Consider the following 114,199-nt stretch of genomic DNA (forward strand, 5'->3'; position numbering starts at 1 on the left):
ACATCCCGGCCTGGGGCACAACACATGCCGACTACTTTTACGGCACGATTCCCTGTACCCGACTGATGACAGATGCCGAGATTGCGCATGATTATGAACACAACACCGGCAAAGTGATTATCGAGACGTTCGCGCAGCGCGGGTTGTCGCCTTCGGCGATTCCTGCCGTGCTGGTCAACGCACACGGCCCGTTTGCATGGGGAAAAGACGCCGATAGCGCGGTACACAACGCGGTTGTACTTGAAGAGGTTGCCTATATGGGTATTTTCTCCCGTCACCTCTCACCCGGGATCGCCCGAATGCAGCAACCCTTGCTGGACAAGCATTTTCTCAGAAAACATGGCGCTAATGCTTATTACGGCCAGTAATTACGGGTTCGACTTTGGTAACACTCTGCCTGGCGTGATGGGTTAAGCTGGAAATCTCATCAACGCCAGGTCATGCAGAGTGCGCTGTAAGCTGCCTGGTTAGTAAATTCAGTCGATCATTAACGCCCTGTAGCATAGGTGCTTTATCGATCAGCGAATCGTATTAAATGGGAATTTGATAATGATGCACTATAAGGTGATGAGCTGTTCCAGGACAGATATCTGATAATATGAAATTCTCGCATCGACGCTAAGCAAAGCGATTATTATCAATCATGAAGTTAAAAGAAACCGCCAGAGTCTGACTAAATATTATTGTAGATTCAGTTATGTTCGTTATCTCAGATACATTTCACTAAACTGCTAATCCTGAAAGCCGGATTTTTTAAAAACGTCTGCTACAAAGTCCATGAATACAATCGCCCGTTTTGGCAGAAGTCGGTTGGCAATATAAACAGCCTGAACAGGAACGGGCGGCGCAGTATAATCCGTCAGCAATAATTGCAGTTCGCCACTTTCCAGCCCCTCTTTGAACAACCATTTAGGACCCTGTGCGATCCCAACTCCCGCATTGACAAATTTCTGTATTGCTTCAGGTGAATTGACCCTGAGCCGGCCAGTAACAGGAACATTAATATCCTGAAACCGCCAGGTGGCTCCTGTCGTCAACAGGGTATAGATCAGACAATTGTGTTTTTTTAGATCTTCTGGCGTATCAGGGGTGCCGTGTTTAGCCAGGTACTTATCACTGGCAACACAGACTCGCTCAAACATACCAAGCCTGCGGGCATGCATAGAACTGTCTTCCAGGTGGCCGATCCGTATTGCCAGCTCAGCCCCTTCATCAACGAGATTTATATAGCGGTCATTAATCTGAAGGTCCAGTGCCAGCTCAGGATTGCGCTCTAAAAAGTCCGGGATGTGCGGAACTAAGAATGTATGGGCCAGTGCTGTCGGGCAGGCAACGCGTAACAGCCCTGTTGGTCTGACATTTTCTCTGAAAGAGGACTCTGACTCTTCGACAGCATCCAGAATACGTCTTGCTTCCAGATAATAACGTTCGCCTTCAGGCGTTAATGAGATCCTGCGGGTCGATCTGTGAAGTAATCTGGTCTGCAAATGCTCTTCGAGGGTTGCTACATGACGACTGACGTTCGGTTGTCCTAAACCTAAATCTCTGCCAGCTGCGGTAAAGCTGCCGGTTTCAACGGTACGGACAAAACATGTCATCAAAAGTAATTTATCCATCCGACGTTCCATTTATGCTTTTATCACATGAATCATATGCATTATTACAATCTTATCACTAAATAAGCATGAGCATATAGTGTCTCCTCATCGGCCATTCGCCGATCCGCTGTTAAAGCCAACAGGAGAGTTTCAGATGTCCAGACTTAAAGGTAAACGCGCACTGATTACAGGTGGAACAAGTGGCATTGGTCTTGAAACGGCTAAGCTCTTTGTTAAAGAGGGTGCACGCGTAATTGTGACTGGTGTTAACCCGGATTCAATCGCAAAGGCAAAATCAGAACTTGGTAATGATGTATTAATCGTGAGCGCTGATTCCGCTAATATAGATGCACAAAAGGCACTCGCTCAGGCGGTTAAACAACACTTTGGTGAACTTGATATTGCTTTCCTGAATGCGGGTATATCAATGTATATGCCCGTTGAAGTATGGACAGAAGAAATGTTTGACCGCATTTATGCTATCAACGTTAAAGGTCCTTACTTCCTGATGCAGGCGCTGCTGCCCGTGTTCGCAAACTCAGCATCAGTAGTATTTAATACCTCTGTGAATGCGCACACTGGACCCGCAAACTCTTCAGTTTACGGCTCAACGAAAGCAGCATTACTGAACATGTCTAAAACACTTTCAAATGAATTACTTCCACGTGGAATCCGTATTAATGCAGTGAGTCCGGGTCCTGTTGATACACCGCTTTATGATAAGGCGGGCATCCCGGTGGAATACCATGATCAAGTGATGAAAGATATTGTTGCTACCATTCCTGCAGGCCGTTTTGGTAAGCCTCATGAAGTAGCTCAGGCAGTGCTTTACTTCGCATCTGATGAATCTGCATGGACCGTGGGTTCAGAGATTATTATCGACGGCGGCGTTTCAATCTAAACCTTCAAATAAAATCATCCTTCTATCACGCCCGCCCTCTCCTCTTTCATGGCGGGCAATTATATTAACTGGAGTCAGAAATGCCTGCCCATGATTTGACACTGATTAGCCATCCACTATGTCCATTTGTGCAGCGTTCAGCGATCGTGCTACTTGAGAAAAATGTGCCGTTTTAACGCATAAATGTTGACTTGTCGGCAAAGCCTGAGTGGTTTATTACTCTTTCACCTACAGGTAAAGTACCACTACTTAAAATACGCAAAGCTGGTGGCGAAGATGCCATCCTTTTCGAGAGTATGGTGATTTGCGAATACCTTAATGAAACGCAAGGCGGCAATCCGATGTATGCTGAGGATGCATTAGTCAGAGCCAGACAGCGCGCATGGATCGAGTTTTCTGCATCAATGCTCGGGAATTTATGGCAATTTTTGAACGCCTCTGAGCAGGCCATTGCAGACAGCAAGCGTACCCTGTTCCGTGGTCAGCTTGAACGCATAGAATCTGAGTTGAGTTCAGGGCCTTATTTTTCTGGTGCAAAATTCAGCATGGTTGATGCCGTCTATGCGCCCATATTCCGGTACTTCTCAATAATTGACGCATCAATGACTGAGAGAATTTTTGAGGGACTCCCTCGTGCCTCCGCATGGAAAACTGCACTTGCAGAAAGGGAAAGCGTAAAAGCTGCTGTGTCATCAGATTTTGAGGAGCGTTTCAATTTTCATCTTCGCCAGCAGTCTGCCATTCTCTCTACCTGACGATGTTTTAAGAGGAACCGTGCCCTGCTCCCGGTTTATTAACAGATGCCAATATTAGTTCTGCACCTCTAAAGTTTATGAGAGGGTAACGTTCACTTTGAACCAGAAATGAACGCTTACGTTTTAACAATGCAGTTATATAATTGGGAGAATCCTGTATAAGGCTGGATTATCAAATAAAGCCGTCCAGAGACGGCTTAAGATCATTTACGTGGTTTACCTGCATCCGAGCGTTTCTCCCGAACTCTTCCATCGTTGTTACGATCGCGGGGCTGTGTACCTCCGCCGGGTTTAGGAACAACTACACCAGGATTGAGTGGTCTTCTATCTGCCATAATTCCTTTTCCTTATAGAATGGCAAAAGTGCCGCCTTTTTTAATACGCCGGGTATCGTGATCTTTCAATCTCAATAAGAAGATATGTTGCGCGGCATCATCTTTTTTACTCTCTTCGTTTAAAACGGATATCGACGTAATGTTAGTCCGCTCTGTGCCAGAAGAAAATTAAGATCACTCCAGCATTTAACAAGAAGGCACACCCATGTGACTGAGTCATAAAAATCTGAGCGAAGACATGGCCGCCCCCGATTCGGGAGGCTGCCGTGCTACCCGCGAGATACTGGATCGTATTGGCGATGAATGGAGTCTTTACATCATTGCTTCGCTGGCAAACGGGAAGCGACGATTCAGCGAGTTAAAACGCAATATTGAAGGAATCTCCCAACGTATGCTGACGCTGACATTACGGGGAATGGAACGCGACGGTAATGTTACCAGAACGGTCTATCCGACTATCCCGCCACGCGTTGAATACGAACTCACCGAACTGGGCCGGACGCTGTTAGTGCCAGTCATGGCGCTGGTGAACTGGGCAAACGACAACCAGTTTAATATTGCCGAAGCACATAAACGCTTTAACCTGGCGCGCGAATCCGATGAGTAATAAGCCTGAAGAGTGATTAAGGCAGTCATTGCCGCCATTTGATGGCCGATATCCGATTGCGTTTAAGCGTTCATCGATGTGCTGATATGTCGACGCTGTCCGAACAAGTGAAATCAATGCGCGTCGTAAAAGATTAATCTCCGGGCTATTTCTCTGACTGAATAAAAACGCCGTCTGAAATTGTCTTTTTGCCCCAGCCGGGATGCATGTTTAATTTGGCCTCACGGCCGGTTATCACCGTTTTGAACCAGCAACCTGGTGATTTATGAACAGCACTTTTTCAGCCATCTTAGTCAATCTGCGATCGGGGCAACTGCTTTCATCGTCAGGCAGGACAATAAGAGCTAAAAGAGAACCTTTCTCTATCATAATCATCGAAAGACCCACCGCTTCATCACCAGGCGTCATACGAAACATTTTACGCGCGGACGTCGCCTGCTACTCTGTGTTATTAATCTGAACACATCTCATTGATGGCGAAGGATATATCCCAATCCGCGTATACTTTTAATCTGAAAGCCTGAATCCTGGCATAACTTTTTCTTCAGCCGGCATATCAGCACACTAATAACATCGTCATTTCGCAGGTCAGAGTCTGAATAAAGCTGTCCCATCATTTCGTCTCGGGTAACGACCTTTCCATTTCGCTTCATCAGCAATTCTGCTACGAGATATTCAAAGTTGGTCAGCTCCACCTCCGTACCATCCCTTAAGAGCTGTCTGCCGGATAAGTCCAGTTCATAAGGCGGAAGCTGAATGCGGTTTGAAGTGAGTCCCTGCCCTCGCCGCTCAATGGCGCAGATACGCGCCACGAATTCCTCAGGCTCAATATCACCGGAAACAATGTCATCTGCACCAGCGTTATACGCAGCAATCCTGAGCGCTTTCGTGCTTTCGAAGGCTGTTACGATCACCGGCGTTATAAATCCTCTTTTTCGATAACGCCTGATAAGCGAACAGTGCTGCTCGCAAAGCAGAGAAGTACTGATAATGAACAGATCAGGGCTAAACTTTTTCAGCGAGCGAAGCGCATTATCAGTATCTGAAAATGTGTCCGTTACACATCCCAGCCGGGATATCAAAACAGGCGCGAAACGGGAAGAAGCCTGATTTTTATCAAATATCAGAATGCGCATATACCGGTCCGCAGGTCAAAAAGGTTAAGATTAATTGAACTTAAAATAACGTAATAGCACGTATTGTCAACTTCCTGATTTTATGATCACCTGCTTCACAAGACCGCATTCCTGTTACATCCTCTTTTCATAAGCCCGTTAATCTACCCGGACTTCATCAAACCAGAGTTTCATAGGATTCTGTGTGGTAACCGGCAGCCTGAAGAGCAAAACACACCTGCCTAGATTGTTAAGGCTAACTAATGTTTATTGGCGTCAGACGCATCACGGGGTAAAGCTGGTGGGCAACCAGGAAAATAGACGAATACTGATTTTTTCACAGAAGGATGTCAGTTTTTCGTTTACGTAAGGCCACATCAGGCGGGAAAGAAGACAGGCCAGCACCGAAACCAAAGCGGCTCCTGCCATATCAAGCGGAAAATGCACACCCAGAAATATACGCGACCAGGCCACGAACAGGGATAAAAACAGGATGAGACCGCCGCTTATGCGCGACCCGGCCAGCAGAAGCGAAAGACCTGCGCTGAAGAACAATGTTGCATGGTCACTGGGGAATGACGTTTCTGGCGCGTGATATATCCAGGTATGACCCAGCGGCACCATAAAAGAACGTGGCTGAAACCAGAGTGTCGTACACAAAAAGCCAAGTGTAAGGGCCGTTAAAATGGTGATCAGTGAAAAGAGAGCCCGCTGATGACCGTTTTTACCGCCCAGAAACCACTGACCAGGCAGCGTCAACGGGATAACATACAAAGTGTACTCTGCACAAATTGTGGCAAAAGCTATTAGCCCAGCTGACGAACCAGGGGCAGCATTCAGAAACAAAAACCAGCTTCTGTTCAGAAGCTCCAGTTTATTTATCACGTATTGAATCCACTGAGAAAGATAATGTGCCTTATTTTCTCCGGTAAAGATTAGTTTAACCTTAACAGCATTCTTATTGCATTCGAGGTGTTTTGGGCACACATCGCAAGACGATTACCACGGATAAATAATCAGGTTACATTTCAGATTTACTGGCTTAACCAAACTAAATTTTCGCCCAACCAAAAAAAGGGATTATCATTGCAGCTTATTTTATCTGCTGAGGTCAGGCAACTCAGCGCATTTTAAAATATAAACGCTCTCTGGCAAAGCATGGCACTGCTGGCGGAACAATTTTTTAAAAGTATTGCCCTTTAGTGATGCCCCCTTCTTTCGGGAAAATCTTAGTGCTATTGCAGTGCTGATTATAACCAGATAGTGAATTCCAGCTTTATCGCTGCAGCGTTTCTCGCTGACAGCAGAGCTGAAGAGATCATCACCTGAATACATATTTTCTCAGGCTTTTTTCCATTTTTGTCTTTTACTTCTGGCATTGAGGGCTTCGCTCGTCATACGCGTGGACCATGTTGAACGCCAGTGGTATTAAGCGGGACATTACATGAACAATCCAGTTCAGACTGCCCTAACTCTCCCTGTAAGAGGCGTTGCACGGGATTCTGGCAGAGGTTTACAGGGTTCTCGGGCTCTCCTGTTCTGAGATGAAAAAACAGGACTTTATGGCCGGTCATGAACAAGGCGACGCGTTACGTTTGCAGGTTCGCCTGGGAAGTGTTGTTCTGGCCATTCAGAAAAGTTAATGATTTAAAAAATGATGCTGCCTAATAAAATCTTAATGTTGGACAGGTACGATGCAACCTACACATAGCTACTGTTTTTTTGCACTAAAGGTGCAATCCCTGCGATGCAATTTGCCTGCCCTGTGCAGGCTTTTTTTATGCCTGTAATTTGTGATTTATAACTTCATTCAACATTAAAATTTAGCTTATATTAACGCTCCATCGCGTTATCCGCACTCCTCCGACGTATGGCATGCGGGTAACTGAGAGGGTACATTTTCCCATCACATTAAAAGCCTGCCCAGTGCGGGTTTTTTTATGTCCAGCGTGTTATCTCTGGCAATAATTAATTTTTAAGCGGGACTTATTATTGCCCTGTAGTATGCCTCCCACACACAGCTAACGTATGGCGTGCGTAAACGAGAGAATAATAAGATTCACCTGCCGATTTATTCAGCCTGCCATGTGCAGGCTTTTTTTATTATCACTGCTCTAAAAAACAAACCAGACGCCAGTAACTGACCGTGCAGATCATCAGACATCGGTAATCTCTGCTATTGCTCACAAGAGTCCTGACACGTTGAACGGCTCACTTCGTGCCTGACTCAGATGTTAATTTCGCGATGTTTATACCGTCGCGCCAATCAGTGTTGTCGGGCTAAGATGCCCCGTTTTCAGATAAAAGAGTGCGCCGGTTTCCGTAGCCCTGAGAGCCGGTAACGCTTCTGGCGGGAAGCGTAGCCAGCTTCCTTTGACATAAAGAGCGTCTGTGCCCATCAGTTCGCCTTCAAGAAGTAAAATTTCTGCTCCACCAAATGGAGGCGCACAGAACAACGGTTCACCCGCCCCAAGTCTCTGAAGCTGTGCAGTTTCAGAGACACCCGTAAATAACACGCAGTTTCGTCTTTGTGGCGTTCCGCACCAGTTATTTTCATCCCGGGTATTCATTCTGACTGGCTGACGTTCCTCAGCAGACATCTGCCGCAGCTTGACGAAAAGCGTCGTGCCATTCGCGCTGGAAGGTTGATGCGAGGATCCGTCCGGGCTACGAAGGTACCAGCCTGCCGGGTAGTCCACGCCATTTTCAGTAAAAGTCCCGCTCAGCACCAGAATCTCCTCTCCGCCGGGATGACTGTGCTCAGGGAAGAGGGAATTCGGGGCGTACCTGACCAGACTGGTCGCGCGGGCCTGCTCCTGTCCTATCCTGTCCAGCATGACGCGATCGACACCCTTTTGCGGAGAGGCGATCCAAAGATAGTTGTCAGGCGTAATGATAGCCCGTTGTGAGAAATCAGAATTCAGTAGCATCATGGTCAGTTTTTAAACGGCACGAGTAACCCTGCCGTATCTCCTTTTATTGGTCGGGAAAAGGGTTGTCAGCGTGCCGCGCTCGCGGTGAACTGGTCCGCGCCGTGCCATTGATGAGGTTAATCGCTACGGCAGGTGCTTAAGTTATCTCTTCTCGCGATGCACCGTTTATCTATTCCAGTTTAATAACATTCACAACGCCATGAGAAAGGAGTCTGGGAACACTGGCTCACTGCATCAGCATAGCGTGCCGGTAAATGCCCCTTCGTGAAGTTAATTATCAGAAACCCTGTCAACGTAAACAAATCATATAATCTTACGATGCAGAAAAGAAAAACTATGCCGGATAACGCGCTGATGAACCGGCTACCCTGCGGCATCGCTTCAAAGAGTCTATTGCTGACTGTCTCAGACAACATCCTGAAGAAGCCAGTCATGGAAAGTTTTGACCTCATGACGCATGGGATTGTCTGCAGGCGTAATAAGGTAGTAAGACCATTTTAGTGGCCAGCGATGATTGGGATGCAACTGGATCAACTGACCCGTTTCGATGAGTTGCTTCACCAGCGCGTGACGAACGATGGCCACACCCCGGCCGGTCAGGGCTGACAGGATGACAGGATGACAGCGGATGTCGAATTAATATGCAGGCCGCTTTCAAGGGCGTCAGGCGCATTAATATCTTTGAGCACATCGCTCCATGAGGGGAAGTCTGCGCCAGGATGAGGAGTGTCATCATGAATAAGCTTTTGTGTCGCGAGCCATTCACCACAGGCTATTTTTTCCGGAGGAGCCAGCCGGGGGCTGCAGACCAGCACTGCCTCTTCATCCATCAGCCAGGTTTTATTGACGCCGGGCCAGTCTCCTTTCCCGCATCTCACGCCGATATCGGCCTCTCAATGTGACACGTCCATCAATTTTTCCGTGACGTTAAGCCGCATATCTATTGCTTCATAGGCCTCTGAAAACCGGTTAAGCCGATCCATGAGCCAGTTCATCATCAGAACCTGAGAGGTGGTCACGATAACCACTGACCGTGCGCGGCGACCGCGTAGCTTGTTTAATCCGGTTTCGAGCTTATCCAGTCCCTGAGTGATCTCATGCAACGCTTCCTGCGCTTCATCAACAAGCGTCAGCCGTTCCTTGCCAGTGCGGGAACGGTGCAGAAGTGGGTGTCCGACCCACTCCTCCAGTGATCTGACCAACTGGCCTACGGCGGCTGGCGTAACACCCAGCTCACGGGCGGCACCGGTAAAGCTGCCGTTTCTGGCTGTCGCTTCAAAGGCGTGAAGCCATTTTAGTCGGTGGAGTGAACGCATCGAAGAGGTCCTGATTGGAAATTTGTCCCAGTATATCCCACCGGGAAAGATTTTCTTTCCTGACCCGCAATTTCTTCTCAGTCGTCAACCTGTCTGCAGGGTGGCATTCTGCTTTCACACGATGGAAAGCCGGGCTTTTCATTCATGACATTCAATTGAGTTTAAGAGGTTAGTGATGAACGCATCTTTTGCCGGTAAAAAATTGCTGGTGGTTGGCGGAACCAGTGGTATGGGTTTTGAAACAGCGAAACGGGTTCTTCAAAACGGCGGTAGTGTGGTTCTGGTGGGCAACCGTCAGGATAAAGCGGAAAAGGCTCGCCAGGCGCTGGAGGCCATAGGCGAGGTTTCCGTGATCGTTGCGGACCTGATGAAGGACGCAGGCACGAAACATGTGGTCGATAACATCAACGCTGAACATAGTGATATCAGCCTGCTGGTAAACGCAGCCGGTGTGTTCTTCCCAAAGGCATTCACCGAGCACGAAGCGACAGATTACGACATGTACATGAGCATCAACCGCGCAACGTTCTTTATCACCCGGGATGTGGTGCGTAATATGGTTGACGCCGGTATTGAAGGGTCTATCGTCAACATTGGCTCAATGTGGGCGAAGCAGGCAATCGGTGCTACGCCCTCTTCTGCCTATTCAATGGCAAAAGCCGGCCTGCACGCGCTAACAAAAAACCTGGCCGTTGAGCTCGGCGGAAAAGGCATCCGTGTCAATGCGGTCTCCCCGGCAGTGGTACACACCCCGATTTACGAGGGCTTCATTCCAAAGGATGACGTGAAGGATGTCATGAACAGTTTTGACAGCTTCCACCCAATTGGACGCGTAGGTACACCCGGTGATGTCGCAGAAACGGTGGTTTTCCTGCTGTCAGATAAGACGCGCTGGGTCACCGGTGCAGTGTGGGATATTGATGGTGGCGTGATGGCAGGCCGTAACGCCTGATAACCCGGCCGCACGTGGCTTTCTGCGTGCGATACGGGATACAGACTTCCGCCTTGAGATCCGCGCGATTAGCAATCGTCTGTCGTCCGTGAGTCACTGGCGCGCTTAAGGAAACAAAAGCGCGCCCAGGGACCTTTTTCGTTTTCCGGTAACATCCCTTACACTACCCCGCGCAGATTTTAACGAATACGCGTTTAAGGCGGCCATTCGGGTTTAAAGGTCGTGAGTCATCGCTGCTGCCAGCGCAGGCAACAGTATCTGTTTATCAGACATCTGGTCGCGCTAATACATCGTGCGGCTTTATCGGACGAATAAAGATCAGCCATTCAATCAGAGAACATAGAATGCTTTTAGCCACCCGCCCCACCTCAAAAACCCTGAATCAATGTTCATGTCAGTCATGAGTCGTCAGTTGTTCGTCTCTCTGGACGGACCCAAGGGCGCGGGAAAAACAACGCTGCTGGAAGCCATTACGCGCATGCTTCGGGCAGATAACAGAAAGGTAGTCAGACTTAGCGAGAAAAAAAGCGATCCTTTCAGGGCTGAATCAATGGTGCTTGTTAACAGACTCGCCAGAAATCCGTCCGTGGAACTGGAACGTGAGATCTGCAAACGCTTTGCGATCAGTCGCGCCTGGATTTCACAGAACGTACTGACAAAACAGCCGCCTGATAGCATTATCCTGATGGATCGCTGGTATCCGTCGGATGCTGCATTTCGAATAATGGTACCCTTTTCAGAGATTTTAGAACTTAATATTGAGCATGAGGTACGCGTACCCGACCTGCATGTCGGGGTGGTGACTGCTCCTGAGGTGTCATGGGAAAGAGCCGCAGCACGATCGCGTGGGCTGGGAAGTACAGTGATTCACAGGCTGGAAGAACATATTGCTTGTACCCACGCCTTCGGGCAGGAAGCTAACAGGCGCGGCTGGTTTTTATGCCGCAACGAAGAGACCATTGAGCAGGCCACAATTCAGGTGGTCGCTGAGATTTACCGCGTAATCCAGCGTCATGCAGACGGCGGTTTCTGACATTGTCTTTTTTCCAAAAAATCGCATTTTTTAACCTTTCAGAAAAACGTGTCTCTGAATATTAACTTGCCTGTAGTTAGTAATATTCAGATCAGCAATATTCAGATTAATAATGGCACATAAACCCATTAATACGCTTTAAAATCGCTTTACTTTTATGATTTAAAAGTAAAATGCATAATGCGTCGATATCTTTTGATGATAATCAACTGGGTTAGCATATACGCTCTGTTAAACTTTGCTTCGGGTCTGCTTAATACTGCGCGTTGAACCCTGTTAAACGTATGTGCGTACTTATCATTTTCGACAGCTTTGATTTTAAATCGTGACTCACATCACATTATCTTCACATCAACCGCACAAACTGTAGCTTTAAGTTCATTTTTACTTAACATTAACGTATATGAACAACTGATTTTTCAGGCGCCTGACATGCTCAAAATTTCATCGAGTGAATGTTTCGCAGTGGCTATTTCAGCGATTACTCTCGTGAGTTTTCTCTATATCTGGTTAACAGCTCACAACTTTTATTAACGGTTACTAATCAATTTTAAAAATAATTGTAGTGGCTCCATTTTTTTAAGGCTACGGAACATCTTCATGCCACGATTCAGAATCAGTCAACCTGTACTACACCGCGTTACGTTCATCATATTATTCTCACTCTATATCTCAGTATTTCTCAATTTCGCCTTTTACCGACAAGCTTATTCGCTAATAGCGTTTAACGATTTAAGTAATATTTTGTTTTTCCTCTCAATGCCCATTGTTGCGTTCAGCGTTATCAATATCGTCGTGACACTTGCCTCATTTTTGTGGCTGGACAGGATAACCATCGCGCTGTTTATCATCGTCTCAGCCGCCGCTCAGTACTTTATTCAGCATTACGGCATCATTCTTGATCGTTCAATGATCACCAATATGGTGGATACCACACCAGCAGAAAGCATGGCGCTGCTGACACCAAAAATGTTCGCGGTGATAATTTTTACCGGCATCTTTATGGCTGCGCTGGCTTTCTGGCCTGCTTTCAAAAAGTCGGTGCCGGTATGGAAAGGCGTGATTCAGCGTGGCATCAATCTGGTTATTTCTGTTGCACTGATAGCGCTGATAGCCATGTTTTTTTACAAAGATTACGCGTCACTGTTCCGCAATAATCATGAGCTGGTGAAATCCCTGAGTCCTTCAAATTTCATTTCCGCCTCGCTCTCTTATTACAATCACCGCGAGCGGGCTAACCTTCCGCTGGTAAAAATAGGCGAGGATGCGCATCAGCTTCCGGCCATGCTGAATGGACCTAAAAAGAACCTGACGATTCTGGTGGTGGGTGAAACATCCCGCGCCGCAAACTTTTCTCTGGGCGGCTATCCACGACCGACTAACCCTTTGCTGGCGGAAGAAAACGTTATCTATTTTCCTGACGTTTCATCCTGCGGCACATCCACGGCGGTCTCCGTTCCGTGTATGTTCTCGAACATGCCGCGCAGGCATTACGACGATGCTCTGGCAAGTCATCAGGAAGGATTACTGGATGTGATTCAGCGGGCAGGTCTGAGCGTTCTCTGGCATGAGAACGATGCGGGATGTAAAGGAGCCTGTGATCGGGTGCCGAACCAGGATATGACCGCGCTTAATCTTCCTGGTATGTGCATCAAAGGCGAATGCTATGACGAAGTCCTTTTTCATGGCCTGGAGGAGTATATCAACCAGCTTCAGGGCAATGGCGTGATTGTGCTGCACACTATCGGCAGCCATGGTCCGACCTACAATCATCGCTATCCGCCGGCGTTTGGCAAATTCACACCCACCTGTGATACCAATCAGATTCAGGAGTGTTCGCAGGAACAGCTGGTGAATACTTACGACAACACCATCCTGTATGCGGATTACATCGTCGATAAAGCGATTGAATTACTCAAAGCACATCAGGAGACATTCACCACCAGCCTGGTTTACCTGTCAGACCATGGTGAGTCACTGGGCGAAAAAGGTGTCTATCTGCATGGCCTGCCCTATGCTATCGCCCCTGAGGTCCAGACCCGTGTGCCTCTGCTGGTCTGGCTGTCGCCCGACTACCAGCAGCGTTATGCCGTTGACTACGGATGTCTGAGCCAGCAAGCCAGGACGCAAAGCTATTCCCAGGACAATCTGTTTTCAACCATGCTGGGGATTACCGGCGTGCAGACCGGGGAATATGTTGCGGCGGACGATATCCTGGCGACCTGCAGAAACAGGCCTGCTCAGAAGCAGGAGTGATAAAGCTCTGTATTGAACTGCACCTCAAAAGCGGGACACCCAGCTGAAGAAGGTGCAGTTCATGACCGGACGCTGGTCAGAAGCCCTTCTGAAGATCATCGCAAAGTGGATTACAGCCGCTCAAACAACATATCCAGAAAAGCGCGAACGGCGGGATTGGCCCGACGACTTTCGGGCCAGAGAACGGTGAGATTTTGTCGTTGCGTTGCAAAGTCAGTCAGCACGGGTAGCAGTGCACCACGCTCTACCCACGATGCCGCCATAAAACTGGCGGCCATTCCGATGCCGGCACCGGCAGCAATAGTGACAAGCACGGCTTCACTGGCATCCGTCACGATTGCTGATGAGGGCTGAATCTCAATTTCACGCGATCCAAGCGTAAAGGGCCAGCGAAACAGCTGACCAGTGCTTTTGTAAAGCAGATTAACTGTCTCATGATCCACCAACTCATCAGGATGCCTGGGCTCTCCACATCGTTTCAGGTAATCAGGCGAGGCATAACAACAGAGCTGATAAGGTGAGAGCTTCCGCGACAACAGACTTGAATCTGCCAGATCCCCTATCCGTAACGCGATATCCACACCTTCATCAATGACGTTTACGTGCTCGTCGCCGAGGCGCAGGTCAATCTTCACGTCAGGATGACGCTGGCGATACAGCGGCAACAGAGGTGCCAGCAGATGTAAACCGACCGGAAGCGAAGCGGCGATACGCACAGTGCCGCCAGGTTGCGCGCGCGCCCGTTTTGCTGCCTGTTCAATTTCTTCAGCATCCCGCAACAATCGTAGGACCCGCTCATGCAGGTCGCGCCCTTCCGGCGTCAGCGTAATTGACCGCGTGGTTCGCGTAAAAAGCACCACGCCTAATTGTCGCTCCAGCCGCTGAATATTTTTGCTGATTGATGAAGGCGACACAGACAGCGCCCTGGCAGCAGCCGTATAGCTACCCAGCGATCCTGCTCGCGCAAAGGCGATTAGCCCTGTCAGGCTATCAATACCGATTTGTTCTTTCATGGCACAAGTAAAACGAAACAGGACCCCATTATCAACCTCTGGTTATCGTTTTATCCTTCTGCATTAACTGTGAAACCGAGGAAAAGACGATGAGTAAAGTGATGAAAGCGGTACGCTTGCATGCGTTTGGTGGGCCGGATGAGTTGCATTATGAAGATGCGACCATGCCAGTCCCTGTCGCCGGTGAAGTCCTGGTGCGAGTGTATGCAGCGGGAATCAATCCACCGGATCTCTATCTGCGGGAGGGTTATCGTACTTTGCCACCTGAATGGCAGCCCAGTCCGCAGTTTCCGCTGATTCCCGGCACCGATGTCTCTGGCGTGGTTATGGCTGTTCATGACGATGATACCGGATTTCGTGTTGGCGATGAGGTCTATGCGATGATCCGATTCCCGGATAATCTCTTTACCGGCAGCGGCGGGTACGCTGAATATGTCACTGTTCCGGCAAAACAACTTGCGCTGAAACCTCGCAACATAAACCACGTGCAGGCCGCTGCAGCGCCGATGTCTCTTCTGACAGCGTGGCAATTTCTGGTTGAAACCGGCCACGATGCTCCCAATCCTTTTCAGTCGTTTCCTCACGTTCCTGTCGCATTAAAGGGCAAAACCGTTCTGGTTAACGGTGCGGGAGGCGGTGTTGGACATCTTGCCGTGCAGATTGCCTGCTGGAAAGGCGCACATGTCATTGCCGTGGCGTCGGGGCGTCATGAATCCCTGTTACGAGAGTTGGGCGCAGAAACTTTTATGGATTACAAAAAAGTAGCGCCAGAGGCACATGTTAAAAATATCGATCTGGTTATTGATACGGTGGGCGGCAATGACATGGCGCGATTTCTTCGCGTCATCCGGCCTGGCGGCGCTCTTTATCCGGTTAATCCGCTGGGGTTTACGGACTACGATGAAGCCGCCCGCCTTGGTGTGACTGTCTCATCCATTCAGGTCCGCTCCAGCGGGAAGCAACTAAATGACGCCGCGGTGTTACTGGAAGACGGAACATTGCGGATAGTGGTTGAGAACACCTGGCCACTATACGAAGCCGCGAAAGCCCATGAGCGTGCTTCACGGGGCAGTATTCAGGGCAAACTTGTTCTTACGTTCGCGTGAAAACAGGCTCAGTCCCCGTAAAGACTGAGCCGAACCCTGAGTCCTGCCCTGCGTGACGCCAGAGAGAATGTATGGGTTAACTGCATCGCCACGCTGGTTAGCCGTTATCACCTGACATTTTCAGGGACGAACCACCGTCAGTCTAAACGGGCCACTGTTTTCGGCGGCATGGCTGACGGCAGTGTTAATCTCATTCAGAGCAAACGCTGTAACGGCATAGTGGCTGAGGTCCAGCAACCCTGAGCGAACCATCCCCACCAGTGTGTAAACAGCCTGAGGTTCATACATCCACTGTCCTCTGATCGTGATGAGATTTCGCATAATCCACGGATAGGGCAACGCAAGATCATCGCCACCCAGCATGCCAACACCCCCCATCAGCACAGCACGACTATAAGGTCTCACCGTCATAAGGGCATTACGCGCCACGGATGCCAGGGCTGAGGGCGGGAGCAGGTCGAGCACGGCATCTATGGGGCCACCCGCTGCGCTTTTCATCGCAAAGATGTCATCATCGGCTTTACCGCTAAGTGTGACGGTTTCTATACGCGAACCAAACCGGCTTCTGAGATCCTCCAAAACCTGTGTGTTTCGACCAGGCGCGACGACTTTACGGGCACCCATCGCGATAGCAGCCAGCACAGCTGAACTGCCAAAATTACCCGTGGCACCACTTACAAGGAGGTTTTCACCCGCTTTAAGATCCATGGCCAGCAAACCGCCATAGGCCACCAGCAGTGTATTGATAGCGCACCAGACAGCGGCGTCGGCAGGATCGATATCACCGATAGGGACTGCATTTTCAGTGGGAACACGAATCTGTTCAGCGAAGCTGCCATTAAGATGATACTGCTGAAGTTTTTGCCCGCCTTCACCTCTCGCACTCCAGCCCTGCAACACAATTTCAGGCGATTGTGCGTTATCCCTTGATCGTACTGTCGGATCACAAAAAACCCAGTCACCCGGTTTGAGCCACGCAGCATCGGGACCTGTTTCGCGCACCCTGCCAATGGCGCCACAGCCAGGAATAACCGGCGTGGGTAAAAGATAGCGTCTTGCGCCACTGAACACCTCACTGGCATAGGAAAGAATCGGAGCCGCGACAACGTCAACGATCACCTCACCGGTTCCCGGAGTCGGTGGCGGGACATCCTGAATACTGAGCGGTTTACCAAACGATTCGAGCACAGCTGCTTTCATAGTGTTACCTCTCATCTCTGTTGAGAAAACGACTATAAAAGGGCCGAACAGTTGCGAAAATAGACTAGTTTTATAGAGGTATAAATGACGACCAGGTTAACGCATGCTGCCAAAAAATGAATTAAGTCATTTTCTTCGCTCCCGCCGTGCCCGGATCAAGCCAGATATCAGGGCTGAAGGCACACGTGAAAGGCGTCGTACGCCAGGATTAAGGCGAGAAGAGGTCGCAGCCAGAATTGGCATCAGCACAGAATGGTATACGAAAATTGAACAGGGACGGGTGGAGACGCTTTCTCATCGTATTGTCAGTGCGCTGGGTCGGGTGCTGGAGCTTGATAAGGTTGAATTACAGCATTTGCAGTCGCTAACCCGCCGCAAAACAGAAAGTGATAATGACAATGTCATTCCTGAGGGCGTTATCAGACTGGTCAGAGGATTAGCCGAACCCGCCTATGTCAGTAACCCGCACTGGGATGTGCTGATATGGAACAGCGCGGCAGCAGAACTGATTACAGACTTCGGTCAGTTATCGCCGGAAGACAGAAACATCCTGATTTTCATGTTTACAACGTCTCAGGCCCGAACGCTGTTCGGAGAAACGTGGCATAAAGAAGCCCGGAGAATGCTGGGTCTTTTTCATGCTGACTACGATCGAAATTCACATGACCCTGCTTTCGCATCACTCATTAACCGCCTCGAGCACGCGTGTCCTGAATTTAGCGAATGGTGGAATGAACATGTGATAACAGCACCTGTCTCCGGAACAAAATGTCTGACAGGAAAAGATGGCGTGAAGCGAACCTTCAGTTATTCCAGCTTTATCTCGAATGATAACCCGTTGCTGAAGATGTCGATTTATGTGCCCGAGGAATAACATCACCCTGCCCCACTATTTCAGCGGACGGGCAGCTCAAACCCGCTATTCCCTTGCTAAGCGTTAGCGGACCAGGCGGATTGCTGCGTTATACGTCCTGCGAAAACCTCTTTCCGCTCTGCCATCCCAGAATAGGGAGAGTCACAAAGCGTGGCAGGCGTTCCTGTTCTGGAATCTGAAGGGCGATGCCATGCTATAAAGCTATACAGGATGCGTCCAGGTTATCTCATCTTTAGGGTAACCTCACCGTGAGAATGGAATCAGCCCGGTCTCCTGATAGGTCGCAATCAGGTTATCAAAAACTGTAATATCCTGACGGGTGCGGGCAATTAACTGCGCACCCGCTACGGCAGTGTATATAGCCAGCGCATGCTGAGCATGTTTCTCTGTAAGGCCAGGTTCCTTTTCGCTGAGCACGGCTCTCAGCCAGTCAACATTCGCCTCCACGAAACACTGCACTTCCTGTTTCACTTCCTCAGGCAAATCTTCATATTCCGCCGCCATGAAACTGGAAAGACAGAGTCGGTTGGCATTTTCAAGAGACATGCGGAAAATCTGCGGATAGCGCTGTAACGCCTCATCGGGTGAAGCACTTTGCTCCCGGATGGTCTTTAAAACCTCTACTGTATCCTGCCAGTAACGGTTGGCGACGGCGGCGCCAAGGTTTGCTTTGCTGGCAAAGTGATAGTAGATGCTGGCGTTTTTAATCCCCACCTCATCAGCGATGCTGCGAAAATTAATACCGTTGTAGCCATGATTCTGGGCAGCATTCTTTGCTGCGGCCAGGATAGCTTCACGCGCATTAAGGCTCATAACACTGTTTTCCATGAAAAGGTAAAGACGCATTATAAACGTAAAATTTTTACCTGCCAACTGACAGGCAGGTGTTGACAGCATAAAAAAAGCGCGCCAGAATTAAACTACCAATTGACAGGTAGGTAAATTAATCATGACTGATATCAACACGGCTTCTGCAGTTTCATCACTGACTTCAATGAAAATCTATGACTGGTATGACGGCCCTTATCCTGCACGGGTCAGAATAGCTTTAGCGGAAAAGGGATTACTTTCTCAGGTTGAATTTATCCCGGTAAATCTCTGGGCAGGTGAGCATAAAAAGCCTGAGTTTTTAGCCATCAACTACTCAGGCACCCTGCCGGTTTTAGCACTGAATGATGGAACGCTGATCGCAGAGTGCACCGCAATTACGCAATATCTGGACGTGCTGGATGATAACCCTGTTCTGACAGGCGTTACTCCGGTAGAAAAAGGGGTTATCCATATGATGACCAAACGGGCTGAAATTGAGTTTCTTGATGCGGTCAGCGTCTATTTCCACCATGCCACCGCAGGACTGGGCCCAGAGGTTGAACTTTATCAGAATCAGGAATGGGGTGAGAAAATGCGCGAAAAAGCCATTCGTGGTATGCGCTATTTCGACAACGTTTTACGCTCGCAGCCGTATGTCGCGGGCAATGCGTTTTCAATGGCCGATATCGCCGTAACAGGTGGAATGATCTTCTCGGCTCTGGTAAACCTTGCTGTGCCTGACGACTGTACTGCCCTGAAAGCGTGGTATACAAACATCCAGAGTCGCCCAAGCTATCAGCAGTGGCAGGCACTGGTTGAAGCGGGCCGCCCGATTTTTAATCCTTAATGTCAGGATAGTGCGTTTACAGGCTCGTCTGAATCACGAAGTCTGACGGATAAAGAACCCGGAAATGATACCGTAATGCCGATCAGTTAAAGCAGAAGTGATCGGCTGAACGATCCGGTGGCTGTGTGAAAATCCGTAATCTCCAATGGATGATTACGGATTTTTTTATGCTAATCAGCCAGGTCCCTGATGTCGTCATTGAGTTCAAACCCAAAGCGTTACTGTTCTCTCAGATCTGCTCTCTCTGATCTGCTTTTCCCCTGAACGCATTGATGCGTGTCTGGCTGATACCGGTGTCGTTACGGTAGTTAAACGCCCACTGTTCATAGAGATGATGGTCCAGGCCGTGACCGGCATCTGTCGATACTGCTTCATCAATCACCAGCAGGCGAAGCCTGATGCCTCTTTCGACTGTACGCCGCTCACATCACCTTTCTCAAAAATTATGAATTCAGGACGCGCAGTCCCGGCGCCCCGTCAGACTTCGCTTAGCGCTCTAACCAGCATTGCGCTCGAAATGGCTGTTCACAAAGGCGCGGCAGCGTGGCGAGATGGGGTCAAGGAACACCTGCTCCGGCGAACCGGACTCCTCAATCATGCCCTGATGCAGAAACACCGCTTTGTTCGACACGTCACGCGCAAAACCCATTTCATGCGTCACGATAATCATGGTGCGTCCCTCTTCGGCCAGGCTGCGGATCACCCGTAACACCTCGCCCACCAGCTCCGGATCCAGCGCAGAGGTTGGTTCATCAAACAGGATCGCTTTAGGCTGCTGCGCCAGCGCCCGGGCAATTGCCACGCGCTGCTGCTGGCCGCCGGATAACTGGGACGGCCAGGCATCACGTTTTGCATAAAGTCCCACTTTATGCAGCAACGCTTCCGCTTCTTCAATCGCCTCTTTATGGCTGCGCTTCTGCACATGAATCGGCGCTTCAATGATGTTCTGCATGACAGTTTTATGCGGCCACAGGTTGAAGCTCTGGAAAACAAAGCCGAGCTGCATTCGCATCAGCTTGATGCGACGTCGCTGCTCGCGGCTCAGTTTCTCATCGGCGTTATCCAGCGTGACGTTAATGTCGCCCACCGCAACTTCACCCGCCTGCGGCACTTCAAGAAACGGTATACAGCGCAACAGTGTACTTTTGCCCGACCCGCTCGCACCAATCAGCGAAATCACATCGCCATCCTGCGCGGTCAGGCTGATATCGTGCAGCACTTCGTGTCCCGCATAACTCTTTCTGAGATGACTCAGCATGATGGTAGGTGCGGTCATGATCGTGCTCCAAAATAGTAAGGTGATAAGCGTCGTTCCAGCATCGATACGCCTTTGCTCACCAGCATAGTGAGTATCAGGTAGATCACCGCTGCGCTCAGGAATACTTCGAGGGCCCTGAAAGTAGAAGAGACGATGGAGTCGGCAATGCCGGTCATCTCCATCAGGCTGATGGTGCTGACCAGTGACGTTGCTTTGATCATCGAGATGATTTCATTACTGTAGGCGGGTAGCGCCTGACGAATCGCAATCGGCAGGGTGATGCGCGTAAAGATTTTGTACGACGACATGCCCGACACTTTAGCGGCCTCCAGCGACTGCTGGCTGACGGCACGCAAGCCGCCGCGCAGGATTTCTGAGGTGTAAGCAGCATCGTTAAGAATCAGCGCCAGCAAACCACACCAGTACGGATCACGTAGCAGTGGCCAGAACAGGCTATCACGCACCGCCGGTAAACTGCCGAGGCCGTAATAGACCATAAAAATCTGGATCAGCAACGGCGTACCACGAAACAGCCACACGTAAAAACGACAGAAAAGGCTCCCTGTGCGAGTCATGCGCAGCAGATTAAGCAGCAGTGCCAGCACGCCGCCGCCCAGCAGCGAGAGCAATGCCAGATTAATCGTCAGTGGCAATCCTTTCAGCAGTGCCAGCAGCGTCTGCTGTAAAAACATGATATCCACGTGGACTCCTTACCCCTTCACGCGCTGTTGACCGCGCATCGCAAACTTTTCCACGTAGCGGAAAACCATATCGGAACAGGTGGTGATAATCAGGTAGATCACCGCACCCACGCTGTAGAAGAAAAAGGACATTTGGGTGGAGTTGGCTGCCGTGGAAACCTGATTCATGGTTTCCACCAGCCCGGTGACGGAGACCAGCGCCGACTCTTTGATAACAGATTGCCACTGGTTGCCCATGCCCGGCAGCGCAGTGCGTAACGCCTGCGGCACGATAATGCGTCGAAACATCATCAGCCGCCCCATGCCGGTTACCGTCGCGGCTTCCAGCGTACCGCCCGGAATGGCGTAAAACGCGCCGCGAAACACACCACTTTGATAGGCGCCGGAGATCAGCCCGATGGCGATCGCACCTGCGACAAAACCGTTCACATCGAACGGTCCCTGGAATCCCAGCGCGGTGCCCACGGTGGAGACCACCTGGCGTCCACCAAAGTAGAACAGATAGATCACCAGCAGTTCCGGCACGCCGCGAAACAGTGTGATGTAGCCTGCCGCAAGCCGCTGCTGCCAGCGCGATCCAGCAATCTGCATCCAGCAAAGTACGCTGCCCAGCATCGCTCCCAGCAACCAGGCGCAGAGTGATACGCTGACAGTAACGGCTGCGGCGTTAAGCAACACACCACCCCATCCCTCATCGCCGAAACCCAGAATCTGCCAGTCAATATTCATCAACATCAGCCGTTACGCTTTTGGCGCGACATCTTCGCCAAACCATTTAATCGACAGTTTGCTCAGCGTTCCGTCTTTGATCATCGAGTCCAGTGCCTGATTCAGCGTCTGCTGCAGTTCGCTGTTGCCTTTACGCAGACCAATGGCCGAACCCGCACCCAGCACGCCACCGGAGAAGCCATAGCCGCTGCTACTAATTGCATCAGCGTGTTTTTTCACAAACGCGTTGAGGTTTGTACGTGAAGCCATGACGGCATCAACACGGCCATTCATCAGGTCAGCGAAGGTTTCAGGACCGGCCTGATACGTGCGAATGGTGGCGACATCGCCCAGATATTTTTGCAGGAAGTCCGCCTGAATGGTGGCAACCTGCACCGCAATCGTTTTTCCTTTAAAGGTGGTTTTCAGATCGTCGATTGCTTTTTTCATGCCAGCATCGTCATCCGCCGTCACAACCGTGCCACTGCCTGGCAGCGTGGCCAGTGGGCTTTTTTTCGCGGTCACAAAACTTGAGACGCTGACGGTGTACTGATGGGTGAAATCGATCGCTTCAGCACGCTTTGGCGTCACAGTCACGGCGTCGACCACTGCATCATATTTACCGTCGATCAGGCCAGGAATCATGCCCGACCATTTCTGCGCGATGATTTCATATTTAAAGCCTGCACGCTTTGCCAGTTCCGCCACCATATCCGGTTCATAGCCCACGATTTTACCGCTCGGCGTAGTCTGGTTAAACGGAGGATAGGCCGCTTCGGTAGCAAACTTCAGTGTGCCGAAATCTTTCGCCTGGCTGAATGCGGAAGTGGCGAGCAGTGCCACGGTCAGAGAAGCCGTGAACAGACGGTTGCGCATCATCATAGAAACCTCATTTATTTATTATTAATAGAGCAAATCAATTGCAAGGCGGGTCAGCGCCTGCGTCCCGGCGGTAATGCTTCGTTCATCAGGCTGATAATCGGAATTATGCAGATGATCGTCCCGGCCTGGCGTGGCCGAACCAATATGGATCTGGCAACCCGGAACCCGTTCGGTGAACAGTGAAAAATCTTCGGCGCCAAAGCTGGCGCTGGGCTGCGCGATGATCGCTTTATCAAACTGATGCGACAGAATCTCTTCCAGTGAATCAATCAGGCGATCGTCATTCATTAATGGCGGCACACCACGCTGGAAGTTAACCTCCACGCGCACGTTCTGCGCCAGCGCCACCCCTTCGCACATCCGCTTAAATGAGGCTTCCATGGCAGCACGCACTTCTGGCGATTTGGTGCGGATGGTGCCCTGGAACAGACAGCTGTCAGGAATGATATTGTGGGTAGTCCCACCCTGAATGTGCCCGATAGTCAGGACGGCAGAATGTGCAGGATCGCGTTCACGAGAAATGATGGTCTGCAACTGGCTGATAAGATGCACGGTGGCGAGTATTGGATCGGTGCCCATGTGCGGACGTGCCGCGTGGGTGGATACGCCGTGTACCGTGACATCGAATTCGTCGCTTGAAGCGGTGCTGGCGCCACGCGTCAGGGCAACTTCCCCCGCCGCCAGTTCAGGCTTGTTGTGCAAAGTGACAGCCCAGTCGATGCCCTCCGCTACGCCGTCCGCGATCATCGCTTCAGCACCACTTTCGGGTGTCTCTTCTGCAGGCTGGAAAATCAGCCGGACGCGCCCTTTAAGCTGCTGACGATAGCGCGGTAATAACGTTGCTACACCCAGCATCGTCGCAGTGTGAATATCGTGACCGCAGGCGTGCATTTTACCAGGATAGCGGCTTGCAAAAGGCAAACCGGTTTGTTCGTGGATCGGCAGCGCGTCCATGTCGGCGCGCAACAGCAATGTTTTGCCCGGCTCTGCACCGTCGATATCCACCACCACACCGCTGCGACCTACACCGGTGCGGGGATGAAGTCCCTGCGCCTGCAGATAGTCGGTTACCAGACTGGCTGTGCGCAGCGTATCAAAGCCTAATTCCGGATGCGCATGGATATCACGTCGAATCGCCACTAATTGCGATTCCAGTTCATTAACTCCGGCTTTAATTTCCCCGGCCAGTCGTGCCTTTTCCTGATTCATCGCAGCCCCGGCAATATGCTATCGGCAGTCTGCTGCCGACGGTTTTATTTAACTCATCCTGAAGGTGGATGATAATGATGGTTTATTTATTCACAGCACGACTCAGAAAGCAACGCGGAATAACCCACAGTTAGTGATTTAAAATCAACAGGATAGACATATATATTGGAAAGGCGTATGAGATAGCAGCGGATCAGCAAGAATATTAATAATCCGCTGCATACTATTACTTTCCCTTATTTACAGAGGCGTTAATTCGCTTTTATTCGTGGTGTGAGCAAAAAATTTTGCCAGTATTTCCGCTAATTTCACCGGTTGTTCGTCAGGAATAAAATGACCACAGTTAAGGATAATTTCACTGCTAACCTGGTGCGCAACGGCGCGTAACGGTGTAGCCATATCAGGAATCGATCCCTGATCGGCGGAAATTGCCAGCAGTGGCACAGCCAGTTTACCTTTTTGCGCACGCTGGCGATTCTGCTCTGCCGACTGCGCAAAAGCCCGATAAAAAGCCAGCCCAGCCCGCAATGCGCCAGGTTGCTGGAAAACGCGCAGATATTCATGACGGGCCGCCGCGTCTATGCGATGTGGATTGGCTGACTTACGGTTAAAAAACCAGTCGAGATAGATCGCTTCTCTGCCAGTAATCAGTGCTTCCGGTAAATCATCCACGCAGTGAAAGCCGAAATGCCAGGTTTTCCAGGCGTTATCTCCCACTATCGGCAGTTGTTCAGGTAAGGTGACGCCGGGAATACCCCCATCCAGCAACGCAAGACTGCTGACGTTATCGGTATTATCCGCCGCCAGTGACCAGGCGATCCACGCCCCCACGTCATGCCCGACCAGATGAAAACGTTCAATGCCAAGCTGATGCAACAACTCCATGATGTTCCGGGCCACACTATCAGTGTCATAGCCCTCTGTGGGATAGTCGGAATCCCCCTGCCCTGGCAGGTCAGGTGCGATCACATGAAAGCGGCTGGCAAGCAAAGGAATAACCTCCCGCCAGGCATAACTGCTTTGCGGGAAACCGGCCAGCAGAACCACCGTCTCAGCGTGTTCACTACCTGCGCTGAGATAGTGCAGCCGCTGCGAGTCAATATGAATAAAGTGGTGCTGGTAAAGTGGATATAGGTGCATAAAACCTCCGGATAATAGGGAAACGATCACTTCCTTAATAAGCAAAAAATTTAGTCGAGTAACTTCAGCGCCAGGGGAATGAGACTGGCGTCGGGTCGTGTTGCAGCAACTTTCCCGGCCACCCGCATCCCCAGAACAATGCAGAGCATAAGCGACGCAGTGGAATCACTGTCCAGCGTCGGATTAATCGATCCGTCCTTCTGACCCAGAGTGATTATCTGCTGAAGATTCTGCTTGTTGCGCATGAGCGCAGCGGTGACTGCGCTGGCCAAATCCTCATCCAGTGTATGTAACTCCACGGCGCTGACAGCTACCAGACAGCCGCGCTCTCCTTCAATATCGCGCACGGATTCCACATAAAAATGCAGCAGCGCCGCCAGTTGCTCCCGCCCATTTGCACATTGCACCAGACGGGCCGCGAGGCTGCTAAAACGCTGTGAGAGATAGCGTGCAAAGACCTTTGCAAACAGCGTTCGCTTATCGGAAAACGCTTTATAGATGCTGCCAGTAGTAAGATGCATCGCCTGGCTTAAATCACCAATCGACGTGGCGTGATAGCCTTTTTGGCGGAAGATCAGCATCGCATTGTCCAGCGCCGTATCCGTATCGAACTCGCGCGGTCGGCCTCGTTCTTTAGAGTGGCTGTTGTTCATTGCAAAGACACTTAGGAAATGATTGTTCCCTTAAACATAAACCGATTTACCTGACAAAAAAAGCACTTTAATCATGCCGCTTGATCAGAGGGTTCCTGCTTCATCAATTTTTTATAGCGCTGCCTGGTGTCCAGCTCGTAGATTTGACGTGAAATGAGGCCCTGAAGCTAAAGCCTCATCTATCGTGCAGCTTATCTTTGCTGAAGAAACCGGGTGATGGGACAGTGCTGATTAACTTGCAGACCGCCGCGATCCACATCCAGACGCGGGGCGATAAATTACGGGTTATCGCCCTGACATTGATCCTTTCGATGTCACTCTTACTGCTGCTATTGCGTATTCCCGGCATCCGGAATCTGATCAGCCTGTAGTCGCTGTGCGGCACGCATGGTTGCGGCCCGGCGCGTAGCAATAAACGCCGCCATCTTCGCCTTTGCCTGCTCGACTTCCTGTGGCGGTGCGGTCTTAGGGGAACCGCTGGTGAATGGCGGTTGTGGATCATATTCCATCTGTAACTGAACCGCTTTCGCCACTGCGTCACCTGCAATTTCTGCCACCAGCGTCAGGGCAAAATCGATGCCTGAGGTCACACCTGCCCCACTGATGCGATTACGGTCACGCACCACCCGCTGACTGACCGGATCCGCACCCAGCAAGGCCAGCTGATCGATGGAACTCCAGTGCGAGGTCGCGCGATATCCTTTAAGCAATCCGGCGGCCCCCAGCACCAGCGATCCGGTACAGACCGATGTAATCCACTGTGCCTGAGTGGCCTGCTTTTGAAGGAACTTCAGCGTGACGTCATCTGACATCAGGGCGATTTGACCCGGGCCGCCGGGCACACAGATCACATCCAGTTGCGGGCACGTATCAAACGTCATGGTGGGCAATACAGACAGGCCTCGATCGGAGCGCACTGGCTGAAGATCTTTCCAGACCAGATGACAACTGGTGTCGGGCGTGCGCGCAAACACCTCCCAGGGACCGGTTAGATCGAGTTGTGTGACATCAGGAAAGAGTAAAAGGCCAATCTGTAACGGACGATTCATAGGTGAACTCCGAGCAGGTGATAAACCCTCATCATGCCGTTATGTCCATGCAGATAGCAATCCTGGACGAGACGCAGTTAAGCAGCCACAGGACAAATCGGCATCAGGATACGCCAATGAAGCGTAACAGCGCCGTCATCACCGCCGCCCCCAGAATAATCACAATCAGCGGGGCCCGACGCCACGCCAGTAATAGCGCAAAGCCTACGCCAGCCACACGAGCCACACCGGCAAAATGCTGCCCCTCAAACAACGTGGTGGTCGCAGCTACCGCCAGCAGCAAGACAGTGGCAGCGTCAGAGAGCATCTGCTGGGTGCGCTCGCTAATAGGCAGACGGTTTCCCAGCCTGACGCCTGCGAAACGCATCAGATACGTCCCTGCGGCCAGCATAGCAATGCCGGCAATGATCATTCCCTGATGCGTCATTTGCGCGATCTCCATGTCAGCAGGCCCAGCAGTGAGAACAACACCGGCATGCCCGGCGGAACCAGTGGCGTCGCCAGCAGCGAGAGTAATGCCCCGACAGTGGCAGGGATCCGGGTTCGTCGCTGTCGCAGCGCGGGAAAAATGAGGGCAATCAGAATGGCCGGGAATACCGCATCCAGCCCAATCACCGAGACATCAGGAATAAACTGCCCTATCGCCGCGCCGGTCATCACGCTGACAGGCCAGATAAAGCCGATGCCGATGCCGCACAGCCAGTAAGCGCTACGACGTTGAGCCAGTTGAGGCTGAGAGATTCCGAATACCACGCTTTCATCGTTCATAATGTGACAGCCAAACCAACCCCGCGGGCCCGTTCCCACCAGATCTTTTACCGCAATGCCAAACGGCAGATGACGCGCGTTCACCAGCAAGCCCGCAGCGGCGGCGGTAAAGGGACTGCCGCCACCGGCCACAATGCCAATAAAAAGAAACTCTGACGCCCCCGCCAGCACCAGCGTTGAGAGCGCCAGTGGCACCCAGAGCGGAAATCCGTCGGCGGAGGCCAGCGAGCCATAAGATAAACCGACAATCCCATCAGCCAGGCAGACCAGGAAAATCGCTTTAATTACCCCTTTGTCCAGCAACTGCATTTGCGGAAAACGCATCACTCTGTCTCATAATGAACGTATAATCCGATATAATGAACATCGCCACGGCGATTTACAAGGCGAACGTTATGTTCGATATAAAAAACACTTTAAGTTTCGGGAGTGCATTTGAATACCCCTATCAGCATTATTGCTAACGCTTTAGTGCGTGAACGTCAGCGAGCAGGTCTGTCACTGGCTGAAGTAGCACGCCGCGCAGGGATCGCCAAATCTACGCTGTCACAACTGGAAGCGGGAAATGGTAATCCGGGCATTGAGACGCTGTGGTCGTTGTGCGTGACGCTGAATATTCCCTTTTCACGTCTGCTGGAACCCGATGCACGTCGCCTGCAGGTGATACGACGTGGAGAAGGTCTGTCGGTTACCGCCGACCTGGCCGATTATCAGGCCGTTTTGCTGGCATCCTGCCCACCCGGCGTGCGGCGTGATATTTATCTGCTGGAGGTCCAGCCGGGGAGCGAACGCATTTCACAGCCTCACATCCCCAATACCATTGAGCATATTATTATTGCCAAAGGGCGTGCGCTGGTTGGCCCGGTAGAGAGTGCTGTGGAGCTGGATGTGGGTGATTACATTACCTATCCGGGCGATGAGCTCCATATCTTCCGGGCACTGGAAGCCGATACGCTGGCATTGCTCGTCATTGAGCACAGTTAATTAGCGCCCGGCGAGCTTTTCCTGAGTTTCGGCGGGCGTGAGGTGTGTGATCAGCTGCACCTCACTGCTCAGACTGATCTCTGGATAATGTTCGCGCATCCCCGCCAGCAGCACCGCATCCGGCCATTCAGCCTCCTTCCCCAACCTTGCGGCGATGTGATTCAGGCGCAGCGTTTCGATTCTCGTCACCCATACAATTACTGTGTCAGTTGCATCCTCCTGATTGACCAGTTTCAGTGGACCGGTGACGACATCGCCCTCCTGCCAGCGTATTGTTGAGGTTTTCGCGCCGCTTTTGACGTCCGGCACAAGACGCGGCACCAGTGTGAGTGTTTGCATCACTTCTCCTTCTTTCTTAATCATCTTCATTATCAGAGACGGGAACAGAAATCGCGATTGGAAACAGAAAAATAAATGATATGTTATAACATATTTATCAATCATTGCTGACACTCCATGAGATGGCTGCAGGCTCTGAGCATTGGATCAATCTGGCCGATCCTGTGCCTGGCTGGTTTGATGAAGCCACTATCTGAAGCTGCGGTTGACGTCCATCTTCGACTTCGCAATAGTGAAACGACCCGGCGGGAAGCAGTTTTCCACTCATCCCTGTTCAGGAGAGACCAGATATGCCACAACGTATTGCCGTAATCGGTGCAGGCGTGCTGGGTTTAGCCGTCGCGCAATCATTGTCGCGACGGGGCGCGCAGGTCACCGTCTTCGATAAAAACTATCCTGGCAGCGGAACCAGTCAAATCAGCTATGCCTGGGTCAATGCCAACGGCAAAGAACCCACCTGCTACCATGATCTGAATGCCTATGCGATAGACGAGCACAAGCGCTGGCAGGCCAGTCATCCTGCATCGCCCCAATGGCTGCTCGAAACCGGCACGCTGGAGTGGGCAGCCGATCAATCGTCCCTGTGCCAGCTGGCGCAACGCGCAGCAAAGCTCACAACGCTTGATTATCCCGTTGAGAAACGTAGCCGCGCCGCACTTCTGGATGCTCTGCCCGAGTTGCGGCTCGATCCCCGCATTCAGCACGCATGGTTTTTCCCGTCGGAGTGCCTGCTCTATCCGAGCTTGTTTATCGCCTCTCTGCTGGCGGACCTGCGCGCCAGTGGCGCACAGCTGGTCTGCAACAATGAAGTGACAACCCTGACTGAAACAAATCGGGATGTGCATCTGACGCTGGTCAGTGGTGATGAATGGCGTGGCGATCAGCTGGTACTGGCGACTGGCAGATGGGCACCGGAACTCATAAGTCAATGCGGGCTTGAACTGGCGATGACCGATGCAAATCGCGCCGATCCTGTTGCCTGTAGTTTTCTGGCGCAGACGCAGCCTCTGCCGATTCCACTTAAATGCAATTTGATTACCCCGGAACTGAATGTACGGCCGGATGGCGGCGGCCGCCTGATGCTGCAGGCGCTGGATCTGGATCAGCATGCCGATCCGGCACGGCCGGTCTCGCCGGATGGACTGATCGGTAAAGAGATGCTGCGTCGATTACGTCGGCTGTTTAGAAACGCGGAAGGTGCGAGAATTGAGCGGATTGAAACAGGACAGCGGTCGCGTCCGGCTGATGGCTTACCGGCAACAGGCTACATCAGCGAGTCAGCACGCGTTTATCTGATGGTCAGCCATAGCGGAATGACCCTTGCCCCGTTGCTGGGCAGGCTGGTGGCTGAGGAGATGCTGAGCGGCACAGCGTCACCGATGCTGAGTGCGTTTGCACCGGATCGGTTGCTGCGTCCGCTCAGTGCGGTCGCTAAAGCAGCGCCCGCTTATCTTCCATCGGCGCAGTAAGAACTAGCGGCGGTTTTTCCACACGGTCTGCACGTTACAGAATTCGTGCACACCAAAGTGCGACAGCTCACGGCCGTAGCCGCTTTTCTTCACGCCACCAATGGTAACCCGCGGATCGGACGCGCCGTTGCCATTGATAAACACCGCACCAACTTCCAGCTGCAGCGCCAGTTTATCGGCAATCTCTTCGTTACCGCTCCAGACGGTAGCACTGAGGCCAAACTCACTGTCATTAGCGATCTCCAGTGCATGTTGAGGATCCCGTGCCACAGCAATAGCGGCGACCGGGCCAAACAGCTCCTGTCTGAATGCGGTCATGTTACTGGTGACATCTGCGAGAATGGTCGGCGCATAGTAGTTACCCTGCCCTGCTACCTTTTCACCACCCAGCACCAGACGCGCACCTTCGCTCAGTGTCGCTTTAACCTGTCCATCCAGTTCGTCACGCAGATCGGCGCGAGCCATTGGGCCCAGGAAGGTGTTTTCATCCAGAGGATCGCCCATGGTGAGCGCCTGAACCGCGGCCGTGAAACGCTTTTCAAACTCTTCTACAATTGGCGCTTCAATAATAAAGCGTTTAGCGGCCATGCAGACTTGCCCGGTATTCTGGAAACGCCCAATGACAGCAGATTTAACCGCTTCATCAAGATCAGCATCTGCCAGCACGATAAAGGGGTCGGATCCGCCCAGTTCCAGCACGGTTTTCTTCAGTGCAGCACCCGCCTGTGCGGCGATGGCTGCGCCAGCCCGTACGCTGCCGGTTACGGCGACGGCAGCAATACGATCATCTTTGATGGCGACTGAGACACCGTCGTTGTCGACGTTGACCAGGTTAAAGCCACCCGCTGGCAGATCGGTTGCGCTGAACAGCTCAGCCATCAATGTGGCGCTGCCCATGACGTTAGGTGCGTGTTTCAGCAGGTAGGTGTTACCTGCCAGCAACATGCTCACTGCGCCTCGCAGAACCTGCCACAGTGGGAAATTCCATGGCATCACCGCCAGGATCACACCGATGGGACGGAACCGTTGCCATGCATCAGCAATCTGGGTGGGCTGATCGGCCAGCATCGCAGGGCCATGTTCAGCATACCAGTCGCATAAGTTGGCGCATTTAAGGACTTCAGCGCGTGCCTGCGAAATGGGTTTTCCCATCTCCGTTGTGATCATACGGGAAAGATCAGGCTCTCGCAGACGCAGTTGCTCACCAAGTTGGCGTAATACGCGAACCCGATCGGTCATGCTGCTGTGTTTCCATGTAGCAAAAGCAGATGCGCTGGTTTTAAGCGTCTGCTCCAGCTCTGCCGGGTTCTGCAGTGGATAGCGTGCCAGAATTTCACCAGTTGCGGGGTTACGTGATAGGGCATGTTCAGTCATGGTGCCGTTTTCCTCATTCTGTCAGTGATGGAGAGACGATACGCGCTGTAGTTGATGATGAAAAATGAATAATAGTGAGGAAGTTGTTTATTATATGAGAATCTGGAATATGTGGTGCGAAGATTCAGTAAAGTAACCTGCTAATTGCTAACAATCATTTGCTGATAAATAACATGTACGAAGATTACGTTTTGAAGCAGTTTTCCACTTATACAGTGACCAGATCCTAAAAGACGATCCTTAATAGATCATAGAGAGATCCTAAGAGATCCCCGATCGGCGCAGGCCGCGCCCACCAAGGGCTAAAAGGGTGATCGTGTTCACTATAATCAGTAAAGTGTTCACTGTAATCAGTACTTTATTCACTGTACCAGGTAGAATGTTCACTGTAAACAGTGCTAATGTTCACTGTAGTCAGAAAACGATCCCTTTCATCCACAGAATGAAGATCTTACGCCATGGCAGATAAAGACAACGAAAACAAAGCGTTACTAGAACCTTTTCTGTCTGTGACAAAAAACAGTGGTGAAGTTATCCAGCTTCATCCCAACAAGAATAATACCGTTCAGCCTGTCGCATTAATGCGTCTCGGGCTCTTTGTGCCAACGCTGAAATCGACCGCTCGCGGTAAGTCCGGGGCGATGGCCTCAACAGATGCGACGAAAGAGCTAAAGAACCTGACGCTGGTGAAAGCGGAGGGTTACGAAAAGATTACCATTACCGGCGCGCGGCTGGATATGGATAACGATTTTAAAACCTGGGCAGGTATTATTCAGTCATTCTCGCGTTATCCGACCAAAGGCGACACGGTCACCCTCCCGTTTATTGATTTTGTGAAGATGTGCGGCATTCCCTCTGCTAACTCTTCCGCTGCGCTACGAAAACGCCTTGATGCCTCGCTACGACGTATTGCGACCAATACCCTCTCCTTTGAAGGCAATGGCAAGGCGTATCATACTCACCTGGTGCAGTCTGCTTATTACGACCGTGAAAAAGATATCGTCCGCATTCAGGCTGATCCTAAGCTGTTCGAACTTTATAATTTCGACCACAAAGTACTGCTTCAGCTCCGGGCCATCTCCCGCCTCAAGCGTAAAGAGTCTGCGCAGGCGCTCTACACCTTCCTGGAGAGTTTGCCGACAAATCCGGCACCCATCTCCCTTGCACGTTTGCGTATGCGTCTTAACCTCGGTTCAAAGACTACTACGCAGAACCACGTGGTAAGGCGCGCGATGGAGCAGCTAAAAGAGATCGGTTATCTGGATTATTCAGAAGTGAAGCGCGGCCGCTCTGTGTTTTTCATTATTCACAGTCGCACGCCTAAGCTTGATGGTATCGGTAATCTGGAGAGTATTGATTCGCTGGATGAGATCGAGTTTGAAGATTAACGCCTGACGTTCACTGTAATCAGCATTCCTGCGTGGCAGTGTCACTTCCTCTGTGCATGATGACATTGCTTCCATCACTTCACCCTTCACTGTAATCAGTACTCCTCAGGCATTCACTGTAATCAGTATTGTTCACTGTAATCAGTAAACGCTACGTGATGATCCGCGCCCCGATGTTAGCCTGCAACTCACTATTCGTTTGTTGATAAGGTTTTTAGAGTAAGTGTGTACTTACATACTTCTTTGCTGGTATCTGCCTTTGCCCTGTTTACTGATTACAGTGAATGTATGGATTCAGGCTAAGGGCACGTCTCTCTTTTGCTGATTACAGTGAACGCTACTGATTACAGTGAATGTTAGTACTCTGTCGTGCCACTCAGGTTCATCGCGGGATCGTGCCTCTCAGTCAGTGATAACGGACAGGCCGGGCTGTTGATCCACGTGACACTGTTACTGATTACAGTGAATGTATGCAGGCTGACCTCGTCCTCTTTTCTGCGCCTTGCCGTCTTGCCCGTTTGCCATGTGGTCTACTGATTACAGTGAACGTTGATACCTGAAGCCTCATTCAGGGCAGTCCCAATCGCTATGATTGAGCAGAGACGTCCTGCTGATTACAGTGAACGTTCTACTGAATACAGTGAATCTTTGTTGAGAGGATAGACGACTTGTTGCGTCGGCTACTGATTACAGTGAACGTTCCGTCAAAAGGGTCATGCCCTTATTGATGTGCAAAAGCAGAGGACAGCCTGCTCAAGGCTTGTCAGTCATTGCGTACACGTTGATAGTCATCGTTAGTTTGTCACGGCTGGGCACCGGTTGGCGCTGTAAGAACGCACACTCTCGACTGACTACAGTGAATGTTTATTAAGTCCTTCCTGTGTCTACTGACTACAGTGAATGTCGTTCGATTCCGTCAGGATTTACTGATTACAGTGAACGCTGTCGGAAACTTCTCCTCTTCACCATCTGCCCATCACAGCCTGGAATTTGGCGATGTCTGGCCTTTCATTTGGTCTCAATGCTTTTATGACTCACTCACATTTAAATAGCCGGATATTGCTGACTACAGTGAACGTTTATGTCGCCCTACTCTTTCACGCTGACACCTGACAGACCCATCTACTGATTACAGTGAACGTTCTATCTGTTAAGACGCAATCCGGAGCAATGCTACTGATTACAGTGAACGTTTATACAGACAACGCTAAAACTCAGCATAGTGGGTGGAGCAACTGACTACGCACCCACTACTCTCTCTAAAACAAAGCTCATGACCGACTCACAAATCATCTGGGACGACGCGGATTTGCTGATTACAGTGAACGCTTAGTGAGTATTGAGAGATACCCTGAACTCGGCTGATCTCTTTTTGCATCTGGTTTGTGTATTCCACCCCCTGTTTATCTGCTCACTACAGTGAATGATCTGCTGATTACAGTGAATGCTCTGCAAATTTCATCTGTACAGGCTATTCGTACAGAAACAATAATGTGATGAAGCTCACCAAAATCCGTGTAATTACATAAAAACGCATATCATGTTGAGATGATAATTTATTGCCTCACGTGCAGGATTTCTGTATAAAGTCATAAATCCTACATGTTTGGAGCAACCATGGCTAACGATGACAAACAGGTGATGAAAGTTGCACAGCGTTCAGAACGCATGCTTCTTAGCCTTACCGACCAGATTCAGGCGCAGAAGCAGGAACTGCATGAAAATACGTACTATCAGGTCTATGCCAAAGCGGCGTTAGCAAAGTTGCCCAAACTGACCCGCGCCAGCGTCGATTACGCGGTGAATGAGATGGAAGAGAGCGGTTATCAGTTTGATAAACGGGCTGCCGGTTCTTCTGTTAAATATGCCATGTCGATTCAGAATATTATCGATATCTACCATCATCGTGGCGTACCCAAATATCGCGATCGTCATAGTGATGCTTTCACTATTTTTGTGGGTAATCTCAAGGGCGGCGTCTCCAAAACCGTCTCTACGGTTTCACTGGCTCATGCGCTTCGTGCCCATCCTCATCTCTTATATGAAGATTTACGCATTCTGGTTATTGACCTCGACCCGCAGTCATCGGCAACCATGTTTTTAAATCATGAGCGTTCCGTTGGGCTGGTAGAAGCCACTGCCGCACAGGCGATGTTGCAAAATGTCTCCCGTGATGAACTGGTTAACGAATTTATCGTTCCGTCGATTATCCCTGGTGTGGATGTGCTTCCCGCGTCAATTGATGATGCTTTTATCGCCTCAAGCTGGGACCAGCTTTGTGCTGAGCATCTGCCAGAACAGAACGTCCATGCCGTGCTGTACGACAATGTGATTGCCAAACTTAAAAAAGATTATGACTTTATCTTTATCGACAGCGGCCCACATCTTGATGCTTTCCTGAAAAATGCGATTGCCGCTTCAGATCTCCTGATGACGCCGGTGCCACCCGCTCAGGTTGACTTCCATTCAACATTAAAATACCTGACACGTCTGCCGGAGTTGATTGCGATTATCGAAGACTCCGGCGCCACCTGTCGCCTGCAGGGCAACATTGGCTTTATGTCAAAGCTCTCTAATAAAGCTGACCACAAACTCTGCCATAGCCTGGCAAAAGAGATTTTTGGCGGGGATATGCTTGATGCCGCCCTACCCCGCCTGGATGGGTTCGAACGTTGCGGTGAATCGTTTGATACGGTTATTTCAGCCAATCCGTCAACCTATGTCGGTAGCAGCGAAGCGTTGAAGAATGCACGTTCCGCGGCAGAGGATTTTGCAAAAGCCGTCTTCGACCGTATCGAATTTATTCGCCTGAACTGAGGTTTGTATGAGCGCAAAAAGAATTACGATTGGCAGAACCTTCAGCCAGACTCCACTGGAAAACGACACGAATAACAGCCAGCATAACCAGACATTTGTCCTGGCAACGGGCAAGCGCGCCCAGTTTCGTTTTGAACGTATTGCGGCAAGTGATGTTGAAAGTAAGACATTCGTCACGATGGAAACGAATGGCCGCGATCAAACAGGACTGACACCTGACTCACTACGCGACATTATTCGTACCATCAAGCTGCAGCAGTTTTTCCCGGCTATTGGCGTAATGCGTGATGAGCGCATAGAAATCCTGGATGGCTCTCGCAGACGTGCAGCCGCGCTTATCTGCAAAACCGGGCTGGACGTGCTGGTCACTGATGCTGCAATTACGCCAGATGAAGCGCGCAGACTGGCACAGGATATTCAGACTGCTCGCGAACACAATTTGCGTGAAGTGGGAATGCGACTGTTAACGCTTAAAGATGGCGGTCTGTCGCAGAAAGAAATCGCTGAAAACCAGGGCTTATCGCAAGCGAAAGTCACACGGGCGCTTCAGGCCGCCAGTGTGCCGTCAGATTTAATTGCACTCTTTCCTAATCAGGCTGAGCTTACCTATCCCGACTATAAAGCACTGCTTCAGGCTGCTGATAAATTGAGTGAGTCCGGGCAAAGCACAGAAGCCCTGATTAAATCGATCTCGCGAGAAATTGATGTCGTCTGCGCCCGTGACGGGCTGGCTGAGGATGAGCTTAAAAACCACATTCTGCGTTTGATTCGACAGGGAAGTCAGACGCTGATGAAAGAACCGGAAAAAGACAAAACGCAGGCCATTGCGCTCTGGTCATTTGCTGATAAAGATCGCTTTGCCCGTAAAAAGGTACGCGGTCGTATGTTTAGTTATGAATTTAACCGGCAATCAAAAGAGTTGCAGGAAGAGCTTGATAAAGTCATCGCTGAAACGCTCAAGAAATACCTTAACCGTTGAATCATCCTCACTCCAATCAGCCAGCGCTCGACGCTGGCTTTTTTTTGGGCGGGCTTGAGAGCAATTAAAGGGGATGCAGAATCATGAATTTCAGGCTGAAATCGCCAGCCCGGAGTAAGATGATTATTGTTTAACTTGCTGATTTTTATTGTTTTTATAGGGTTTTCTCAGTCTTGCTGGCGCATGAAATCGCCATATTCTGTTGTCATGTTGTCAGAGCTGATAATTATGAGTTAGCCGACCGGAAGACAATGAATAACCAAAGCGAATTTAATCTGATACAACAATAATCAACTCGCATCGATGTCAGCCTTCACTGAAAAAATAGTGTTAATGCAAGCACGTATTTTTCTGCTGGTTCATTAATAACCAGTAACCTGAGATTTAACTTCTCCATAGCTCGTTCCCTGAGCATAATGCGGGGGTCCCTCTGCGAAACTTTTGTCTGCAAAAGCCTCCGCCAGTATAATGTTCTCTTAAATCATTGTTTTTAAATGTAAATTGCAGTTAATTTCAGCCTGAAATCGCCACTTGGTTACTGGCTATTCTTTGTTGAAACTGTACATGCCTGGAAAAATGAGAGCCTCTATGAATCTCAGATTACGGTCAGAGATGTCATGGATAGAGTATGAAAAAAGATACTCATAAAATATCCCTCACTTATCCACAGAAAAAGTGGATAACTTTTTTCTCGTAACAAACTTATTTTCTGAGCAGTAGCATGTTCACGGTGTGGATTTCAGCGTAAAGGTATCAGGAATGGATTAGAGCACTGAACGCGTCAGTGTTGAATCACAAACTGAAACGCGTTAAGCATCAGATTCACTATGTTGTGTAGACTAACTGAGCGTCGCCAGCTAAACCCTATGCAGATGTTATTAAGCAGCATGAAGAGAAAAACTAAAAACAATCGCTGTTTACAGTGAATCTGGCATTACGCCGTTCTCAACGTAATCATCCCCTTTATCAGTGCCATTTTACCCGCACTATCAGAATCAGGCGGCAGATAAACCCGCTGACCACTGCAATCAGTAAACAGAGTGTTGTGCAGCGGAGCACCACAGCGCTTTTTAGCATCCTGTGATATTTCATAAAGCAGGCTTTAAAGTGGCGAATAGATCTTAATGCCCGGCATCTCAAAAACATCTGACGTCCATATCCCACCAATATGTCTATTCATTTATCCGCTTTGAGCTCACCTCGCGACCTTATCCCAGTCAGCAATCAGCAACCAGGATTGTTGATTTGATTCGCTAGTCGCTAAGGACTTCACCACTGATTAAGCCGCGAATCAGGAAACCCTCACGTCTTCAATAGTGGATAGTTGGCTGACAATGAGTTGCGCACCGGCACTCAGCAATCAAGAAACGGTATGGTCAGCACATTCAATAGAGCTGTGAACACAGACCTGTACTGCTTCAAAGCATGGCGAGTCTGTGGGGCATTCCAGTCGGTATGTCAGGGATTCGAAGTCAGAAAAGACGTTCAGGTGTTCACGGTTACTCCAGTCTCTTTCTTTAATTATTTATCTCCCCCTGAAAGGCGTATTGCTAAAGCTAACTTTCAAATACCGTCTACACTTCGTTGCCCAATCGGTAAATATGTTCCATTTCTATTCCGTATGAAATGTAATCAAACGGATGTTTAACTTATTAATGGCAGGAATATTATGAGTACGAATACACCAGATTCTGGTGAAGCAGGCGATCACGCGCCTGCGGATACGGTACGCCAGCGCATTTTTCTCGTGGTGCTGGTCGCCACTATGGGCGCGCTGGCTTTTGGCTACGACACCGGGATTATTTCGGGTGCGTTACCTTATATGAGTTCACCACCCGGTCAGGGCGGCCTGGGACTGAATTCATTCACTGAAGGCCTGGTGGCCTCTTCACTGGTGTTCGGCGCCGCCATCGGTTCTTTCCTGAGTGGTTTCTTTTCTGATCGTTTTGGTCGCCGTATTACGTTACGCAGCCTGGCTGTGATTTTTGTTCTGGGTTCACTGGGAACGGCGCTGGCACCCTCGGTGAATATTATGGTGGTGATGCGCTTCCTGCTGGGGATTGCTGTCGGCGGTGGCTCTTCCACTGTACCGGTTTTTATTGCCGAGATTGCCGGACCGCGCCTGCGTGCACCTCTGGTAAGCCGCAATGAGCTGATGATCGTGACCGGACAGCTTATTGCCTATGTCGCCAGTACGCTTTTGAGTTATCTGCTGCATGATCAACATCTGTGGCGTTACATGCTGGCGATTGCGATGGTACCAGGATTCCTGCTGTTCATCGGCACGTTCTTCGTTCCTGCATCACCACACTGGCTGGTGGCGGAAGGGCGCTTAAAAGAGGCGAAAAAGATCCTGAAGTATCTGCGTGAAACGCCGCGCGAAGTGCGTCATGAGATGGCGCAGATGAAGAAGCAGGCGAGGGCGGCAGAACGCGGGCCGGATGCGAAAACACTGATCCGTGAGAAATGGGTTATTCGTCTGATGATTATTGGTGTCGGACTGGGCTTTGTCGCGCAGTTTACTGGCGTCAACGGCTTCATGTACTACACACCGATCATTCTGAAGTCGACTGGTCTGGGGACCAGTGCCTCAATCGCCGCCACCATCGGTAATGGCGTGGTTTCTGTTCTGGCCACGTTTGTCGGTATCTGGGCCATTAGTCGCTTCCCGCGTCGCACCATGCTGATTACGGGTTTATGTCTGGTCATCACGGCTCAGATCATGCTGGGTAGCGTGCTGACCTTTATGAGCTCCAGTGTGATGCAGAGCTATCTCGCCCTGGCATGCATTCTGATGTTCCTGTTCTGTATGCAGATGTGCATCTCGCCGGTTTACTGGCTGATGATGTCGGAGCTGTTCCCGATGCAACTGCGTGGCGTATTAACCGGTGGTGCTGTCTCACTACAGTGGATATTTAATGCTGTGGTGGCATTTGGTTTCCCACCTGTTATGGAATATGCAGGCAGCACGACCTTCTTTATCTTTGCCGCAATTAATGTCGGGTCGCTATTCTTTGTGATGGCGATGGTGCCCGAGACGCGCGGCAAGAGCCTTGAAGAGATTGAGTCCCACATGAAAGAGAAGTTCGGTGAAAAGCGCAGAGAGGCTGAAGCGTTATAAGCCCTCAACGGATTCGGCCTGCCGGCCGGATCCGGTTTTACGCTGTTACCATTCCCCGCTAATTCATCCCTAATCGCTTCCCTTCATCTCCAGGCCGCCAAAGCATTCACTGTAATCAGCAAATATTCTGTTCTATTTTTATACAGCGCTGGCGATTTCAGGCTGAAATCGCCAGCGTCTCTCTCTGCATTTTTCCGCTAAGTCTTTCTGTAAATCCGGATTAAGCTAGCATGACTAGTGACAATGATCGCATCCCGCTCTCCGCTATAATCGCAGCTTTTATTCGCGTGGTGTCATTATGGGTTTTTATTTTTCAGGAAAGGACGTATGAACCGGAAGTGGAAAACGGCTAAACGCAGACTCTGGCAGCTGGGGATAGTGACGGGGCTGGTATTACTGCTACTTTTGATTATCCGCATTTATGAAGCCGAGCGCGGACCGGAGTTAAAGCGCTGGCACACCTGGATTCCCCATGAGCTGACCGCGAGCCATCTGGATAATGCGACTTATGCGGATTATCTCAATGCCGAAGACCATCTTTTTAATGAGATGAAGCAGCAGGTCAGCGACAAACTTGAAGCTGAAGACAAAACGCCACTTAATCGATATTACGCCGGCAGCATGATCTATCCTGGCCGTTTCGTGCAGGACTGGAACCGTTCTTATATCCTGCGACCAACAGGCACCCCGCGCGGTGCCGTTGTCCTGTTACATGGTCTGACTGACAGTCCCTATAGCCTGCGTCATGTGGCAGACGTTTATCATCAACGGGGTTATGCGGTCGTCGCGATAAGGTTACCGGGTCACGGTACGGTGCCTGCCGGTTTGACGGATGTAGACTGGCAGGACTGGATGGCCGCCACTCGTCTCGCAGTGAGAGAAGCGACCCGTCTGGCAGGCACGCAGACGCCGCTGCATCTGGTCGGTTTCTCTAACGGTGGGGCGCTGGCGGTAAAATACGCGCTCGACAGCCTGGATGATCACACACTGCGTCGTCCGCAGCAGCTCATACTGCTATCGCCGATGATTGGTGTAACGCGTTTTGCCCGCTTTGCCGGTATTGCCGGGCTGCCCGCTGTATTTCCGGCCTTTTCAAAAACCGCGTGGCTGAACATCGTGCCGGAGTTTAATCCCTTTAAATATAACTCTTTCCCGGTTCACGCTGCCCGTCAGACCTATTTGCTGACGCAGGCGCTGCAGAAGGAGATCCAGCATTACGCACGGAATAAACAGCTGTCTGCCTTCCCGCCGGTACTCACTTTCCAGTCGGTTATGGATTCTACTGTCAGCACACCCTCGGTGATCCGCTCGTTGTATAATTTCCTGCCGGAGAATGGCAGTGAGCTGGTGCTGTTCGATATCAATCAGGCGGTCAGCGTCAGTCCGCTATTTCGTCACTCCTCCTACACCGCGGTAAATCAGCTTTTGCCCGCTGCCCGTCGCCGCTATGCCTCAATGGTTATCACTAATGCCTCAGCGACGTCGCTGGAAATGGTAACGAAAAGCGTGCCTGCCGGTGAGATTCAGGAACAAATTAAACCGCTGGCAATTGATTATCCGGCAGGTCTCTACTCGCTGTCGCATGTTGCCATTCCATTCCCTGCTGAGGATGGTTTATATGGCAGTGCACCCGCTAAGAAGAATGAGTTTGGTATTAGTTTTGGGACGTTGTCACTGCGCGGAGAGAGTGCCGTGCTGATTGTCGGGCTGGACTCGATCATGCGTGCTACCTCCAACCCGTTTTATCCTTACATGATTGAACAAATTGATCACCACATCAGTTGCAGCGACAAGCCGCCACTGGCAGCCTGCCTGAGCCATTTCTGAAGCACCAGAGAATCAGGCCCGCAAATTGCGGGCCTGATGTTATATCGCGTTCAGCTTTTCCATCACCTCATCTGACAGTTGCAGACTGGCACTGGCGAGGTTTTCTTTAAGGTGTTCCGGCGATGACGTACCTGGAATCAGCAGAATATTGGGCGAGCGCCGCAGTAGCCACGCGAGTGCGACCTGCATAGGCGTCGCCTTCAGGGATACTGCGACCTCATTAAGCCGATCCGATTGCAGCGGAGAGAAACCACCCAGTGGGAAAAACGGCACGTAAGCGGTGCCCTGTTGCGCCAGCTGATCCACCAGTTCATCATCCTGTCGATGCGCGAGGTTATACATATTCTGTACGCAGACAATCGGTGTGATGGCCTGCGCTTCTGCAATTTGTGTGGCAGTGACGTTGCTCAGGCCAATGTGCCGAATCAGTCCCCGTGCCTGTAACGCCAGCAACGCCTCCAGCTGTGGCATCAGGGAGCCCTCTTTAGGTTTAGCCGGATGCAACATACTGCGCAGGTTCACGACCTCAATCACGTCCAGCCCAAGGTTGCGCAGGTTATCTTCGACTGCCTGCGTCAGCGCCTCGGGTTCCATCGCCGCCTGCCAGCCACCTTTAGCATCGCGGCGGGCGCCTACTTTGGTGACAATGCAGAGATCCTGAGGATAAGGATAAAGCGCCTTTTTAATTAACTGATTGGTTTCATGCGGCCCATAAAAGTCGCTGGTATCAATATGATTGACCCCTGCCGCGATAGCGTCGTGCAGAACCTGTATTGCCCTGGCTTCATCTTTCACCGGGCCGAAGACGCCTGGCCCGGCTAATTGCATCGCGCCGTAACCAAGACGGTTGACTTCACGATCGCCTAACGGATAAGTCATGGTGGTATTTGACATGAAAACCTCCTGCGTGAATGTAGATCAATTGTAACGGTGATTTAGCTGTGCAACTATCGGGTGAAATCAGGACGGACTGTACGGGGTGGTGCACAATGGCGATCGATATGGCGCTGCTTGATGCTGTAGTCGCGGTAGCAAAAGCAGGAGGATTTCGGGAAGCGGCGCGCGTGACCGGAAGCAATGCCTCACGGCTGAGCGATGCGGTGCGCCGGGCAGAACAGCAACTGGGCATCCGACTGTTTCACCGCACCACCCGCACCGTCGTGTTAACCGAAGCGGGCAGGGCGCTGATGGAACGTCTGCTGCCTGCGATGAACGAAGTTAATGCTGCACTGGATGCGGTCAATCGCTACCGTAATACGCCAGGCGGGACGCTGCGTCTGAATGTCCCGGTTAGTGCCACCCGGCTGATTCTGCCCGCGCTGGTACCGGAATTTCTGCAGCGTTATCCTGATATCCGGCTGGAAATCGTTGCGGAAAGCAATGTGCAGGATGTATTTCGTGACGGCTGTGACGCCGGGATTCGCTACGATGAGCGGCTGGAGCAGGATACGGTGGTGATACCCATAGGCCCGCGTCTGCAGCGTTTCGCGCTGGCAGCCTCACCGGCCTATCTTGCTGAATATGGCCGCCCGGAACATCCACGCGATCTTATCCATCATCGTTGTCTGCGTGGTCGCTACGCCAGCGGCATCATGGCCGAGTGGGCCTTCAGCCGCGAGGGTGAGGAAATCAGTGTTGAAACCTGCGGGCCGCTGGTGGTCACCGTCGGGGGTGCTATGGATCTGGCGGTAGACGCGGCCATTGCCGGAAGCGGCATAATTTATCTGTTTGATGAGTGGCTCCGTCCAGCCCTGGACAGCGGCAAACTGGAACCGCTGCTGCAGACCTGGTGGCTGACTTTTTCCGGCCCGTGGCTCTACTACAGCGATCGGCGTCTGATTCCGGCGCCGCTTAAGGCTTTCATCGACTTTGTACGCGAAAAAAACGAGCGCGAAAAAACTCAGCCATACCAGCTGAAACCTTGCGGCACGCGTGAAAATCCGGCATGACGCAGCGCGTTAAGCAGCGATGACTGCGTAACGGGTTCCCCATCTACCGTTTCCAGGGTAAAACTCGCCGAATTATCCCGTTTCAGCGCTATGCCCAGCACCGCCACCGCCATCTGAAGCCGCGCGGAATCTTCAGTGAACGTCAGTAACTCTTTGCCCGCTGGGGTCAGATAAAGTATCAGCGCACCGCCTGCGATCACAACCCGGCCACCCTGACGACGGGTCGGGCGAATACCGCTGGCGTGGATCGGCCAGCTCAGCATTGCCCCAAAGGGATTAGCCGGGTCGAGTGCGCTGAGTGCTACGGCCTCTGTCAGCGTTTCCGGGTTATCTGCCAGCGCCCGAAGCCGCTCAATGGTCTGTTGGTCGGCAAACTGCGCACCGCCTGCCCCGGCGACAAACTGACCGCGCAGCAGCCGACCGGCATCTTCCATGCCACGTAAAACCGGCTGCAAAGCCGGAAATCCCCCGGGGATCTGTTCCGATACCGTGCAGCCACGGGTGATCACCCCATAACGGTCAAGCAGGTTTTCTGCCAGTGACAGGCCAAGCCGGGCAGACGTAATTTCCTGTCTGCGAATCCGCGACCAGCGACCCGCCAGCATATTAACCGCAGGCCGGCGGGCGGGAAGCGCGCCTGGAGATAAGCGCTGTCCAAATCGGGTGCGCAGAGATCGCGTTGGGCGCGAACGGGTCATGCCTGGTGTGGTCAGTAATCCTCGTACCGCAATCCAGCTGTCGGAACTGACGTAGCCCTGCCACACCAGCTGCCACAGGGCATCATTGATTTCAGTGGGATAGGTCTCCTCATTTTCCATCTGCGCCATGATTTCATGAACAAACCACGAGCCACCGCGGCTTAATGCGTCAATAGTTGCTTGTTGTATCGATGTAAGAGGCTGGGTTGTGTCAATGACCGGCAGCGTTTCATCAGCAAATTCAGTCAGGTGAAACGAGATCAGACCATCACTCTGGCCCAGTGCTTTATGTCCGCACCAGATTACTTCGCCATTGGCTAACAGTTCGTCGAGCATCGCAGGTTGATAGTCGACTATCCGGGCGCGCAAAATTTGTGACTCCCACAACGAGGCAGGCAACGGCACACCCGCCAGTTGCTCGATCACCCGTAATAGCCCGTCGGTGCCCGATAGTTCTTCACGCTGCGCGCTAAGCAAGCCGTGACGCTCCAGCAGCAGACTGACCCAGGCGGTGGGTGAAACAGGTCGGGTTGCTTCGCGTGCTGACTGCAGTGAACGTAAGCGCAGCCGTTTGAAGATGTCTGAGGAGACCCACTCTGTTTCCGATTTGTCCGCTGCCGAGCCCATATTCATCAGGCTGCCCTGCTGAAGCAAGGTAAACAGCACCTCATTCACTACGGCCACTCCCAGTCCAAAATGTGCAGCCAGCTGTTGAGCGTTAAATAGCGTATGGGTCCGTGCGTAGCGGTTAATCAGATCGTGTAGTGGAGCAGCTTGTGGTACCAGAAATGTCGAGGGCAGGTCATCAGGCAATACCACGGAAAGAGCATCGCGCAGGCGAGCCGCGTCTTCAATCACCGCCCAGCGCAGTTCACCCGCGAGGATAACCGGAATGATTCGCCGGGCCGCAGAAAACTGCGCCAGTGCTTCTTTAATCTGCGGATCGTTGCCGCTAAAACGTGCCGCGATATCATCAATGGAAAGCGGACCGAGGTCGCGGAGCAGGTCGATGATGTTTTCGGCATGCTGAGCGTGATAGCGGGTGTCGAGACGCTGCAATTCCTTTTCAACCTGTTCAACAACGTCAGGTGCCAGTAATTCACGCTTGCTGGTCTGGCCAAGCAGTTCACCCAGTAGATTACTGTCGAGCGCCAGCAATGACGCGCGCCGTTCTGCCTGAGGTGCATCGCTGGCATAGATAAACTCGGCGACATAGCCGAAAAGCAGTGGCGCAGCGAAAGGGGAGGGGTGTTCAGTCGTCACCTCTACCATTTTTATCTGGTCCAGAGCCAGCTTTTCCATGAGCTGGTGCAATGCAGGCAGATCGTAGACATCCTGTAGGCATTCGCGGGCGGTTTCGATCAGGATCGGGAAGTCGTCAAACTGACGGGCGACTTCCAGCAACTGACCTGCACGCAACCGCTGCTGCCAGAGCGGCGAACGCTTGCCCGGATTACGCCTTGGCAACAACAGCGCGCGCGAGGCACATTCCCGGAAGCGGGCGGCAAACAGCGCCGACTGGCCGACACTCTGAGTGACCTCCTGAGTAAGCGAGTCGGCATCGAACCGGAACAGGTCAGCGGCGGGTAAATGCCCCTCACTGGCAGGAAAGCGGGCTACAATGCCGTCATCGCTGGCCGCAACAGAGGCATCGATACCCATACGTTGCTGGATACGAGCAGCAATCGCCAGCGCCCAGGGCGCATTAACCCGTTTTCCCCACGGCGAATGCAGGATGACCCGCCAGTCGCCGATTTCATCACGGCAGCGTTCTATCAGCAACGTGCGATCATCCGGCACGACACCGGTAGCCGCGCGCTGTTCAGCCAGTAAAGTCAGCAGATTCGTTACTGCACGGGCATCGAGTCCCAGCGCGTGAAGCTGTTGCTGTGCATCGTCCGGTGATGCCGCGTTTAGCTGACGCAAAAACATTCCCAGACTTGCCCCCGAATCCGCCGAGCGACCCACGCCTTCTCCTCTCCAGAAGGGCAGACGAGCGGGACGACCAGGTGCGGGCACTACCTGCACCTGATCATGGGTAATCTTCTGGATTCGCCATGACGTCGCGCCCAGGGTAATGATGTCGTTGACCCGCGACTCATAAACCATCTCTTCATCCAGTTCGCCAACCCGGCGGGATCCCGCCTGTTCTTCACCTTCTGGCAGAATGACGCTGAACATACCGCGATCGGGAATGGTGCCGCCGCTGGTTACGGCCAGATGCTGCGCGCCAGGTCGTGCCGTGAGCATGCCACTCAGGCGATCCCATACCAGTTGCGGGCGCAGCTGAGCAAAGGCATCTGACGGAAATTTCCCCGCCAGCATATCGAGAGTGGCATCAAAGAGACGTCGTGACAGCGTGCGGAACGGATCAGCACGGCAGACCAGCGCATACCATTCGTCGGCCTGCAGGGGATCCATAGCGACGGCGGCCAGCGTCTGCTGCGCCAGGATATCGAGCGGGTTACGCGGCGGCGCCAGCGCATCCAGCTGACCCGCCCGCATCGACTCTATTATGACGGCGGAATCCAGCAGATCGCGTCGGGTGCGCGGAAACAGAATGCCGGTTGATACGCCGCCCACCTGATGTCCGGCGCGACCTACACGCTGCAGTGCACTGGCCACTGACAAAGGTGCGCCCACCTGGACTACCAGATCCACCGGCCCCATATCAATGCCAAGTTCCAGGCTAGACGTCGCCACCACGCATCGCAGTCTGCCCTGTTTCAGCGCGGCTTCAATCTCGCCTCGCTGTTCCTTCGAGACAGAACCATGGTGCGAGCGGGCAATAAGATCGTCGTCATCTGTGCGCTCTGCATTCTGAACCTCAGCCGTTGCCCGCTGCGCCAGATAGCGCGCATTGAGCCGTGCAGTCAGTTTCTCAGCCAGTCCTCGCGAATTCACGAATACCAGCGTAGCGCGATGGGCCATGACCTGCTGCAGAATGCGCGCTTCAATGTGCGGCCAGATCGATCCGCTGGCAGAGGTGACGTCATCTGTCAGGTTATCAGCGCTGGCAATGTCAGTCATATCCTCAACCGGCACCTCAATCGTCAGATGCAGCGTGCGATTGGCCGCTGGGTTTACCACCTGCACCGGCTGACAGCCGCCCAGGAAGGCCGCGACCCGTTCCACCGGCCGCACGGTGGCGGACAGGCCAATGCGCTGGGCGGGCTTCGGCAACAGCGCATCCAACCGTTCAAGGCTCAGTGCCAGCTGAGAACCGCGCTTTGATCCCGCGACTGCATGCACCTCATCGACTATCACCGTGGTCACGCCCTTCAGTGTCGTGCGCGCTTTTGACGTCAGCATCAGAAACAGCGATTCAGGTGTGGTGATCAGGATATCAGGCGGGCGACGCAATAATCTGGCGCGCTCAGTGCTGGGCGTATCGCCCGACCGCATGCCAATATTCAGTGTGATCTCGGGCTCATTCAGTGCCTGCCGCTCGGCGTAAACGCCTGCCAGCGGCAGATTCAGATTGCGCTGCACGTCGGCGGCCAGCGCTTTAACCGGAGAGATATAGAGTATGCGGGTAGTGGTTTCACGCGTGGGTGCTGGCTGGCTGGTTCTGACCTGAAACAGCGTGTCGATGGCGGTGAGGAAAGCCGCCAGTGTTTTTCCTGAGCCGGTAGGCGCGATGACCAGTGCATGTTCACCACGGGCAATCGCCTGCCAGGCCGCCTGCTGTACCGGAGTCGGCGCAGCAAACGCCCCTGAAAACCAGCGTCGGGTGGCGGGAGAAAACCTGGCTAATACGGTATCTGATTGGGATTTCAACATCATACTCACGGTATTACGCAACCACTGCGCCTGAAATTTATCCGTTGAGTGTAAGTGAAAATCACGGTTTCTGGATGACAAGGCAGATATCTGACCGCCGCGGGCGTCAGGAACTGGCCGCGCCGGCCGGAGCGCGACCTCTGACCGCCAGCAGCGACACCAGCGCCAGCACAATAATCGTCATGCCATAGCACCATGCGGTCTGATTCAAGCCGATATGGGGTGCAGCAATGCCTGCGGCAATGGCAGGCAGGGCAAAGGCAAGATAGCTTTTGATCAAAAAGGCGGCGAATAGCCCGGCACGCTCATGGCTTTCGGCTAACGGCATAATGATCTTCAGCACACTGGCGAAAATCGATCCAAAACCCTGACCCGCAATGGCGGTGCCTGCATAAAGCCAGACCACGCTATGCAGAGAAAGGCCCGTCAGGGTTACGCTGACACCCGTTATCAGCATCACAGTACCAATGACTAAGGCCCGTGCGGCGGGTAAAAGACGAAAAATAAACACCGCAGCCGTCGCGCTCAGCATCAGTGTCGCCACAATCGAGCCACCAATAAACGGCGATGTCAGGCCTGTTGCGTTCGCGACCATCGTGGGCATCAGTGACAGATAAAATCCGCCCAGCATCCAGGTCGCAATGTTAACCGGCGTCACTTTTAGCAACGGCCCCAGCGCGCGTCGCGGGATGCTGACCTGAGGGCGCAATGCGGCCAGGACGCCAGGCTGGGGTGCAATCGTTTCAGGTATCAGCGGTAACAGTGCAATAGCGACCAGCATCAGTAATAGCAGCAGCGCATAGAGCGTCACGGTAGGATAGGGCGCAAAAGTGACCAGGATTCCCCCTGCCAGCGTGCCCAGCGTCATTCCCAGAAAGGCGGTAATTGAGTTCAGAAGTGGACCGCGGGTTTTACTGGCGTCAATCAGGCTGGCACCAAAGGTCGGCAAGGCGATACCGGTAGCAAAGCCCTGCACCAGCCGGGCAGCAATTAAGGTTGTGGCAGAGCTGGCAGTCATGAAGATCACTAGCGCAACCGCATTGATCCCCAGCGCCATCAGCATTAGCGGACGGCGGCCGGTAAAGTCTGACACTTTACCCACCGTCAGTAGTGCTGCCAGCAACGCGAAAGCATAAGCGCCAAATATCAGCGTCAGCATGGTCGGCGTGAGGTCAAACAGGCTGCGATATAGCGGGTAAAGTGGCGTTGGCGCACTGCTGGTGGCTGAAATCAATGCCGCACCGGTAAAACTAAAAAGCGTGGTCCGGGTTGCGGCCTGAGGTGTCAATGCAGGATTCATGGAAATCACCTTAATGCAAAATATTAGCTTTTGCTAAGGTATACGGCTACCCGCGTCTTAATGCAATATCTTTGCTTTAACGATTCCTGCGATCGTTACCAGGGTGTGCCTGTGTGCTTTTGAGGAAGAGGACATGTTGAGAGCGCACATTGTTTTTTGCCAGCAGCAAAATAGCGTCGAATAAACTACTCTCATGACGCTCATCGATGAGTCTTTTATTTGTTTTGCGGGTTGTTTTACAACAACATTTGGGTGAGTCTCTCAGTGAATAATAATCAGGGAGTCAGAGTAATGAAAATAGCTGAGATCGACCATATTCATCTTTACGTTGAAAATATTGAGCAGGCAGAGACGTGGTATAACAAAGTCCTGGGCTTTTCCCGCGACAATGCACTCTATTTCTGGTTTGAACAGGGTGGACCGCTGGTTATAAGGAATAACCGGGCATCACTCTCTCTTTTTCTCAGAAGCACTCAGCTACCTGGTCATACCGTAGCCTTTTGCGTGGCAGCATCCTCATTCAGCGAACTCATCCCTGTTCTCAGAGACAATAAGATCCCATTCACCGTTAGTGACCACGCTGTGTCGATGTCCGTCTATTTTAGCGATCTCAGTGATAATAAAATTGAAATCACCTCATACGACTACGTTGATGCAAAGCAGATCCTTGAGCGCCTTGCATGACGCCATCGCTGCCTGGCTTACTAACAGGATCTACTGATCCTGAACAGCATTCAATAAAGTGTGTTCTTCAGGCGTTCAGGCAGTGCTTTGTCGTAGGCATCGCCATCAATTTCTGCAATCTGTTTAAGGATTGAGCCCGTGCTGGGCAGTGACTGGCGGGATATTTGCGTTTCGGCATCCCACAATCCGGAGCGGATAATCGCCCGGCTGCACTGAAAGAAAACACTCTGCACGCTAATGCGTAACACCGTTTTGGGGCGCTGGTTGTTGACGGCGAAGCGCTCAAGTAGCGCCGGATCGGTGCTGATCACCGCCGTGCCGTTAATACGTAATGTCTCACCAATACCAGGAATCAGAAAAAGCAACGCGACCCGATTGTCATGCAGAATATTACGCAGGCTGTCGATGCGGTTGTTGCCGCGCCTGTCGGGTAACAGCAGGGTTTTTTCATCGTCGATTTCAATAAATCCTGCCGGATCGCCGCGTGGAGAAACATCCAGACCCTCCGGCCCGGACGTTGCCAGCGCGACAAAAGGCGAGGCAGCAATAAAAGGCCGATAGGCGGGGTGAATGTGATCGGTCACCTTAGCAATTGAGGGCCTGGCAACCGACCCATAAAGATGCTCAAGTTCAGTCAGTTCAGTGATGATGTTGTGCTGCTCAGCCATTTTCATCGTCCTTTCATTGATAAATTTCCAGAATACTCACGACGATACGACACAGATCTTAAGTATGAAGCTAACGTCTGAAACGCGTCATAGAGTCCGGTTATCGCCGAGGAATAATAAACCGATACGTGCCGTAGTGTCAGCGACGAAATAATTTAATACCGGTCGTGTCTACATGTTTTTCATTCTCTGCCGATACCAGGAATACATTACAACCTTATTACAACCCTTCATGAGACTCGCCAGTGAAAATTTCAACTCGACTGTATACCGGCTTTGGCCTGCTCATTTTGCTGTTTATTCTTTGCAGCGGAATTGCGTTACATGCCCTCAGCAGTGCCCGTAATGGCATGAATGATGTGGTCAATGTAAAGATGAAACGCTATCAGATGGTACTCGACATGCGCGGCAGCTTGCGTGACATGGGCATTGCGGTGCGCAACATGGCGCTACTGACCGATACCAAAGCAATGGAGCCGGAGTGGAAACGGTTACTGGCCCAAAAGGCAATTTATATCACTAACCGTGAGAAGCTGGCCCGCATGATGGATGATGCGACGCCCGCTGCGCGCCGGGCTTTCGATAAAAGTTTGTCTGCCGAAAAAGCGACGCTCGACTCACTTGAGCAGGCTGGCCGGTTGGGGCTGGAGAATAAGTCGCAGGAAGCCACTACCTATCTTCTGACGGTGACTCGCCCCGCACAGCGTACTCTGCTTGATGCACTTAATACCCTTTCAACGATTCAGAGTGAGGAGGGGCAAAAAGCAGTGATAATGAGCAGCGACTCCTCGGCGCGTACTGGCTTCACGCTGATGATTCTGGCGGGCATTTCCATCCTGCTGGCTCTGGCGACCTGTCTGTTCACTGTCCGCACGCTCATGCGTCAATTGGGCGGTGAACCCGCTCAGGCTCAGGTGCTTGCTGCCGCTATCGCCTCTGGCGACCTGACGACGACGGTGGCATTGCGTCGCGGTGATACCCAAAGCCTGCTGGCTTCACTGGATAGTATGCAGACCAATCTGCGTGAACTGGTCTCCCGCATCAAAGAATCTGCAGGCTCTGTCGCGCTGGCGGCGGATGAGATTTCCCGTGGCAACAGCGAGTTGTCTTCGCGCACTGAAGAGCAGGCGGCGGCATTGCAGGAAACGGCTGCCAGCATGGAGCAGCTTACCGCCACGGTGAAGAGTAATACGCTGGGTGCACAGCAGACAGCCGGCTCGGCCCGTGAAACCGCATCACTGGCACGCAGCGGTGAAAATGATGTTCATCAGATGTCCGAGACCATGAATGGTATCTCACTCAGTGCTGCAAAAATTCGCGATATCACCAGCGTAATCGAAGGTATCGCTTTCCAGACCAATATCCTGGCACTGAACGCGGCCGTTGAAGCCGCAAGGGCGGGAGAAGATGGACGTGGATTTGCGGTTGTGGCGGGTGAAGTCCGTTCGCTTGCGCAGCGAAGCGCGACCGCAGCACGGGATATCAAATCACTGATTGAGCAGACTGTTGGTCAGGTAGAGCAGGGCGTCTCGGTGGCAGCCGGAACCGGCCAGAGCATTCTGAAGATTGTCGGCATGGTAAGTGAACTGGCTGAAGCGATGGATAATATTTCCCTCTCCTCATCTGAGCAGATGCAGGGCATTTCTCAGGTCAGCATCGCCGTGAGTCAGATGGATGGTGTGACTCAAAATAACGCCGCGCTGGTAGAAGAGTCTTCGTCAGCGTCTCAATCGCTCTCTGAACAAGCCCATGCGCTGCGTGGCATGGTCGATTCGTTTCGTGTTCACAGTGCAGCTTAATTGTCAGGCGTAACAAATAAACGGACGCGAGCAACAGGTACGTCCTTTTTTTGATTGCAGATTAACGTCATCGATCCAGCGTGCTCGCCTCAGTCGGGCCACAATTCCACGTGTTTATCGGGCTCAGAAGCGTCGTAAAAGTTGGTGTCAGAAAGGGCTGCTGCTATAAAAGGGTATCTGATCAGTACCTAAAAGGAGCGCAGGATGGTCTGGGAATCAGAGCGATTACTTTACAGATTTACCCTTCGTGAGGATCTTGACGACCTCTTCAGAATCTATGGTGACCCTGAAACACATAAGTACAATCCACGAGGTCCCTGGCCTGACAGGGAATATGCTGTGCAGGCTATGGAGCGCATACAGGAGAGTTATCGGGACCAGGGTTTTGGCGACTGGACGATATTTGAAAAAGCGCATCCGGAAAAAATCATTGGTTTTGGTGGCGTATTCCGAAGCCAGTTCGATGGCCGTCAGACCAATAATCTCGGATATCGGTTTGAGCCCGCGGCATGGGGAAAAGGGTATGCCACAGAGCTTTCCCGCAGAGCTATTCGTTATGGGTTTGAGGAAGCCGGACTCAGCATTATCACCGGTGTAACGCGCGAAAACCACCTGGCTTCACAGCGGGTGTTGGAGAAAGCGGGCTTAACCTTTTTTAAAAGAGTCGAGGATGCAGAGGGCTTGCCTGCCAGCCTGATGTACACCCTCAGCCGATCCGACTGGATTGCGGCGGGCAACACTGTCGCTAAACCTGTCTGATTCTTCTTCATATCACCGGGCGTGGTCAAATCTGCGCCATCTTTTCGTATCTGGCGTCTTTAAAGCACCGCTAATCCCGCGATTGACCCTCCGCAGCATGAATTATTTTATTCACCTTATTCCGGGGAGGATTTATGGATATTCGAACAATTTTTATTTCAGCGGTAATGGCAGTCAGTCTTTTATGGATAGGGGCATCGGATAACTCATCGTCCCATCTCACTTCAGAGCCGGTCAGTTCAGTCCTGAGTAAAATTCAGCCCTGATCAGACCTCGCCTGATAGCACACTTTAACGCCTGTTCAGCCTGAGATGCGGTACACTGTCAAATTCCGTTAACGCAATTTTGTTGCTTTAACTGTGACGTTATCACTGACAAAAGCGGGAGAAAGATGGCACGGGAAATGATTCGTCAGGGTGGGCGCAGCGCACGTATTCAGGCGGAAGTGCATAACACCGTCAATCGATTACTGGAAACCGTTGACCGTTCGGCTATTACCGTTCCGATGATCGCCGAACAGGCAGGCGTAACGCCCTCTACAATTTATCGACGCTGGGGTGATCTGGCCCAGTTGCTGGCAGATGTCGCAGTAGCGCGGATGCGGCCAATCGCCGAACCGGAAGATACCGGATCGATGATCAGCGACCTTACTGTGTTCCTCCAGCAATACGCTGAAGAGATGTCGTCTAAAGTCGGTCGTGAACTGCTTGCCGATGTGATTGGCAGTCATGCTGAAGAAGCCAGCCAGAAGTGCTGTGGATTCACCTATCAGCATCTGGAGACCCTGAACACCCGCGCACGTGAACGCGGCGAACCCGGCTTTGATGTTGATCGCATGGTTGATGTGGCCGTGGCTCCCGTTATGTTCCACATTCTGTTCGGTGATCGCGATATTTCATCAGCCTACTGTTCTTCGCTGATTCAGCAGGCATTTAGTCAGGCCTCTGGCGCTGAACAAAGGGCAGGGCAGCTTCCGTGATGAGATGCTCCAGCAGCATACGTGCCGGATCGTTGCCCTGATCTGAGCGGGCCAGCGCGATTCCCAGATAGCCGGGTTGTGGCAACCGGTGTGACTCCGTCACCAGCTTTTCTGGCATACCTGCGCGGGTGCGCAGGGTTATACCCAGCCCGGCCTGAACTGCCGCCCAGATCCCGCTAAGACTGTGACTGGTGAAAACGATCCGCCATGGAATGCCTGCCTTATCCAGTGCCTGGGTGGCGCGCGTTCGCATCACGCAGGGCGCATCAAATGCCACCAGCGGCAGCGCTTCGCCGCGCCACAGAAACCCTGCCAGATCAAATGCCGGATGCTGAATCCAGGCTAACGGACATTGACCAATCAACTGTGTGCCAGTCTGCTGCTCCGCCTGCCAGAGCAGCGCCAAATCCAGCTCATGACACGCCAGCGCCGTGTGTAGTGGCTGATTTCTGTCGACGCGAGCGGTCAGTCTCACTTCCGGATGCTGGCGATTAAATGCGCCGAGAATGGCAGGCATCAACGCCTCGCCAAAATCCTCCTGCATGCCAATACGTATTTCACCCTGTAACGCCTCGCCCTTCACTGCCCGCAATGCCTCATCGTTCAGTGACAGCAGCCGTCTGGCGTAACTCATAAGCTGTTCACCACTTCGTGTCAGCTGGAGATGCCGCCCTTTTTTCAGCACCAGCGCCGTGCCGCATTGCTGCTCCAGTTTCTTGAGTTGCGCACTGACAGCCGACGTTGATCGGCAGAGATGCTGAGCTGCCAGCGCGAAGCTGCCAGCATCGATGCCAGCAACGAAACTGCGCAGCGCATCCATATCCAGTGACTCTGGTAGTTTATTCATTATCGTCCTGCAAACGCGGATGGTGAATGCTGATTAATTTGATTTTCAGGATTGAGACTATGAATAACACTCTCTCTGACCACTGAGGAGTGTGCAATGAAAAATTCACTGGATCGGGAAACACTGGCGCAACGCGCGCCAAAACTGGCCGAACTGACACAGCAGCTGCTGTTTGGTGATATCTGGCAACGTCATTTGTTATCACCACGTGAACGCAGCCTGCTGACGCTGGCAACGTTAACCGCGATGGGGCGCGTTCAGCAGCTGCCGTGGCATATCGATTTTGCCCGTCAGAACGGGCTGACACAGGATGAGTTGGTGGAGAGCTTTACACATCTGGCGTTTTACGCTGGCTGGCCCGCCGCCGTCACCGCGCTGGGCTATCTGGAGGATAACTGCTGATGCCATTCACCCGAATGACGTTGCGTCAGGGCTACAGCGATGCGGCACTGAATACGATTTCAACATTACTCCAGAAAGCACTGGTGACGGAGTTTGACGTGCCTGAGCATGATTGCTTTCAGGTGATTGAGATGTTGCCAGCCTGTCAGCGGGTATTTGACATTCACTATCTCAGTGGCGGGCGCAGCGACAATTTCGTGCTGTTTCAGGTGACAGCAGGCCGACCGCGATCCCGGGATCAGAAGCAACGGTTTTATCATGCCCTTTGCGCGGCGCTGCAGGTGGAAATGGCGATCGATCCTGATGATGTCATGATCATTATTCAGTTTAACAGCACCGAAGAGTGGAGCTTCAGCGGTGGCCGGATGCTGGCACAGGAGCCGTTATGATTATCATGCACTACCGTTTTACCCTGCCTGCGGACTACGATATGGGCATCATTGAACAGCGCATCAGGCTAAACGGTGCCCGTCTGGATGGCTTTCCGGGGCTGGTGGCGAAGGCGTATCTCTGGGCCTGCCGTGATGATGGCGGACTGAATGAAAACCGTTATGCGCCCATCTATTTCTGGCGGGAGGCGAGTGGTATGCAGCGTTTCCTGCAAAGTCCTGGCTTCGCGACGCTGGTCAGAGATTTTGGCTGGCCGATCATCGAAAGCTGGCTGGCACTGGAAGGACAGAACCATCTTCCGAATCTGGCCGACGCCCGGTTTATGACGCTGAATCGCTGGACGATCCCCCGGCATTCGGACCTGACTACACTGCCACTGACGGCAGGCTTAAATGCCTGGGATGTGACCCGCTGGCAGGGATTAAGCATTGACGCGTCACAGCAGCGTTCCGCAAACCAACAGGCGGTCTATCGCATCGGTTATCTGGCGCGGGGTTCCGCTGCTGCTGATCTTCAGCTGTAAAACTCGGGTGCCTGATGCCTGTTACTCAGAGGGCAAAAATGGCCTCGATCTCTATGCGCAGGTCAGCGGAGAAAAGTCCGTTGACCTGGACCAGCGAACTGGCAGGCAGATGTCCACCATAATTACGGTAAAGTACTTCTCTCAGCGCGGTGATCTCAGTGAAAGAGGTGACAAATATTGTGACCTTGAGCAGTGCGGCAAGCGACGTTTGCTCTGCGGCGGCAATATGCCTGAGCTGATCAAAAATTGCCTCTGCCTGTTCAGCCATATCGCCCTGCTGAGCGGGTGTGCCAGCCGCAGTCAGCCCTGAAACATACAGTGTGTTGCCATGCTTAACGGCATGCACATAAGGTGCTTTTACTTCGCCCAGTTCTGCGTAATTTTTGCGTTCTGGCAGACTCATCTTTTTTCCTCAATGATTCGATCATTACATAATTACACCCGCCGGAAATCAGCGCGTCAGCAGTTGCTGGCAGGCTGCATTATCCTGGGCGGCGCGCTGTTGATCATCCGTCGTCAGTTGCTGCCAGCGGCCAATCACACGATTTCCCAGCGAGGGCTTATAAGTCACTTTTTGTAGCGCATAGTCAGAATTGCCGCCTTCTATCACGTTGCGCATCTGCGTATCAAGCGGCTGCGCACTGTGATGATCGATCGCGCAGAACACCGCGACGTAATACGCTTTATCCTCCTCACTGTCGTGCGGGATCAACCACCAGCCAGTCAGAGCCAGGATCAGCAGCAGCGGGAGAATATATTTTACCTTCGCCATTATAGTCACCGGTTGTATGCAGTTCAGTCAGCCGGGTATGGCCAGACGCAGGGCGCGTATCCTGCCACAGATTCTGGCCAACGTTAACCCTGCATCACCGGTGTTGGGGCAATGTTCAGATGGCTGGCGCGTCGATCAGCGTTGCACTGATCTGTGCACCTGGCATCATCTGCTCTAATCCTGAGATCAAATCGTCACTGGCCTGTTGCAGCGCAATGAGCGGCATAGCCGGAAGGCTTTCCAGGATAAACCACATCTGGCGTGCACTGGCATCCAGTCTGGTCCGCACACCCTGACGCCAGTTCCAGCGGCGGCAGGTTACGCCCTGATCGTCTCGCCAGATCACTTCGCCTGGTTCCGGTGACTCGTCAACCACCTCGCCCTCTTTAATGGTATCGAACCGTTCACTGCCGTCAGCAATCACCAGACGCGGCGCGCCAATATAAGCCGCAATATTTTCGCCTCCAACTGGCAGGGCGTAGCGAATGCTGATGGCATTGTAGAGATCGACAACCGGATCGATAGCAGGCAATACGCCATCCCGCAGCACGCGCTTACGCAATGCTTCAGCAGAACAGGGAGTGCGTTTCGCTTTGTCACCAAAGGCTTTGAAGACCTCTGCCCAGGCTGCCAGATGCGCATCTGCCCAGGCCACATCATCCTGCAACACCTGCTGGCAGGCTCTTCTCAATGCTTCGCTGGCGACCTCAGGTCGTGTTATCGGCGTAGCGTCTACCACAATGCTCATGGCACGAAAGCCAGGGGCGAGCGCGAGAACCGCGGGCTCGATTGACGGATGAACAGATAACATCGGATACTCTCTCATTGACTAATTTATTCCATAGTAATGACCGATGACCAAAAAAGTCAATATAACGACCGATGCGGGCGCTGATGTTGCCAGTGTTAATCAGGCTGTCTCAGAGAGCATCAAAAGATGGCGTAAAAGCCAGAAACTCTCACTGGATGCGTTATCGCATCGTGCAGGGATCAGTAAAGGGATGCTGGTTGAAATTGAAAAAGGCGCCGCCAATCCCAGCATTGCCATCCTCTGCAAAGTGGCTGCTGCACTGGGCGTCTCAGTGGCGGATATCGTCAATGTCTCGCATGCACCCGACGCCTGGCTGATTGAGAACAGCGAAATGCCCGTGCTGTGGCAGGGTGAGCAGGGCGGAACTGCGCAGCTGCTGGCGGGTACACGCGGACCCGATATGATCGAGCTATGGCGCTGGAAAATGTTTGCGGGCGAGGTTTTCAGCTCCACTGGTCACTCTTCGGGCACGCTCGAACTGCTGCACGTCGATCAGGGCACACTGGCATTAACCGTGGGTGAGCAGACAATGGTGGTGCAGCAAGGGTGTGCGGCGGTGGCGCGTACAGATATGTCGCATTCTTATGCCAGTGCCGATCACCAGCCGGTTATTTTCACCATGACGGTGGCCGAACTGCAGCGTTAAAAACGCTCGTCTGCAGCTGTTGCTTCGCCGGGAAACGCCAGCAGCAGCGTTTTCAGCAGTCTTTCCAGTTCGGCACGCTCTGATGCGTCCAGCGGCGCCAGCACCGCCGCCTGCGCGGCGGTGTGGACACGAAGTGCATCCTCAATCTGCTGCTGACCGTGCGGGGTCAGCCCAACCAGCATGCTGCGCTTATCATCCGGTGCAGCCACACGTTCAATCAGATGCTGCTGTTCCAGCCGGTTCAGCCGATTTGTCATCGCGCCGGAGGTTACCAGCAGCGCCTGATAAAGTTGCGTGGGCGACAGACGATAAGGCGAGCCCGCCCGCCGCAGCGTGGCCAGTACATCAAACTCCCCCTCCTGAAAACCAAATGGCTCCAGTGCCTGACTGCGCGCTTTCGCCAGATGTTTCATCAGACGCAGCACTCTGCCGAAGATGCGCATGGAAGAAGCATCAAGATCGGGCATCGCGTTGTCCCATTGGCTGACAACGAAATCAATATGGTCATGCATAAATCACCTGTAAATACTGGGGTTATGTTGTCGGGTTGTGCTGCACCTCTTAACAAGGTGAGGTATTTATCTTAACGTTAAGATAAATGGTGGCAGCCCAATGCTGTCATCGTCAATCCTCTGCCAGAGTGTCAACGATGAAAAATAATCTCTTCCCCATTCTGTTTGCTGTGATCGTCTTTCTTATCGGCCTAAACCTGCGTCCGATGCTGGCTATTATCGGCCCGCTGTTTCCGGTGTTGCAACAGCAGGCTGGACTGTCAGCTACCTCGTTAAGTCTTCTGACCACGTTGCCGGTGGCGATGATGGGTCTGGCGGCACTTTCCGGGCCGTGGCTGATCGTCCGTATTGGGCCGGTGATGGGCATCGCCTCGGGTTTGCTTCTTCTGACGGCGGCCTGTCTGTGGCGCGGCGTAAACCTGACCTCTGCTCAGTTGATGCTCACTGCGCTGGCGGGTGGCGCAGGAATTGGTGTCATTCAGGCGCTGATGCCTGCCCTGATTCGGCAGCGCTTTACAGCCGCCGCGGCGACGCTGATGGCGCTGTTCAGCACAGGCATTATGGCGGGAGCGGCTCTGACTGCGGCGAGTGCTGAGCCGCTTTTTACCCTGTTGGGCCTGCAACCCGCACTGGCACTCTCCGGAGGATTAGCGCTGGTGACGCTGCTGATCTGGCTGTCCTCGGTCAGGCGGTCGCCGCAGGTGAGTGTGGCGGTTGATGAAGCGATTCTGCCTGTGCGGCGCACACTGCTACTGATGCTCTTTTTTGGCATTGGCACCGGGGCCTACACGCTGGTACTGGCCTGGCTGCCGCCATTCTATATACAGCTGGGCTGGAGTGCGCGTCACAGCGGATATCTGCTCGCCGCGCTGACCTTAACCGAAGTGGTGGCAGGATTTATAGTCTCGGCGACGTTACATCGCTTTTCCGACCGGCGTCCTTTGCTGCTTGGCGTGCTGACACTGTTACTGGCGGGGCTGCTGAGCCTGGTGTTCTACCCGAACACGATGCCGGTACTCTCTGTGTTGCTGCTGGGTACGGGAATCGGCGCACTCTTTCCGCTGTCACTGATTGTCACGCTGGATCATGCGCGCAACGCCAGAGAGGCAGGCATTCTGCTGTCACGCGTTCAGGGTGGCGGATACCTGATTGCAGCACTGATGCCGCTGGTGGCTGGCTGGGTGCGCGACAGTGGTGCATCACTGACGCAGGCCTGGGTGATCATGAGTGCTGGCGTAATGGTGTTAATGCTGATTGCCCGGCGATTCAGGCCGCAGAACAGCGCAGCCTGATTAAATGCGTTGCCGAACAATGGCAATCTGGCATGCTGAGCGTAAAACTTTGTATCAGGAGTGCAGCATGAAAGTTATTGGTTTGTTAGGCGGTATGTCATGGGAGTCAACTGCACTCTATTACCGCATACTCAATCAGCAGGTTAAACGGCGGCTGGGCGGTCTGCACTCGGCGGAGCTGGTACTTTATAGTGTTGATTTCCAGCATATCGAGCAACTTCAGGCTGCGGGCGAGTGGCAGCAGGCGGGCGAGATACTGGCTGATGCAGCACGTAATCTGGAAAGGGCGGGTGCGCAATTCATCGTGCTCTGTACCAACACCATGCATAAAGTGGCCGCGCAAATCAGCGCCGCCACAGACATCCCGCTACTGCATATTGCTGACGCCACCGGACGGCGCATTCAGCAGGCTGGCGTGCATAAGGTCGGGTTACTGGCGACGCGATTCACCATGGAACAGGATTTCTATCGCGGGCGACTGCATGAGCAGTTTGGTCTTGAAGTGATCACGCCTGATGAAGCGGATCGCCTGTTTGTGCACGAGGTGATTTACCATGAGCTTTGCCTGGGTGAAATCAATCCCGCCTCGCGTCGTCGTTACAGGGAGATCATGCAGCAGCTGGTAGCACAAGGGGCCGAGGCCATTATTCTGGGCTGCACCGAAATTACCTTGCTGGTTGATGCTACAGATGCCAGCGTGCCGCTATTTGATACCACGCTCATCCATGCTGAAGAGGCCGTTATCCAGGCTCTCTCTTAACGCTCATCTTCAACGCAGTCTCAGGGACATCGCATGAAAATAGATAATTTGCCGTTTGGGCTGACGGAATGGGATCAGGTTGAAGAGACGATTCACCCCGGCGACCAGGGAGAGGCGAGATGGCGAACTGTGACGTTTAACGATATCAGGGTTCGCATGGTCGATTATTCGCCGGGCTATGTGGCCGATCACTGGTGCACCAAGGGCCATATTTTACTCTGTATGGCGGGCGAGCTTCACACAGAACTGTCCGATGGACGCCGTTTCGTACTGACACCAGGCGTCAGTTATCAGGTAGCAGACGATGCTGAACCGCATCGTTCGTTTACCTCCACCGGCGCGAAGCTCTTTATTGTTGACTGAGTTTGCTATCTGCCTCTTTTGTGGCCATCAACTGGTGAATCATCGCGTCGTTGACACTTTTAAAAGTAAACTGAATCTGCTTTATAAAAATCAGCAAAATTAATGGCTTATTTCATCAGAGTTATCTGGTTCTGACGGGAATAATTTTTATCAGGTTGTATGCTTGAAACCGTATTAGAACGTTTTTGCATTCACCTGATGTGGGGAAGCCTGTGCTGATAAAAAAGAAGAAAGTTCGTTCGCATACCGAAGACCGCTTACTGGCGCTGGTGCTGGCCACCACTGCCGGTATCCTGAATGCCATGGCGCTGGGCGCCTTTGGATTTTTCCCGTCACATATGACTGGCAACACCTCGCAGATCTCCCAGGAGGTAACGACCAGCGACCTGCACACCATGCTATTTTTAATGGCACTGATTGTGGCCTTTGTGCTGGGCTGTACCGTCGCCCGGCTGGCAGTGGTGGTTGGTATCAGACATAAGTTACGCACCATTTTCTGTCTGATTATTCTGGCAGAAGGGGCAGCACTGACTGCGGCATCGATCTTTGAGATCGTGTTCTACCGGCCAAGTTTTAACGGGGAAGTGCTGGTGATGCTGGGCTTTTTAATGGGGATTCATAATGCCACCTCGACGCAGCTTTCCAATGGCCGCGTCAGATCGACTCACATTACCGGCACGCTGACTGATGCCGGTATTGCACTGGGTTCCTGGATTTTTGCTCATACGTCACACGCCGTGCATCTTGAAACCGACGATCGTCGATTCTTTCAGAAGGTGCTGCATACCCATCTGACGACGGTGTTCTCTTTCCTGAGCGGTTGTATCGCCGGTCTGCTGCTGTTCAAAGCTTATGGCTTTAATGCAATGGTGGGTCTGGGGATCTTTCTGATGCTGGTGGCCTTAACGGCGATTGCCGTTACTGTCCAGCGTACCCGTCGAAGCCTTTACTGATAATACGGCCCGATGCACTCTGCGCATCGGGCCAATTGCTTACTGCTGGGTTCGGGTTGGTCGCACCACAATTTCATTCACATCTACCTCTTCAGGCTGCTCAATGGCATAGCGTACGGCGCGACCAATGGCGTCCGGCTGCAACGCGATAGCACGATAGTGTCGCATCGCCTCAGCGGCTTCTGGATCGGTAATCGTTGATGCCAGCTCACTCTCGACCACGCCGGGATGAACACAGGTCACCCGCAGCTGGCTGTTCTCCTGCCGTAATCCATCGGAAATCGCCCGTACCGCAAACTTAGTGGCGCAGTAGACAGCCGCAGTGGGTGACACCGCCAGAGCACCAATTGAAGCGATATTGATGATGTGACCACGCTGTTGGGTCAACATGGTCGGCAGCACCGCCGCGATGCCATACAGCACCCCTTTGATGTTCACATCGATCATCTGATCCCACTCTTCCACCTTCAGCGACGCAATCGGTGAGAGAGGCATAATACCGGCGTTATTGATCATCACATCAACGCGGCCCCATTTCTCCAGTGCATAATCAACAAACTGCGTAACGTCTTCACGGCGCGTCACATCAAGCGCTTTGATCGCCACCTCAGTACCATTGAACCTTAGCTCTTCAGCCAGCGCCGTCAAACGGTTTTCCCGTCGTGCACCCAGCAACAGAATCGCATTCGTTTTCGCCAGTTCTCGTGCGATGCCGGCACCGATACCGCTTGAAGCGCCGGTAATTAAAATCACTTTCTGAGTCATCGTATTTCTCCAGTAAGGTTGTCACTGGCGATCATACGGTGGCTGGATTATAAAGATAATCCACCAAACACTTCACACTCTGGTAACTCAATCTAACGTATGAATGCCGATAAAAATGCTCTCGAAGTCTTTGTGATTGTGGCGCAGACCCGAAATTTTAGACTCGCAGCAGAAAAGCTTGGCGTCACGCGTCCGGCAATTAGTCAGAGTCTGCGACGGCTGGAAGACAGGCTTAATATCACGCTGATGCAACGCACCACGCGTTCGGTTCAGCTGACTGAAGCTGGCCAACGGCTCTATGCCGAGGTGGCTCCGGCGATCAACCAGCTTAACCGTGCCGTCAGTGATCTCACCGAACTGGCCACAGAGCCGCGCGGTCAGCTTCGGCTGGCGATCTCATCAATTGCGGAGCGGATGCTGGGAGGAGAGCTGCTGGCGAGCTTTATCACCGCTTACCCGCAGGTTGAGCTGGATATCACCGTTACTGATGACGAGTTCGATATTGTCGGGCAGGGCTATGACGCGGGTGTACGGCTTGGGGAGGTGATTGCTCAGGATATGATTGCCGTGCCGGTCTCCACCGCACAACGTCAGGTTGCGGTGGCATCACCCGCTTATCTCGCGCGTGAGGGCACACCACAACACCCCGAGGAACTGGTCAATCATCGCTGCATAGGCTGGCGAAAAGGCCCAGGATTAGCCCCTTATCGTTGGGAGTTCGCTGAGCAGGGGCGTAATTTTGATGTTGCCGTCAATCCACAGCTCACCACCAACGACATGGGGGTGATGATTCGCACCGCCTGCGCCGGAGGCGGCATCAGCTTTGGCATGGAAGAGACTTTCCAGCCTTACATCGCGCGTGGCGAACTCATTACTATCCTGGATGAATGGTTGCCTGATTTTGCCGGGTTCTATCTTTATTTCCCCAGCCGCAAAAATCTGGCCCCCAAGATGAGGGCGCTAATCGATCACGTCAGGCTCTGAACAGGGTGAGCGGCTATGTTTAGTTGCGCTGGTATTGCTGGTCGCTGACCTGCTCCAGCCAGTCAACCGGCGAGCCATTCAGTGACTCAGCGATAGCAATATGCGTCATGGCGTTGACCGGCGTTGCGCCATGCCAGTGCTTCACATTTTCCGGGATCCAGACGATATCTCCAGCGTTCATCACCTGAATATCTTCACCTTCACACTGAATCCAGCCTTGTCCATGCGTGATAATCAGGGTCTGCCCCAGTGGATGAGTATGCCATGCAGTGCGGGCTCCCGGTTCAAAGGTCACCGTCGCACCACCCACACGGGCCGGTTCGGTTGCCTGGAAAGGTGCATCAATACGAACGCTGCCGGTAAAATATTCTGCAGGTCCTTTCCGTGAAGGCTGCGATCCGTTGGCAATAATTTTCATGACTGACTCCTGCTATTAAGGGAAAGCTTAAGTGTATCCGCCTAACCGGTGTGTGATTACCCTGTTCAGCACGTATGTGGCTATAAGCAGACGTTATTAATAGCCAGAGCAGATGTCAGGTCGTCATGTTATATCGGGTGATAATATTGATTTTTGAGTAGGGTGCAGGCGGTTCGGTTTCGGGTATAAAGCCATGAAATGCCAGCAGGGTTCGGAACGCATGCAGCGCATCGAGCTGTAAATTATGCTCAATCAGCGCATCAATTTTACCCGCCTGAAGCAGGTCGCAATTTTCCTGATCGAGATCGTGACCGATAAACGCATTTACAGGGCGCTTCTGTTCTTCAAACGCGCGCAGTATGCCGGGATTGCCGCCGCCAACAGTGTAAACGGCATCCGCGTCCGCATGGCTCTGCAAAAACGCCGTTACTGACTGATGCATCCTGTCGTCAATACCATACCCGCCAGCCAGCACGCTCACCTGATGCTGAGGCGCAAACTGTTGCATCGCTCGCTGAAAACCCAGAATTCTTTCCTGTTCACCAATGAAATCGTGACTGCCCGTCACTGCCACGATATGCGAGCGACTGACCCGCAACCATTTTGACATCAGAAAAGCTGCCATCTTGCCAGCATCAAAGTTGTCCATGCCGATGTAACGCAGACGCGCACTGTCGGGTAAGTCACTCATCATGGTGACTACCGGAATGCGCTGCTTTAGCATCAATTCAATAGTGGGATTGAGCTCGTCAGAACAGGCCGCTTTCAGAATGACACCATGGCTGTAAAGCGCTTTCTTATTCAGCAGCGCGTTAATCGCTTGTGCCGTAAGATTCGCACCAAAGTGGAAGCGCAGCTGAATTTTAAAGGCAGCAAAGCTGGCAATCTGACTGCTGAGCGCTTCTCGTATCAGTGGCTGAAAGCGATCAGGCGTATGCATGATCACATCGAAAAAGAGTGTTCTGCCTTTTGCCAGCCCCGCCTTTTGCATCAACTCCAGGTCCGCTATTGCCTGTTGAATTCGGTGCTGCGTTCGGGCACGGACGTTACCGCGCTGATGCAGGGCACGATCAAGGGTTGCGAGGCTAAGACCCGACTGGGCAGCAATCTGTTTCAGGGTAAATTTAGCCATGTGCTACTCGGGATGCCGGCGAATGAACATAGTTTTATCACACTGCAGGTTGTTTTCGGATGGTGATTTGGCCATCGCAGTTCGGGATATTCCAGATCCTCAAGCCTGCGGCGAATGTTGAAGGAGGATGCGGTGTTTCGAGTGAACATATTTTATAAACAGATTCTGCCAGGCTTCTGTTATCGGGATAGGGCGTTGAGTTAAGGTCAGTTACAGTGAAATTAGATTACAGCGATTATAACCCCATTTTAGAAATTTATAAGTTAAGGGTTACAGCGGGCAAATATAAAGCAAGATAATATCCCGCGAGTGTATAAATAGTAACCTCTTTGCCGCTTCGCTTATATTTTTACAAAAACCACTTTTTTGTTTTTTCCCTCCTGCTAGTGATAGACTGTATATGCATACACCGTCGGGAGGTCGTGTGAAGTACGACAACGATAATGAAATCCGTGCGCTGGTTGGCGCGGTAGTCAGTGATTTGATCAAGGCGGGAGAGCCAGTTCATTTTCACGATATTACGGACGCTCTGTTTAAACTGAGCGAAGAAACCCGTGATAGCAGGCTTAAATCACTGTGTCAGGAAGCGATAGCCTTTTTCACCCGCAAGATGCATTAAGGTTGATGGCGCCGGTTATTGGCGCCATCCCTGACGCCTATCCTGTTCATTCACCGGCATCGCTTCACTTCAGCGAGAATAAGGTGCCCGAAATCCGTTTTCTGGTGATTATGGCTGCCCCTGGTTTTGATCTTCAGGATCATATAAAACGCTTCCTCACCTTCTGAAAAATATAAATCAAAAAGGCTATTGAGATAGTTGGCCAGAGAAAATGGCAAGGGTTTAATTACTGAAGCGGTAATTTACTCTGTTACCGTTATTATTTTTCGGAAAGGTTATTTTCGTCAGGAAATGTTTTTACGCTAATCATCAATATGAGGTTCCTGCAACATCGCTGGACGTACTATTTTTAGAGGTCGATTATAGAGAATAAAGTCGTGGGTAGGGAGAAGGGAAATGACGCAGAGAAATGAATGAAAATTAGCGGTTCGACAAGCAGTTAACCTGACCTGCGTTACCGCAGGTCAGAGAATCAGAAGCCGGTATCGTCAGGTGTGCGGCCAACCACGATTTCCAGCGTTTTACGCAGCACATCCATTCTGACCACATCGGAGGTGCATTCAAGTTCAGCGATCAAATAAAGGATAATCGCTTTATTCGTTACGCGCCCCTGGTCGGCCAGAATGTCACGAATGACACCGCCCAGCAGTTCTGTTTCAGGAGCAAGTAAATCGCCTTCGCTACGAAAATAATCAATGATGGTTGAATCTGATGAAGAGTGTTGCATGATTTTTCATTCTCTGAAGAAAATTAGTCAGAAGCAATGTGAGTAGTCAAAACGAGTGTAGACGCTCTTTTCGTTTTGCCCAACCAGCCGTAAAACATTTCTTTTTCAGGCTGCCGCTTCACTTAAATTAGCCGCGTATTTCAGGTATCTAACCCCTTCAATCAGTGCTTTTTCGAACCATCGGGCGGGCCATCGCTGTTCATGCGATGTGCCTTATTATCACGCTCAGCGCTGTCACCCTTAACGCGTTTGCGCGCAGCAACCATGCCATTACGGACTTCAGTGATGGCTTTGCGAATAACGGTTACTTTTTCATTGTCATCAGCATCCGCAGCCATGAGTTCAAGCTGTTCTATCAGGGCATTACTGGATACCGATTTGTCTGACTTGAGTAATGTCAGGACGGCTTCACCTATCATGACATCTGTCAGTTTCTCATCTTCACTTCTGTACATACTGGCTTCTCTGATTGCGAATCAATGGCCATGCTGCGGGTCCGTATCTCTCTGCAGGCGCGAAGAGATGCACCTGATACGGGAAAGCAGTACTGGGCTTTTTTACTAGGGTAAACCATCCTGGCGGCGTGACTAAATCGGGCATCCTGAAAAACTGTAATGACTATCACTAGCGACTATCAATCGGTGTATGCATTAGCTTTCACGACGGAAAAGCAATGCAATAAGCTCGTGCAGATGGCGCTCTTCCTCAGGTGTTGCGGCAAGTTCAAGGCGTCGCAACAGTTTACTGCAAATCGCTTTACGACTCAGGCTATGCCCTGCACGCAGAATTTCCACAACAACTGAGCCCAGCGTCTCCTGTTGAGAAGGGGAGTTAGCCTGATTGAAGTAATGGGCAATATCGCTAATTGCTTCAGGGGCTTGTCCGTTCTGGCGCATGTGGGTGTCCTCAGGTGGTTAAAATGTATCGCACACAGGTTGTGCAAATTATACATCTTTAGAATTCTTGTACAGAATTTTGGGTTTTTGAGGTTAGTTTTTTTGTGCAAAAAGTGCTAATTGATTTAAATCAATAGGTTAAGAGAGTGTGTAGTGAGGGGAAAATTGTACCAAATACCTGTACGGTTTTCACTGCTAAAGTGCTCCGACCTGTACAGGCAGGTCGGTGAATAAGTGTGGATAAGGCTAATGCTTCAGGAAAATGTCATCCGCGGAGAGAGGGTCAGCAGGTTCTTTACCAAATGTAGTTGATAACCAGTTCGCGGGGCTGGTGCTGCGGGAACCGATAGTTTTGAACCCCAACAGCCATTGACGCGCATGCTGTATCTGCTCCAGGCGATTATCATTAACTTCAGATCCAGCCATCACTTTTAGCTCATTAATCAAAAGTTCAACGTTCACTTCCTGACCAGCATTAAACAGGTTCATTGCAGCTTCGCCAATGATGACATTCGCTTTTTCGTCGCTGGAAAAATACAAAATATCCTCCTGTGTGATTGCGGTAAGTAACATTAACTGTAGCAAAAAAATTCACGAAACTTAATCAATTCTACCTATCAATAATATTAATTCAATAGTTGAAAGTGCATGTGTGATGCGTATGCAATTCGCTAACACACCCGCCTCTGTTAACTGCGCAGGATGGTTGCTTTGATCCTGATACTTAAATCGCTTCTGCATTTGTCTTCACTGGCGTGAAAAAGTAAAGAGTCGCCAGATAAATTCACTGTGTACGTGTTTATGAAATAAAAAAGTTATTTTATATCAATGTAATAAAGGCACTCCTTACAGAAATTGACACTCAGGCTTTATAACTGAAGAAACTTCACATCCCCGCGCTACCCCATCGGTATAGCCTGTGCTATAAAAAATAGCCTGTGCTAATTATGCTCTTTTATTAATCACCTCTGGAGACCGCTCTGATGACGTCAGTAAAACCAATAGCCACCTTGTTAATGAGTGCTCTGCTGACTCTGGTGACGGCTGCCAGTTGTAATGCAGCAGAAAAATTTAAGGTTGTGACAACGTTTACGGTCATTGCTGACATGGCGAAAAACGTGGCGGGCGAGGCTGCTGAAGTCACTTCCATTACTAAACCGGGTGCTGAGATACATGAATATCAGCCTACGCCCGGCGATATTAAGCGTGCCCAGGGTGCGCAGCTCATCATGGCAAATGGGCTGAATCTCGAACGCTGGTTTCAGCGCTTCTATCAGCATCTGGATGGTGTGCCGGAAGTCGTGGTCTCTGCTGGTGTAAAACCAATGGGAATTAGCGAGGGGCCTTATAACGGAAAACCAAATCCTCACGCGTGGATGTCCCCGGACAATGCACTGATCTATGTCGATAACATTCGCGACGCACTGATGAAATATGACCCCGCTAATGGGGATATCTATCGTCAGAACGCAGCAGCCTATAAGCAAAAAATCACCGCAGCGCTGGATCCATTACGGCAACAGATTGCCGGGATTCCTGCGGATAAGCGCTGGATGGTTACCAGCGAAGGCGCTTTTTCCTATCTGGCACGTGATTTGGGTATGAAAGAACTTTATCTCTGGCCTGTTAATGCTGACCAGCAAGGCACGCCGCAACAGGTAAGAAACGTCATTGATCAGGTGAAAAAAAATGCGATTCCGGCGGTGTTCAGTGAAAGCACGGTATCGGACAAGCCCGCCCGACAGGTCGCCAGAGAAACCGGTGCGTATTACGGTGGCGTGCTCTACGTTGACTCACTGAGCACCGCTCAGGGACCGGTGCCGACTTATCTTGACCTGCTTAGCGTTACCATAGAGACACTGGTAAAGGGCATTAAAGCGGGGGAGAGAGCAAAATGACCGATACCATCGTGGTTTCAGATGTCACCGTGACCTATCGTAACGGTCACACCGCATTGCATGATGCCAGTTTCCGCGTACCCGGCGGATCGATTGCGGCATTGGTAGGCGTGAACGGATCAGGTAAGTCAACGCTGTTTAAAGCGCTGATGGGTTTTGTCCGGCTTGCCAGCGGCAGCATCTCGGTGCTGGGGATGCCGAGGCGCCAGGCACTGCGCAAAAGTCTTGTAGCCTATGTGCCGCAATCAGAAGACGTGGATTGGTCTTTTCCGGTGCTGGTGGAGGATGTCGTGATGATGGGGCGCTACGGTCACATGGGCCTGCTACGCCGACCTAAACCGCACGACCAGCAGATTGTCAGCGAGGCGCTCGCGCGGGTCGATATGCTTGACTACCGCCATCGTCAGATCGGAGAGCTTTCTGGCGGGCAAAAGAAAAGGGTATTCCTGGCTCGCGCCATTGCCCAGCAGGGCAGTGTTATCCTGCTGGATGAGCCGTTTACCGGCGTGGATGTTCAGACAGAGGCCAGAATCATCAGTCTGCTGAGTGAGTTGCGCGATGAAGGCAAGACCATGCTGGTTTCCACACATAATCTGGGGTCCGTTACCGAGTTCTGCGATTACACCGTCATGGTTAAAGGCACTGTTCTGGCCAGCGGCCCGACCCGGACCACCTTTACTGCCGCAAACCTTGAGCGCGCATTTAGCGGCGTACTGCGTCATGTCATGGTGAAAGGGCTGGACGACCAGATCATCACTGATGACGAGCGGCCTTTTATTGCGCCTCGCCCGACACGTGAAGATGGGAACTGACCATGGAACTGTTACTGGAGCCTTTTAGCTATCACTACATGCTCAACGCAATGTGGGTTTCCGCCATGGTTGGCGGACTCTGCGCATTTCTCTCCTGCTACCTCATGCTGAAAGGCTGGTCGCTGATTGGTGATGCCCTTTCTCACTCTATCGTGCCGGGTGTTGCAGGCGCTTACATGCTGGGGCTGCCGTTTGCGCTGGGGGCATTTCTCTCAGGCGGTCTGGCGGCAGGCAGCATGCTGCTGCTTAATCAGCGCACTCGATTAAAAGAAGATGCGATCATCGGTCTCATCTTCTCTTCATTCTTTGGTCTCGGGCTGTTTATGGTGTCGCTCAATCCGACAGCCGTGAACATTCAGACAATTGTGCTGGGCAATATTCTGGCGATTGCGCCCGCGGATATCCTTCAGCTGGCGCTGATTGGCGGACTGTCGATCATCATACTGCTGTTTAAGTGGAAAGATCTGATGGTCACCTTTTTTGATGAGAATCACGCACGCGCCATCGGATTACGGCCTGAACGCCTAAAAGTTCTGTTCTTTACGCTGCTGGCAGTCTCAACCGTGGCCGCGCTGCAAACGGTCGGCGCGTTCCTGGTGATCTGTCTGGTGGTAACGCCGGGCGCAACGGCGTGGCTGCTCACCGATCGCTTTCCGCGTCTGCTGATGATTGCCGTCGCGATTGGCAGCATCACCAGTTTTCTCGGTGCCTGGTTGAGTTACTACTTAGATGGCGCAACGGGCGGCATCATTGTGGTGGCGCAGACGTTGCTGTTCCTGCTGGCGTTTGTGTTTGCGCCGAAACATGGCTTGCTGGCTAACCGGCGTCGTGGCTGCCAGCAACCTGATAAGGAGCCTGGCTGATGTGGATTTTAGAACCTTTCCTGTTCGCTTTTATGAACAGTGCTTTACTCATCGCGCTGGTGGTAGCCATCCCCTGTTCGTTGCTGTCGGTATTTCTGGTGCTGAAAGGCTGGGCGTTGATGGGTGATGCCATGAGCCATGCGGTATTCCCCGGCATTGTGCTCGCCTGGATGGTGGGGCTGCCGCTGGGGGTGGGCGCGTTCGTCGCGGGTCTCTTCTGTGCTGTCGCCAGCGGTTTTTTGCAGGACAACAGTCGCATCAAACAGGATACGGTGCTGGGCATCGTCTTCTCTGGCATGTTCGCCGTGGGGCTGATCCTGTATATCGCTGTGAAACCTGAAGTGCATCTCGATCACATTCTGTTTGGTGACATGCTGGGCATTACTGGCGCGGATATTTTTCAGACATTTGTTATCGCAGCGGTCATCGTGATGGTGATTGCGGTGAAGTGGCGTGACTTCATGTTGTTCAGCTTCGACCCGCAGCAGGCTCAGGTCTCTGGCTTACCGGCTCGCTGGCTGCATTACGGGCTGCTCTGCATGGTCTCATTGACCATTGTGGCAACGCTGAAAGCCGTGGGGATCATCCTGTCAATTTCTCTGCTGATAGCACCTGGCGCTATTGCGGTGCTTCTCACCCGTCGTTTTTCGCATGCGTTACTGGTGGCGGTCGTGGTTTCGGTACTGGTGTCGCTGAGTGGGGTTTACCTCTCGTTCTTTATCGACAGCGCCCCAGCGCCAACCATCGTTGTGTTGTTTGCGCTGGTGTTTGTTGTGGCGATGGTGGTAGCGGGGCGAAAATCCCGGCAGCTGGCACGTCTTACACTTCGCGAAGGCGGCCGGGCTGGGTAAGAAGATGACCAGGAAGAAAGGAGTAAGGCACTGATTTGAGTGCAGGCTTCCCGTTCTTATCAGGCTAAAATCTATCTGAAGTGACTTTATGTGAATAAGGTCACTTTTTATTTTGGAGAAACTTTTGGGGGCGACCTACCCTGTGCCAGAAGCGGACATTGATGATATTGAACGGTCTTAAACATTGGTGTGCTCCTCAGGCATATCTGCTTATTCATCGGAATAGAAGATGCGGTATGTACTCCCATCCCTGTGAACACGGGCAAATCCTGCCTGATTTAAATGCATGCCTGCAATGAGCAGTTTCTCGCTGACCGCTTGTTCCATTATTTTTTTACGTGTCTCCCCGGCCTGAGCAGGATCGACGTCGAATAAAATTGAAACAGCCGGTTGTGCTGACTGAATATGCGGGTAGTGGACAATATCACCCCATATTAATAATCTCTCATTCCCGGAATCGATGCGAAAACCGGTATGCCCAGGCGTGTGGCCTGGTAAAAATACTGGAAGAAACTCTTCAGCTATTTTCCCACCGTTGAAAAAGCGGATGTTTGGGGCATAAACATTTAAGGTTTGCCGTACCAGCAAAAAATTACGCTGCCCGCGCTCATTCGCCATTTCGCGTTTTTTATCATCCCGCCAGTACTGCGCTTCGAGAGGGTGCAGAATAATTTCAGCGCATTTAAAAACCGGCTCTTTTTCAGCATCGAGCAGGCCTCCAATATGATCCGGATGGCAGTGCGTTAATAAAACGGTATCCACGTCATCAGGGCGGACGCCCAATGCAGCAAGATTTGCCATAAGGTGTCCCGGCGCGCCGGGGCCAGCATCAACCAGCATCACCCGTCCACGGCCGCGAATAAGGTAACAGTTAATATGGATATCACCAGGTTTATCGATTCCGGCACGGTACTGAATAGCGTCCGCATCAGCGTTTTCAATACCTGATAGCAGCTCCAGACTGGCATTTATCGTGCCGTCACTTAGCGCGGTTATCTGAAAATCGCCAACCTGGCGGAACGGAAAAGGATTGATCATCACGACCTCGGGGTCAGTTGCGGGCGAAAAGGTGTTCTGCTTGTGAGCCAAAGCAGCGTATTCGGGCCGTCAGACCAGAGGTGTGTTGGGTGACAACATCCAGTTCTCGCATAAAATTCTCCATCACTTCAGGGGTTCTCAATGTTGTCAGCCGATAAAAGAGCTCGGCGTACACCGGCTGCCCACAGCCCGGTTTTACAACAATAAAAATGATATGCACATTTTCGCGGTCTGCGCCGAGGATGTCACAGCAGAGGGCGCTGCATGCGTCGGTAAAATCGCAGAGATTTTTGAACCGGTCAGCGTGGTTTTCAGAGAAATAAAAAGTCAGATTAGGCATGATGTTATCGCATCCCTTTTTCAGTGCTCTGCAATTGCGGAATAAGGGACTCGTAGAGGTACACTCCGGGCATATCCATGAAGGGCGAAGCAATTTCATAAGGCAGGGCATAGATAACGCGATGTACAGGTGATTTATCCAGCGCCACCGCATCCATTTCAAGTCCGTGATAGCCCAGTTCGGTCTCCAGGACGTCAATTGTCTTAGTGCTGATAAGCAGAATCTCATCGGCAGAGAGCCCTGGGATCAGGCCTTCGCCGGCATACAGGTTACGATGCCAGTCAGTAATGAAGGCCTGCCAGCGGGAGAAATTACCGCCTCCTTTTAAACGGTACTCCTCACTGCTGAGCACCTCCGCATCATTGACGGTGTGAATAGCAAGATAAGCAGGGCAGCCAGATTTGAGAGCACGAAAACGTTGAGAGGTAGTAAAGCCAGTAACAGAGATTAATGCGGGTAACTTTTGTTGGCTGTAAAACGCATTCCAGTCAGCCTCGCTTTCAGCATCGTTATATGAACACTCTACGGTATAGAACATCAGCCCATCTCCACATGAGTTATCAACGCAAGCAAACAGGTTTGCTCAATGATTTTTCATCATGCTACAAGCTGGTTTAATCGCTTAAAATCGATAATATGTCATGTGTCAGTGATATTTAGTCACTAAAGGCAAGAGCAAAGAGCTTTTATATGCGCAGAAAAATACCCAGTAGTGCGTCGCTTCAGGCTTTTAATGCTGCAGCGCGACACGGAAACTTTGCCCGGGCGTCAGAAGAGTTATCCTTAACAGAAGGGGCGATTAGCCGTCAGATTGCGCGCCTGGAAGCGTTGCTGAACTGTAAACTGTTTGACCGTGTGGGAAGCCGGGTAAAACTTAATCCGGTCGGCGCGCGCTACGCGCATCACGTGCGTGAAATCCTTGAGCGCCTTGAAAGAGATACGCAATACATATTGGGCCTGCCACAAGGCAGTCAAAGCCTTGATATCGCCGTCCTGCCGACCTTTGCCAGCCGCTGGCTTATTCCCCGTTTGAACAGCTTCAATGCGTTGTTTCCGGCAATAACGTTAAATATTGCCGCCAGAACGGATCCTTTTATTTTGCCTGGCAGTGGTTATGATGCGGTGATTCATTTTGAGCATTCCGCGTGGGCAGGCATGCGTGTGCAATTTCTGTTTCAGGAAAATCTGCTGCCTGTCTGCCATCCTGCTTTGTTAACTGATGATGACGTCAATCAGCAATTAAATAAACTTCCGCGCATTCATCGGCGGCAGAATCCTGATGCATGGCATCGCTATGCGCAGGAGAGTGGAATAGAGCTTGATAACCCGGCGCAGGGAGCGCGGTACGATCTGCATGAAATGGCCATCGCGGCCGTAATGGCGGGGCAGGGAGTCGCATTAGTTCCTCGTATGTATATTGAGAATGAATTAAGTTGCGGCACACTTGTTTCACCGTGGCCTGCATCAGATAGCCTGAGCAAAAGATTCTGTTTAATAAAACCCACGGACACGCATATAAGTGAGCCAGCTCTAAACAGATTTGAGCGCTGGTTGCTGGCTGAAATGAATACGCACACAAGTAACACAAAAATTTGGTGATGTCCGCTTCCCGCTCAGTTGGACCTCCAGTCTCAGCGAAGACGTTATGTGAGTACCAGATCAACGATTTAATAACCAAAATTTGCTGTGGGACGGCGATTCGCACAGGCAGTGTGGGTATAAAGTCTGTGCTGTTGAACAGATTGTATGCTGGCAATTCCGCCATAATGTTGAGAAAACTCTAAGCATTGTTTCTAACGTCTTTACCCAAAAATTATTGTTATTAAGGCTGGCTTCCTGCCAAAGCGGCCATCGAAACCGCCAGATCGTTAAAGAGCTGAAGAACATATCTGTCAGTGATTATGATCTCTCAGAAAAACTGTCAGCACATCTTTCGGCGGAGTACCCTTGCACTCAGAAATTAACCAGCCCACCGCCCCGCGATGGTAAGAACCATGAAAGAGCATGTGATTTATCATATCTGCAGCAGTCATTTCTCCTTCACTACCATCGACAAAGCTGAACTTAATTGTTTCTTTTAAATCGGCAGGAGACATCGAACTTACGCGCTGGATATACCAGTTTATACAGTCGTTCATTTTAACTTCAAGTTCATCTGCTGAGGGTGTTTCAGGGGTGTTGAGGGCAGTGTAGCCATGCTTATGCCCCGAAATATTTGCTCTAAAGATCATATCAACCACATAAATATGGTTCATCAGTCTAAGCATCAGATGACGCTTTTCTGCATAGGCAGATTCACTGATGCCTTTAATCACCTTTAGCGTTTCAGCATCAATCCAGCGTTTAAATTTTAAGAGTGTAACCAGCAAAGTGTTGTCCATGAGTTTTTCCGTGATTTGCCTGTTCCGATAGCATATCAATTATGCACGTAATGTAGCCGAGCCTCTGATGCTAAGGCACACGTATGAACAACGCTCGTTCCTCGCAGAAGTTAGCCTGACGTCAGTGCGCAGAAATGCTCCATGAGGCTCAGTAGGGGAGCGTCAAAGAACGCTTATGATAAAAGCTTTCCCTCACATACAGTACAATGTGCATACTTGATGTTACAACTTCACAGGCAGTGAATCTTGTTAATAAGGAATTCAAACGTGATTGATTTCACTCGCTTTATTGACCGTTATGAACAGCTCAATGCTCAGTTACTTCCTCCTGCTAAAGTCATCGAAAGGCAACTTAATGGATTATATATAAAGGGATATGAGCCAAAAACGATCGTGAATGAGGTTCTCATCGTATATCACGGTGGTGGTGTTAACTCTGATGCTGGTTACGACATTCTTGCACGGCAGTTGAGCTCCGCTCTACTCGTCTGTGTTTATCTCATTGATATCCGTGGGCACGGTCGCTCAACGGGAATCCGAGGGGATGCTTCAAGCCCTGAGCAAATCTGGCAGGATGTTGATGAAGTCATCGATTATGCTCGTGCTTCTTTTAGCGATGCCAGGGTTCATTTGCTTGGTCATTCCAGTGGCGGTGGCATGCTTATCAACTACTTTACGCAATACTCTCTATCGCGGAAAGTTGAAAGCCTGATCTTGCTAGCCCCAGCGTTAGGCCCTTTTTCACCCTCGAATCTGAACCGGGATTCTCCCATTACCTTTGCATCGATAAACCGTTGGAGCTTCATAATCAATGCAATGAGTGGGGGTTTTCTTTGTGGTCATTCTACGGGAGTAAAGTTTAATTTTCCCTGTGAAGTGATCAATTCGAGGCCAGACTTCGTTCAGACTTATAGCGTTAATATGGCTAATGCCCTTACCCCTCGTAATCCAGCAAGGCAACTCAAAGCGATTTCGATTCCACTAACAATCATGCTTGCTGAGCATGACGAACTGTTTGATGTAAGCAGAATGGATGAGTTTTTCAGGAGCTGCGGCAATCCGCATTTAACCAGGCGAATTGTTGAGGGCAGCACACATCTCGAGTGTATTTTTGAGTTAACAGATATCCTGAGAGAACACTTCAGACGGCTGTCTTCAATGACGGATTACATACATGAGTAGTTATCTTTTAAAGGGCAGAATTGCCTGATCGTCATGAGGCTAACTCATGTTTTTCCTCGTCTCGGATAACTATAATCGCCTCTCCTGACTCCTTGAAAGTTTTACATGACAATCTCCTGACGTGCTTCTCATTCTCATCTGACCAGCCCCCATCCAGGGTGACTTTATGTACAGAGGGGCATTTTTTTTACAAACCTCATTATGCATCAGCAGTTATGTGCCAGAAATGGACGCTTCACACATCCAGTTTCAAAGATGATCAATATCTGCCTGCCTGGAAAATTAATTTAAGAAATCATTCATAAAGACGAAACTTTATTTATTCAATATTAGTTGTTTGGCGTGCTCGATTCATTTTAAACGGAGTCTTAATGCGTCTTTTTCATTTCAGTGATAATTCTGATATTACTATATTTAAACCTCGCCAGTTAAAGGTTCATGTTGATCGACCTGCCGGGCAGGAGTGGTTAAACGGCTCACTGATATAGGCTACGGATGAAGCGCATGCATTACTTTATCTTTTCCCTCGTGAGTGCCCACGTATCATTTACTGCCCACGACCTGACACAAGCAGAGTGGACATTGAAAAATGGATGGGCAGTGACTCCCAGGCCACGGCGATTGCCTGTATAGAACATGCATGGCTATCACGTTTTCAAAGCGGGAAAATTTACAGATATGAATTGCCAGTAGATGGCTTTGAACCAACAGGAGAGGTCGGTATGTGGGTATCTCAAAATAATGTTATCCCAACTGACTTGAAAGCGTTTTCCAACCTTGATACTGAACTTGCATTGCGCAATATAACGCTTCGGGTAATGGAAAGGCTAACGCCACTCAAAAGCGTATGGCTGACATCACTTCACGCCAGTGGGATAAGATTGAGAAACGCACAAGACTGGGGCAAGCCTGGCTGGACGCATTCCAGGCCGGGTCACCAGATTTTTGTATAAACGTGTTACCGACAGGTAAGGCCCTTACATCGGTGATGCCTGATCATCTTTAATAGCAGACGTTAGCCTGACGTCAGTCCGCATAATACCGGAAGCGGACCGTTCAAATGCTTTTTATCTGAGCCACGCCTTAAGGGCTGGTTGGTGGCTGCGTATTAATTTAAATGACTGAGACCGGAACGCCCGTGCTGGTTCAGAACGTTACGAAGTCAGAAAAGCGATTCTTTAATGCTGATTTCATCCACGCGTAGGATTGAAGACATGTCAAAGCCGTCCATGTCAGACATGAACTCCTCGCTGGTCATATATTTCTGATTTAAGGCTTCTATTTCAGCCCCCTCCTGATACGTCACTGTTGCAATGACCTGGCATTCTTTCCCCAGATAAACATGATTGACATATATACCAAAGGCCGGAAGAGAGACCATGTGTCGGGGCCAGTGTCTGTGAAAATAAATTTCTGCTGACTCTGTGTCTTTGAGTGTATAGATTCTGACCTGCTTCATGATATCCGTCCCGCTGTGAGAGTGTCATTTAGAGGAAAGCCAAAGCATACCAACTCTGTTACTGAGTAATTAGCAAAAGACTGCATTTCGCCCATACCCGACATTGTTCCCGCACGTGGTGCAAACGCCATTCTTCGTTACATATCGAATGTCACTACTTACTTTCTATCAGACCCAGGCCATAGGACCCGAAACGCCGCTTCTGGCGGTTCGGCGAAGTTAAGCAGCCTGCCAGTTAGCGTAATCAGGCCAACGTTCCGGTATGCCGGAGAGCTTAAGGTGGCGGGAGATCTATTCTGACCGCCGCGGTGTGCCAGAAGAGGCCACCGGTGGCTTAAACTGCAGGGATATTGTCTGGAGCAAACCAGCCGTTGCCTGACAACTTTATCGGGGAGTACCTAGCTGCTTTCATCTTTTGCAAAACCAGCGTGTAGTCTTTTCAGCATGACACTCATGCCTCTGCTGACAATCCGATCCTCTCGCATTACTGTCCCCAGAGTTCGATGAAGCGAGGGCGTTACAGAGTAAAGACTGAGGCCCTGCCTTTCCTCAATATTTGCAACGGACATACGGGGAACGATGCTGTAGCCCAGACCGGAACGTACCATCTTTTTAATGGCCTCAATACTGCCAAGCTCCATCATGGGGCTGACAGTTAGCCCGGCATTATGAAACCATTCGTCGATCAAGGCGCGTGTCCCGCTCCCAGGTTCAAAAACAATCAGTGGCAGTGACAAAAGGGCATTGGGAGACAGCGGTTTCACGCTCTGATCTGCTGCATCCTTTTCCATGATCACAACAAACTCATCAGTGCCCAGCGGGCTTACGCTCAGGCATTTGCCGCTAGCTGGAAGTGTTACAAGCCCGATATCTATACGATTCTCCTCTACGCTCCGGACAATATCGGAAGTATTGCCCGTGCGGACGTCTACTTTTAGCAGAGGATGTGCCTGTCGCAGCTGCTGCAATACGGGAGGCAGAAGATGAATACAGGCCGTTGCCCCCATGCCGACAGTAACGGTGCCGGTTATGTCGTCTGAGTGCAGAGACACTGACTCAATGGCTGTATTGATTACTGAATCAATTTTTATACAGTGCTCAGAAAAAGTCAGCCCCGCTGGAGTGGGTCTTATTCCCCGGCTGGTTCGCTCAATCAGGCGGACCTGGAGTGTCTGCTCCAGCTGTCTTATCTGCAGGCTGACAGCAGGCTGTGAAAGTCCGAGAGCGTCTGCTGCGCCGGAGAAACTGCCCCGGCTGATGACCATCCTGAAAGTCGCTAGGTGATCCAGGTTCAGGTTTGCCATGTCAAAGTTTTCCTTATACCGCTGATAAGTCCCGCAGTCTGACTGAAATTTTTCAACCGGGTTAGTCTTTGTTTCTCACCAGAAAAAGAGCCTTACCGATGGAAATAACAGAAGCAGATAAAAGACATATTGCTGCTATCCAGCAGATTTATGCTTACCACGTATTACATGGCACCGCCACTTTTGAAACCGAACCGCCGGATGCAGCTGAAATAGCAGCCCGACTGGAAAAGGTGCGTTCAGCAGGACTGCCCTGGTTTGTGGCGGTTGAGGACGGACAGGTCCGGGGGTATTGCTACCTCTCCTTTTACAGGGAACGTCGCGCCTACCGTTTTACCCTGGAAGATTCCGTCTATATGGACATTAATTATCAGGGACGAGGCATTGGCAAAATGTTGTTATCCCATGCGATAGCCTGGGCAGAGGCCCGTGGCTTTCGCCAACTCGTAGCCGTGGTGGGTAATAGCGAAAACAGGGGCTCTCTTGCTCTGCATAGTGCCGCAGGCTTCAGCATCACTGGCACACTCCGGTCGGTAGGATTTAAGCATGGGCGCTGGCTCGATACGGTTATTCTGCAGCGCATGCTCGGACAGGGCGACGCCACGCTTGCGGAGAGCAATTGATGACAGACGGACATCTGACCGGGCGCAATATTTTCTGCATCGGTATGGCACAGCTTATCAACTGGGGAATTACGTTCTACATGCCCGGCGTTTTCGGAACCGCCATCATGGCAGAGACGGGCTGGTCTCCGGTGGTGACTTTCTCTGGCCTTACCGTTGCCATGCTGGTCATGGGGCTGGTTTCGCCGCTGACAGGTTATGTCATGGCTCGGACCGGCGGACGATTAATGATGATGGCGGGTACAGTTGCCATAACCGTTGCATGTTTTCTGATGTCGTTCACTCAATCCACAGCGGCATGGGTAGCGGTCTGGCTTCTGATGGGCGTCGGCATGCGGCTTGCCCTGTATGACGCTGCGTTTGCGCTGCTTGTGGAAACCGCAGGTGCAGGGGCCCGCAGGGCAGTCACTCTGGTTACGCTGCTGGGAGGGCTCGCGTCAGCTCTTTTCTGGCCTGCTGGCGCTGCCCTGCTGCAAATTACCGACTGGCGGCATGCCTTACTGGTTTACGGCTGTGCGGGCTTGCTTAGCTTGATTTTTCTGACCACCCTTCCGGCAGGCCGCCGGTGCACACCTCCCACTATGGGTCGGTCTGTTCTGCCGTCTGCAGGGACAGCAGAGGACCGAAAAGGGCTTGTCAGCGGGTTGTGGTATGCGGCCCTGATTGCGCTGCTCAGCTTTGTTTCCACTGGCGTGTCCACGCATCTGCCCCAGATACTGGCCGCTTATAGCATGCCCGCCCTGACAGGCATGCTTTGGGGAGTGGGACAGGTCAGTGCCCGCTTGTCAGACGTGGCCTCCGGCGCACGACTCTCCGCGTTACAGCTGAATCTTATAGTCGGTATCCTGCTGCCACTCTGTTTTCTGACCGGCCTGATGGGGTACGTGACGCCTGCAGCGACGGCACTCTTTGTCCTGGGCTATGGAGCAGTGAACGGACTGTACACGGTCGTGAAGGCCTTACTTCCTCTTGTGCTGTTTGCTCCGCAGCAATACGCCAGCAGAACAGGCATCCTGCTATCACCTGGGTTTTTTCTCGCGGCGCTTGCCCCGTCTGCTTATGCCATGCTGCTGGAGCGATACGGTGTGTGCGGCACATTGCTTGTTTCCGCTATTCTTTCCCTGTTCATCATGATGATTTCAATTGTGCTCTGGCGATGCCATTCCGGCTCAGTCGTGAAGCGCCGTAATGAAAAGGCGCCACCGCTGTCCAGAAGAAACGTTTGATAGTGTTTGCGATATCATCAGGATTCGATCCCGATTGATCCCCATCGTATGTGTCCGATTCTCTCGCAGACAATACGTTCATTATCGCATTGCCTGACCTGGTGGAGACTGAAAATCACAATATGAAAGTTTCTGATGCAGCCTGCGGAAATTGATGTTCTGAAGGTATCTGCGTCAATTAAAGTCTGGCGCAGGGCTGCAACTGCAGCCCTGCGCCAGGAGCTCACGCGTCAGTTTTAAAAATAGGTTGGGAAGAGTCTTTAGGTATTAATCTGGTATACACACCCGGATACGGTGTCCATCCCCCAGCTTTTATTAATCCGCATCTTTGTGTGCTTATGCGAATTTCTGAAAAGCGCAACAGGCACCGTCTGAACGGCTCAAGTGACATGCACTGTCAGCCAGATCCCCAATGTGAATCTGGCTGACAGCGCCACAGCAGGAGCTAACGCACCTGAATCTGCACAGGCTTACCATGCTGATCGGCGGTGCCTTTTACAATCACCAGATAACGTCGTTCATCCGCATGATGGCTATTCACCACCTGACGAATCGGACCGACGGCATTAACGATCGCCGCACCGGCCGGGTTGGTCATAAATTGTGCCAGTGGCTCCAGCTCACCTTTTCCTTCAGCATCGGACGACAGCGCCAGCAGATAGTCCTGCTTTGGTTCCAGCCCGGTGGCAGACGCCTGCAACACCTGAGTCAATCCCTGATCGAACAGGGTCAGCGTGGTTGCAGGCTGCGCCCCTTTCGCAGCATTTACCTCTTTCAGCGTCAGATGTGCTGCCTTACCTGCCAGGCCCAACGGCACCAGGTTCTGCTTACCATCGCCCTGCGGCACGGCGTTGGGCACATAGACAACCGCCTGCGGTGCCTGACCAATTGGAATGGTCGCGATCACTTTATTGCTCAGGGTATCAATCGCCGTCAGGGCGTCAGCGTTTTCCAGACCGACATAAACACGACTTCCGTCACCCGATGGCCAGACGCCGTGTGGCAGATTGCCTACCGGAATGGTTGCGACCTGACGGAAATCATCGGTACGGTAAACGTTCACTTTGTTCAGGCCACCGATAGTGACGTAAGCAAAGGTGCCTTTAGCGTTATGCACGATATTGACGTGGTTAGTAATCGGACCGCTGTCGATGGTTTTCAGCAATTTAAACGGTGGGCGCGCATCGAACACCTGCACTTTACCGACATCTTTGAGCGTGAACCAGACCTGCCGGCCATCAGGCGTGGCGGCTATATTGGGACAGAACGGACTGGCCTGTTTAATGCTGCCGATAATTTTATGCGCTTTTACGTCCATCACCACCGTTTCGGGGTTGAAGGAGGAACAAACGTAACCGTATTGACCGTCCGGTGAGAAAATCTGCATGCCCGGACCGCCAGGCACGGTAATACGCGTTTTCTCTTCCCCACTGTTGCCATCCAGCACCGCAACATAATTTTCACCGCGTACGGTGACCCAGATTTCTTTGCCATCGGGAGTAAAGAAGGCTTCATGTGGTGATCGACCCACATAAGTTACATGCTTCACTGCGTTGGTCGCGGTATCAATCAGGCTGACAGAGTTGGAGCCAATTGAAACAACAGCAAGGGTTTTACCATCTGGCGAAAAACCTAGTCCATGTACCAGCACCTGGCCTTTATAGAGTGGACTAAGGTTGGCGGGTTGCGCATCACCCAGTTTAATCACCCCGAGCAGTGTATTGCTGGCTGGGTCGGTAACAGAAACGGTGTTGGAGAACTGCTCTGCTGCGTAAACGCGGTCATGATGACTCACGCTGATGTCCGCTGCTGAGGCAGCATAAGGCGCTTGTCCCGCCCAGGCGAACGACGACGCCAGCGCCACTGTTGCCGCAAGGATTGAGCATACAAATGGTCTTGTCATGGTGTATCCCTTTTTACTGTCGGTTGTTTCAAAGGCCACAGGATGTGGCTTAGTTTCCCTGCGGAGCCGCAGGTACAGAATCTGGCTGGACTTGATCGGGGGCGGGTGCGGCCGGAGGCAGAGGTTTACCCAGCGCCTGATACATCGCGACGATCTCCTGTTGCTGGGTCACAATGATCTCCTGCGCAATACGCCTGAGCTGCTCGTTTTTGCCGAATCGCAACTCAGCCACGGCCATATCCATGGCGCCCTGATGGTGCGGTGTCATCATGGCAACAAAGTCTTCATCAACATTGCCGGTAGGATCGATAGCCATGCGAGACATCATGGTGTCCATAGCCTGTTCATTTTCTTTCCAGAAGCCTTGCTCCTGGAGAACGGCAGGTGCATTGGCACTGGGATGATCATGTGCGCCTGAACTCTGGCTCAAAGCCAGCAGGCTGTTAGCAATCAGGAAACAGCGAAGAGTACGGTTCATAGCAAGCCCTTTACCGGATAGCAAAGGCCGGACTGGCCTTTCATTGGCCTATAAAAGCAAAGCCCTGTATCGGTACTGTTTCCCGGAGCAAGAGATTTGTATTTTTATGTAGCAGGATGACGGAATGTTTCTGGCCAAATGCCGCGCCCGTCATGATGGTGGCGCAAAATCAATGAGGAAGGGAGATACACTCCGGTACAAAGCCCGCAACGTTAACGACATAACTGCGATAAGCTGACAGCGGTTTGCACACCCTCTGAAAATAAGGATTGCGCTGTGGAACATGTCGATCACATTTTGATCGTGGATGACGATCGTGAAATTCGTAGCCTGATTGCGGAATACCTGAAAAAGAACGGTCTGCGTACGACAGAGGTCGCCGACGGGCGGCAAATGCGTAGCTTTCTCGATAGCATGCCGGTTGATTTGATTGTGCTGGATGTGATGATGCCGGGCGATGACGGCCTTACGCTTTGTCGTGAACTGCGCAGTGGAAAACATAAAGGCACGCCAGTGCTGATGTTAACAGCGCGAAGCGAAGAGACTGACCGCATCATCGGGCTCGAAATGGGCGCAGATGATTATCTGGTCAAACCGTTCGTGCCGCGTGAACTGCTTGCCAGAATAAAAGCGGTCTTACGCCGTACGCGCATGATGCCGCCCAATCTTGTTATTTCAGAAGCGGCGCGAATTGTGGCATTTGGCGAATGGGTGCTGGACACCACGTCGCGTAACCTGGTGGACAAAGAGGGCGTGATGGTGGCACTCAGCGGCGCGGAGTATCGCCTGCTGCGGGTATTTGTTGATCATCCACAACGTGTGCTTAATCGCGATCAGTTGTTGAATCTGACGCAGGGGCGAGACGCCGAGTTATTCGAACGCTCCATTGATTTGCTGGTCAGCCGTTTGAGTCAACGATTAAACGATGATGCCCGCGAACCTTTTTATATCAAAACGGTTCGCAGCGAAGGCTATGTATTTGCGATGCCGGTGGAACTGCGTGAGGCCAACGCGTGAAACGTCTGATGCAATGGTGGCCTAAACGCCTGGCCTCGCGGCTGATGCTGATCCTGCTGCTTGGGTTACTGCTGGCGAATGGATTAACTCTGGGACTGTTGCTGCTGGAGAGGGCGCAAAGTGCCAAAGCCATGATGATGGGCAATCTGGAATATGACGTGGCCACCAGCGTTGCGATTCTCGATCGCCTTCCTGCCAGTGAACGCGCTGCATGGGCAACACGTCTCGATCGCAGTAATCATCACTATCTGTTGCACGCTACGCCATTGGGCCAGCTGCCAAAGACAAAACGCCTGCAGGACACGGCCAGCGCATTGACGCGGGCGCTTGGCCCGCGCTATCCCCTGAGCTTCAGCGTTAATCCTGATAACAGTGCTCAGATGATGGCGCATCTGCGTTTACGTGATGGCAGCCCGCTCAGCATTGATCTGGCCCCGCGTAATATGCCGTTTGCTCGCTGGTTACCGATTGTACTCGTGGCGCAGTTTGTGCTGCTGTTTGGCTCCGCCTGGTTTGCGGTGCGCAGCGCGGTCAGGCCTCTGGCAGATCTGACAAGGGCTGCAGAACAGTTGCATCCCGATTCAAATAAAACGGTATGCCTGTCGGAAGAGGGGCCGGTTGAAGTGCGCAATGCGGCACGGGCTTTTAATGCCATGCAGCAGCGAATGAGTGCCTATCTCAAAGAGCGCATGCAAATTCTTGCGGCGATCTCCCACGATCTGCAAACGCCGATAACACGTATCCGTCTACGTTCAGAAATGATGAGTGAGACAGACGTCAGGAGCAAACTGCTGCATGATCTTGAGGAGATGACCCGGCTGATTCGCGAAGGCGTGGCCTATGCGCGCACCAGTGAAAGCAGCGATGAAAAACCGTGCCGGATACAGCCGCATGCTTTTATAGACAGCCTGGTCTGCGATTATCAGGACACGGGGCAGCAGGTAACGCTGCAGGGAACATTCCACGGTTCGTTTAGTACCAGACCGCACGCGCTGCGCAGAACGCTCAGTAATCTGATCGATAATGCGCTGAAGTTCGCGGGCAGCGCGGAAGTGGTGGTGGAACAGGATGCAGGTCAGATCACCATAGCGGTGCTGGATCGCGGCCCCGGCATCCCACCGGAAGAGATGTATGCGGTGATGCAGCCTTTTTATCGGATCGAGAACTCGCGTAACCGGGCCACCGGTGGAACCGGGCTGGGTTTAGCCATTGCCCAGCAGCTGGTGGCGTCCTTAAGCGGTGAGCTGACACTGACGAACCGCCGACAGGGCGGTTTGCGGGTGACGGTGACATTGCCGGATAATCTTCACTGATTTGTATCGCAGTGTGTAATAACGGCAGAAAGCGAAATTCCGGTACACTTTCTACCCCTGGTCGATATGTTACCGATACATTGCGATGGTGTAATTCTCACATCGGGCAGCAACAGTTTACCGTTTGCTTCCCCTGGCGAATTCCACTTTCTGAGGTGACATATGAAAAACGTAAAAATGATTCTGGCCGCTGTAATTCTGGGCTCTGTTTCTGTATCCAGCTTTGCCGCAATGGAAACCACCATGCCACATGGTAAGACCCTTATCGGTAGCGTCTCTGACAGCAGCGGCTCAACTACGCTTTCTGAATTAAAAGACAATCTGGCAGCAAAAGCACAGGCAGCGGGAGCCAGCAGCTACCGTATCGTGGCGGCGGGAGGCAATAACGTTCTGTTTGGCACCGCTGATATTTACAAATAAACATGTTGATGCGCAGTAACGCAATGCAGAGGGTATAAACGCCGCGTTGCGCTTACTGCGCGAATCTTTTAATGCTATCCGCAATATGAGTTTTGAATCCCGCCCAGGTTATTTTTGGCCACCCTGTTTTTCATTTCTTCTCCACATTTAAACGCTGAAAGCCAGTCAGTGCGCTCACCAGACCGGCTTCGGTAACGGGTCACCTTCATTACCAGCAGTAATGTCCGCATTTAATTCCCTGCATTACTTTTTTCCTTACATTGCTCTCCGAAAAGGAACCTTTACCCTATAAGCTGGGGAAATAAACAATCAGTTAACATTTGGATTGCGTGTCGGGGAGAATAATCTTATTAATATTAAGGCTTTATGCACACTGCATTGCGTAGCACTTACAGAAACAAAATAAGGATATTTTATGACGACCAGACCTGCCGCTGAGGAATGTACGGAAACAGGATTATTCCGGACGCTGAAATCTTTTCCGGCGACAGTTCATGCACTACTCTTTTTTACGCTGGTTATACGCTTCAGCTATTTCATGGCATGGCCGTTTATCGCCGTCATCATGACGCAGAATTATCATATGTCGCCGATCGCCATTGGTGTGGCAATGACCAGCAGTGCACTGTTCTCGGTGGTGCTCGGCATGTACGGTGGGCAGATTTCAGACAGGCTGGGGCGACGCGTTATTCTGCTGCTGGGCTGCGGGTTTTCAGCGCTGGGGTATAGTCTTCTGGCGCAGGCCGCCGGGATGGGGCTGTTTATTATTGGCCTGATGATTATCGGCGTCTCCTTTGCGTGGGTTGATCCGCCGCTGCGCGCACTGATGAGTGATTTGCTGGTTGATCGTCGTCGCCGTGCGATTGCCCTGCAAATGCGCTATTACCTTATCAACGTCGCAGCGGTATTCGGCCCGCTGGTCGGAATTGCATTTGGCCTGACATCGCAAAAGGGCACCTTTTTGATAACCGGGCTTACCTATATTCCCTTTTTCGTTTTTGTGCTGCTGTTTATCCCCGCAGGAAAACTTGTGAAGGAGCAGGATGGAGACGGGGTAACGGTTAAACTGCATCAGGTTATCGGTATCATCGCGAGGGATAACATTTATATTGCGGGGCTGCTGTGCAGCATTTTATGCAGTGTTGTTTTTATCCATTACGAAGCCATTCTGCCGCAGTATCTTCTGTTACTGAATGGCGACGCCGCCATTCAGCTGATTACCCTGATACTGGTGACAAATGCCTGCACCGTTCTGGTCTTCCAGACGTTCATCATGCGGTTTCTGGCTACCGTTTCCCTGCCGAAGCGCATTCTTCTTGGTGGGTTTATTTTCGCGCTATCTCAGATCTGCTTTTTTATTACACGCTCAACGGAGATCTGGCTTTGGCTTACTGTGACCAGTGTCTTTAGTGTGGGCGAAGCGATTCTGATGCCAAATCTGAACATTTTACTTGATCAGCTGGCACCACCAGAGCATCGCGGTGCATATCTTGGCGCCTCAATGTTGTCGACGCTAGGAATCGCTGCCGGACCTTTGATCGGTGGGATAATGCTGGCGATGACCGGGGCGGGCGTCTTTATCTGTACTGCGTTGCTCAGCCTTTTACTCTGCGCAATCATCTACGCTTACAGAAACCGCATGCTCGCGCGCCTTAAGGATGCCTGATAGAAGGCGAGCAGGGCGTCAGGAATTCGTGGCTTTCAGAGGCGACCTCAAATTAATAGTCTGCCGTAAGAGAAGGATGGAAACAGGGAATCCTTACTGCGCTTTATATCCAGATTCACTCTTCAGCAGTGTCCCAGCCTGAGCGGTAACGCTGAGAATCAAGCCGCCTGGCCAATCATTAATCACTATTTGGGCGGGAGGTCAGGAGATAGCATTGTGAATGACATCTTTCGGGATGCACGCCTGAGGATCCTGGCTTCCGCGGTTTGGCCATAACCAGGCCGCCAGAAAAGTGCGAAATGGCAAAAATAATTAATGTTTCCTGATGACATGCCGATTAAGGAATTTGCCTTAATTGTTCAAACCTGCGATGGACAATGTGAGTTGTTAACGAATCTCTGACTTCACATGCACCATCGCGCAGGATTTCGTTTTATCGGGGCTTCTGCCCCACAGGTGAGTATAGAAGTGCAGCTGCCATTGAATGAGAAGAATGGCGCTGCTGTACAAGGATTACCTTCAAGGATATGGGATTAAAATGAAAAAAAGTACCGTTGTAGTGATGATGATGGCGACGCTTTCAGGCGGAGCCTGCGCAGATTCAGATCGGTTTTCACCGAATTTTTCTCCGGAAAGTTTTACTGTCTCGACGTCAGCCGGGATGCTGAGTGGCAAGTCTCATGAGTTGGTTTACGACACAGAAACAGGCCGCAAAGTCAGCAAACTGGACTGGAAAATAAAGAATGTGGCTATTCTGAAAGGCGAGCTATCCTGGGATGCATACTCATTTCTGACGCTGAATGCGCGAGGCTGGACCTCCCTGGCGTCCGGTTCCGGTCATATGGATGACTATGACTGGCTTGATGACAATCAGTCAGCCTGGACAGACCATTCATCTCATCCCCGCACGGATGTTAATTACGCCAACGAATACGATCTCAATGTTAAGGGGCTGGGTGTTACAAGGCGATAACTACAAGGCCGGGCTGACGGCTGGTTATCAGGAAACCCGCTTCAGCTGGACCGCCTTTGGTGGCTCATACAATTACGATAATGGCGCATCGACGGGTGATTTCCCGAGAGGTGAACGTGGCATTGGCTATAGCCAGCGTTTTTCAATGCCTTACGTTGGTCTTGCGGGACAGTATCGTATTAACGACTTCGAATTTAACGCATTATTTAAATTCAGTGACTGGGTCCGTGCACACGATAACGACGAGCACTACATGCGCGATCTCACCTTTCGCGAGAAAGCGACTAATTCCCGGTACTACGGCGCATCAGTCGACGCAGGATATTATGTGACACCTAATGCCAAAATTTTTGCCGAATTTACTTACAGCAAATATGAAGAAGGCAAAGGCAGCACAGAGATCATTGACCGATTCTCCGGTGATTCAGCATCCATTGGTGGAGATGCCGCGGGTATCTCGAATAAAAACTACACTATCACCGCGGGTCTGCAATACAGATTCTGATTCGGCTCTGCACGCCATAAAACGGTTAAAAAGCTCTTTCGGGCTTTTTAACCGTCCTGAAAATAAGGCCATCAGATAGAGAGTGCCTGCATGGTTTTTATAGCTAAAAATAGCTGACTATATAAAATTTAAACTCACTCATTCTGCTAATACGTTTAATTGCGCGATAAATAGAATTTTTTATAAATAGCTTTAATTTTTGTTCGCGGCAGGCGTCCAGAATCCGAACATCAGGAAGATAAAATAAATGCATGCCATCACGAAATTTAAGAGAATAGTATTAATATGCCCTGCTATTATCCTGGTGGGTTGTTCTACGCTTCTTCCCCTCGATTATAAAAATTACGAAGGTAAAGATGCAGCGACCGTAGTGGCCATAAATCCAAAAGGATTTGTGGGCACATTTTATCTTTCTGTCTATGAGAAGAAAGGCAGTTGTTATGACAGAACTGAGCGCTATCAACTGGAGTCAAATTTAATACCCTCCGCAGGTCACGTTATGACTGGTAAGGTAAAACCGGGCAGGCTCATGGCTCTTCAGCAGCTCAATACGATTAAAAGCGATTATGACGAAAAAGGAAAAAAAACTAAGCATCAGGAAACGTATTTACTCTCTCAATGGGTGCCATTTATCCCGCAGCCAGGAAAACACTACTTCGTTGACACTGAATATGGTATCCGGGAAATTTCGTCTGATTATGTCATCACGGTTAATTCAGATCGTGCCAAAATTGCTTCTGATTTTATAAAAAATCCTCAATATAACTGGGACGCCAGAAATCGTTGTCAACATCTTATCGGTGGAAGCTAATCAGAAAAAAAGTCTGTGATTCTTTCACGTCAACTAAATGATGAGCAATCAGCTCGTAATATTACTATCCAGATGGGCAGAGCATTTCTGCACTCTTAACAGATAATATGGATAACCTTGACAAGCCACTTGTGCATTTCGTCTTTCATACTGGCAATGACCCATTTTATCCCACCACAAATACGTTAAGCCACTAAGGGCCAGAAGAGGAGCCTGATGTGTGTGCCAGGCGTTCAGGCACCTCATTGCCTTACTGATCGGATAAAATGGACATTTTACACCAGACTCAACGTTGCAAACTCCGTCAGCGGATTCTGGCTTAAACAGGATTGTCGATTCAGGCAATTCCTGAGAGCTGAACTTTTTGGGAAAGTTAACAAGGCAGTTCCAGAAGTCTTCTGAACGACACATAGCAAAAATTTCGACTTTAAAGCTCTTAAAATCATAGATATGGAAACGTTATATTTTAACTTTTATAACGCTTTCGTCTTCTTTTCATCTCAGAAAACGCTGACTTTTACCCGGATCTTCCCCGAATCGCCAAAAAGCTGCTAAACCTAAAAGCAGAGATACGCGTGTAAAGATTAGGGTTATCACCATTTCCCCGATTTCACTCCCGTCATAAAAATACCAATAAAAACCATCTTTTAGCCCACAACAATGGGAAGCAGACAATGTCGGAACAAATATCGCTAACAATGCAGGTCAATGGCCAGTCGCAGCAGATGCAGGTCGATCCACGAGTCACACTGCTCGATGCACTGCGCGAGCATCTGAACCTGACCGGCACTAAAAAAGGGTGCGACCAGGGACAATGCGGTGCGTGTACGGTGCTGATTAATGGTCAGCGGGTGCTGAGTTGCCTGACGCTGGCGGTCCAGGCAAACGGCGCTGAAGTCACCAGCATTGAAGGCCTGGCCTCCACCGAAGGTGAATTGCATCCGGTTCAGCGCTGTTTTATGGAAAATGATGCCTTCCAGTGTGGCTACTGCACGCCGGGCCAGATTATGTCCGCTGTCGCCTGTATCAAAGAGGGCCATGCCGGTTCAGATGATGAGATCCGTGAATATATGAGCGGCAATCTCTGCCGTTGCGGGGCTTATCCGCACATCGTCGATGCGATTAAACAGGCCGCTGCTGAGATGGCGAAGGAGTCCGCATGAATGAATTCAGCTGGAAAGTCGCGCAGACGCCTCAGGGCGCCGCATCCCTTAAACAGCAGTCAGGCAGTCAGTTGCTGGCGGGCGGCACCACGCAGCTCGATCTGATGAAGTGTGGCGTCTTCACACCACCCCAGTTAATTGGTATCAGCGGATTAAGCGAGCTTAAAAATCTGCAGTTTGACGACGATAAAATTACAGCCGGTGCGCTGGTCACGATGAGTCAGTTGGCCGATCATCACGACTGCGAGCAGAATGCACCGGCAATCTACGGCAGCCTGTGGCAGGCTGCGTCTCCTCAGATTCGTAATATGGCCACGCTGGGCGGCAATTTACGCCAGCGTACTCGTTGCGCCTATTACCGCGATCCGGCGACCTTTACTGCCTGTAACAAACGCAATCCGGGTTCAGGCTGTGCCGCACTGGATGGCGTTAACAGCAATCATGCCATTCTGGGTGCCAGCGACAACTGCATTGCGGTTTATCCCGGCGATCTGGCGGTCGCACTGGTGGCATTTGACGCCATGGTAGTCCTGCAGAATCAGCAGGGCGAAACCCGCCGCGTCGCAATTGATGATTTCTTCCTGCTGCCAGGTAACACACCCGACCGTGAACACGATCTGCGTGATGACGAAATTATTGTGGCGATTGAAGTGCCGCAAACCGACTCTCTCCGGCACTCTCACTACCTTAAAGTCCGCGACCGCAGCTCCTATGAGTTTGCTGCAGCCAGTGCCGCCGCAGGCTTTACGCTGGATAACGGTGTGATGCGTCAGGTGCATATTGCCTTGGGCGGCGTGGCGACCAAACCCTGGCGCGTCAGGTCCGTGGAGCAGGCACTGGAAGGCCAGCCGTTTAATGAAGAGACAGTGTTCCGGGCCGCAGAACTGATTACCCAGGAAACGCAGGCGCTGGCTCATAACGCCTATAAAGTAAAACTGGCGCCGCGTGTCATTGCACGCGCGCTGATGGCAGCAGGAGAAATCGCATGAGTGACGTAAACGACCACGCGCCTCAGGATGCAGTGAAGGCGAACTCAGCTGCAGACAACCCGATTGAAGGGCTGGGCGCCGCTCGCACGCGGGGCGACGGCAAAGTGAAAGTCACTGGTGAAGCGCATTATGCGGTTGAACATCAGCCGGAAAATCCGCTCTATGGTGTAGTCATCCAGTCCACCGTCGCCAGCGGACGTATCAGCCGCATGTCAACCGACAAGGCGCAGCAGGCGTCGGGTGTGGTGGCGGTCTATACCCATCTGAACAGCCTGAAGATCAACAAACCTACTGCCATTGCAGATGGGGGCGCAGCGCAATCAACTTACACGCCGATTCAGGACGATGTGATTATTCACAACGGGCAGAATATCGGTCTGGTGGTGGCAGAGACCTTCGAGCAGGCGACCTATGCCGCCTCGCTGGTTGATATTGAGTATGAAACCTCGCCCGCGCTGATTTTTGCAACTGATGAGGGCGTTGAGCCTAAACCGGTCTCGAAGCAGGATATCAACATGGGCGATGCGCAGGCAGCGATGCAGCAGGCTGAGGTGCGTCTGAGTCAGCGCTACACCACGCCGCGCGAATACAACATGCCAATGGAACCGCACGCCTGTGTGGCGCAGTGGCAGGATGGACGGATTACTGTCTGGGAGCCAAGCCAGTGGGTCGCGGGTGCACAGGTGGAAATCGCCGAGTGGCTGGGCATTGAGGTTGAAGACGTGCGCATCATCTCGCCTTATGTCGGCGGCGGATTTGGTTCAAAGCCAGTGCCCTATACCCACGTCGCGCTGGCGAGTGTGGCGTCGCGGGCGCTTAACCGCCCGATCAAGGTGTCGCTGACCCGTCCGCAGACCTTTACGGGTCTCGGCGGACGTGCTGCTACCTCTCAGCAGCTGGAGCTGGGTGCCTCGCGAGACGGCAAAATCCAGGCGATTATCCAGCGCAGCTTCAGTGAAACGTCACTGATCGACGAATTTGCCGAGAATTGCAGCAAAGTCACCGCGCGTATGTATGCGGTGGAGAACGTCTCCACTCAGCATCAGATCCGGCCGATCAACACTGTTACACCGGGATGGATGCGCGCGCCAGGCGAAAACCCCAGCGCCTTTGGACTGGAAGTGGCGATGGATGAGATGGCTTATGCCCTGAACATCGATCCACTGGAACTGCGTCTGCGTAACTGGGCAGATAAAGATTATCAGCTCGATCTGCCGTGGAGTTCACGCCGACTGAAAGAAGCCTATCAGAAAGGGGCTGAAGCCTTTGGCTGGGACCAGCGGATTATGACGCCGCGTTCAATGCGTGAGGGGCGTGAGCTGATTGGCTGGGGTATGGCCTCCGGCACCTATCCGGTCAATAAGCTGCCCGCAGAAGCGAAAATCATCCTGACGCCGCAGGGCAAATTTGTGGTGCAGTGCGGCGGTGCGGATATCGGCACAGGAACCTATACCATTCTGGCGCAGACTGCTGCCGACATTCTGGGCGTGGCCTCCGGTACCATTGAGGTGCAGCTGGGAGATACCGAGTTGCCGCGCACAGGCGTAGCAGGCGGTTCGCAGCTGGCCGGCAACGTGACTGCCGCAGTGGACGACACCGCTAAACGCATGCGCGACCAGTTACTGAAGCTGGCCAGCGAGCTGGCTCAGTCGCCGCTGAAAGGGACACCGGCTTCTCAGCTCACCCTGAAAGGCGACGGCGTGCAGCATACTGAGCACAGCAATCTGGCCGTCTCATTCGCGCAGCTGGCAAGCCTGGCACCGTCGGAGAGTCTCACGGTGAAAGGCGGGACCTTCCCGGATGATATGCCAGAAAGTGAGCGCGATAAGATGGTCCGCAACCTCAATGATGGTACCCGTCCTGAAAAATTCTCTGCTCACAGCTGGAGCGCGCATTTTGTTGAAGTGCGGGTTGATGAAGACTTTGGCACGATTCGGGTAAAACGGATGGTCGCGGCACTCGACAGCGGCCGTCTCTATAACCCTAAACTGGCGCGCAGTCAGTGGATTGGCGGCATGATCATGGGTGTCGGCCAGGCGCTCATGGAAGAGGGCATCATCGATCCGCGTAATGGCCGGGTAATCAATAACAACCTGGCGGATTATCTGGTGCCGGTTAACGGCGACATTCCTGATATTACCACCATCAACGTGGGCGAGCCCGATTTCGAGGCGACGACGATGGGCGGTAAACCAGTGGGTGAACTGGGTATCGTCGGCGTGGCAGCAGCGATCAGTAATGCGGTGTTCCATGCCACTGGCAAGCGCGTTCGCGACCTGCCGATTACGCTCGACAAAATTATCTGAGTCTGTTCCTGACCGGCTGACAGCCGGTCGAATTGTCGTTTACGGGCGTGGGCTGGAGCCTGCGCCCGTTTTGCAGGCTGAGCGGAGCAAGAGAGTGAAGATAGCGCTGGTCGTACTGGCCGCCGGGCTGAGTCGCCGTTTTCGCCAGCAGGCAGGCGAGCATAAGCTTCTGGCTGATCTTGAAGGCAAACCGGTGTTGCAACATACACTGGAGCAGGCCGCTGCCAGCGGGCTTGACCTGTTCGTGGTCACGCGTCCCGACGCATCGGCAATTCACACGCTCTGCACGCAGGCAACTTTAGTGCCGTGTAACAGCGGCGGACTGGGCGAATCGATCGCAGCCGGTGTTCACGCCAGCCGCGATTACGACGGCTGGCTGATTGCGCTGGGTGATATGCCGTTTGTCACGGCGGAAAGCTATCGCGCCGTCAGCGCCGCGCTGGCGTATGCACCGATCGTCAGGCCGTGGATTGACGGCAGCCCAGGCCATCCGGTCGGTTTTCAGCAGCAATGCTATCCCATGCTGAGCGTGTTGCAGGGCGATGCCGGTCCGCAGGCGATGGTGAAGTCACAGGCGGTCAGGCTGCCACTTCAGGATCGCGGTTGCCTGTGTGATATCGATCTCCCCGCTGATCTGCAGTTAATAAAGGAATTTTCATGATAACGCTGGATCAACGCGTGATTAATGCGGCATTGAATAGTTGCCAGGCAGGTCAGAATGTCTGGCTCTGTACGGTGCTGCGCACCTATGGCTCTTCGCCGCGCGCGCCGGGCACGCTGATGACAGTCGATGAAACAGGCGCTTACTGCGGCTCACTGTCGGGCGGCTGCATTGAAGAGGATTTTCTGGCGCAACTGGCGGCGGGTGCTTATCGAGCCAGTAGTCAGCGTGTGCGCTATGGTGAGGGCGGAATTCGGCCTGACGTTGATTTGCCGTGCGGCGGTAGTCTGGAGATCGCCATTGAATATTTGCCGCCTGATGACGCTACGCTGGCCCTGCTGACGGCAATGCAACGCGCGTTGAGCGGGCAACAGCCGATAGTGAAAATGATACGGCCTGGTGAACGCGCACAATGGGAAGTCATCGCCAGCGATCGTGTGCTGCCTGCGCTGGATGCCAACGAGGCGCAGATGTTGCTGCCTGTTGGCGCGATACCGGAATTGCTGATCGCGGGCTACTCCACCGTGGCCTATGAATGCATCCGGCTTGGGCAGATCCTGGGTTTTCATGTGCGAGTCTGTGAGCACCGCCCGGAGATGCTCTCAGAGCTGGAGAGCCACTTCAGCGGCGCGGACAACGTGACGCTGGTGTCACAGCATCCGGCGCGCTGGCTGGAGCTGAACGGGGCGCACGCTGCGGTAGCAATTGTGGCACTGACCCACGATCCGCGCATTGATGACCTGACGATGATGGAAGCGATTGCCACACCCGCGTTCTATATCGGTATCATGGGCTCGGTGAAAAACAGCGAGAAGCGGCGCGAGCGACTGCAGCAGATAGGCGGTCTGGATCGGACTGAACTGGACCGCATCCATGCGCCCATCGGCCTCCCCATCGGCAGCAAGACACCGGCAGAAATTGCGTTGTCGGTGATGGCCGATATTGTTCGCGTAAAGAATCGCGGACTGTCAGCGGCCTGATTCGGTCTTCGCCTCGGGTGCCAGCCGGTAGAGGTAGCTGCCTGAATAGGGAATTGGCAGGAAATCGCGGAACAGCTGCCGTAATGTCTGTTCAGGATCGATGTCATGAAACAGCTGCGGATAGAGCGTGGTCGCAAAGAATTCGGTTGCTACTACGTGCCAGGGACTGAGGTAAAAGTTGTGCCAGATAGCACCGGCATGACCGTCGCGCAGTGCGGTGAGCTGCTTCAGGGCATTCTGCTTACCTGTCAGCGCCAGCAGGCTCTGACGGGTCTGCGCTGTGGTGACAGCGGGGCCAAGTTTTAACGCACCCACTTCATCTGCGCTGCCAGTGCCGGTAGCAAAGTAGTAATCCGGCTGAGCAGCGATCACACTTTCCTCACTCAGCCGCCCGAAAACGCCTTTAATCTGCTCACTGGCAATATTTTTGCCACCCGCAAACGTCAGAAGCTCACCCAGATTGCCGTTTACCGAGGTGACACAACATTCACTGCGCCGTCCCAGATGCAACTGCAACAGCACGGATGGCTTCGGGCCGTGATAACCCGCCAGACGGCTTTCAATGCGCTGCATGTGGCTGCGGTAGAAGCGATTGAAGTCAGCCGCACGCTGGGGTTGATTCAGTATGTCTCCCAGCAGGATGATGCTGCGCTCGGTGTTTTTCAGTAGCTCAACCCGCAGATCGATCTTCACCACCGGGATCTTCGCCGCAGCGAGCATTTTCTCCAGTACCAGGCCGCTTTCACTGCCGCGTGCCAGCTGTGGCAGGATCACCACGTCAGGCTTGAGCGCGATCACCTGTTCGGGATTCATGTCATTCACGCCATCCAGGCCCAGTACCGGAATAGCGTCCATCTGCGGAAACTGGCGGGCAAAAATCTGCCAGGTCTGAGGATCATACTTTTTCAGATCCTGCGGCCAGCCAGCGATATGCTGCAGAGGATTGCCGGGTGTCAGCAGCGCAACGCTGTAGAGCATCCGGCTTTCACCCAGCACAATACGCTGCGGATGGTCAGGAATGGTGACCTGGCGACCGGTAATATCGGTCAGCGTGCGGGCGTGTGCGCCCGCGCTGACCAGCATCACGCCGAGCATCAGCAATGCAGAACGAAGTGATTTAAAATTCAACACGGGCCTGTACCATCAGATTGCGGGTTTCGCCTTCGCGGACGCGCAGATTGCCGCCGCTTGACGTGTAGTAGTGCTGGTTAAACAGGTTATTGATGTTCAGACGCAGCTCCGTTTTTTCGCCGAACAGGCGGTTTTCCCATGCGACGAAGCTGTCAGCCACTACGTAGTCGGGCAGGGTGAAGCTGTTGTCGGGATCGCCTGCACGACTGCCGACATATCGCGCACCGCCGCCGAGCCGCAGCGAGCCGGGCAGGCCGCTGACCTGCATTTCATGACTCAGGTAAAGCGCACCGGCATGACGCGGGGCATTTTGCAGACGGTTACCGTTGTTATCCGGATTAACCCGGTCACTGATAATTTCTGCCTGATCGTAGCTGTAGTTCGCACTCAAATCCCAGCCAGGCGCAATTTCGCCATTCAGCTCAAACTCAGCACCGGTCGAACGGGCTTTATCAATGGCTCGCGTGCTGCCATTAATATTCAGCGACATCGACCTTTCATCGATACGGTAGAGCGCCACGGTGGCGAGGAGTTTCGGCGACAGCTGCCATTTGCTGCCCACTTCCCAGCTGGTTCCCTGCTCAGGTTTGCCGACGTTACCCTCATCATCCACATCCGTTGAAGGCGTGAAAGATTTGCTGACGCTGGTGTAGAAAGAGAGGTCAGGCGTAAGTTTGTAGATGACTCCCGCCTGCGGCAGAAACTTATTGCCCTCATCGTTCAGGGTTTCAATCTGCGGATTGAAGCCACGAGAGGCACGCTGCTCATAATGCTGATAACGACCACCCAGTACCACAATCCAGTCCTGTGTCAGTGAAATGCTGTCTTTAGCGTAGAGCGACCGGCTATGGATACGGTTCAGGTTATTAGCCGCAGCGGTGTTCTCTGTGCTGGCGTCTGTGACCGGCGACAGCATGTCATAGTCGGGATTGAAGTAGTTGAACTGGCGATTGACCTTGCCCTGATACTGATGAGCACGATAAGTCTGGTTCATCTCATAGTCGGTGCCCGCCACCAGCGCGTGCTGCATCCCCAGGATTTCCGGGTTGCCCATCAGATCCCAGCTTACATATTTGGTTTTGTGGTTAAACCCGCGATTAGCATCGGCCCGACGTGTCACCACGCCGCTGGTGGCATTCACCGCCGTTACGCGCACTTCATTATTATCATATTGCCGCTGGTTCCAGCCAAGCGTTAACCGGGTGCGCCACTCATCATTAAACTGCCAGTCATAATGGGCATTCAGGGTTCTGTTATGGCCCCAGGCATGGTTAGCTTTATCATCCAGACGATCTTTATAGCCAATATCAATCGGCTTGCCGTCGATAAACGCGGTGCCGCGATCGTAAGGAATGTCATAGCGATAGTCTGCATAGCTGATCAGAAAGCTGGCCTGCTCGCCGAACCACTGCAGCGATGGCGCAAGTAGTGTGTGCTCTTCACTGCCAAAGTTGCGCCAGTAGTCCTGATTCTGCTTTTCGGCGATTAGCCGGAAGGCAAAACCGTTGCCCAGCGGGCCGGTGACATCCACCGTGCCAGCACCGCCACCCTCACTGGCATACCGTCCGGTGACGCTGGAGTGCCAGTTATACTGCGGCTTTTTACTGACCACATTGATAACGCCGCCTGGATTCTGAATGCCATACAGCAGCGAAGAGGAACCTTTCAGCACCTCAACCCTTTCAGTCGTCGCATCAAAATTGAGACCCTGGCTGCTGCGGATGCCATCCCGGTAAACCGACCCATCGGCGTTGCTGCCAAAACCGCGCCGTACAAAGCCATCTTCGGTGCCTGCCAGCGTGTTCGCCTCTGAGACGCCACTGACAAAGCGCATCGCATCCGCCAGTGAGCTGGCCTGGAAATCTTCCAGTTGCTGCTGCGTGACCACGCTGACTGACTGCGCCTCATCGAGTCGCGCGGTGGGCATTTTGCTGGCAACGCTAGTCTCACTGGCGCTGTAATTTCCCTCTGGACTGGCATCCGCAGTCACGGTCATATCCGGTGTGCTGTCGGTTGCTGCACTGACCTGTGGCAGCATCATGCTGCCGAAAATCGCCATGACCAGAGCAGGGTGTCGGGCCGGATATCGTGTGTCTTTGTTTTTCATTTTTCTTTTCGTGTCTGTTACTGGCAGTTTCTGAAGCTAATACGTCCTGATGGCTGTCGGTCATGCAGGGCTTCCCTGGAGGTGGTCTGCAATATGCAGCGCTTTAAGCAGAGGAGAAGCGCATCACCATTGCAACATCATGACGTTGCCCGGACGACAATACTTCTCATCTGTAATTGAGAATCATTCAAACATCAGGTAATGTAGTAGTAAACAAAATTTGAAGAGTTTTTACTACATTTTTATCGCGTCACTTTTTATAAAAAAACAGTTCAGGTATGATTTTATATTATTGATAGTAATGATTGTTTATTCGTTATGGGTTGTGGGGCTAGCGTTTAATCCTGGCTTTTTCAGGTGAAATGTAAAGCGTCATGAGGCTTTCACTACATTTTTGAGGCCTGAAATTGTCACCTGGGATCAGACCGGGAGTGAGCATTTCATCTTTGTAAGGTCAGCAGCAGGAGCAGCATGAAACAGAACAGACTCGTTAAAAACAGAGTGGATGTGGTCGCTGAACGCCTTCGTGCCCGCGAAAAACAGCTCTCTCCCCGTCTGCTGGCCGTGGCGCGCTACATCGATCAACAGCGGGAAACGGTACTCGAGAGCACTGCGCTGGAGATCGCCGTAGCGAATCACACCTCTGATGCCACTGTGATCCGCGCTATTCAGGCTCTGGGTTTTAGCGGCCTGCGCGACCTCAAACAGACGCTTAAGGCCTGGTTTGGTCCCTCGCTGACCTCAGAAGATAAGATGATCACCACCGTCAGTGAGGTGACCAGCGACGTGAACAGCGCCATCGACTTTGTGCTGGATGGCCATCGTTATGCCTGTGAGGTGCTGTCGCAACCGCATAATCGGGTGGCGGTAGCGGATGCCGTCGCGCTGCTGGGGGAAGCGCGGGAAGTCGCTATCTTTGGCATTAATGCCTCGGGAATTCTTGCGGACTACAGCGTGCGACTGCTAAACCGTATTGGTCTCCCCGCCTTCTCCCTGAATCGCGCCGGTATTGCACTGGCAGAACAAATGCTGGCGCTTCAGCGCGGCGATGTGCTGGTGATGATGGCCCAGCAGTCTGCACACCGCGAAGGCACGGCCGTGGTGCGAGAAGCAAAGCGGCTGGATATCCCTGTTATTCTGCTGACTAATGCCACCGACTCCTTTTTTGCGAGAGAAGCGGATGTGGTGATCAATGTGCCCCGCGGCGGTGAGAAGGGACGCATTCCCCTGCACGGCACGATTATGGTTTGCCTGGAGATGCTAATCCTGTCGGTGGCTTCCACGCTGCCACAGCGCACGGTGAAAACGATGAAGCGTTTACAGGATCTCAATCGCGGGTTGAAACACGTCAGCAAAAAGTAGTCATCATTACTGAGCCGAAGCGGTATGCCATTCAGGTTAACCGGATTTCACGGCTCATCTTTAAGCCAAATTTTTCGGCTTTGCGACCGCGATCGCGTCTTTTCTGCCGCCCATTTTCTGAGACGACTACGCTTACAGCTTGCTGCGCCAGTGGGTGCGGTTACGACGCTTTTTTCTCAAAATTTTGATTTGTGCGGAGCTGCTGATGAAACCCCTTCACGCGCAATACCTTTTATGCTGTGCGACCCTGAGCCTGTTGTCCCCGTTACCTGCTGCGGCATGGAGCAATCTCACCGTGTTTGGCGATAGCCTGAGTGATGGCGGCAACGTAGGCCGCTTTACCTACGATGGCGCTACTCATCCGCTTTATGACGAGATTCTGGCGCAGTCGCTGGGCGATACCCTGCGCCCTTCATCCCAGGGTGGTAATAACTATGCCGAAGGTGGCGCGGTTGCAGTGCCAGCGATCAATCCGCTGTTTAATACTCAGGATCAACTTGATAGCTATCTTGCGGCGCGTGGGGGTCGGGCTGACCCGAACGGTCTCTACATTCACTGGATTGGCGGTAATGATCTGGCGGCGGCAGCCCTTGCGCCTCTCGCTGCACAGCAAATCGTGGATAACAGTGCCAGTGCAGCGGCCTTACAGGTCAGCCGGTTGCTGAATGCCGGGGCCGGAACGGTGATTGTGCCGACGGTGCCGAATGTGGGAGCAACGCCTGCTTTGTTGCAGGCGATATTGCAGGTACTTGGCCCGGCTGCGCAACCCGCTACAGCGGCGCTGTTTCAGTCGCTGAGCACCTCCACAACGACTGACCGGGCCGCAAGAGAGCAGGCGATTGAAACCGCGCTAAACGAGGCGGCGGGACAGGTCTCTTCGATTCCGCTTATCCGCGATGCTCTTGCGCAACAGCTGATTGCTGCCTGGCAGTTACTGAGTCAGGAGGCTGCGACACTGACCGATCGTTACAATCAGGCTGAAGAGCAGGGACTGGTGGCAGCACGCGGGAACATCGCGCGGGTGGATATCAATGGCCTGTTTAATGAGGTGATTGATAATCCGCGTCTGTATGGACTCAGCAATACGGCGGGCATGGCTTGCCCGCCAGGTGTCTCATCAATGGACTGCACCTCCTCGACGCCTGGATTTTCTCAGTCACAGCAATATCTGTTCGCCGACCGGCTGCATCCCAGCCCGGCAGTGCATGCGCTGATCGCCGATTATATTGAGTCGGTGCTGAATGCGCCGCTGCAGGTGGCGGCGCTAGCTCAGGCACCGTCGATGCTGGTGGGCGATGCGCATAACACGCTCGACGGTCATCTGCAGCAGCAGCGTCAGCAGCCCGCCAGCGCTGGCGAGTTTACTGTGTTCGGCGGTTATGCCGGGCAACAGCGAGATTTTCGCGGTGACAGCCTGCTTGATGGCGATGCCACCAGCGCCACTGGCACCGTAGGTGTGGGCTATCAGCTGACCGATCGCTGGCAGGCCGGCGCGATGCTCTCCACCACCTCGCAACGCCAGGATCCCTCTTCGCGCTTTGATTACCGTTTACGCGGCAATCTGGTGGCGCTCTGGAGTCAGTTCAATTATCTCGATGGCGGATGGATTAATGCGGATGCCCATTATGCCGATCTCAACTTTGATGATATTGAGCGTCAGATCAGGCTGGGACCCGCGACACGTACTGAAAAGGGCAGCAGTGATGGCAAAGTACTGGGAATGCGGGTACAGACCGGCTGGGATTTGCCGCTGGGTCGCTATGTCTCCACCGGCCCGATGGCCAGCTATGCGCTGGATTACACCCAGGTCGATGGTTATAAAGAAGAGGGGAACAGCAGTACTTCAATGCGCTTTGGCGACCAGACACTGCATTCTCAAATCGGCTCTGTCGGCTGGCGTATCGACAGTAAGGATTTGTTAATTAATCCCTGGGCGCAGGTCAGCTATAACCACCAGTTTGGTGATACTGACTCTGCCGTCACCGCCGGACTGAAATCGACACGCACCGCCTTTACCCGCAGCAGCGGCTCGCGTGACGATAACTGGATCGATATGGCGGTCGGGGCGAGTGTGCCGATTGGCGCATCGGTCAATGCCTTTGCGGGCGTCTCAGCAGTGGCAGGCAACAGCGACACGCATCAGGTGACATGGAACGTCGGACTTAACGCCCGCTTTTAATCGTGTGCTGTGGGAAGGCATAGACAAAGAGATACCGCCCACCGCTATCGGAATGTTAGCGGTGGGTGATAGTGCAAAAAAATGCCAGGCGCCCGCTTTTCATGGCGCGATCTGGCGTCTCCTTTTTCTGATCGCCACTTTTTACGCTTCGATGAGTGCAGCCTGTGCCTCCAGTTCGCGGACCCGTGGTATCACTTCGCGGCCAAAGTACTCAACTTCTTCATGAAAGTGCAGAAATGCAAGCAGCAGCAGATCGACACCTGCCTGTTTGAGCTCAATAATCCGTTCAGCTATCTGCTGTGGAGTACCAATCAGATTGGTTTTGAAGCCGTCGTTGTACTGCACCAGATCCTCAAACGACGATTTCGCCCAATTCCCCTCGCCTTCGGGTGAGGCACTGCCCGCATTTTTAACCTCATACTGAAAGCCTTTCACTGCCTCCGGGTTGGCCTTGCTGATAATTTCCTGTAACACCGCCTGCGCCTGCTGTTCGTTTTCCCGTGCTATGACAAAACCATTTAAACCGATTCTGACCTGATGCTGATTGCGTCCGGCTTTTTCACGGATATCCGCAACCTGCAGACGGACACCGTCTGGCGTATCACCATTAGTGAAATACCAGTCTGACACCCGGGCAGCCATGTCGCGTGCCGCCCGCGAACTGCCGCCCTGGAAAATTTCCGGCAGCGGTGACAGGGGTTTGGGCTTCATGGCGTAGTCACGGAAGCGATAAAAATCGCCGGCAAAGCTAAAGCTCTCTTCGCGCCAGATGCCGCGCAGGCAACGAATAAACTCTTCTGAGCGCAGATAGCGCTCTTCGTGATCGAGCCAGGGTTCGCCAATCGCCTTGAATTCTCCCCGGAACCAGCCGCTGACAATGTTAACGGCAACACGTGGCCCATAAAGATGACTGATGGTGGCAATTTGCTTCGCCGCTAATACGGGATTCCACGGGCCGGGCAGCAGGGCAGCAATCACTTTTAGTGTCGAGGTGTGGCTGAGTAAATCCTGTGAGAAGGTTACCGATTCATGCTGATTATCCGCACCATATCCGGCGGTAAAACGGATTTGCGTCAGCGCATAATCAAAACCTGCCCGTTCTGCAATCTGCGCCAGTTTACGGTTATATTCGGCATCCCAGCGGGTACGCTGTTCTATCTGACTGATTACCAGTCCGCCCGAGACATTAGGCACCCAGTAGGCGAACTGTAAAGGTTGGGTCAACATGATGTTCTCCTGATATATAGCAAGATTGATGAAATTTTTAATATTTCCAAACTTTAAGATATAAAGGAAAAGACAAAGCAGTAACTGTGCCAGATTGCAATACCTTGTTTTAATTGGATAAAAATCTAATTCTCTATAACGTAACTGTTGTAAATGCAGCAATATGCAGGCAGTCAGGTTGCCAATGCAGCAGCGCATTATTACTCCAGGCAACTGTAGAAAGGCCGTCGCTGTCTCAACCTGAGAGGGATTGGAGATCCCCGCATCGGGGTGTGCTAACGTAACGGCTCTGTTCAGGAGCCGGAGGGCATCATGATTGTCAGACAGGCATCGCCCGAAGAGGCGCACACGTTATGGAACATCCGCAATCTGGCCATTCGTCACGGCTGCCAGCACGTTTATCCTCCCGATGTGCTTGCCGCCTGGACGCCGGAGCGCATGCCCGCCAGCTTTCCTGCGATGATTCGCGTGAATCCTTTCTTCGTGATTGATGGTCCGGACGGCGTGCCGGTGGCGACAGGATCGCTGGATCTCGCTGCCGCCAGCGTCGAAGCCATTTTTACGCTGCCAGGCTTCGTCGGACAGGGAATGGCGGGCCGGATCATTGACACTATCAAAGCGGAGGCGCTGCAGCGTGGATATCGCCGCTTAACGCTTGAGTCGACGCCAAACGCCGTGAGCTTTTATGAGCAGCATGGTTTCCGGCCGCTGGGGGAAAGTCTTTATCCGTCAAAGCTGGCGGGCTGCGCGTTGCGTTGTATGGAGATGTCGATTGACCTTTAAATGCGGACCACGGCCAGGCGGGCGAAAAGCGGCAAAAGTTTCCCGTACAAAGGCTTCGCAAGCCCCCGCCGGTAAGGTATAGTCCGCGTTTTTTGGAGGAATCATGCTGACTGACTCATCAACTCGTCTCAATAAATACATCAGCGAGAGCGGCATCTGCTCTCGTCGTGACGCCGATCGTTATATCGAGCAGGGCAACGTTTTCATTAACGGCAAACGCGCCTCTGTGGGCGCGCAGGTATTTGCAGGCGATGTGGTGAAAGTGAATGGTCAGCTGATCGAGCCGCGCGACGAAGACGATTTGGTGCTGATTGCCCTGAACAAGCCCGTCGGGATCATCACCACGATGGAAGAGGGCGAGCGCGATAACATCAGCGACTTCGTCAATCACAGCAAGCGCGTCTTCCCGATTGGCCGACTCGATAAAGATTCTCAGGGCCTGATTTTCCTCACCAACCATGGCGATCTGGTCAACAAGATACTGCGGGCCGGTAACAATCACGAAAAAGAGTATGTCGTGACTGTCGACAAGCCGATCACCGATGAATTTATTGCCGGGATGAGCGCAGGCGTGCCGATGCTGGGCACGGTGACCAAAAAATGCAAAGTGAAAAAGGAAGCCCCGTTTGTCTTCCGCATTACCCTGGTTCAGGGGCTGAATCGCCAGATCCGTCGAATGTGTAAGCATTTCGGCTTTGAAGTGACGAAGCTTGAGCGTACCCGCATCATGAACGTCAATCTCAAAGGGTTACCGCTGGGTGAATGGCGCGATCTCACCGACGACGAACTCGTAGAGCTGTTTAAATTGCTGGAGAACTCCTCGTCAGAAGATAAACCGGCGAAGAAAGCCAAAGCCCCGGCGAAAGCTGCCGCCGCGAGTAAGCCACAGAAGCGTGCCGCGAAACCGGCTGAAAAAGCCGATGCGAATGGTGCTTCACGTAAGCGCTTTGTTCAGCCGGGACGTAAGAAGAAAGGGCGCTAAAATCTTCATGAGGCAGAGAGCGATATTCCCGCTCTCTGCGCTTTACCGTTTTATCACGGAATTATTCGCGATGACCGGAAGTGGGCAAACAGATCGCAGAACATCTCTTCCGTTGCACGATAATCGTTAAAACCTGCCCGACGCAGCTTGCTGCCGTCGCCAAACATGTCGTAATTCCAGCCAAAGACAAAATCAGCGAAAGTCCCGTCACTGAGCGCCAGAATATCGGCCTCGACAAGTGCGTTATCTGCAGCGATTTCTCGCCACAGCGTACGATAGTCCCTGAACATCTGGCGGAAAGAGAGTGAAACGGGCGGCGCGATATCCAGCGCAAACCATTCTGCAATTACAGGCCACAGCTCGCTCCAGCGCCAGAGATCGCCATTGTTAATATTAAACGCCTGATTGCGTGCGTCAGCGTTGCACGCTGCCCAGATCGTGGCGTCAGCCAGCAATGTCGCATCGGTAAAATCCACTATACTGTTCCAGGTTTCCAGCGAGCCCGGGAAGCGTAAAGGCAGCTGAGCTGCACGACAAATTGAAGCATAGATTGCCAGACTCAGCGCCAGATTCATGACGTTGCCTGACCGGTCACTGCCGACCACGCCGGGCCGTGGTGCGCTCCAGTGCCAGGCTTTACCCTGCTGTTGTGCGCTCAGCCAGTTCAACTGAGCGGCGTTGAATTCGGCACCGGGCACGCCGGGATCGCTTTCCCGCGCCGGCGTCTTAAATCGTCCGAGATGGGCGCCATACACTTTGTATCCCTGCATCAGGCTGACATGCTCAAGCGGAGCGATATTTTCAAGGGTTCGCACCAGATTTTGCAGCATGGCGAGATTTGGACCGACCATCGACGCCCAGTCGGCGGCATTCAGCCATGCGCTGTAAAAGATATGGGTCACATCAGTCAGTGAGGCCAGCCGTTCATGGCTCTGCTGCACGTCGCGCAAATCTACCGCGATAACCTCGGTTCCGCTTATCGCAAACTCTGACCGATGCGTCAGCGCGGTCACCTGCCATTGATCGGCCACCAGCGCCTTGCTGAGTTGCTGGCCGATGATCCCGCTGGCGCCTGCTACCAGCGCAACCTTTTTATCCCGCGTCATTTTCATGATCATTACCCTGTTAAGAGAGAAGCCGCATTCTCACCTGCGCGTTATTCTGATTAAATCCCCTGAACCGGATATCACTTATCAGGAAAATCAATAAATGCAAAACAAACTGACTGCGATTCAGACCTTCGTCCGTGTAGCGGAAGCGGGATCCTTCTCAGCGGCGGCACGGCAAAATGGCATGAAGCAGTCGGCGGTGAGCCAGCAGATCGCTGCACTTGAGGAGGCGTTGGGCGTAGTGCTGCTACACCGAACGACGAGAAAAATGGCGCTCACGGAGCAGGGTCAGCACTATCTGCAGCAGGTCAGGCAACTGCTCAGTGCGATGGAGGAACTTGAACAGCAATTGCGGCCTGGCACGCAGCCGCTTCACGGCAAACTGCATATTCAGCTGCCGAGCGGCATAGGGCACCGGTTGATGCCGCATCTGATCGCCTTTCAGCAGGCGCATCCTGCGCTGCATCTGAATATCGCGCTTGAGGATCGTCTTTCAGAACTCATTGCGGAGGGCGTTGATGTGGCGATCCGCCTTAGCGAGTCACCGCCCGCCACGCTGGCGGCTCGTTCGCTGATCACGGTTGAAACCGTACTGGTGGCTTCCCCTGAGTGGATAGCGCAAAACGGTATGCCGGAAACACCCGATGACTTACAGCGGCATCCTCACATACGTTTTAGCGGTATTTCACCTGATGCGCCGCTGCAGCTGGTGTCCGGGATGACAAGTGTGTCTGTTCCCGTGAAAAGCGTGTTTCGTTCTAACAACAGTGAGGCGTTAATGCAGGCCCTTGAGGCGGGACTGGGGATCGGCGGATTACAGCTGCTGATTGGCGCAGACGCGCTGGCCTCCGGCAGGCTGGTACGGGTTTTACCGGACTGGCGGCTTCCCGACCGCTATCTTTATGCCGTTTTCCCGGACGCCCGTTTTATCCCTGATAAGGTTCGTAAGCTGGTGGCGGAAGTGAGTGAGTTGATACGTGAAGCAGGCCAGAGCATCAGTTAACAGAATTAAGAAAAGAAAATAAGGTCAGGTTTAATTTGTCCCCAACCTAAAGATAGCCTGTCACCTGAGTGGGAAGGTGATAGACATGGACGCATTATTCGTTGAACTTTCCGGCTACCAGAAGCACCGGGCTCACATCATAGTGACGATTAGTTCAGACTGTTTCAGAACAACGACACTTTTCACCCTGATCAGGGCGTGGCAGGATAAGCGCAATCTATCAAGGAGTGTGCCTGATGTTACTGAAGGGTATGAACGATCCGCTGCTGAAAGCGTATCAGCACCCAAAATCGCGGATGATGATCAGCCGTTTCAGGGGACTGGCGGGAGATCGAAAACTCAGTGACTGGCAGGCATTCTGTATTCTGGTCACCGGCTTCACCAATTACTGGTTTGTACAGGCGGGTCACTTCACCATCAATGTGACCCTGACCAAAACCCGGCAGTTCGATTTCCTCCAGGATTTTCTGCATTTCACCGTCACGCTGGATGGATTGATTGGGGATGAACATTTTCGCACTCCTGACTTTGTGCTGCCGCATTACGATGTGCCGTATGAATTCTGTCGCTGGCGCAATAAGCGCGGCTATGACGCGTTAACGACCTATATCAGTAAACAGTGTGTGAAATCCCATAAAGGCATGTTTGTCGCCTCGGAAGGGGTCTCTCCGGATGAGAAGGTGATGAAATGGGAAGGGGTGGTGAACGTCTATGACAAAACCTTTTTCAGTATCGCTAACTTCAATACTACCCAGGCGTTCCTGATCAAGGACATCAGCCGGGCTATTCAGGAAGGATTACTGAAGCATCTGAGTTTTTACCGCGATCTGTTTCACTATATCTTCCCCACTCCGGCGGAAGCGCGGTTGCAGGCGCGCGATGACAGGCGCTATCTCACAAAGAAATAGCGCCTGGACTTCTCTGCTTTATTCCAGGGCGTTAACCGCTAAACGGCTGTGCACGCTGCGGTTAACTGACCCGTTACAGATTTACCACTTCATTTCGCCAGTATTCACTTTGGCGCTGAGTTCCAGTGATGCCGGTTCAGCCAGTTTCGGCCAGGCCGAGTTCATGGCGGCAATCACGCTGGCTGAGGTTTTGTGCTGTGACAATGCCGTTTCAAAACTCTTCAGGTAATTCAGTGTGAAATCCACAGCCTGGGAACCCACAGGACGTGCCCCGAGGTAGTGACCAGGAATGACATTCGTTGCGTTCAGCGTCTTCATTTCTGTCAGGATATGACGCCATTCTGCACGGCTCTTAACGGTCTGGGTGTCAGCGGTCCAGACATGAATACCGGAGGCAAGACCCGTACCGCCCAGAATGGTGCGCACAGAAGGTATCCAGACATAGGCAGCGTACTGCTCAGGATGACGCAGTTCCAGCACCTCGCCGTCGACGCTAAAGCGTGTCTGGTGAGTCACTTCAGGAACAAACACTTTATCCGGTGCGCCCTGCTTCATCTGAGGACCCCAGTATTTCAGTTTGGCATCATGCGTCTTCTGGATATGCTTCACGACCGCAGGCGCGGCAACCACTTTCACATCCGGCCAGGCCTTAACAATCGGTTCCAGACCAAAGTAAAAATCAGGATCGCCAGAGGTGATCACCACTTCCTTCAGCTTTTTACCGCTCTTTTTAATCATCTCCACCAGTTTCTCACCGTCCTGGGTGCTGAACTGTGCATCAAAAAGAATCGCTTCGGTTGGCCCGGAAACCAGTGTGGAAGAGACAGGGAAAATGCTTTTCGCCTGCGGATTATAGGTTTCCAGTTGCAGAGTGGCAGCGCTCGCGGAAGCCGAAGCCAGAATTAACATCACAGGTAACAGTGTGGTTTTCATTGTGAATCCTCAGAAGGTAAAGGCCCGCTTCAGGCATCTGCATCGGGCATTGTTCAGTGTCGATGGCGCTATTCTACGCCTCTCGCCATCTGATAGAATTCCCGCAATCAGAGATGCTGAGTTTCATAATCCGAACAGGTGAACGAGATGGACAGAGTGACGGCAGCCGCTGTTTTCAACCGAATCTGTGAACTGGGTAGCCTGAGTGCCGCCTCACGTGCGCTGGGGATCTCTCGTCCGATGGTCAGCCGATATCTGGAGGAGATGGAAAGGTGGGCGGGAACACGTCTGCTGCATCGCTCTTCGCGTCGGCTGACCCTGACGCCTGCCGGTGAGGCGACCCTGCAAAAGACCCGTCAGCTGGCCCTGCTCTCAGAAGCGATCCAGCAGGAGACCACGCAGGGCGTGCCGGCGGGAACGCTTCGCATCGCCTGCGCCCATTTCACGGCGCTGCATCTTGTCGGACCGGTGATCCCTGACTTTCTGGCACGCTATCCTGCACTGCGCATTGAGCTGGACATTAATAATCAGCCCGTAAGTCTGATCAGTGAGCGTATCGATCTCGCGATTCGCATTACGGATGCGCCAGAGCCGGGTGCTATCGCGCGCCGCCTCGGGGAATGTCGCTCTGTGCTCTGCGCCTCACCGGAATATCTGCAGAAGCATGGCATACCGCAAACCCCGGATGATCTGACTCGGCACAACTGTCTTTACTACAGCCAGTTCGCCGGACAAAGCTGGCATTTCACGGCGTCGGATGGAGAGAAAATCACGGCTGCTGTTAAGGGGAACTTCAGTGCTGGCATCTCATTACTGTTGTGTGATGCAGCCATTGCACATTGTGGGATAGCAATGGTACCTGAGCAGGAAGCACGTCGCGCACTGGAAGCGGGAAAGCTGGTGAACTTACTGCCCGATTATGAGCCCCGACGCATTGGCATCTGGGGACTGTATCTGTCGCGCGAGCATCAGTCTGCCGCCCTGCGGCTGATGCTGGATGAACTGCAAAGGAGTCTTGGCGGTGAGAATGAACAGCGATCGTAACAGACAAAAACGGATGCCTTTATGAGTGATAACAACAATATGTACTGGAATCGCATGGTGCCAGAACTCACCGTCACAGACTTCGCCGCTTCGATGCACTTTTACACTGTGGTGCTGGGCTTTGAAGTAAGGATTCAGCGTCAGCAGCCTGACTTCGCATACCTTTGCTATGGAGAAGCACAATTGATGATTGAGCAGTTCCATCCGCAGGGCTGGAACACCGCCGAGCTGCACTGGCCGCTTGGTCGGGGCATTAATTTCCAGATCGAGGTGGACGACATTGACGCTGTATTAACGCGTTTGCAGCAGCATGCCGTGCCACTGTTTCGTGAGATGCGGGATAACCACTATGGCACTGGCGAGACGATTGCCTGTCAGAGGGAGTTTTTGGTACAGGATCCAGATGGGTATCTGCTGCGCTTCAGCCAGTATCTGGAATAAGCTTTCAAATTTTATTCTGAATATAAAAGCAGAAATGCCCACCTTTGCTGTGAAAGGTGGGCATCATTGCCTGTTAAAAAAGTGCCAGATATTTATGAGTGGTCGGAAGAACGCTGAGTAAAGTATTTCGTTCGCTGGCGAACCTCTTTTTTACGACGCAGAACCAGGCTGGTGGCGATAATCACCAGCGTTAACCCGCCGGTTGCCAGAAGCTCAGACTGATGTTTCGGATCACACAACATAATAATCAGCACTGTCACAATAAACAGGATAGTGACCCAGGTCAGGCCCGGGAATAGCCACATGCGATAGCTCAGGGCTTCTCCCGCTTTCTCACGTTTTTTGCGCAACACCAGATGTGACGCAGCAATCACCAGATAGACCAGCAGTGCAATCGCGCCTGATGTCGCCAGCAAAAATTCAAACACGGCGCTGGGCGCCAGATAATTCGCGATGACCGCCAGAAACGCCGCCGCCGTAGAGAACAGTACGGCAACCCAGGGTGTGCCACTGCGATTGGTGCGTGAAGCAGCGGCAGGAGCATCTTTACGGCGTGACAGCGAATAGAGCATACGTGAAGAGGTATAGAGTGCGGAGTTGAGACAGCTGCACACCGCCATCAGCACCACCAGATCGACAATCAATCGTGCGTGCGGAATGTTCATCGCCTGTAATGCCGTCTGCCATGAACCCTGTTCAACCAGTCCTGGCGTGTTCCACGGAACCAGCGCCACCACAAAGAAAATGGAGAGCAGATAGAACAGCGCGATACGCCAGATAACCGAATTTGTTGCCTGGGTGATCTGCTTGCCAGGATTCTTCGACTCGGCGGCCGCTATCGTGACAATTTCTGTGCCCATAAATGAGAACATGGTGGTCAGAATGGCCGCGACAACTGCGCCGATACCATTCGGCATAAAACCATGCGTGTCATAAAGATGCGACAGGCCACTGGTGTTACTGTCCGGCAGCAGACCAAATACCGCCGCACCCGCCACGCCCAGGAACAGGATGATGGCAACGACCTTGATCAGGGCAAACCAGAATTCGAACTCGCCATAATTTTTCACGCTGAGCAGG

General features: G+C 52.2%; 109 protein-coding genes and 3 pseudogenes (2 of these 112 only partly in view). 61 read left to right on the forward strand and 51 right to left on the reverse strand.

Features of this window, described 5'->3' with window-relative positions:
• Positions 1-368 carry the 3' portion of an L-ribulose-5-phosphate 4-epimerase gene (gene araD, locus P2R09_RS04775; protein ID WP_275767580.1) on the forward strand. 331 nt of this gene lie to the left of the window's left edge, so the window shows 368 of its 699 coding nt (coding positions 332-699); the start codon falls outside the window, past its left edge; the stop codon is at positions 366-368.
• A gap of 363 nt (positions 369-731) precedes the next feature.
• On the opposite strand, the gene P2R09_RS04780 is transcribed toward araD, so the two are convergent.
• Positions 732-1,616 carry a LysR family transcriptional regulator gene (locus tag P2R09_RS04780; protein WP_275767581.1) on the reverse strand — a complete coding sequence of 295 codons (885 nt, stop codon included), beginning with the start codon at positions 1,614-1,616 and terminating at the stop codon, positions 732-734.
• Positions 1,617-1,752: 136 nt separating this feature from the next.
• Between P2R09_RS04780 and P2R09_RS04785 the strand changes: the two genes are divergently transcribed.
• The 3 genes from P2R09_RS04785 to P2R09_RS04795 all read left to right on the forward strand — a co-directional run bounded on the left by P2R09_RS04785 (position 1,753) and on the right by P2R09_RS04795 (position 4,196).
• Positions 1,753-2,499, forward strand: coding sequence for an SDR family oxidoreductase (locus P2R09_RS04785; RefSeq protein WP_275767582.1), 747 nt, complete (start codon positions 1,753-1,755; stop codon positions 2,497-2,499).
• Between the two features lie 191 nt (positions 2,500-2,690).
• Positions 2,691-3,254: a glutathione S-transferase family protein gene (locus P2R09_RS04790; RefSeq protein WP_275767583.1), complete on the forward strand. Its 564-nt coding sequence runs from the start codon at positions 2,691-2,693 to the stop codon at positions 3,252-3,254.
• A gap of 573 nt (positions 3,255-3,827) precedes the next feature.
• Positions 3,828-4,196 (forward strand): helix-turn-helix domain-containing protein, encoded by a 369-nt coding sequence (locus P2R09_RS04795; RefSeq protein ID WP_275767584.1) that lies wholly within the window; start codon positions 3,828-3,830, stop codon positions 4,194-4,196.
• Positions 4,197-4,663: 467 nt separating this feature from the next.
• Here the strand turns inward: P2R09_RS04795 and P2R09_RS04800 are convergent, their stop codons facing one another.
• The 4 genes and pseudogenes from P2R09_RS04800 to P2R09_RS04815 all read right to left on the reverse strand — a co-directional run bounded on the left by P2R09_RS04800 (position 4,664) and on the right by P2R09_RS04815 (position 9,560).
• Positions 4,664-5,332, reverse strand: coding sequence for a winged helix-turn-helix domain-containing protein (locus P2R09_RS04800; RefSeq protein WP_275767585.1), 669 nt, complete (start codon positions 5,330-5,332; stop codon positions 4,664-4,666).
• A 264-nt stretch (positions 5,333-5,596) separates the two neighbouring features.
• The gene (locus P2R09_RS04805) at positions 5,597-6,193 is read right to left on the reverse strand and encodes an undecaprenyl-diphosphatase (protein WP_275768106.1); all 597 of its coding nucleotides are present in this window, start codon (positions 6,191-6,193) and stop codon (positions 5,597-5,599) included.
• A gap of 1,367 nt (positions 6,194-7,560) precedes the next feature.
• Positions 7,561-8,244 carry a cupin domain-containing protein gene (locus P2R09_RS04810; protein WP_275767586.1) on the reverse strand — a complete coding sequence of 228 codons (684 nt, stop codon included), beginning with the start codon at positions 8,242-8,244 and terminating at the stop codon, positions 7,561-7,563.
• A 405-nt stretch (positions 8,245-8,649) separates the two neighbouring features.
• Positions 8,650-9,560, reverse strand: a pseudogene (locus P2R09_RS04815) (LysR substrate-binding domain-containing protein).
• 175 nt (positions 9,561-9,735) lie between these two features.
• Here P2R09_RS04815 and P2R09_RS04820 point away from each other — a divergent pair.
• The 3 genes from P2R09_RS04820 to eptA all read left to right on the forward strand — a co-directional run bounded on the left by P2R09_RS04820 (position 9,736) and on the right by eptA (position 13,801).
• Positions 9,736-10,512, forward strand: coding sequence for an SDR family oxidoreductase (locus tag P2R09_RS04820; protein WP_275767587.1), 777 nt, complete (start codon positions 9,736-9,738; stop codon positions 10,510-10,512).
• Positions 10,513-10,912: 400 nt separating this feature from the next.
• Positions 10,913-11,545: a dTMP kinase gene (locus P2R09_RS04825; RefSeq protein WP_275767589.1), complete on the forward strand. Its 633-nt coding sequence runs from the start codon at positions 10,913-10,915 to the stop codon at positions 11,543-11,545.
• Positions 11,546-12,145: 600 nt separating this feature from the next.
• Positions 12,146-13,801 (forward strand): phosphoethanolamine transferase EptA, encoded by a 1,656-nt coding sequence (gene eptA / locus P2R09_RS04830; RefSeq protein ID WP_275767591.1) that lies wholly within the window; start codon positions 12,146-12,148, stop codon positions 13,799-13,801.
• Positions 13,802-13,911: 110 nt separating this feature from the next.
• Here eptA and P2R09_RS04835 read toward each other — a convergent pair whose 3' ends face one another.
• Entirely contained in the window at positions 13,912-14,814 is a 903-nt protein-coding gene (locus tag P2R09_RS04835; protein WP_275767593.1) for a LysR family transcriptional regulator, read from the reverse strand.
• An 89-nt stretch (positions 14,815-14,903) separates the two neighbouring features.
• Between P2R09_RS04835 and P2R09_RS04840 the strand changes: the two genes are divergently transcribed.
• Positions 14,904-15,920, forward strand: coding sequence for an NADP-dependent oxidoreductase (locus P2R09_RS04840; RefSeq protein WP_275767595.1), 1,017 nt, complete (start codon positions 14,904-14,906; stop codon positions 15,918-15,920).
• 120 nt (positions 15,921-16,040) lie between these two features.
• On the opposite strand, the gene P2R09_RS04845 is transcribed toward P2R09_RS04840, so the two are convergent.
• Complete coding sequence (locus P2R09_RS04845) at positions 16,041-17,120, reverse strand: alcohol dehydrogenase catalytic domain-containing protein (RefSeq protein WP_275767597.1); 1,080 nt, start codon at positions 17,118-17,120, stop codon at positions 16,041-16,043.
• A gap of 103 nt (positions 17,121-17,223) precedes the next feature.
• Here P2R09_RS04845 and P2R09_RS04850 point away from each other — a divergent pair, with 103 nt between their 5' ends.
• Positions 17,224-17,994, forward strand: a complete 771-nt coding sequence (locus tag P2R09_RS04850) for a helix-turn-helix transcriptional regulator (protein WP_275767599.1) — start codon at positions 17,224-17,226, stop codon at positions 17,992-17,994.
• Positions 17,995-18,237: 243 nt separating this feature from the next.
• Here the strand turns inward: P2R09_RS04850 and P2R09_RS04855 are convergent, their stop codons facing one another.
• Positions 18,238-18,807, reverse strand: coding sequence for a TetR/AcrR family transcriptional regulator (locus tag P2R09_RS04855; protein WP_275767601.1), 570 nt, complete (start codon positions 18,805-18,807; stop codon positions 18,238-18,240).
• Positions 18,808-18,943: 136 nt separating this feature from the next.
• Between P2R09_RS04855 and P2R09_RS04860 the strand changes: the two genes are divergently transcribed.
• Positions 18,944-19,651: a glutathione S-transferase gene (locus P2R09_RS04860; RefSeq protein WP_275767603.1), complete on the forward strand. Its 708-nt coding sequence runs from the start codon at positions 18,944-18,946 to the stop codon at positions 19,649-19,651.
• Between the two features lie 229 nt (positions 19,652-19,880).
• Here P2R09_RS04860 and P2R09_RS04865 read toward each other — a convergent pair whose 3' ends face one another.
• From P2R09_RS04865 to P2R09_RS04915, 11 genes are all read right to left on the reverse strand, one after another.
• Complete coding sequence (locus tag P2R09_RS04865; RefSeq protein ID WP_275767605.1) at positions 19,881-20,033, reverse strand: hypothetical protein; 153 nt, start codon at positions 20,031-20,033, stop codon at positions 19,881-19,883.
• A gap of 114 nt (positions 20,034-20,147) precedes the next feature.
• The gene (locus P2R09_RS04870) at positions 20,148-20,927 is read right to left on the reverse strand and encodes an ATP-binding cassette domain-containing protein (RefSeq protein WP_275767607.1); all 780 of its coding nucleotides are present in this window, start codon (positions 20,925-20,927) and stop codon (positions 20,148-20,150) included.
• Positions 20,924-21,610 (reverse strand): ABC transporter permease subunit, encoded by a 687-nt coding sequence (locus P2R09_RS04875; protein WP_275767609.1) that lies wholly within the window; start codon positions 21,608-21,610, stop codon positions 20,924-20,926. The genes P2R09_RS04870 and P2R09_RS04875 overlap by 4 nt, the downstream gene beginning before the upstream one ends.
• Positions 21,611-21,619: 9 nt before the next feature.
• Entirely contained in the window at positions 21,620-22,345 is a 726-nt protein-coding gene (locus P2R09_RS04880; protein ID WP_192377975.1) for an ABC transporter permease subunit, read from the reverse strand.
• Positions 22,346-22,351: 6 nt separating this feature from the next.
• A complete protein-coding gene (locus P2R09_RS04885) occupies positions 22,352-23,200 on the reverse strand; it encodes a transporter substrate-binding domain-containing protein (RefSeq protein WP_275767612.1) in 849 nt (282 codons plus the stop codon).
• A 21-nt stretch (positions 23,201-23,221) separates the two neighbouring features.
• On the reverse strand, positions 23,222-24,409 hold the full coding sequence (locus P2R09_RS04890) for a M20 family metallopeptidase (protein WP_275767614.1): 1,188 nt from the start codon (positions 24,407-24,409) through the stop codon (positions 23,222-23,224).
• 240 nt (positions 24,410-24,649) lie between these two features.
• Positions 24,650-25,549, reverse strand: coding sequence for an alpha/beta hydrolase (locus P2R09_RS04895; protein WP_275767616.1), 900 nt, complete (start codon positions 25,547-25,549; stop codon positions 24,650-24,652).
• 50 nt (positions 25,550-25,599) lie between these two features.
• Positions 25,600-26,202, reverse strand: a complete 603-nt coding sequence (locus P2R09_RS04900) for a TetR/AcrR family transcriptional regulator (RefSeq protein ID WP_275767617.1) — start codon at positions 26,200-26,202, stop codon at positions 25,600-25,602.
• A 329-nt stretch (positions 26,203-26,531) separates the two neighbouring features.
• Positions 26,532-27,251 carry a DJ-1/PfpI family protein gene (locus tag P2R09_RS04905; RefSeq protein ID WP_275767618.1) on the reverse strand — a complete coding sequence of 240 codons (720 nt, stop codon included), beginning with the start codon at positions 27,249-27,251 and terminating at the stop codon, positions 26,532-26,534.
• A 103-nt stretch (positions 27,252-27,354) separates the two neighbouring features.
• Positions 27,355-27,678: an AzlD domain-containing protein gene (locus tag P2R09_RS04910; RefSeq protein ID WP_275768108.1), complete on the reverse strand. Its 324-nt coding sequence runs from the start codon at positions 27,676-27,678 to the stop codon at positions 27,355-27,357.
• Positions 27,675-28,343 (reverse strand): AzlC family ABC transporter permease, encoded by a 669-nt coding sequence (locus tag P2R09_RS04915; protein WP_275767619.1) that lies wholly within the window; start codon positions 28,341-28,343, stop codon positions 27,675-27,677. Before P2R09_RS04915 ends, P2R09_RS04910 begins: the two co-directional genes overlap by 4 nt.
• 111 nt (positions 28,344-28,454) lie before the next feature.
• Here P2R09_RS04915 and P2R09_RS04920 point away from each other — a divergent pair, with 111 nt between their 5' ends.
• Positions 28,455-29,003, forward strand: coding sequence for an XRE family transcriptional regulator (locus tag P2R09_RS04920; protein WP_003855850.1), 549 nt, complete (start codon positions 28,455-28,457; stop codon positions 29,001-29,003).
• On the opposite strand, the gene P2R09_RS04925 is transcribed toward P2R09_RS04920, so the two are convergent.
• Positions 29,004-29,342 carry an ASCH domain-containing protein gene (locus P2R09_RS04925; RefSeq protein WP_275768110.1) on the reverse strand — a complete coding sequence of 113 codons (339 nt, stop codon included), beginning with the start codon at positions 29,340-29,342 and terminating at the stop codon, positions 29,004-29,006.
• 290 nt (positions 29,343-29,632) lie between these two features.
• Between P2R09_RS04925 and P2R09_RS04930 the strand changes: the two genes are divergently transcribed.
• The gene (locus tag P2R09_RS04930; protein ID WP_275767622.1) at positions 29,633-30,811 is read left to right on the forward strand and encodes an FAD-binding oxidoreductase; all 1,179 of its coding nucleotides are present in this window, start codon (positions 29,633-29,635) and stop codon (positions 30,809-30,811) included.
• A 3-nt stretch (positions 30,812-30,814) separates the two neighbouring features.
• Here the strand turns inward: P2R09_RS04930 and P2R09_RS04935 are convergent, their stop codons facing one another.
• Complete coding sequence (locus P2R09_RS04935) at positions 30,815-32,185, reverse strand: aldehyde dehydrogenase family protein (RefSeq protein ID WP_275767624.1); 1,371 nt, start codon at positions 32,183-32,185, stop codon at positions 30,815-30,817.
• 458 nt (positions 32,186-32,643) lie between these two features.
• On the opposite strand from P2R09_RS04935, the gene P2R09_RS04940 reads away from it, so the two are divergent.
• The 5 genes from P2R09_RS04940 (at position 32,644) to P2R09_RS04960 (ending at position 42,317) form a co-directional block, all read left to right on the forward strand.
• Positions 32,644-33,573 carry a RepB family plasmid replication initiator protein gene (locus P2R09_RS04940; RefSeq protein WP_003855845.1) on the forward strand — a complete coding sequence of 310 codons (930 nt, stop codon included), beginning with the start codon at positions 32,644-32,646 and terminating at the stop codon, positions 33,571-33,573.
• Between the two features lie 1,617 nt (positions 33,574-35,190).
• Positions 35,191-36,390, forward strand: a complete 1,200-nt coding sequence (locus tag P2R09_RS04945) for an AAA family ATPase (protein WP_003855844.1) — start codon at positions 35,191-35,193, stop codon at positions 36,388-36,390.
• Between the two features lie 7 nt (positions 36,391-36,397).
• Positions 36,398-37,369: a ParB family protein gene (locus P2R09_RS04950; protein WP_275767637.1), complete on the forward strand. Its 972-nt coding sequence runs from the start codon at positions 36,398-36,400 to the stop codon at positions 37,367-37,369.
• Positions 37,370-39,038: 1,669 nt separating this feature from the next.
• Positions 39,039-40,490, forward strand: coding sequence for a sugar porter family MFS transporter (locus tag P2R09_RS04955; RefSeq protein ID WP_275767639.1), 1,452 nt, complete (start codon positions 39,039-39,041; stop codon positions 40,488-40,490).
• Positions 40,491-40,817: 327 nt separating this feature from the next.
• The gene (locus P2R09_RS04960) at positions 40,818-42,317 is read left to right on the forward strand and encodes an alpha/beta hydrolase (RefSeq protein ID WP_275767641.1); all 1,500 of its coding nucleotides are present in this window, start codon (positions 40,818-40,820) and stop codon (positions 42,315-42,317) included.
• A 39-nt stretch (positions 42,318-42,356) separates the two neighbouring features.
• Here P2R09_RS04960 and P2R09_RS04965 read toward each other — a convergent pair whose 3' ends face one another.
• Complete coding sequence (locus P2R09_RS04965; RefSeq protein ID WP_275767643.1) at positions 42,357-43,211, reverse strand: oxidoreductase; 855 nt, start codon at positions 43,209-43,211, stop codon at positions 42,357-42,359.
• A gap of 95 nt (positions 43,212-43,306) precedes the next feature.
• Between P2R09_RS04965 and P2R09_RS04970 the strand changes: the two genes are divergently transcribed.
• Positions 43,307-44,266, forward strand: coding sequence for a LysR family transcriptional regulator (locus tag P2R09_RS04970; protein ID WP_275767645.1), 960 nt, complete (start codon positions 43,307-43,309; stop codon positions 44,264-44,266).
• Here P2R09_RS04970 and P2R09_RS04975 read toward each other — a convergent pair.
• Together P2R09_RS04975 and P2R09_RS04980 are read right to left on the reverse strand one after the other, a co-directional pair.
• Positions 44,218-48,750 carry an ATP-dependent helicase gene (locus tag P2R09_RS04975; RefSeq protein WP_345799221.1) on the reverse strand — a complete coding sequence of 1,511 codons (4,533 nt, stop codon included), beginning with the start codon at positions 48,748-48,750 and terminating at the stop codon, positions 44,218-44,220. The two genes, P2R09_RS04970 and P2R09_RS04975, sit on opposite strands and share 49 nt — an antisense overlap.
• 103 nt (positions 48,751-48,853) lie before the next feature.
• A complete protein-coding gene (locus P2R09_RS04980) occupies positions 48,854-50,047 on the reverse strand; it encodes an MFS transporter (RefSeq protein WP_275767649.1) in 1,194 nt (397 codons plus the stop codon).
• A gap of 291 nt (positions 50,048-50,338) precedes the next feature.
• Here P2R09_RS04980 and P2R09_RS04985 point away from each other — a divergent pair, with 291 nt between their 5' ends.
• On the forward strand, positions 50,339-50,731 hold the full coding sequence (locus P2R09_RS04985; RefSeq protein WP_275767651.1) for a VOC family protein: 393 nt from the start codon (positions 50,339-50,341) through the stop codon (positions 50,729-50,731).
• A 50-nt stretch (positions 50,732-50,781) separates the two neighbouring features.
• Here the strand turns inward: P2R09_RS04985 and P2R09_RS04990 are convergent, their stop codons facing one another.
• A complete protein-coding gene (locus P2R09_RS04990; RefSeq protein WP_110411983.1) occupies positions 50,782-51,399 on the reverse strand; it encodes a pyridoxamine 5'-phosphate oxidase family protein in 618 nt (205 codons plus the stop codon).
• Positions 51,400-51,644: 245 nt separating this feature from the next.
• Here P2R09_RS04990 and P2R09_RS04995 point away from each other — a divergent pair, with 245 nt between their 5' ends.
• The 3 genes from P2R09_RS04995 to P2R09_RS05005 all read left to right on the forward strand — a co-directional run bounded on the left by P2R09_RS04995 (position 51,645) and on the right by P2R09_RS05005 (position 54,936).
• Positions 51,645-53,198, forward strand: coding sequence for a methyl-accepting chemotaxis protein (locus tag P2R09_RS04995; protein ID WP_275767654.1), 1,554 nt, complete (start codon positions 51,645-51,647; stop codon positions 53,196-53,198).
• 204 nt (positions 53,199-53,402) lie between these two features.
• Complete coding sequence (locus P2R09_RS05000; RefSeq protein WP_275767656.1) at positions 53,403-53,957, forward strand: GNAT family N-acetyltransferase; 555 nt, start codon at positions 53,403-53,405, stop codon at positions 53,955-53,957.
• A 391-nt stretch (positions 53,958-54,348) separates the two neighbouring features.
• Positions 54,349-54,936 (forward strand): TetR/AcrR family transcriptional regulator, encoded by a 588-nt coding sequence (locus P2R09_RS05005; RefSeq protein ID WP_275767658.1) that lies wholly within the window; start codon positions 54,349-54,351, stop codon positions 54,934-54,936.
• Here P2R09_RS05005 and P2R09_RS05010 read toward each other — a convergent pair.
• Positions 54,890-55,783 (reverse strand): LysR substrate-binding domain-containing protein, encoded by an 894-nt coding sequence (locus P2R09_RS05010; protein ID WP_275767660.1) that lies wholly within the window; start codon positions 55,781-55,783, stop codon positions 54,890-54,892. The genes P2R09_RS05005 and P2R09_RS05010 overlap by 47 nt on opposite strands.
• A gap of 96 nt (positions 55,784-55,879) precedes the next feature.
• Here P2R09_RS05010 and P2R09_RS05015 point away from each other — a divergent pair, with 96 nt between their 5' ends.
• From P2R09_RS05015 to P2R09_RS05025, 3 genes are read left to right on the forward strand one after another with little or no spacing between them, the layout of a single operon-like run.
• Positions 55,880-56,185 (forward strand): carboxymuconolactone decarboxylase family protein, encoded by a 306-nt coding sequence (locus P2R09_RS05015; RefSeq protein ID WP_039661740.1) that lies wholly within the window; start codon positions 55,880-55,882, stop codon positions 56,183-56,185.
• A complete protein-coding gene (locus P2R09_RS05020) occupies positions 56,185-56,574 on the forward strand; it encodes a tautomerase family protein (protein WP_275767664.1) in 390 nt (129 codons plus the stop codon). Before P2R09_RS05015 ends, P2R09_RS05020 begins: the two co-directional genes overlap by 1 nt.
• The gene (locus P2R09_RS05025) at positions 56,571-57,098 is read left to right on the forward strand and encodes a DUF4865 family protein (RefSeq protein WP_275767666.1); all 528 of its coding nucleotides are present in this window, start codon (positions 56,571-56,573) and stop codon (positions 57,096-57,098) included. The genes P2R09_RS05020 and P2R09_RS05025 overlap by 4 nt, the downstream gene beginning before the upstream one ends.
• 25 nt (positions 57,099-57,123) lie before the next feature.
• Here the strand turns inward: P2R09_RS05025 and P2R09_RS05030 are convergent, their stop codons facing one another.
• The 3 genes from P2R09_RS05030 to P2R09_RS05040 all read right to left on the reverse strand — a co-directional run bounded on the left by P2R09_RS05030 (position 57,124) and on the right by P2R09_RS05040 (position 58,681).
• Positions 57,124-57,501, reverse strand: a complete 378-nt coding sequence (locus P2R09_RS05030; protein ID WP_275767668.1) for a RidA family protein — start codon at positions 57,499-57,501, stop codon at positions 57,124-57,126.
• Between the two features lie 48 nt (positions 57,502-57,549).
• Positions 57,550-57,870 (reverse strand): hypothetical protein, encoded by a 321-nt coding sequence (locus P2R09_RS05035; RefSeq protein WP_275767670.1) that lies wholly within the window; start codon positions 57,868-57,870, stop codon positions 57,550-57,552.
• Between the two features lie 115 nt (positions 57,871-57,985).
• Positions 57,986-58,681 carry a B3/4 domain-containing protein gene (locus P2R09_RS05040; RefSeq protein WP_275767672.1) on the reverse strand — a complete coding sequence of 232 codons (696 nt, stop codon included), beginning with the start codon at positions 58,679-58,681 and terminating at the stop codon, positions 57,986-57,988.
• 43 nt (positions 58,682-58,724) lie between these two features.
• On the opposite strand from P2R09_RS05040, the gene P2R09_RS05045 reads away from it, so the two are divergent.
• Entirely contained in the window at positions 58,725-59,327 is a 603-nt protein-coding gene (locus P2R09_RS05045) for a helix-turn-helix transcriptional regulator (protein ID WP_275767674.1), read from the forward strand.
• On the opposite strand, the gene P2R09_RS05050 is transcribed toward P2R09_RS05045, so the two are convergent.
• Positions 59,324-59,839: a MarR family transcriptional regulator gene (locus P2R09_RS05050; protein ID WP_275767676.1), complete on the reverse strand. Its 516-nt coding sequence runs from the start codon at positions 59,837-59,839 to the stop codon at positions 59,324-59,326. The genes P2R09_RS05045 and P2R09_RS05050 overlap by 4 nt on opposite strands.
• A 137-nt stretch (positions 59,840-59,976) precedes the next feature.
• On the opposite strand from P2R09_RS05050, the gene P2R09_RS05055 reads away from it, so the two are divergent.
• The 4 genes from P2R09_RS05055 (at position 59,977) to P2R09_RS05070 (ending at position 63,207) form a co-directional block, all read left to right on the forward strand.
• Entirely contained in the window at positions 59,977-61,131 is a 1,155-nt protein-coding gene (locus P2R09_RS05055) for an MFS transporter (RefSeq protein ID WP_275767678.1), read from the forward strand.
• A gap of 67 nt (positions 61,132-61,198) precedes the next feature.
• A complete protein-coding gene (locus P2R09_RS05060) occupies positions 61,199-61,891 on the forward strand; it encodes an aspartate/glutamate racemase family protein (protein ID WP_275767680.1) in 693 nt (230 codons plus the stop codon).
• Between the two features lie 33 nt (positions 61,892-61,924).
• Positions 61,925-62,254: a DHCW motif cupin fold protein gene (locus tag P2R09_RS05065; protein WP_187513371.1), complete on the forward strand. Its 330-nt coding sequence runs from the start codon at positions 61,925-61,927 to the stop codon at positions 62,252-62,254.
• Between the two features lie 212 nt (positions 62,255-62,466).
• Positions 62,467-63,207 (forward strand): YoaK family protein, encoded by a 741-nt coding sequence (locus P2R09_RS05070; protein ID WP_275767683.1) that lies wholly within the window; start codon positions 62,467-62,469, stop codon positions 63,205-63,207.
• 39 nt (positions 63,208-63,246) lie between these two features.
• Here P2R09_RS05070 and P2R09_RS05075 read toward each other — a convergent pair whose 3' ends face one another.
• On the reverse strand, positions 63,247-63,972 hold the full coding sequence (locus P2R09_RS05075) for an SDR family oxidoreductase (RefSeq protein WP_275767685.1): 726 nt from the start codon (positions 63,970-63,972) through the stop codon (positions 63,247-63,249).
• Positions 63,973-64,071: 99 nt separating this feature from the next.
• Here P2R09_RS05075 and P2R09_RS05080 point away from each other — a divergent pair, with 99 nt between their 5' ends.
• Entirely contained in the window at positions 64,072-64,956 is an 885-nt protein-coding gene (locus P2R09_RS05080; RefSeq protein ID WP_275767687.1) for a LysR family transcriptional regulator, read from the forward strand.
• A gap of 19 nt (positions 64,957-64,975) precedes the next feature.
• Here P2R09_RS05080 and P2R09_RS05085 read toward each other — a convergent pair whose 3' ends face one another.
• Positions 64,976-65,374, reverse strand: coding sequence for a cupin domain-containing protein (locus tag P2R09_RS05085; RefSeq protein ID WP_275767689.1), 399 nt, complete (start codon positions 65,372-65,374; stop codon positions 64,976-64,978).
• A 115-nt stretch (positions 65,375-65,489) separates the two neighbouring features.
• The gene (locus P2R09_RS05090; protein WP_275767691.1) at positions 65,490-66,506 is read right to left on the reverse strand and encodes a LacI family DNA-binding transcriptional regulator; all 1,017 of its coding nucleotides are present in this window, start codon (positions 66,504-66,506) and stop codon (positions 65,490-65,492) included.
• Between the two features lie 424 nt (positions 66,507-66,930).
• Between P2R09_RS05090 and P2R09_RS05095 the strand changes: the two genes are divergently transcribed.
• Positions 66,931-67,125, forward strand: a complete 195-nt coding sequence (locus P2R09_RS05095; protein WP_275767693.1) for a hypothetical protein — start codon at positions 66,931-66,933, stop codon at positions 67,123-67,125.
• A gap of 5 nt (positions 67,126-67,130) precedes the next feature.
• On the forward strand, positions 67,131-67,292 hold the full coding sequence (locus P2R09_RS05100) for a hypothetical protein (protein ID WP_275767695.1): 162 nt from the start codon (positions 67,131-67,133) through the stop codon (positions 67,290-67,292).
• Positions 67,293-67,597: 305 nt separating this feature from the next.
• Here P2R09_RS05100 and P2R09_RS05105 read toward each other — a convergent pair whose 3' ends face one another.
• From P2R09_RS05105 to P2R09_RS05120, 4 genes are all read right to left on the reverse strand, one after another.
• A complete protein-coding gene (locus P2R09_RS05105) occupies positions 67,598-67,852 on the reverse strand; it encodes a biofilm/acid-resistance regulator YmgB/AriR (RefSeq protein ID WP_275767697.1) in 255 nt (84 codons plus the stop codon).
• A 161-nt stretch (positions 67,853-68,013) separates the two neighbouring features.
• The gene (locus P2R09_RS05110) at positions 68,014-68,307 is read right to left on the reverse strand and encodes a hypothetical protein (protein WP_275767699.1); all 294 of its coding nucleotides are present in this window, start codon (positions 68,305-68,307) and stop codon (positions 68,014-68,016) included.
• A gap of 195 nt (positions 68,308-68,502) precedes the next feature.
• Entirely contained in the window at positions 68,503-68,748 is a 246-nt protein-coding gene (gene ycgZ, locus P2R09_RS05115) for a regulatory protein YcgZ (protein ID WP_003848277.1), read from the reverse strand.
• Between the two features lie 246 nt (positions 68,749-68,994).
• Positions 68,995-69,288: a hypothetical protein gene (locus tag P2R09_RS05120; protein ID WP_275767702.1), complete on the reverse strand. Its 294-nt coding sequence runs from the start codon at positions 69,286-69,288 to the stop codon at positions 68,995-68,997.
• 443 nt (positions 69,289-69,731) lie between these two features.
• On the opposite strand from P2R09_RS05120, the gene P2R09_RS05125 reads away from it, so the two are divergent.
• From P2R09_RS05125 to P2R09_RS05140, 4 genes are read left to right on the forward strand one after another with little or no spacing between them, the layout of a single operon-like run.
• On the forward strand, positions 69,732-70,646 hold the full coding sequence (locus P2R09_RS05125) for a metal ABC transporter substrate-binding protein (protein WP_275767704.1): 915 nt from the start codon (positions 69,732-69,734) through the stop codon (positions 70,644-70,646).
• Positions 70,643-71,458: a manganese/iron ABC transporter ATP-binding protein gene (locus P2R09_RS05130; RefSeq protein ID WP_275767706.1), complete on the forward strand. Its 816-nt coding sequence runs from the start codon at positions 70,643-70,645 to the stop codon at positions 71,456-71,458. Before P2R09_RS05125 ends, P2R09_RS05130 begins: the two co-directional genes overlap by 4 nt.
• A gap of 2 nt (positions 71,459-71,460) precedes the next feature.
• Positions 71,461-72,321, forward strand: coding sequence for an iron/manganese ABC transporter permease subunit SitC (sitC, locus tag P2R09_RS05135; RefSeq protein ID WP_275767708.1), 861 nt, complete (start codon positions 71,461-71,463; stop codon positions 72,319-72,321).
• Positions 72,321-73,172: a metal ABC transporter permease gene (locus P2R09_RS05140; protein ID WP_275767710.1), complete on the forward strand. Its 852-nt coding sequence runs from the start codon at positions 72,321-72,323 to the stop codon at positions 73,170-73,172. The genes sitC and P2R09_RS05140 overlap by 1 nt, the downstream gene beginning before the upstream one ends.
• Before the next feature lie 210 nt (positions 73,173-73,382).
• Here the strand turns inward: P2R09_RS05140 and P2R09_RS05145 are convergent, their stop codons facing one another.
• The 3 genes from P2R09_RS05145 to P2R09_RS05155 are packed head-to-tail and all read right to left on the reverse strand — an operon-like array spanning position 73,383 to position 75,088.
• Positions 73,383-74,210, reverse strand: coding sequence for an MBL fold metallo-hydrolase (locus P2R09_RS05145; RefSeq protein ID WP_275767712.1), 828 nt, complete (start codon positions 74,208-74,210; stop codon positions 73,383-73,385).
• A 13-nt stretch (positions 74,211-74,223) separates the two neighbouring features.
• The gene (locus P2R09_RS05150; protein ID WP_039661712.1) at positions 74,224-74,550 is read right to left on the reverse strand and encodes a hypothetical protein; all 327 of its coding nucleotides are present in this window, start codon (positions 74,548-74,550) and stop codon (positions 74,224-74,226) included.
• 4 nt (positions 74,551-74,554) lie between these two features.
• Complete coding sequence (locus P2R09_RS05155) at positions 74,555-75,088, reverse strand: hypothetical protein (RefSeq protein ID WP_008924499.1); 534 nt, start codon at positions 75,086-75,088, stop codon at positions 74,555-74,557.
• Positions 75,089-75,240: 152 nt separating this feature from the next.
• Here P2R09_RS05155 and P2R09_RS05160 point away from each other — a divergent pair, with 152 nt between their 5' ends.
• A complete protein-coding gene (locus P2R09_RS05160) occupies positions 75,241-76,149 on the forward strand; it encodes a LysR substrate-binding domain-containing protein (RefSeq protein ID WP_275767716.1) in 909 nt (302 codons plus the stop codon).
• Positions 76,150-76,442: 293 nt separating this feature from the next.
• Here the strand turns inward: P2R09_RS05160 and P2R09_RS05165 are convergent, their stop codons facing one another.
• Positions 76,443-76,931, reverse strand: a complete 489-nt coding sequence (locus P2R09_RS05165) for a DinB family protein (protein WP_275767718.1) — start codon at positions 76,929-76,931, stop codon at positions 76,443-76,445.
• Between the two features lie 267 nt (positions 76,932-77,198).
• On the opposite strand from P2R09_RS05165, the gene P2R09_RS05170 reads away from it, so the two are divergent.
• Entirely contained in the window at positions 77,199-78,113 is a 915-nt protein-coding gene (locus P2R09_RS05170) for an alpha/beta fold hydrolase (protein ID WP_275767720.1), read from the forward strand.
• Positions 78,114-78,613: 500 nt separating this feature from the next.
• Positions 78,614-79,066, forward strand: a pseudogene (locus tag P2R09_RS05175) (DUF6886 family protein); the annotation flags it as partial.
• A 209-nt stretch (positions 79,067-79,275) separates the two neighbouring features.
• On the opposite strand, the gene P2R09_RS05180 reads toward P2R09_RS05175, so the two are convergent.
• Positions 79,276-79,572 carry a hypothetical protein gene (locus tag P2R09_RS05180; RefSeq protein WP_275767724.1) on the reverse strand — a complete coding sequence of 99 codons (297 nt, stop codon included), beginning with the start codon at positions 79,570-79,572 and terminating at the stop codon, positions 79,276-79,278.
• Between the two features lie 398 nt (positions 79,573-79,970).
• Positions 79,971-80,876, reverse strand: a complete 906-nt coding sequence (locus tag P2R09_RS05185; protein ID WP_275767726.1) for a LysR family transcriptional regulator — start codon at positions 80,874-80,876, stop codon at positions 79,971-79,973.
• Positions 80,877-80,974: 98 nt separating this feature from the next.
• Between P2R09_RS05185 and P2R09_RS05190 the strand changes: the two genes are divergently transcribed.
• Both P2R09_RS05190 and P2R09_RS05195 read left to right on the forward strand, forming a co-directional pair.
• Positions 80,975-81,499: a GNAT family N-acetyltransferase gene (locus P2R09_RS05190; RefSeq protein ID WP_275767728.1), complete on the forward strand. Its 525-nt coding sequence runs from the start codon at positions 80,975-80,977 to the stop codon at positions 81,497-81,499.
• A complete protein-coding gene (locus P2R09_RS05195; protein ID WP_275767730.1) occupies positions 81,499-82,725 on the forward strand; it encodes an MFS transporter in 1,227 nt (408 codons plus the stop codon). Before P2R09_RS05190 ends, P2R09_RS05195 begins: the two co-directional genes overlap by 1 nt.
• A 445-nt stretch (positions 82,726-83,170) precedes the next feature.
• Here the strand turns inward: P2R09_RS05195 and P2R09_RS05200 are convergent, their stop codons facing one another.
• Positions 83,171-84,628 (reverse strand): YncE family protein, encoded by a 1,458-nt coding sequence (locus P2R09_RS05200; protein ID WP_275767732.1) that lies wholly within the window; start codon positions 84,626-84,628, stop codon positions 83,171-83,173.
• 49 nt (positions 84,629-84,677) lie between these two features.
• Positions 84,678-85,106, reverse strand: coding sequence for a DUF305 domain-containing protein (locus P2R09_RS05205; RefSeq protein ID WP_275767734.1), 429 nt, complete (start codon positions 85,104-85,106; stop codon positions 84,678-84,680).
• Positions 85,107-85,382: 276 nt separating this feature from the next.
• On the opposite strand from P2R09_RS05205, the gene P2R09_RS05210 reads away from it, so the two are divergent.
• From P2R09_RS05210 to P2R09_RS05260, 11 genes and pseudogenes are all read left to right on the forward strand, one after another.
• Positions 85,383-86,123, forward strand: a complete 741-nt coding sequence (locus P2R09_RS05210) for a response regulator (protein WP_275767735.1) — start codon at positions 85,383-85,385, stop codon at positions 86,121-86,123.
• Positions 86,120-87,436: an ATP-binding protein gene (locus P2R09_RS05215; RefSeq protein WP_275767737.1), complete on the forward strand. Its 1,317-nt coding sequence runs from the start codon at positions 86,120-86,122 to the stop codon at positions 87,434-87,436. Before P2R09_RS05210 ends, P2R09_RS05215 begins: the two co-directional genes overlap by 4 nt.
• Before the next feature lie 162 nt (positions 87,437-87,598).
• A complete protein-coding gene (locus P2R09_RS05220; protein WP_275767739.1) occupies positions 87,599-87,856 on the forward strand; it encodes a YdgH/BhsA/McbA-like domain containing protein in 258 nt (85 codons plus the stop codon).
• Positions 87,857-88,271: 415 nt separating this feature from the next.
• Positions 88,272-89,522, forward strand: a complete 1,251-nt coding sequence (locus P2R09_RS05225) for an MFS transporter (protein WP_275767741.1) — start codon at positions 88,272-88,274, stop codon at positions 89,520-89,522.
• 538 nt (positions 89,523-90,060) lie between these two features.
• Positions 90,061-91,000: pseudogene (locus tag P2R09_RS05230) on the forward strand (omptin family outer membrane protease).
• 247 nt (positions 91,001-91,247) lie between these two features.
• The gene (locus P2R09_RS05235; protein ID WP_275767743.1) at positions 91,248-91,811 is read left to right on the forward strand and encodes a hypothetical protein; all 564 of its coding nucleotides are present in this window, start codon (positions 91,248-91,250) and stop codon (positions 91,809-91,811) included.
• Between the two features lie 674 nt (positions 91,812-92,485).
• A complete protein-coding gene (locus P2R09_RS05240) occupies positions 92,486-92,974 on the forward strand; it encodes a (2Fe-2S)-binding protein (protein ID WP_008924558.1) in 489 nt (162 codons plus the stop codon).
• Entirely contained in the window at positions 92,971-93,963 is a 993-nt protein-coding gene (locus P2R09_RS05245) for a xanthine dehydrogenase family protein subunit M (protein ID WP_275767746.1), read from the forward strand. Before P2R09_RS05240 ends, P2R09_RS05245 begins: the two co-directional genes overlap by 4 nt.
• Positions 93,960-96,269, forward strand: a complete 2,310-nt coding sequence (locus tag P2R09_RS05250) for a xanthine dehydrogenase family protein molybdopterin-binding subunit (protein ID WP_275767748.1) — start codon at positions 93,960-93,962, stop codon at positions 96,267-96,269. The genes P2R09_RS05245 and P2R09_RS05250 overlap by 4 nt, the downstream gene beginning before the upstream one ends.
• A gap of 94 nt (positions 96,270-96,363) precedes the next feature.
• Positions 96,364-96,930, forward strand: coding sequence for a nucleotidyltransferase family protein (locus tag P2R09_RS05255; RefSeq protein WP_275767750.1), 567 nt, complete (start codon positions 96,364-96,366; stop codon positions 96,928-96,930).
• The gene (locus P2R09_RS05260) at positions 96,927-97,910 is read left to right on the forward strand and encodes an XdhC family protein (RefSeq protein WP_275767752.1); all 984 of its coding nucleotides are present in this window, start codon (positions 96,927-96,929) and stop codon (positions 97,908-97,910) included. Before P2R09_RS05255 ends, P2R09_RS05260 begins: the two co-directional genes overlap by 4 nt.
• Here the strand turns inward: P2R09_RS05260 and P2R09_RS05265 are convergent.
• Positions 97,899-98,993 carry an ABC transporter substrate-binding protein gene (locus P2R09_RS05265; RefSeq protein WP_275768112.1) on the reverse strand — a complete coding sequence of 365 codons (1,095 nt, stop codon included), beginning with the start codon at positions 98,991-98,993 and terminating at the stop codon, positions 97,899-97,901. The two genes, P2R09_RS05260 and P2R09_RS05265, sit on opposite strands and share 12 nt — an antisense overlap.
• Before the next feature lie 34 nt (positions 98,994-99,027).
• Positions 99,028-101,148, reverse strand: a complete 2,121-nt coding sequence (locus tag P2R09_RS05270; protein WP_275767754.1) for a TonB-dependent siderophore receptor — start codon at positions 101,146-101,148, stop codon at positions 99,028-99,030.
• Positions 101,149-101,619: 471 nt separating this feature from the next.
• On the opposite strand from P2R09_RS05270, the gene P2R09_RS05275 reads away from it, so the two are divergent.
• Together P2R09_RS05275 and P2R09_RS05280 are read left to right on the forward strand one after the other, a co-directional pair.
• Positions 101,620-102,510, forward strand: coding sequence for a MurR/RpiR family transcriptional regulator (locus P2R09_RS05275; RefSeq protein ID WP_275767756.1), 891 nt, complete (start codon positions 101,620-101,622; stop codon positions 102,508-102,510).
• Positions 102,511-102,715: 205 nt separating this feature from the next.
• On the forward strand, positions 102,716-104,689 hold the full coding sequence (locus tag P2R09_RS05280; protein ID WP_275767758.1) for an autotransporter domain-containing protein: 1,974 nt from the start codon (positions 102,716-102,718) through the stop codon (positions 104,687-104,689).
• Positions 104,690-104,830: 141 nt separating this feature from the next.
• On the opposite strand, the gene sfnG is transcribed toward P2R09_RS05280, so the two are convergent.
• Positions 104,831-105,916, reverse strand: a complete 1,086-nt coding sequence (sfnG, locus tag P2R09_RS05285) for a dimethylsulfone monooxygenase SfnG (RefSeq protein ID WP_275767760.1) — start codon at positions 105,914-105,916, stop codon at positions 104,831-104,833.
• A 312-nt stretch (positions 105,917-106,228) separates the two neighbouring features.
• On the opposite strand from sfnG, the gene P2R09_RS05290 reads away from it, so the two are divergent.
• Both P2R09_RS05290 and rluF read left to right on the forward strand, forming a co-directional pair.
• Entirely contained in the window at positions 106,229-106,699 is a 471-nt protein-coding gene (locus tag P2R09_RS05290) for a GNAT family N-acetyltransferase (RefSeq protein ID WP_275767762.1), read from the forward strand.
• A 103-nt stretch (positions 106,700-106,802) separates the two neighbouring features.
• A complete protein-coding gene (gene rluF / locus P2R09_RS05295) occupies positions 106,803-107,681 on the forward strand; it encodes a 23S rRNA pseudouridine(2604) synthase RluF (RefSeq protein WP_003848152.1) in 879 nt (292 codons plus the stop codon).
• Positions 107,682-107,734: 53 nt separating this feature from the next.
• On the opposite strand, the gene P2R09_RS05300 is transcribed toward rluF, so the two are convergent.
• The gene (locus P2R09_RS05300) at positions 107,735-108,793 is read right to left on the reverse strand and encodes an SDR family oxidoreductase (protein ID WP_275767764.1); all 1,059 of its coding nucleotides are present in this window, start codon (positions 108,791-108,793) and stop codon (positions 107,735-107,737) included.
• Positions 108,794-108,890: 97 nt separating this feature from the next.
• Here P2R09_RS05300 and P2R09_RS05305 point away from each other — a divergent pair, with 97 nt between their 5' ends.
• Positions 108,891-109,793 (forward strand): LysR family transcriptional regulator, encoded by a 903-nt coding sequence (locus P2R09_RS05305; RefSeq protein ID WP_275767766.1) that lies wholly within the window; start codon positions 108,891-108,893, stop codon positions 109,791-109,793.
• Between the two features lie 236 nt (positions 109,794-110,029).
• A complete protein-coding gene (locus P2R09_RS05310; RefSeq protein WP_275767768.1) occupies positions 110,030-110,701 on the forward strand; it encodes a hypothetical protein in 672 nt (223 codons plus the stop codon).
• Positions 110,702-110,782: 81 nt separating this feature from the next.
• Here the strand turns inward: P2R09_RS05310 and P2R09_RS05315 are convergent, their stop codons facing one another.
• A complete protein-coding gene (locus P2R09_RS05315; RefSeq protein WP_275767770.1) occupies positions 110,783-111,634 on the reverse strand; it encodes a Vmh family MBL fold metallo-hydrolase in 852 nt (283 codons plus the stop codon).
• A gap of 147 nt (positions 111,635-111,781) precedes the next feature.
• On the opposite strand from P2R09_RS05315, the gene P2R09_RS05320 reads away from it, so the two are divergent.
• Both P2R09_RS05320 and P2R09_RS05325 read left to right on the forward strand, forming a co-directional pair.
• Complete coding sequence (locus P2R09_RS05320; protein WP_275767772.1) at positions 111,782-112,678, forward strand: LysR family transcriptional regulator; 897 nt, start codon at positions 111,782-111,784, stop codon at positions 112,676-112,678.
• Between the two features lie 21 nt (positions 112,679-112,699).
• The gene (locus tag P2R09_RS05325) at positions 112,700-113,119 is read left to right on the forward strand and encodes a VOC family protein (protein WP_275767774.1); all 420 of its coding nucleotides are present in this window, start codon (positions 112,700-112,702) and stop codon (positions 113,117-113,119) included.
• 92 nt (positions 113,120-113,211) lie between these two features.
• Here the strand turns inward: P2R09_RS05325 and gabP are convergent, their stop codons facing one another.
• Positions 113,212-114,199: the 3' portion of a GABA permease gene (gene gabP, locus P2R09_RS05330; RefSeq protein WP_275767776.1), read on the reverse strand. 428 nt of this gene lie beyond the right edge of the window; only the last 988 of its 1,416 coding nucleotides appear in the window; the start codon falls outside the window, past its right edge — the gene reads right to left on this strand; it ends in the stop codon at positions 113,212-113,214.

Origin of the sequence: Pantoea sp. Cr_R13, from assembly GCF_029222565.1 — a bacterium.
Taxonomy (GTDB): domain Bacteria; phylum Pseudomonadota; class Gammaproteobacteria; order Enterobacterales; family Enterobacteriaceae; genus Pantoea; species Pantoea eucalypti.

Excerpts from the sequence above, each read along its gene's own strand:
- P2R09_RS05320 (WP_275767772.1), top strand. The coding sequence starts at position 111,782 with ATGGACAGAGTGACGGCAGCCGCTGTTTTCAACCGAATCTGTGAACTG.
- P2R09_RS04845 (WP_275767597.1), bottom strand. The coding sequence starts at position 17,120 with ATGAAAGCAGCTGTGCTCGAATCGTTTGGTAAACCGCTCAGTATTCAG.
- P2R09_RS04945 (WP_003855844.1), top strand. The coding sequence starts at position 35,191 with ATGGCTAACGATGACAAACAGGTGATGAAAGTTGCACAGCGTTCAGAA.
- P2R09_RS04935 (WP_275767624.1), bottom strand. The coding sequence starts at position 32,185 with ATGACTGAACATGCCCTATCACGTAACCCCGCAACTGGTGAAATTCTG.
- P2R09_RS05125 (WP_275767704.1), top strand. The coding sequence starts at position 69,732 with ATGACGTCAGTAAAACCAATAGCCACCTTGTTAATGAGTGCTCTGCTG.
- P2R09_RS05085 (WP_275767689.1), bottom strand. The coding sequence starts at position 65,374 with ATGAAAATTATTGCCAACGGATCGCAGCCTTCACGGAAAGGACCTGCA.
- P2R09_RS04835 (WP_275767593.1), bottom strand. The coding sequence starts at position 14,814 with ATGAAAGAACAAATCGGTATTGATAGCCTGACAGGGCTAATCGCCTTT.
- P2R09_RS05270 (WP_275767754.1), bottom strand. The coding sequence starts at position 101,148 with ATGAAAAACAAAGACACACGATATCCGGCCCGACACCCTGCTCTGGTC.
- P2R09_RS04965 (WP_275767643.1), bottom strand. The coding sequence starts at position 43,211 with ATGTCAAATACCACCATGACTTATCCGTTAGGCGATCGTGAAGTCAAC.
- P2R09_RS04980 (WP_275767649.1), bottom strand. The coding sequence starts at position 50,047 with ATGAATCCTGCATTGACACCTCAGGCCGCAACCCGGACCACGCTTTTT.
- P2R09_RS05100 (WP_275767695.1), top strand. The coding sequence starts at position 67,131 with ATGGCGCCGGTTATTGGCGCCATCCCTGACGCCTATCCTGTTCATTCA.
- P2R09_RS04855 (WP_275767601.1), bottom strand. The coding sequence starts at position 18,807 with ATGAGCCTTAATGCGCGTGAAGCTATCCTGGCCGCAGCAAAGAATGCT.
- ycgZ (WP_003848277.1), bottom strand. The coding sequence starts at position 68,748 with ATGCGCCAGAACGGACAAGCCCCTGAAGCAATTAGCGATATTGCCCAT.
- P2R09_RS05260 (WP_275767752.1), top strand. The coding sequence starts at position 96,927 with ATGATAACGCTGGATCAACGCGTGATTAATGCGGCATTGAATAGTTGC.
- P2R09_RS05020 (WP_275767664.1), top strand. The coding sequence starts at position 56,185 with ATGCCATTCACCCGAATGACGTTGCGTCAGGGCTACAGCGATGCGGCA.
- P2R09_RS05205 (WP_275767734.1), bottom strand. The coding sequence starts at position 85,106 with ATGAACCGTACTCTTCGCTGTTTCCTGATTGCTAACAGCCTGCTGGCT.
- P2R09_RS05150 (WP_039661712.1), bottom strand. The coding sequence starts at position 74,550 with ATGCCTAATCTGACTTTTTATTTCTCTGAAAACCACGCTGACCGGTTC.
- P2R09_RS05055 (WP_275767678.1), top strand. The coding sequence starts at position 59,977 with ATGAAAAATAATCTCTTCCCCATTCTGTTTGCTGTGATCGTCTTTCTT.
- P2R09_RS05040 (WP_275767672.1), bottom strand. The coding sequence starts at position 58,681 with ATGTTATCTGTTCATCCGTCAATCGAGCCCGCGGTTCTCGCGCTCGCC.
- P2R09_RS04895 (WP_275767616.1), bottom strand. The coding sequence starts at position 25,549 with ATGCACCTATATCCACTTTACCAGCACCACTTTATTCATATTGACTCG.
- P2R09_RS04955 (WP_275767639.1), top strand. The coding sequence starts at position 39,039 with ATGAGTACGAATACACCAGATTCTGGTGAAGCAGGCGATCACGCGCCT.
- P2R09_RS05105 (WP_275767697.1), bottom strand. The coding sequence starts at position 67,852 with ATGCAACACTCTTCATCAGATTCAACCATCATTGATTATTTTCGTAGC.
- P2R09_RS05275 (WP_275767756.1), top strand. The coding sequence starts at position 101,620 with ATGAAACAGAACAGACTCGTTAAAAACAGAGTGGATGTGGTCGCTGAA.
- P2R09_RS04795 (WP_275767584.1), top strand. The coding sequence starts at position 3,828 with ATGGCCGCCCCCGATTCGGGAGGCTGCCGTGCTACCCGCGAGATACTG.
- sfnG (WP_275767760.1), bottom strand. The coding sequence starts at position 105,916 with ATGTTGACCCAACCTTTACAGTTCGCCTACTGGGTGCCTAATGTCTCG.
- P2R09_RS05010 (WP_275767660.1), bottom strand. The coding sequence starts at position 55,783 with ATGAATAAACTACCAGAGTCACTGGATATGGATGCGCTGCGCAGTTTC.
- P2R09_RS05315 (WP_275767770.1), bottom strand. The coding sequence starts at position 111,634 with ATGAAAACCACACTGTTACCTGTGATGTTAATTCTGGCTTCGGCTTCC.
- P2R09_RS05065 (WP_187513371.1), top strand. The coding sequence starts at position 61,925 with ATGAAAATAGATAATTTGCCGTTTGGGCTGACGGAATGGGATCAGGTT.
- P2R09_RS05030 (WP_275767668.1), bottom strand. The coding sequence starts at position 57,501 with ATGAGTCTGCCAGAACGCAAAAATTACGCAGAACTGGGCGAAGTAAAA.
- P2R09_RS04970 (WP_275767645.1), top strand. The coding sequence starts at position 43,307 with ATGGCGATCGATATGGCGCTGCTTGATGCTGTAGTCGCGGTAGCAAAA.
- P2R09_RS04915 (WP_275767619.1), bottom strand. The coding sequence starts at position 28,343 with ATGCGTTTTCCGCAAATGCAGTTGCTGGACAAAGGGGTAATTAAAGCG.
- P2R09_RS05000 (WP_275767656.1), top strand. The coding sequence starts at position 53,403 with ATGGTCTGGGAATCAGAGCGATTACTTTACAGATTTACCCTTCGTGAG.
- P2R09_RS05165 (WP_275767718.1), bottom strand. The coding sequence starts at position 76,931 with ATGGACAACACTTTGCTGGTTACACTCTTAAAATTTAAACGCTGGATT.
- P2R09_RS05060 (WP_275767680.1), top strand. The coding sequence starts at position 61,199 with ATGAAAGTTATTGGTTTGTTAGGCGGTATGTCATGGGAGTCAACTGCA.
- P2R09_RS04925 (WP_275768110.1), bottom strand. The coding sequence starts at position 29,342 with ATGCAAACACTCACACTGGTGCCGCGTCTTGTGCCGGACGTCAAAAGC.
- P2R09_RS04960 (WP_275767641.1), top strand. The coding sequence starts at position 40,818 with ATGAACCGGAAGTGGAAAACGGCTAAACGCAGACTCTGGCAGCTGGGG.
- P2R09_RS04785 (WP_275767582.1), top strand. The coding sequence starts at position 1,753 with ATGTCCAGACTTAAAGGTAAACGCGCACTGATTACAGGTGGAACAAGT.
- P2R09_RS05160 (WP_275767716.1), top strand. The coding sequence starts at position 75,241 with ATGCGCAGAAAAATACCCAGTAGTGCGTCGCTTCAGGCTTTTAATGCT.
- P2R09_RS05080 (WP_275767687.1), top strand. The coding sequence starts at position 64,072 with ATGAATGCCGATAAAAATGCTCTCGAAGTCTTTGTGATTGTGGCGCAG.
- P2R09_RS04910 (WP_275768108.1), bottom strand. The coding sequence starts at position 27,678 with ATGACGCATCAGGGAATGATCATTGCCGGCATTGCTATGCTGGCCGCA.
- P2R09_RS04940 (WP_003855845.1), top strand. The coding sequence starts at position 32,644 with ATGGCAGATAAAGACAACGAAAACAAAGCGTTACTAGAACCTTTTCTG.
- P2R09_RS05190 (WP_275767728.1), top strand. The coding sequence starts at position 80,975 with ATGGAAATAACAGAAGCAGATAAAAGACATATTGCTGCTATCCAGCAG.
- P2R09_RS04890 (WP_275767614.1), bottom strand. The coding sequence starts at position 24,409 with ATGAATCAGGAAAAGGCACGACTGGCCGGGGAAATTAAAGCCGGAGTT.
- P2R09_RS05265 (WP_275768112.1), bottom strand. The coding sequence starts at position 98,993 with ATGCTGGTCAGCGCGGGCGCACACGCCCGCACGCTGACCGATATTACC.
- P2R09_RS04950 (WP_275767637.1), top strand. The coding sequence starts at position 36,398 with ATGAGCGCAAAAAGAATTACGATTGGCAGAACCTTCAGCCAGACTCCA.
- P2R09_RS05015 (WP_039661740.1), top strand. The coding sequence starts at position 55,880 with ATGAAAAATTCACTGGATCGGGAAACACTGGCGCAACGCGCGCCAAAA.
- P2R09_RS05045 (WP_275767674.1), top strand. The coding sequence starts at position 58,725 with ATGACCAAAAAAGTCAATATAACGACCGATGCGGGCGCTGATGTTGCC.
- P2R09_RS04880 (WP_192377975.1), bottom strand. The coding sequence starts at position 22,345 with ATGTTGATGAATATTGACTGGCAGATTCTGGGTTTCGGCGATGAGGGA.
- P2R09_RS05140 (WP_275767710.1), top strand. The coding sequence starts at position 72,321 with ATGTGGATTTTAGAACCTTTCCTGTTCGCTTTTATGAACAGTGCTTTA.
- P2R09_RS04860 (WP_275767603.1), top strand. The coding sequence starts at position 18,944 with ATGACTGATATCAACACGGCTTCTGCAGTTTCATCACTGACTTCAATG.
- P2R09_RS05155 (WP_008924499.1), bottom strand. The coding sequence starts at position 75,088 with ATGTTCTATACCGTAGAGTGTTCATATAACGATGCTGAAAGCGAGGCT.
- P2R09_RS05290 (WP_275767762.1), top strand. The coding sequence starts at position 106,229 with ATGATTGTCAGACAGGCATCGCCCGAAGAGGCGCACACGTTATGGAAC.
- P2R09_RS04810 (WP_275767586.1), bottom strand. The coding sequence starts at position 8,244 with ATGATGCTACTGAATTCTGATTTCTCACAACGGGCTATCATTACGCCT.
- P2R09_RS05035 (WP_275767670.1), bottom strand. The coding sequence starts at position 57,870 with ATGGCGAAGGTAAAATATATTCTCCCGCTGCTGCTGATCCTGGCTCTG.
- P2R09_RS04985 (WP_275767651.1), top strand. The coding sequence starts at position 50,339 with ATGAAAATAGCTGAGATCGACCATATTCATCTTTACGTTGAAAATATT.
- P2R09_RS05195 (WP_275767730.1), top strand. The coding sequence starts at position 81,499 with ATGACAGACGGACATCTGACCGGGCGCAATATTTTCTGCATCGGTATG.
- P2R09_RS05310 (WP_275767768.1), top strand. The coding sequence starts at position 110,030 with ATGTTACTGAAGGGTATGAACGATCCGCTGCTGAAAGCGTATCAGCAC.
- P2R09_RS05185 (WP_275767726.1), bottom strand. The coding sequence starts at position 80,876 with ATGGCAAACCTGAACCTGGATCACCTAGCGACTTTCAGGATGGTCATC.
- P2R09_RS04930 (WP_275767622.1), top strand. The coding sequence starts at position 29,633 with ATGCCACAACGTATTGCCGTAATCGGTGCAGGCGTGCTGGGTTTAGCC.
- P2R09_RS04820 (WP_275767587.1), top strand. The coding sequence starts at position 9,736 with ATGAACGCATCTTTTGCCGGTAAAAAATTGCTGGTGGTTGGCGGAACC.
- P2R09_RS04905 (WP_275767618.1), bottom strand. The coding sequence starts at position 27,251 with ATGAATCGTCCGTTACAGATTGGCCTTTTACTCTTTCCTGATGTCACA.
- P2R09_RS05325 (WP_275767774.1), top strand. The coding sequence starts at position 112,700 with ATGAGTGATAACAACAATATGTACTGGAATCGCATGGTGCCAGAACTC.
- P2R09_RS04870 (WP_275767607.1), bottom strand. The coding sequence starts at position 20,927 with ATGACCGCACCTACCATCATGCTGAGTCATCTCAGAAAGAGTTATGCG.
- P2R09_RS05145 (WP_275767712.1), bottom strand. The coding sequence starts at position 74,210 with ATGATCAATCCTTTTCCGTTCCGCCAGGTTGGCGATTTTCAGATAACC.
- P2R09_RS05280 (WP_275767758.1), top strand. The coding sequence starts at position 102,716 with ATGAAACCCCTTCACGCGCAATACCTTTTATGCTGTGCGACCCTGAGC.
- P2R09_RS05220 (WP_275767739.1), top strand. The coding sequence starts at position 87,599 with ATGAAAAACGTAAAAATGATTCTGGCCGCTGTAATTCTGGGCTCTGTT.
- P2R09_RS05025 (WP_275767666.1), top strand. The coding sequence starts at position 56,571 with ATGATTATCATGCACTACCGTTTTACCCTGCCTGCGGACTACGATATG.
- P2R09_RS05250 (WP_275767748.1), top strand. The coding sequence starts at position 93,960 with ATGAGTGACGTAAACGACCACGCGCCTCAGGATGCAGTGAAGGCGAAC.
- P2R09_RS05130 (WP_275767706.1), top strand. The coding sequence starts at position 70,643 with ATGACCGATACCATCGTGGTTTCAGATGTCACCGTGACCTATCGTAAC.
- rluF (WP_003848152.1), top strand. The coding sequence starts at position 106,803 with ATGCTGACTGACTCATCAACTCGTCTCAATAAATACATCAGCGAGAGC.
- P2R09_RS05050 (WP_275767676.1), bottom strand. The coding sequence starts at position 59,839 with ATGCATGACCATATTGATTTCGTTGTCAGCCAATGGGACAACGCGATG.
- sitC (WP_275767708.1), top strand. The coding sequence starts at position 71,461 with ATGGAACTGTTACTGGAGCCTTTTAGCTATCACTACATGCTCAACGCA.
- P2R09_RS05110 (WP_275767699.1), bottom strand. The coding sequence starts at position 68,307 with ATGTACAGAAGTGAAGATGAGAAACTGACAGATGTCATGATAGGTGAA.
- P2R09_RS04850 (WP_275767599.1), top strand. The coding sequence starts at position 17,224 with ATGCTGCCAAAAAATGAATTAAGTCATTTTCTTCGCTCCCGCCGTGCC.
- P2R09_RS05200 (WP_275767732.1), bottom strand. The coding sequence starts at position 84,628 with ATGACAAGACCATTTGTATGCTCAATCCTTGCGGCAACAGTGGCGCTG.
- P2R09_RS05305 (WP_275767766.1), top strand. The coding sequence starts at position 108,891 with ATGCAAAACAAACTGACTGCGATTCAGACCTTCGTCCGTGTAGCGGAA.
- P2R09_RS05235 (WP_275767743.1), top strand. The coding sequence starts at position 91,248 with ATGCATGCCATCACGAAATTTAAGAGAATAGTATTAATATGCCCTGCT.
- P2R09_RS05075 (WP_275767685.1), bottom strand. The coding sequence starts at position 63,972 with ATGACTCAGAAAGTGATTTTAATTACCGGCGCTTCAAGCGGTATCGGT.
- P2R09_RS04885 (WP_275767612.1), bottom strand. The coding sequence starts at position 23,200 with ATGATGATGCGCAACCGTCTGTTCACGGCTTCTCTGACCGTGGCACTG.
- P2R09_RS05180 (WP_275767724.1), bottom strand. The coding sequence starts at position 79,572 with ATGAAGCAGGTCAGAATCTATACACTCAAAGACACAGAGTCAGCAGAA.
- P2R09_RS04800 (WP_275767585.1), bottom strand. The coding sequence starts at position 5,332 with ATGCGCATTCTGATATTTGATAAAAATCAGGCTTCTTCCCGTTTCGCG.
- P2R09_RS04780 (WP_275767581.1), bottom strand. The coding sequence starts at position 1,616 with ATGGATAAATTACTTTTGATGACATGTTTTGTCCGTACCGTTGAAACC.
- P2R09_RS04840 (WP_275767595.1), top strand. The coding sequence starts at position 14,904 with ATGAGTAAAGTGATGAAAGCGGTACGCTTGCATGCGTTTGGTGGGCCG.
- P2R09_RS05300 (WP_275767764.1), bottom strand. The coding sequence starts at position 108,793 with ATGAAAATGACGCGGGATAAAAAGGTTGCGCTGGTAGCAGGCGCCAGC.
- eptA (WP_275767591.1), top strand. The coding sequence starts at position 12,146 with ATGCCACGATTCAGAATCAGTCAACCTGTACTACACCGCGTTACGTTC.
- P2R09_RS05005 (WP_275767658.1), top strand. The coding sequence starts at position 54,349 with ATGGCACGGGAAATGATTCGTCAGGGTGGGCGCAGCGCACGTATTCAG.
- P2R09_RS04990 (WP_110411983.1), bottom strand. The coding sequence starts at position 51,399 with ATGGCTGAGCAGCACAACATCATCACTGAACTGACTGAACTTGAGCAT.
- P2R09_RS04900 (WP_275767617.1), bottom strand. The coding sequence starts at position 26,202 with ATGAACAACAGCCACTCTAAAGAACGAGGCCGACCGCGCGAGTTCGAT.
- P2R09_RS04825 (WP_275767589.1), top strand. The coding sequence starts at position 10,913 with ATGAGTCGTCAGTTGTTCGTCTCTCTGGACGGACCCAAGGGCGCGGGA.
- P2R09_RS05225 (WP_275767741.1), top strand. The coding sequence starts at position 88,272 with ATGACGACCAGACCTGCCGCTGAGGAATGTACGGAAACAGGATTATTC.
- P2R09_RS04975 (WP_345799221.1), bottom strand. The coding sequence starts at position 48,750 with ATGATGTTGAAATCCCAATCAGATACCGTATTAGCCAGGTTTTCTCCC.
- P2R09_RS05245 (WP_275767746.1), top strand. The coding sequence starts at position 92,971 with ATGAATGAATTCAGCTGGAAAGTCGCGCAGACGCCTCAGGGCGCCGCA.
- P2R09_RS05090 (WP_275767691.1), bottom strand. The coding sequence starts at position 66,506 with ATGGCTAAATTTACCCTGAAACAGATTGCTGCCCAGTCGGGTCTTAGC.
- P2R09_RS05240 (WP_008924558.1), top strand. The coding sequence starts at position 92,486 with ATGTCGGAACAAATATCGCTAACAATGCAGGTCAATGGCCAGTCGCAG.